We start from the raw sequence: 110,622 nt of genomic DNA, 5'->3' as shown, positions 1-110,622 counted from the left end.
CACCGACTACCCCTTCCCTCTGGGCGAGCAGGAGCCCGGCAGCGGTATCGAGGCGCTGGGCCTCGACGACGCCTCCCGCGCCCGCCTGTTCCACGGCACCGCGCTGGAATGGCTGGGCGTCCCGCTCTCTCGCTTCCAGACCATGTCCGCGGTGGCGTGACGCAACGCACACTGTCGCCGGCCATGCATGACCGGACGCTGTGCAAGAATGCCCGCGTTGCGCCGCGCCGCCGCGGCCTCTACGGGGAACCCCTGATCGTGAAGCGCCTCCTGCGTACCCTTCCGCTTGCCCTCCTGCTGAGCAGCTCATTGGCTACGGCTGCCGACGTCTCCATGGCGGGCGGCGCCATCCATGTGCCGGTGCCGGACACCTGGGTGCCGATCATGCAGTCCGAAGGCGAGACCGAGACCCAGGTGTTCCAGGTACCCGGCGGCGCCGCCGCGGACGCCACCCTGGCACGCGTCTCGATTACCTTGAAGAAGGTGCCCAACCTCAACGGCTTCCAGCAGTTCTCGGGCAACCTGCGCAGCCGTGCCTCCGGCCTGACGGAATACGCCGCGGGCAAGGCCACCTCCCCGACCGAAAACGTCTACACGGCAAAGGAAGGCAAGGTAAAGCTCGACTACTTCGAGCGTTATTTCTACAGTGGCGGCTATGCGATCCAGCTCCGCTGCATCCGCCCCAACGGCGATGCCAAGTGGAATGCCTCGTTCGACAAGGGCTGCGCCGACGTCGCCGCCCACATGCCCTCCTGACACCCAAGGTAGTCCACGTATGACCGTTTTCGAAGCGACGCGCGGTTGGGCCGACGCCCAGGATGCGGCCGATCCCCTGCGCGCGTTCCGCGACGAATTCCACATCCCGCCGCACCATGGGCGGGAGACGCTGTACTTCTGCGGCAATTCGCTCGGCCTGCAGCCGAAGGGCGTCCGCGCCGCGGTGGAGGCGGAACTGGCCGACTGGTCGGAGCTCGCGGTCGAGGCCCATTTCCGCGGTCGCTCGCCGTGGATGCACTACCACGAGTACGTGCGTGACGCGATGGCCGAGGTGGTCGGTGCGCGGCCGCACGAAGTGGTCGCCATGAACACCCTGGGCGTGAACCTGCACCTGATGATGGTCAGCTTCTATCGGCCGACCGCTGAACGTCACGCCATCCTCATGGAAGCGGGCGCGTTTCCCACGGATCGCTACGCCCTGGAGTCCCAGGTCCGTTTCCACGGCTTCGATCCGGCGACGGATCTGATCGAAATCCAGCCCGACGGTCCCGGCGGCACGCTGTCGATGGCGGCGATCTCGCAGGCCATCGCGGCACACGGGCATCGCGTGGCGCTCGTCGTTCTGCCCGGCGTGCAGTACCGCACCGGCCAGGTGTTCGATCTTGCCGCCATCGTTCGTCTGGCGCGTGCGCATGGCTGCCTCGTCGGTTTCGATCTGGCCCATGCCGTGGGCAATCTTCCGCTCGCCCTGCACGACAGCGGTGCGGATTTCGCCGTGTGGTGCACATACAAGTATCTCAACGCCGGCCCCGGCGCGGTGGCAGGCTGCTTCGTGCACGAGCGCCACGCGACGGCCGACGTGCCGCGCTTCGCCGGTTGGTGGGGTCACGACAAGTCGACGCGTTTCCAGATGGGGCCCCAATTCGTACCTACGCCGGGTGCGGACGGCTGGCAGCTCTCCAATCCGCCGATCCTCGCGCTGGCACCGCTGCGCGCGTCGCTGGATGTGTTCACGCGAGCCGGCATGCCGAACCTGGTGGCGAAGAGCCGCCGCCTCACCGCCTACCTCGACTGGCTCATTCGTAGCCGACTCGACGATACGCTCGATATCGTGACGCCGAACGATCCCTTGCAGCGTGGCGCGCAGCTTTCGGTGCGCGTGCGCGCCGGTCGCGACGCGGGGCGTGCGCTTTTCGGCCACCTCGAACAGCAAGGCATCGTCGGCGACTGGCGCGAACCCGATGTGATTCGCCTTTCGCCGACGCCGCTGTACAACCGCTTCGCGGACTGCCTTGGCGCGGTCGAGGCGATCGAAGCGTGGCGCGGGACGCAGGCGTGAGCGCGCAGGAGCTGTTTCCGCCGCCGTACAGCGAGCACGGCGATGGGTTTGTCGTACAGGCCGTGACGCATTGGCTGCGGGTGGCGCCTGGACGGGTGATGTTCGGGCTGAAGGCCGGCGGCCTGCCTGTCGCGCTGCCCGATCGCCCGACTACGGTGTCGCATCGTGGCGTCGAAGCGAAGATGGATGGTCATGTCACGGCGATCGAGGATGTCAGCAGCGTGTGGTTGCGCGAGCATCCCGACGTCACCACACGCTATGTCTCGGCCCTGCGCGACATTTTGACGAATCCACGCGTCCGCCTCGACGGCCACGCGACGCATGCCATCTTCACGGGCTCCATCGAGCTCTACGCGGGCTCGCGCATGGACAGCATCGCCTTCGAACTCGACGACGAAGATGGTTCCTATCAGCGGGTGATCGAGCTTCTTCGGCACGCACCGCGCGACGGCCGCACGGCCTTTGCGATGCCGCCCGAGCCGGGCATGGGCAGCTTCGAGGATCCCCTCTTCCTTGCCGGCGACCAGGCCTGGATCGATGGGCAGCGGGTGCTTATCGAGTACATCCCCGACGAAGGTGGACGCGCGGAGACCGTGGCACTGGATCGTGATGCGCTGGCGAGCGCGGTCGAGCGGGCGTGGTACGCGATGATGGATGTTTCGGAGCGGATTCGTGACGGGCTCGGCCGGCCCGGCTGAGCGGACGCGCGCGATTGCTCTCGCCATCCGTATATCCGCCGAGGCTTCCGAACGAGGCAATCGCCTACACCAACGCGTGGGAATTTCCGGTTCTCTGACTTGGCGTAATCGCGCAGCATGCCTCGATCGAAGGACTGCGAGAGCGAACCGTGCGAATGACGCGTATTCCCATTGCCCTGGCAACGATGCTAGCCCCATCGTGCAGCCACGCATATGATCTTATGGACGCGTACAAACATGCTCGATCGAACGATCCCACTATCTCCCGATTCGACGCTATAAAACAGGCCGCACGTGAAGACGTGAGCCTTGCCCACGCCCCGCTGCTGCCCAGGATAAGCGCCAATCTAAACTTGATCGAGAAAGACTGGGGCGAAACGGCCTTTCCTGTGCGTCACCGCCACACGCGTCACCGCACCCAGGCGATCACGATCGACTACCGGATGTTCGACATTAGCGGGCACTCTCGCCTGAGCGCAGCCAAATCGGCTTCTCGAGCCCAAGATGCTACATACGAGGCCGCTCTTCAGCAGTTGGCAACGCGTGTGGTCACAGCCTACTTTGAGGTCCTCACCAACGACGACGCTCTGGCATTCGCCAAGGCCAACGAACGAGTTCTAGACCGGCAACAGGAAGAGGCAAGCGTGCGTTCAAAGGTCGGCCTCGCTACGACGGCGGATGTACTAGATGCCAGAGCCCGACACAGCACTTCTATCGCCGCTGTCATCACGGCAGAGCATCTTCTTGCAGACTCGCGGGAAGCGCTCAGCCAGATCACCGGCAAACCGGTTGGCAGGCTGAAGAAGTTACGCGAGCTGCTGCCCGTGGATGCTCCACCGCCGGCCTACCTGAAGGCATCCGTAGCTCGAGCGGTCGCGGGCAACCCAAGCGTCCTGGCGGCGCGGTACAACCTCGAGTCCACGGAGCAGGGTGTTGCAACGGCTCGCGCCGGCGATTTGCCGACGATCGACGCCGCCTTGAGTTACAAGAGAACCGCAGCGTGGACCCAAACACCGACCAGGTCGGCACACGGTAACACCCAGGGACGAAGGCGGCGAAGCGGCTTCACAATCGGCTTAACGCTAAGGGTCCCCATCGTCTCCGCGGTAACGCAAGGCTCGCATGTTCGTCGGGCGATCGATCAGCGCGAAGCAGCGCAAGGTTCCCTGGAATTGACCCGTCGAAGAGTGGTTAGCGACACACTCAGGTATCACCGATCGGTCGTCGCTGGCGTCAGCAAGATTGCTGCGACCAAAGCGGAGGTAGAGTCCTTCAAGAACGCACACCATGCAACGCAGGCCGGCATAGAAGTCGGTAGCCGCACCATCATCGACCTGCTTATCGTTCAGCAGAAGCTGACCCGTTCGTTGATGGACCACTCGGTGGCACGCCACCAGTTCATCCTCGACAAACTGCTGCTTAAGAAGGCGGACGGAAGCCTTGGTATGGAGGATCTCGAAGCCATCAACCTGCTACTGCAGTAGCAAGGCCGGAGAACGGAGAACGCAAGATTCCGTCCGTCAACACCTTATCGATGGATACGCGAGGGACACACCAAGATCGAAATGGCGGGCTTGACGAATAGGAAAGTCGCTACGCATCAAGCTCAACGCCCGCGGGCTTTGAATCACTGTCCGGAGGCGTCGTCGACGCGTTCGCTAGCCGGGTGACGCACCTGCCCCTCCCCACGCACAACGAAGCGCTCGACGGTGAGCGACTCCGCACCCATCGGTCCATAGGCATGCAAGCGCGTGGTCGATATCCCGATCTCCGTACCAAGACCGAGCTCGCCGCCGTCGCTGAAGCGCGACGATGCGTTGACCATGACGACCGCGGAACGAATGGCGCGAACGAAACTGTCGGCCGCGACGGGATCGCGTGTCGCGATCACTTCGGTGTGATCCGAGCCGTAGCGTCGGATGTGCGCGATCGCCTCGTCGAGGGTGTCGACAACGCGCACCGCGATGATGAGGTCGAGGAATTCGGCGGCGTAATCGTCTTCGCTGGCGGGCGCGACGTCGTCGGCCAGCGCACGGGTCACCTCGTCGCCACGGATCTCGACGCCCAGGCGGCGCAGCTTCTCTATCGCATGCGGCAGGAAGGTGGACGCCATGTCTTTATGCACAAGCAACGTTTCCAGCGCGTTGCAGACGCCAGGCCGGCTTGTCTTCCCATCGACCAGCAAGCGCAACGCAAGCACCGGGTCGGCGTCGCGGTCCACGTAGAGATGACAGACACCCTTGTAATGCTTGATCACCGGCACGCGCGCATGCTCCGCGACGAAGCGGATGAGGCCCTCGCCGCCACGGGGAATGGCCAGGTCGACGATATCGGTGAGTTGAAGCAGCTCGACCATCGTCTCGCGGCGCGGGTCGTCGATCAGGGTCAGGGCGGCCTCGGGAATACCGCTCGCCGCGAGCGCGCGCCGCAAGGCGGTGGCGATCGCGATATTCGAATGCATGGCATCGGAACCGCCGCGCAGGATCACCGCGTTCCCCGCCATCAGGCACAGCGCCGCCGCATCGGCGGTCACGTTCGGCCGTGCCTCGTAGATCATGGCGATCACGCCGAGCGGAATCCGCACGCGCTCGACGGTGATGCCGTTGGGCCGGGTCTCGCACCGCGTCGTGACCCCGACCGGGTCAGGCAACGTGGCCACTTCGCGGATCGCGCGCACGATGCCTGCGATGCGCGAAGCGTCCAGTCGCAGCCGGTCGAGCATGGCGTCGCTGGTGCCATTCGCGCGGGCGGCAGCCATGTCCTTGGCGTTGGCATCGAGCACCAAGGTCGCATCCGCTGCAAGCGCGGTCGCCATGGCGAGCAGGAGACATCGCTTGGCCGCCGTATCGAGGCTGGCGATCGACGATGCCGCATCCCGGCAGGCCAGCGCTTTGTCACGCAGGGAAGATGGCATGGCAGCCTCGCTCATGGGGAGAGGGCGACGAGGTCGTCGCGATGGACGACGTTCTCGCCATAACTATAGCCGAGCGCGGTCTCGATATCGCGCGTGTGACGGCGCGCGATCCGGCGCACGTCGGCGGCGGAGTACTGCGCAATGCCACGCGCGAACGGTGCATGCTCGTCCGCGATATCGACCACGTCGCCGCGCGCGAAGTCCCCTTCCGCCGCAACCACACCGCCCGGAAGCAGAGAAGCGCCGCGAGAACGCAAGGCGTCGACGGCACCCGTGTCGACCGTGATCTTGCCAGCCGGAGGGGCGTGGCGGAGCCAGTACTTGCGGGCGGCGAGGCGGGTATTCGGCGCACGAAGGCGGGTGCCCGTCAGCATGCCTTCCGCGAGCCGCTCGATGCACGCCACGTCACGGCCGTCGAACAGGATCGTCTCGATGCCGGCTGCCGCGGCCTTCCCTGCCGCTTCGAGCTTGGTCCGCATGCCGCCCGTCCCCGCCGCGCTGCCGGTCCCGCCGGCGCTGGCCCTATGTTCCTCGGTGAGTTCGGCGACCTCGTCGATAGGCTCGGCGATTGGATCGATGCGCGGGTTCGCCGTGTAGAGGCCGGCGACATCGGAGGCGATGAACAGGACGTCCGCATCGACGAGGGCTGCGACGATGGCGGCGAGGTTGTCGTTGTCACCGAGCTTCAGCTCGTCGACGGCAACCGTGTCGTTCTCGTTGATGACCGGAATGGCACCGAGCGAAAGCAGCTCGCGCAGCGTGGTCCGCGCGTTGAGGTATCGACGGCGGTTGCGCAGGTCGTCGTGGGTGAGTAACACCTGGGCGACCGGCGCGTCGAAGAAGGTCTGCCAAAGGGCGATGAGGCGGGTCTGGCCGAGGGCGGCAAGCGCCTGTCGGCCGGGAAGGCCAGCTGCGCGTTCCGGGGTGGCGAGGCCGCGTCCGGCGGCCACCGCGCCGGAGGATACGATGACAACCTCACGGCCGGCGCTGCGGCTGCGGGCGACGAAGGCGGCGAGCGCTTTGGCGTGGCGGCCGGTAAGGCCGCCTTCGGGGGCGGTCAGGAGGCTGCTACCGACCTTGAGCACGGCGCGGTGCCAATGGGGTAGCGACTGCTCGGTGAAGGGCGATGGCATGGTCTTTCCCTATCGTTGTGGCTGTCCCGAATCGCCGCTGAAGCGGCTCCCACAAAGAGCTTCGCCGATGAATCGGCTCCTACAAAGGATCAAGAGCTTCGCCGATGAATCGGCTCGTACAGAGAAGCAAGAGCTTCGCTGATGAATCGGCTCCTACAGAGAATCAAGAGCTTCGCCGATGAATCGGCTCCCACAGAGAAGCAAGAGCTTCGCCGATGAATCGGCTCCCACAAGGAGCTTTGTGTGGGAGCCGCTTCAGCGGCGATCAGCCCGTCAGGGCTGCCAGTCTCGCACGCAGGGTATCGAGCATCAGGTCGTTACCGGCACCGGGCGAGGTACGCGCTGCGAGGCTCGATTCCGGCGTACGACCCTCCCCCGACGACGCGGCCGTTTCGGCCGCCGCACGGTAGGCATCGCGGAACGGCACGCCGGCGACGGCCGCCTCGATGGCGACGTCGGTCGCGTACATGGCCGGCTCGATCGCCGCACGCATCTTCTCCGCCTTCCAGCTGAAACGCGCAAGTAGATCGGGCAGCAGTTCGAGCGCGCCCAGGCCCATGGAAAAACCATGGAACAGCGAACCCTTGGAGAACTGCAGGTCGCGCTGGTAGCCCGACGGCAGCGACAGCAGCTGCTCGATCTCCGTGCGTGCGGCGGCCACGCTGGCGTAGCTGGCGCGCAACAGTTCCACGACATCCGGGTTGCGCTTGTTCGGCATGATCGACGAACCCGTCGTGTACTCACCCGGCAAGCTGACGAAATCGAACTCGGCCGTGGTGAACAGCGAGAGATCCCACGCCAGTCGGCGCGTGTCGAGCAAGGCCGTGCCAACGGCATCGAGCGCGGCCATTTCGAACTTGCCGCGCGAGAGCTGCGCGTAGATCGGCGACACCTGCATGCGCCCGAAGCCGAGTGCTGCCGTCGTATGCGCACGGTCCAACGCGACATTGACGCCGTAGCCCGCGGCCGTGCCCAGCGGGTTGGCATCGATCAGCTCGAGGGCCTGGCGCGCACGGAGGGTGTTGTCGATGAAGGCCTCGGCGAATGCAGCGAACCACATGCCGGTCGACGAGACCACCGCGCGCTGAATGTGCGTATAACCGGGCATCGGCACCGAATCGCCCGCAGCGCGCTGCAGACACACCTCGGCAATGGCACGGCAATGGCTCTCCAGCGTGGACAGCTTCTCCTTCAGCCACAGCCGCGTGGCGACGAGGATCTGATCGTTGCGGCTGCGGCCCGTATGCACGCGACGGCCCGCGTCGCCGAGACGCTCGGTCAGGCGCGCTTCGATCGCGGAGTGGCCGTCCTCGAAGCGATCGTCGAGGACGAACGCACCGGCGGAGAAGTCGGCGGCCAGGGTGTCGAGCTCCCGCAGGAGCGCGTCGCGCTCGTCGCCGGAAACCACGCCGATATTCGCAAGGCCCTCGACGTGCGCCTTGCTCGCCGTGATGTCGTGCAGGAAGAACTCGCGGTCGAGGACGACGTCGTTACCGGCAAGGAAACGCATGATGCGTGCGTCGACCTGCGTATCGGATTTCTGCCAGAGCGGCTGGGTCATCGTAAGGTCCTTTCGCTCAAAGCGGAATGGCGGTGAGCTCGTCGAAGCCGAGCGCACGGTTGACGTTCTGCATCGCCTGCGTGGCGGCGCCCTTGAGCAGGTTGTCCAGCGTGGCAACGACGACGACACGACGGCCGTCGACGGACATCGCAAAGCCGCCGATGTCGAGGTGATGCTGGTGTGCCACCTGGCTCACCCAGGGTGCCTCGTCGACCACGTGGATCAGCTTGTCCTTATCGAAGCGCGCTTCGAAGCGAAGAACGATCTCCTCGCGCTTGGCCGGCTTCGCCAGGTACAGATTGGTGGTGACCGTGAGCCCACGGAAGTGCGGCGCCACATGCGGCATGAACTCCACCGGCAAGCCGAGATGGCGGCTCGCTTCCTTCTCATGCATATGACCGGTGAGCGCGTAAGGCATGAGGTTGTCGCGCAGTTTTTCGGGATCGTTGCGGTCCGACGGCGTCGTGCCGGCACCCGAATAACCGGAAACGCCGAACGACACCGGCGGCGCGGCGAGCAGATCCTTGATCGGCGCAATGGAGACCTGGATGGCCGTGGCGTAGCAGCCGGGATTGCTGATGCGCTTCTCGCCACGCCAGCGATCGCGGTAGAGTTCGGGCAAACCGTAGTACCAGCGCTCGTCGAACCGGTAGTCCGCCGAGAGGTCGACGATTACCGTGGAGCCGCCAGCCTTGTCGATCGCTTCGACGTAGGGCGCCGCCTTGCCATTGGGTAACGCCAGGATCACCACGTCCGCCGCCTGCGCGGCGACCGCGGCCGGATCCAGGTTGCTATAGGCAAGTTCGCCCGTGTACGCGTCGCTGTGGTCGGCAAGACGCTGCCCATCCAGCTCACGCGAGGAAACGAAGGCAAGCTCGAGCTGCGGATGGTTCGCGATGAGCTTGATCAGCTCGGCGCCCGTGTGGCCGCGCGCGCCGACGATGCCGATGGTCTTGGTTGCCATGACCGGTCAGTCCTGCAGGGTGGGTATGCGCGTGGCGCAATGCGCGACGCAGCGTTCGATATCGGCGAAGTTGTCCAGGCCGTACCAGAACACCTTCCAGCGCGACTGCTTGAAGCAGCCGTCCGACTCCGCGTAATAGAAATGATTGATGACGTTGCCGTGGCGCGAGCGCCAGAACAGCTTCGGGTTCTCGTCGCGCATCACCTGCCAGACCGCGCGACCCAGGCCTTCGCCCTGCGCTTCGTCGAGCACGGCGAACTTGTCCAGGTACGCAAAGCCCTCTTCGGCCGTGAGTACCATCGCCGCGCGATAGTTCTCGGAGACATAGAGGCGATACAGGTTCGTGCGCTCGAAGTAATCGGGCACGACCGGACGGCCGAAACTGGATTCGATCAACTCGCGGAGCCGCTCCTTGTCGACGCCCTCCCACGACTCGTAGCGCAGCACGCGCTCGCCGCGCCGGACCAGGGTACCCGAGCCCTTGTGGGTGAACAGCTCCTTCGCCAGCTCGGCGGGGCGAGTGATCGACACGGACGAGGTCAGCGGCAGGTCGTCGAGGAGATCCTTGATCTGTTCGATCTTCAAACGCATACCCGAGTGAAGCCAGGGCTGCTTGAGCAGCTGGTCGTACTCGGTGGACAGGTTGATCGAATCGATCACGTTGCCGTCGCCGTCGAGCAGGCCGCCCGTCCCGGTGAGGAAGACGATCTTGTAGGGCTGCAGCACGCGAACGAGTTCATTCGCGGCGAAGTCGGCGTTGATGTTGAGGATCTGTCCCGAGTCCGTCTCGCCCAGGCTGGCGATGACCGGGATCGATCCCGCACGCAGGCTGGCCTCGATCGGCGCGAGGTTGATCTCACGGACCTTGCCGACCAGGCCGAACGTGCCCTGGTCGAGGAAGTCGGCGGCGAATACGCCGGACGGCACTGAGGTGGCGCGCGTGTCGACTTTCTGCAAGGCCTCGACCAGGCGCAGGTTCTGCGCCTGGAACACGCGGCGAACGATCGCCAGCGCTTCGGGCGAGGTCACGCGCAGGCCATTGACGGTCTTCTTCTCGATACCGGCGGCCGACAGCTCTTCGTCGAGCTGCGGGCCGGCGCCGTGCAGCACGATCGGCGTGAGGCCGACCTGCTGCAGGAAGGACAGCGAAGAGGTCAGCGCCGGCAGGTCGTCGCGCAACACGGCGCCGCCGACCTTGACCACGGCGAAGCGTGCGGCATCCAGCTGCGAGAAGCGCTTGAGGTACTGCTGGATCTCGCGCGCGCTGCCCATGGAGGACAGCAGGCGCACGATCGTCTTGCGGGTATGCTGGTTAGATTCCACTGTCCACGATCCGATGGATGGTCTGTGCGTAATGCGCGAGCTGGTCCAGGAGGACCCATTCGTCGGCGCTGTGTGCCTGGGCGATGTCGCCGGGGCCGTAGACGAAGGTGGTGTAACCGGCCTTCGAGAACAGCGCGGCTTCGGTCCAGAAGTCGACCGCGTTGCCGACCGGGATGCCGAGCTCGTCGGCGATATCGCGTGCGGCGAGGCGGCGGGCCTCGGCGGTCGCGGTGTCCCCTGCCGGCAGCGAATCGCCGCGGAAGGTTTCGCCGTACTCGACCGGCGCCGGCTCAACCAGGGTGCGGAAGGTCTCGAGCAGCTTGTCCGCATCCATCGAAGGCAACGGGCGGAAGCCGAAGCGGATGTCCGCCGTCGGCGCGATCACGTTGGCCTTGATGCCGCCTTCGACCTTGCCGATGTTGAAGCGCAGGCCGGTGAGGCCGCCGAAGCGCTCGTGCGACAGCGCCTGGACATGGTCCAGTGCGGCCGCGCCCCAGCGAATGCCCTGGTGCAGGGCGCTATCGGACGGCTTCTGCTCGCCGGAGGCGTGCCCTGCCCGACCCTGGAAGCGCATTTGCACCGAATGGATACCACGATGCGCGAGCACGGCCTCGCCCCTGGTCGGCTCGGCGACGATGATCGCCTCGTAGTCTCGCGGCGTCGCCAGGAAGCCGTCGATACAACGCGCGTCGTTGGCTTCCTCGTCCGTGGACAGCAGCAAGGCCATGTCGCCCTGGGTCGCGTTGGCCACGGCCACCAGTGCCGCGGCCGCGCCCTTGATGTCGCAGGCGCCCAGGCCGATCGCCCGGTCTTCCGTCACCCGCAGCTCGAACGGGCTCGCCGTCCAGTGCGGGGAATCCGGAACCGTGTCCATGTGCACGTTGAACAGATATTTCGGCTTGCCGCGCACCGCGTAAAGATTGACGGCGCCGGCACCGAAATCGGTCACCTGCACGTCGAACCCGGGAAGGTTCGCGCGCAGGTAATCGAAGATGCCATCCGTGCCGATCTCTCGTGGTGGATTGCGCGTGTCGTACCCGACCAGCGCACGCAGATGGGTCAAGGTGTCGTCGAGAAGTTTGTCCATGTGTCGGATCAGTTCCCGTTGGCTCGGTCGACTTCCGCCCAGATCGTCGAGCTCATGCCGTAGAGCTTGATGAAGCCCTCGGCCTCGGCGACACCCCAGTCCGCGGCCTGCGCATACGTGGCCTTGGCCGAATGCAGGATGTTCTTCGATTCCACCTTCACCGCGTACACCGAGCCGCCACGGGTTTCGATGATGACCTTGCCGTCGACCTTGCGCTGCGTGGAAACGAGGTAGGCCTCGAGGTCGGCCTTGATCGGATCGTTGAAGAAGCCTTCATAGGCCACCTCGGTCCACTTGCGGCCGATTTCCGGCTTGAAGCGGTTCTGTTGCTTCGAGAGCACGGTTTCTTCCAGCGCGCGGTGCGCGGTCAGCAGCGCGGTGAGCGCCGGGGCCTCGAACACGATGCGACCCTTCAGGCCGATATTGGTGTCGCCGGTGTACAGGCTGCGACCCACGCCGTACTTCGCCAGTTCGCGATTGAGGAAGCCGAGGATCTCCGGGCCCGAGGCTGCCTTGCCGTTGAGCGACACCGCCGTACCCTTCTCGAATCCGAGTTCCACGCGCAGTGGTTCGGACGGCCATTCGGCGCGCGGCGCACACCAGCCGATCGCGCCCTCGCCCGGAATTTCCCACGCGTCGATCTCGCCGCCTGAAATGGTCACACCGAGCACGTTCTCGTTGATCGTGTAGTGCTTGGTCTTGGCACGGACCTCGAAACCCTTGTCTTCAAGGTACTTCTGCTCGTAGGCGCGGACCTGGGTGTGCTCGCGCTGGATTTCGCGCACCGGCGCGACGATCGTGTAATCGCCCAGCGCACGAACGGTCAGGTCGAAACGGACCTGGTCGTTGCCCATGCCCGTGCAGCCGTGCGCGAAGAACTTCGTGCCCAGTTCGTCGCAACGCTCCAGCGAAGCCTTCACGATGAGGTAGCGGTCGGAAACCAGCAGCGGGTATTGACCCTGGTAGAACTCGCCAGCCCAGATCAGCGGGGTGACGAAGCTGTCCCAGATCGCCTGCGAGGCATCGACCGTGCGATGCGAGGCCGCGCCGAGTTCATGCGCGCGCTGCTCGATGTACTCGCGTTCCTCGGCCGAGACGCCGCCGGTATCGACGAACACGGTATGCACGGCATAGCCGCGCTCCATCAGGTAGGGTACGCAGAAGCTGGTGTCGAGGCCGCCGGAAAAGGCGAGGACGATATCTTGGCTGGACATGAAGGCTCCGGAAGAACGTTGAACGGACAGGGGAAAGGCGAATCAGAAACCGAGGCCGGACTTGGCGCCCGACGCTTGCGAGATGAGCGAGGCCATGACCGCTTTCTGCACGTGCAGGCGGTTCTCGGCCTCGTCGATGGCGATGCAGGCCGGCGAGTCCATCACCGCGTCCGTCGCCTTGATGTTCCGGCGCAGCGGGAGGCAGTGGCTGAAGAGGCCGTTGTTGGTCAGGGCCATCTTGGCCTCATCGACGATGAAGTGCTTGTTGGCATCGCGAATGGCCTTCTCTTCGTCCCAGCGGCCGAAGTAAGGAATCGCACCCCAACTCTTGGCGTAGATGACGTCCGCACCGCGGTAGGCCGACTCGATGTCGTGCGAGACCTGAAGCGAACCGCCGTTTTCCTTCGCATTGGCCTTGGCGAAGTCCATGTAGCGCTCGTCCAGGACGTACTCCGGGGTCGGGCACAGCAGGGTCACGTCCATGCCCATCTTCGTCGCGATCAGCAGGGCCGAGTTGGCCACCGCGGTGTTCAGCGGCTTCGGGTGATAGGTCCAGGTCAACACGTACTTCTTGTTCTGCAGGCTGCCCAGGTGTTCCTGCAGCGCCAGCGCATGCGCCAGCTCCTGGCAGGGATGGGTGATCGTCTCGAGGTTGATCACCGGTACGGTGGCGTACTGGGCGAACGACTTGAGCACCTTGTCCTGGCGATCCACCTGCCAGTCGACGAACTTCGGGAAGGCGCGCACGGCGATGATGTCCACGTAGCGCGACAGCACGCGAGCCACTTCGGCGATGTGCTCTTCGGTATCGCCATCCATCACCGCGCCGACCTCGAACTCGATCGGCCATGCGTCCTTGCCCGGCGACAGCACGATGGCATGGCCACCCAACTGGAACGCACCCAGCTCGAAGCTGGTACGCGTGCGCATGGACGGATTGAAGAACATCAGTGCGATCGACTTGCCGGCCAGTTGCTGGCCCTGCGGCGAGCGCTTGAACTCCGCCGCCTGCGCGAGCAGGGCGTCGATCTCGGCGCGGCTGTAATCCTGGGTGGAGAGGAAGTGGCGAACGGTCATGGCGGTCCAGATCGGTCGGTGGCCTTGTCGGCCGTGGAGGAAGTGAAGAAGGCGGAGGGTCAGGAATCGGAAACAAAAAAACCCGGCGCAGGGCCGGGTTTTTTAGTCGATGCGTATGAAAAGCGCGCGACAGCCTACCCGGCCGAGTATCCGATGTACGGTCGACGAGCACGCGAGGTCATCCCTGCGGCCATACGGGCGCTGGTGAAGACGACGGCGGTGTAGACGGTATGGGACACGGCAAGGTCTGGAAAAGTGGAACCGCGATCATGCCGGGATTTGGTGCGGCGCGCAAGACGGGCGCCCCACAACAAAAAAGGGCCGCGATTTCTCGCGGCCCCCCGTTCGGATCACGGTGCGAAACCGACTCAGTCGGCAGGCGCCACACTGACGCGGACGCGAAGACGCTCGCCCGGGTCGTAGTTCAGGCGCGACACGTAGACCTCGCCGCGATAGCGGTACTCGACGTCGTAGCCGGCGATGCGGCGCTGTTCGGAGACCGAACTGACGTCGCGGCAGCGGGTTTCCGTGCCCGAGTAGGTGCGGTCGCCCTGGTGGGCGAGGTTGTTGCCGACCGCGCCGCCGGCGACGGCGCCGACCACGGTGGCGGCCTTGCGGCCGTCGCCCTTGCCGACGGTGTTACCGAGCACGCCGCCGACCACGGCGCCGAGGATGGTCCCGGCCGTGCTGTTACCGCTGGACTCCTGGCGGACGACGGGCTGGTCGTAGCATTCCTGTCGGGGGGTCTCGACGCGAGCGACGCCGTAGACGGGATCGACGCGCAAGACGTCGGCCCAGCCAAAGTGGGTGTTGTCATCCGGGCCCTGGGCCGGGCCGGGCGGTGGACCCGGAGGCGGACCATAACGGCCGTCCTGGGCACCGGCGCTGGTTGCGAATACCGCGAGGATGATCGCGGGGATGAGCAGGCGAGACATTTAGGAGAACCTCCAGCCAGGCGCACAAGACGCCTACCCGTGCATTTCATCAAGTTCACGCTGAATCCACGCTTAGAGAGGCCAGGCCCGACTTCACATCGTCATGTCAACCGAATTCCTCCCGGCGCGTGCGCCGCACATCGGGCCGGGCTTGCTAATATCTCCGACCGGCCGCCCGCCGCGCCCGTCCACGGATCCCCGATGCCGATCTCGCTCTACAACACCCTGTCGCGCCGCACGGAAGCGTTCAGCCCGCTCGATCCGCAGCGGGTGACCATGTACGTCTGCGGCCCCACCGTCTACAACTACATCCATATCGGCAACGCGCGTCCGCCGGTGGTCTTCGACGTGCTGGCACGCCTGATCCGCCGCCATTACCCGAAGCTGGTCTACGCCCGGAACGTCACCGACGTGGACGACAAGATCAACACCGCGGCGGCGGCCGCCGGGGTACCCATCGGCGAGATCACCGGGCGCTTCGCCAAGGCTTATAACGAGGACCTCGCGCGCCTCGGCGTCGCCCCGCCGGACGTCGAGCCCTACGCCACCGATCACATCCCTCAGATCATCCGCATGATCGAGCGCCTGATCGCCAGCGGGCACGCCTACGAGGCGGAAGGCCACGTGCTGTTCAACGTCGAGTCGTTCCCCGCCTACGGTGCCCTCTCCGGCCGCGACCCTGACGAGTTGCTCGCCGGGGCGCGCATCGAGGTGGCGCCGTACAAGAAAAGCCCCGGCGACTTCGTGCTATGGAAGCCCTCGGATGAAACCCTGCCAGGCTGGGACAGCCCCTGGGGTCGCGGCCGTCCCGGCTGGCACATCGAGTGTTCGGCGATGAGCGAAGCCCACCTGGGCGACACCATCGACATCCACGCCGGCGGCGTCGACCTGACCTTTCCGCATCACGAGAACGAGATCGCCCAGAGCGTCTGCGCGCACGGCGGCAAGCCGTTCGCGCGCTTCTGGATGCACAACGGCATGCTCACCTTCGACGGCCGGAAGATGTCGAAGTCGCTCGGCAACGTGCTCCAGCTGCACCAGCTGCTGGACAAGCATCCCGCCGAAGCGCTCCGCCTGATGCTGCTGCGCGGCCACTACCGGCAGCCGCTGGACTGGTCCGATGCCGCCATGACCCAGGCCGTGCGCACGCTCGACGGCTGGTATGGCGTTCTGCGCGACATGGCCGATGTGGACGCCGGTGTACCGGTGATCCCGCCGGCCGTCGAGGCAGCGCTATGCGACGACCTGAACACACCGCAGGCGCTGGCTGAAATTTCCCAGCTTGCCGATAGCGCGCGCCGCGCCACGGGCGAGGAACGCGCTGCCGCCAAGGCCGCCCTGCTCGGCGGTGCCGCCCTGCTCGGCCTGCTCGCCGAAGATCCCGAAGCCTGGTTCCGCCAGGGCAATCCGGGCGAAGCCATCGACGCGGGCGCCATCGAGGCGTTGCTCGAGGAACGCCGCGCCGCCCGCGCCGCGAAGGATTTCGCCCGCTCCGACGCCATTCGCGACCAGCTCAAGGACCTGGGCATCGCGATCGAAGACAGCGCACAGGGCACGCGCTGGAGTGTGGTGAAGGCATGAACGAACCCCAGGAAGCCACGGCTGCCGAAGCGCAGCTCGCGATCGCCGAAGAATTCGCCTTCTTCAGCGACTGGACCGAGCGCTACCAGTACCTGATCGACCTCGGCCGGCAGCTGCCGCCGTTTCCGGACGATCGCAAGACCGAAGAGAACCGCGTTCACGGTTGCCAATCCATGGTCTGGCTGATTCCCTCGGGGGATGCCTCGAAGATGTATTTCGACGCCGCCAGCGACTCCGCCATCGTCTCCGGACTTATCGCGCTGATGCTGCGCGTCTACTCGGGCCGTTCGGCGCGCGAGATCGTCGATACGGAACCGTCCTTCGTGCAGGAGATCGGCCTGGCCAAGCATCTCTCCCCCACCCGTTCCAACGGCCTGGCGGCGATGCTGGCGAAGGCCAAGGCGTACGCCGCCGCAACCCTCGGGGGTTGACCCTCCAAGACCCGACCCTCTAGGACCCGACCCTGTGGGAGCCGACTCTCTGGGAGGCCGGCCCTCTGGGAGGCCAACACTGTGGGAGCCTGACACCTGGGAGGCCAACACTGTGGGAGCCTGACACCTGGGAGGCTGACACTGTGGGAGGCTGACACTGTGGGAGCCGATTCATCGGCGATCCCGCGGCAGCGGGCCAGGGTGCGGCAAGCACCCATCGCCGCTGAAGCGGCTCCCACAGATGACGCGGCTCCCACAAATGAAGCGGCTCGCACAAATGACGCGGCTCCCACAACAAACGAAGCCCCGCATAGCGGGGCTTTTTCCTTACTCGAAACAAGACAGGGTCAGTCGCCCATCTGCCAGGGTCAGTCGCCCATCTGCTTCTGCAGGTGCTCGCGGCGCTCCTGCGCGTCGAGGGTCAACGTGGCGATCGGGCGGGCGTCGAGGCGCTCCACACCGATTTCCTCGTCGGTCTCTTCGCAGAACCCGTAGCGGCCTTCCTCGATCCGGCGCAGGGCCTTGTCGATCTTGGAGATGAGCTTGCGGTAGCGGTCGCGCGTACGCAGTTCGAGCGAGTTCTCCGTCTCGCGCGTGGCGCGCTCGGCCTCGTCACCCACGTCACGGACTTCCTCGCGGAGGTTGTCCATGGTCTGGCGGGATTCTTCGACGAGCTGCTCGCGCCAGTCCTTGAGCTTGTTGCGGAAATAGGCAAGGTGACGAGGACTCATGTACTCCTCGTCACTGCCCGGCTTGTAGCCCTTGGGCAGGTCGATGACAGTCGAAGCCGGCAGCGCGTAGCGGCCGTCCTCACGCGTGATGCCGTTTTCGGCGGTATTGGAAGCTGTGCTGTTCATGCTGGATTGAGCGGACTTCTCGTTTCTGGATGAGGTAGCGCTGCCCACCGCGGACGCTGTCCGGGGTGTCACAGCGGCAACGGCCGATGCCGTGCGACCCTTGACGGGCGGCGCGACATCGTTGGCCGGGGCGACTTTCTTCGCCGCCGGCGCGGGTGCGGGCGCGGGCGCGGCCTTGGCCGGCGCCGCGGGTGTCTTCTTGGCAGGCGCCGCCTTCACTGCGGGCGCCGGCTTGCTGGGTGCGGCAGGTGCAGGCTTCTTCGCCGGCGCCTTTGCCACGGTCTTGGCGGCCACTTTCGGCACCGCCTTGGTCGTCGCCTTCACCGGCGCGACCTTGACGGGTGCCTTCTTGGCGGCAACCTTGGCCGCCGGTTTAGCGGGCGCACTCTTCGAAGGCGCGGACTTTGCGGGCGCAGCCTTCTGGGGAGCCGACTTGGCCGAGGTCTTCGTCGCGGGCTTGGCCGCGGCACTGACCGCGGTCTTCACCGGCGCCTTTGTCGTTACCCCGGCCGTAGCCGTCCTGGCCTTACTCACATCACCGGCTCCGCCCTTCTTGGCGGTGCCCTTGGCAGCTGCGGAACTACGAGCGATTTTCGCCATTTCCTTCACCTCGGTGGCCGTGGCGGCGGGGTGTTATAGCCCAGATGCGTTAGCCCAGCAACCTATCTTCTGGGATACTGTCGACTGGCTGACGCCGGTCGACACCGGACTGAAAAGTGACCCGCCTCCTTCTATTCCTTCTGTCCCTCTATAAACGATGGCTGAGCCCCCTTCTAGGGGCACGCTGTCGGTTCCATCCATCCTGTTCCGATTATGCACGGGTTGCCATAGCCCGCTTCGGTCCGGTGCGCGGCTCCGTGCTTGGCGCCTGGCGCCTTTGCCGCTGCCAGCCGTTCTGCGAAGGTGGCCTGGATCCCGTACCCGATCATTTTGTCCTGCGCCGATGTGGCGCCCAAGGAGCACATATCCATGACTGACGCCTGGCTCATCAAGAACGCCGAACTGATCAACGAAGGCCGCCGTTTCACCGCCGATGTGCGCTTGCGCGATGGAAAAATCGCGACCATCGCCCAAGGTCTGGAAAAAGAGCGTGACGAACAGGTGATCGACGCGTCCGGCCTGTGGCTGTTGCCGGGAATGATCGACGACCAGGTGCACTTCCGCGAACCCGGCCTCACCCAGAAAGCCGATATCGCCAGCGAATCCACCGCCTGCGCCGCCGGCGGCATCACCAGTTTCATGGAGATGCCGAATACGAAGCCACCGGCCCTGGACCGCGATTCGCTCGAAGCCAAGTACACGCGAGCCTCCGAAACATCTCGGGTCAACTACGCCTTTTACATGGGCGCGAGCAACGACAACCTCGAGGCCATCCGCGCGCTCGATCCCAAGGCGGCTCCGGGCATCAAGGTATTCATGGGCGCCTCGACCGGCAACATGCTGGTCGACAACCCGGAAACCCTCGACCACATCTTCCGCGACGCGCCGACGCCGATCATCACGCATTGCGAAGACACGCCGATGATCGACGTGAACCTGGCCAAGGCCCACGAAAAGTATGGCGAGGATATTCCCGCGTTCGAGCACCCGCTCATCCGCTCGCGCGAGGCCTGCATCAAGTCCACGAAGCTGGCGATTTCGCTGGCGAAGAAACACGGCACCCGTCTGCACGTGCTGCATATCTCCACCGCCGACGAACTGGCCCTGTTCGAACCGGGCCCGATCGAAGGCAAGAAGATCACCGCGGAGACCTGCGTGCACTTCCTGCATTTTGCCGCGCCGGACTACGAGCGCCTCGGCTTCCTGATCAAGTGCAATCCGGCGATCAAGGACGAAGCGGACCGTGAGGCCATCACCAAGGCCCTGGCCGAGGGCCGCCTGGACGTGCTCGCCACCGACCACGCCCCGCACCTGCTCGAAGAGAAAGCGCAGAAGTACGACAAGGCGCCGTCCGGCCTGCCGCTGGTCCAGTACGCGCTGCAGGCGGCGCTGGAGCGCGTGTTCGAGGGCAAGTTGACCCTGGAACGCGTCGTCGAAGCGGTATGCCATGCGCCGGCCAAGCTGTTCGACGTGGAGAACCGCGGTTTCCTCCGCGAGGGTTATGCCGCCGATCTCGTCCTCGTCGATCCCAAGCGCAAGCACACGGTGGTTCGTGAGGAAGTGCTGTCCAAGTGCGGTTGGTCCCCGTTCGAAGGCGAAACGTTCAGCAGCAGCATCGCTTCGACCTTCGTCAACGGCCAGCGCGTGTGGGACGGCAAGAAGGTGGATGAGAGCGTTCGCGGCCAGCGACTGACGTTCGACCGATGAGGAAAGTCGTAAGCGCCATCGCCGCCTTGATCCTTTCCGCCTCGGCCGCCGCGGCCGTGACCGACCTGCCCTCCAGCGTGTCCCAGGGCGGTCTCGTCATCGGCCATGCCGCGCCGGGGTCGCGGGTGACCGTGGGCGGCAAACCCGTCCACGTCGGTGCCGATGGCATCTTCGTCTTCGGTGCGGGACGCGACGAGCAAGGGCCGATCGAGGTCGTCGTCGGCGGCGCGAAGCACAGCCTCGGCGTGACGCCGCGCGACTGGCCGATCGAGCGCGTCGAAGGCGTGCCGCCGACGACGGTGAACCCGCCACCGGACATCGCGGCGCGCATCCAGCGCGAACAGGCCGAAGTGGTCGCCGCGCGCGATCGCGACGACGCGCGTGAAGACTTCGCTCACGGCTTCATCTGGCCGGTGACGGGGCGGATCAGCGGACGGTTCGGCAACCAGCGCATCTACAACGGCGATCCGAAGGCACCGCATTCGGGCATGGACATCGCGGTGCCGCAGGGCACCCCGGTCAAGGCACCGGCCGACGGCATCATCACCTTCGCCAAACCCGACCTTTATCTCACTGGCGGCACCGTGCTGCTCGATCACGGCTTCGGCCTGTCGTCGAACTTCCTGCACCTGTCGCGGATCGACGTGAAGGTGGGGCAACACGTGCAGCAGGGCGAGGTAATCGGCCTGGCGGGCATGACCGGTCGAGCGACCGGGCCCCACGTGCATTGGGGCTTCAACTGGTTCGGGGTGAGGCTGGATCCGCTGCTGTTGCCGGGTATCCAGTAGCACGAAGCGAGTCGGGATTCGTGTGGGAGCCGATGCATCGGCGATGCCTTGGTGCGAAATCTCGATGACTGAGGCGAGCACCTATCGCCGCTGAAGCGGCTCCCACACAGAAGCGCTTCCTGTACAGAAGCGGTTTCTATACAGAAGCGGTTCCTATACAGGGGCCGTTTCCACACAGAAGCGGCTTCTACGACGGCAGTTAGCGGACCTTGGAGGCAAACGCGACCGCGTCGTGCGGATGCAGGCTTTCGTGATGCGCCACGCGCACGTGGAAGTCGGCGACGCGCGCATCGGCATCGAGGGTTTTCTGGATGCGCCGGGCCGCGTCCTCACAGAACATCAGATTGCCGCCGTTGGCGAGCGCGAAGGCCTGCTCGTCGGCGCGCTTCACGGCGGTCTGCACCGGCGTGCCAAGAGCGGCTTCGACGTTATCGATCATGTCGATGAGCGGAAACACGCCCTCCCCCGCCGGACGTACGCGGATCGTCGCCGTGCTGCGCTGCGCGTGCGGCGTCGCAAGGATGCCCTGCTCCGTACCGAGCCAGGCGAGGACGGTGTCGCGGTCGAGGGCGCCCTCGGCGGAGAATGTCTTCGCGAAATTGTCCTGGATGAGCTGGCGCGACAGTGCCGCCGATGCCGGGCACGTCGACGAATAGACCACGTCGGTGGTGATTTCGATCGCGAATTTGTCGCCGCTCAGGGTGGCGCAGATGGTGATCGGGTACGCGCGCCAGCCGCTGTTGTCGCTGCGCAGGGCGCGACGGCGAACCAGGTGCTCGAAGCCGATGGTGATCTTCGCGTGGTCGGAGAGGCCTTCGTGCGAGCTCAGGAAGGAACCGAGCAGGTCGCGGATGCCGTGGATGGTCAGCGGTCCGGCGGAAAGTGCCTCCGATACCAGCAGGTAGAGGCGCGACATGTGGATGCCGCGGGCCTCCGGCTTGTTCAGGTTGACGAAGGCACCCACGCGCGCGCCAGTCGAGCGGACATCGCCGTCGCCGGCGTCGAACTGCACCGGCATCTCCATGCCATCCATGCCGACCCAATCCAGGGTACCGATGGCGAGGGCATGCTCCTGCGACGCGACGTCGGGGAGCAGGCGGGTCGGGGAATCTTGGATATACATCGGGTGATCCTAGGGAGAACGTGCCGTTGCCGGCTTACCGTGACCGAAATGGGGATGTTGAGGATTGGCTCAATGGTCCGCGCAAGGAAACGGTCCGTTCAGCTGAATCGTGCCGCGTGCCGTGCGGCCAGCCAGGCCCGGATGGCTGTCGCCGGCCCGCTGCGCGACTGCCGTAAGTGCAGTTCACGGAAGGGTTCGGTTGCCTTGGCTGCGGCACGGGCCGTGGACAGCGCCGTACGGCCCTCCAGGCCGCGGAACGTGCTCAGGGGCTCGCCCAGGGCCAGGGCCTCACGCAGGCCGGCAGCCAGCTCCGCGAGCTGGGCCTTCAAGGCCTCGCGCCGGGCCGGCGTATCGTCCTTGAGCTGGCCACGCGAGAGCCCATGCCTGGCCAGGCGAGACATGGGCAGGGGCAGCCGCTCGCGCTCGGCGTCCAACTCCAGCCGGGACAGCGCGAACACCAGGTGCGACAACGTGGCGATCCGCGAGGCGGCCTCGACCGGCGCATCCGCACCGAACCACCACGCGTTCTCGAGGGCCGCGAGCGCACCATGCATGCCACGCGAAGCGGCCACCTGCGCGCTGAAATCCGCGGGCGTGCCCTGCTCCAGCTGGGCCATCGCGGCAAGCACCGGCGCCAGCCAGCGATCGACCGGGATACGTCGGGCCCGATCGTCGGCGAACAATGGCTTGGTCAACGGGTGCCGGCCGCCACTGGCCGCGGCGCCGGACAATTCCTCGGCCCACCACTGCAGTTTTGCGGCGGCGACCTGCGGCTCGCGCACACCGTACGCCGACGCGATCAGCTCGTGTTCGAAGGCGGCAAGGGCGACATGCGCGTCACGCACGGACACTTCGACGAACGGCAAGGCGACGCGCTGTTGCGGCTGCACAGCCAGCCATTTATCGACGAAACTCTGGGTAGCGCCGTCGGTCACGCCGGGATCTCCCTCACGCCAAGCAAGGCGGCCAGATCGCCAACGCTGTCGAGCACGATATCGGCATCCCAGGTGTCCGGATCGCCGCCATCCAGATAACCCCAGCGCACGGCCACGGTGAACAGGCCGGCCGCGTTACCGGCCTGGACGTCGCGGCGATCGTCGCCGACGAAAACCGAGCGTGCCGGGTCGCAGCCCGCCAGGGCGCAGGCGTGCAGCACGGGTGCCGGATCGGGCTTCTTCACCGGCAAGGTGTCGCCCGAGACCACGGCGGCAGGCTTCCAATGCGGCACCGCCTGCGGCAACAGCCCGTCGGTCAGGAAGCCCGGCTTGTTGGTCACGATGCCCCAGCCGATGCCGGCGGCATCCAGGCCTGCCAGCAGCGGCTCGACGCCGTCGAACGGCACGGTATGCCGGGCCATGTTCGCTTCGTAGATCTCGAGGTATCGCGGCACGCACGCCAGCACGGCGTCCGCGTCGAGGCCGGGAAAGCCCACGGCGACGATCGCTCGCGAGCCTCGCGAGACCACCGGGCGCACACGCTCGTACGGAGGCGGCGCGACGCCCTGCTCCGCGCACAGATCCACCAGTGCACCGTGCAGATCGAGCGCGCTGTCCAGCAAGGTGCCGTCGAGGTCGAAGAACACCCCGTCCAGCGTGAACGGCAAACGATTCACCCGACCTTCCTCGCGCTGAGCACGTAGTTCACCGCGGTGTTCGACGAGAGGCTCGCGTTGCGCGTGAGCGGGTTGTACGCGAGACCCTTGATGTCTTCGACGTCGAGACCGAAGCGGCGCAGCAGGCCCGCCACTTCCGAGGGCTTGAGGAACTGCGCGTAGTGGTGCGTACCACGCGGCAGCAGGCGCATCAGGTACTCCGCACCGACGATGGCTGCGCCGAAGGCCGCCGGCGTGCGGTTGAGCGTGGACAGGAACACCTGACCGCCGGGCTTGAGCATGGCGGCGAGATCGCCGATCAGGGCGGCCGGGTCGGGTACGTGTTCGATCATCTCCATGCAGCAGACCGCATCGAACGAGGCCGGCTCGGATTCGGCGAGTTCGGTCGACGACTGCACGCGGTAATCCACCTGCAGGTTCGATTCGAACAGATGCAGTTTGGCGATTTCGATCAGCTTGGCGCCGAGATCGATCGCGGTGACATGGGCGCCGGCGCGCGCAAGCGCCTCACTCAGCAGACCGCCGCCGCAGCCGACATCGACGACCTTCGCGCCGCGCAGGTTCACGCGTCCGGAGACATAGGCCGCGCGCACCGGATTAAGGTCGTGCAGCGGACGGGACTCGCCGTCGGGATCCCACCAGCGGGCGGCCAGCTTCTCGAAACGCGCGATTTCTTCCGCGCTGACATTGGCGTTGGTTTGCATGATTCAGGCCTCGGGCGCGAAGCGACGCACGCGCCATTCGTGGACAGTGAGCGTGGACGAGCCGCTGGTGTGCAGGGGATCGGCGTACGCGAGTTCGGTTGCCGCGGCCAGGCTCGGCGCGCGCACGAGATACGCGCCGCCCGTGCCATCGGTGAACGGACCGGTCATCTCGAGCTGCTGCTTCGCGATCAGGCCAGCCAGGAAGGCCTGGTGCGCCTCGCCCGCCGCCGGCTGGAATGCCGGCGTTCGCACGACGAGGACGAGGTACAGATGTTCGGTATCGCTCACGCTTCCTCCTCGGAGGCGATGATCTCACGCCAGGCACGAGCCTTCGAAAGAATGCGCGCCTTGTCGATGCCGACGAGCTCGCCGGTGGCGAGCTTGCGCTGGCCATCGATCCACACATCGCTGACCTGGTGGCGACCCGTGGCGTAAACCAGCTGGGAGGCCACATGGTAGAGCGGCTGCGTTTCGATCGCATCCAGACGCACGGCCGTGAGATCGGCGCGCTTGCCCGGCTCGATCGAACCGATGCGATCGCCAAGACCGATCGCCTTCGCGCCATTGAGCGTGGCGGCGCGCAGGGCGAACGCGGCATCGAACGCCGCGGCATCGCCGGCGACGGCCTTGGCCAGCAAGGCGGCCGTGCGCATTTCGCCGAACATGTCCAGGTCGTTGTTGGAGGCGCAGCCATCGGTGCCGATGCAAACGTTGACGCCGGCCGCACGCAGCTTCTCCGCCGGACAGAAACCGGAAGCGAGCTTGAGATTGGACTCGGGACAATGCGCCACCGAAACGCCGGCAGCGGCGCAAGCCGCGATCTCGTCGTCGTTGAGCTGCGTCATGTGTACGGCGAGCAGGCGATCGGTGACGATGCCCAGCTTCTGCAGGCGCTCGAAGGGACGCACGCCGTCTTTGTCCTTGCCCTGCTGCACTTCGAGCGCGGTTTCGTGCGTGTGCAGGTGGATCGGAATGTCGAGCTCGTTGGCCAGGTCGCGAATCCGTACGAAGTTCTCGTCGGAAACCGTGTAGGGCGCATGCGGCACGAAGGCCGTGGTCAGGAGCGGCTCGGCCTTGAGCGCCTCGTGCACTTCCAGCGCGCGACTGAAGTATTCGTCCGAGGTTTTTGCCCAGGGCGTCGGGAAGTCGATCACCGGCAGGCCGATGACCGCGCGAAAGCCCATCTGCTTGTAGGTCGCCGCGATCACGTCGGGGAAGAAATAGTTTTCGTTGGCGCAGGTCGTGCCGCCACGGATCATTTCCGCCACGGCGAGTTCGACGCCGTCACGGATGAAGTCCGGTCCCATCACGCGCGCCTCGGCCGGCCAGATGTGTTCCTGCAACCAGGTCATCAGCGGCAGATCGTCCGCGAGTCCGCGCAACAGGGTCATCGGGTTGTGCGTGTGGGCGTTGATCAGGCCCGGCATGAGCGCGTGCTCGGGCAGCTCGACGCGCTCGCGCGGCGCGTAGGTCGCGCGCGCGTCGGCGATCGGCAGGATCGCCAGGATCTCGCCGCCGTCGATGGCCACCGCGTGGTCGTCGAGGACCACGGCATGCGGTTCGATGGGGACGACCCAGCGGGCTTCGATAAGGAGGTCGATGTCGATGGGACTGGAAGTCATGGCGGGCTCGGGGAAGCGTAAAAAAAACGGCACGGCGCCCGGGAGGGCCGCCGTGCCGATCGATGCATCAGACGCTGCGCCTTACTTGACGCGGCTGTCGTACTCGCCGGTGCGCGTATCGACCTTGATGACTTCGTCCTGGTTGACGAAGAGCGGCACGCGAACCACGGCGCCGGTCTCCAGGGTAGCCGGCTTGCCGCCGCCGCCCGAGGTATCGCCGCGCACGCCCGGGTCGGTCTCGACGATCTTGAGTTCGACGAACTTCGGAGCCTGCACGGCGATGATGTTGCCGTTGAACAGGGTCACCACGCACTCTTCCTCGCCCTTCAGCCACTTCCAGGCATCGCCCATGGCGGCGAGGCTGGCGCGGTGCTGCTCGAAGGTTTCGGTGTGCATGAAGATCCACTCGCGATCGTTGCCGGTGCCCTCGATGTACGAGAACTGGGCATCGGTGTCGACGGCATCGGCTTCTTCGTACGAATCGCTCGACTTGAGCGTCTGCTCGGTCGTGCGTCCGTCCTTGAGATTGCGGATACGGATGCGGGTGAACGCCTGGCCCTTGCCCGGCTTGATGAAGTCCGCTTCGGTGATGACCCAGGGGTCGCCGTTGTGGATGATCTTCTTGCCCGTTTTGACGTCGTTGAGGCCAAGCATGCCCATCTGTATCTGCTCCAGAGTTATATCCGCCCCGCTGGGCGGCTAAAATAGGTTCTGTCACGGGCTGCAGAGCCCGATCCAAGGTCCACAATGATAACCGCAAGCCCCACTTCCCGCCTATCGCCGCCCGTCACGGGCTGGCGCGAGCTATGGCGGGACGCCATTACGGACGCCGGGGAACTGCTGCGCGTCGTCGGCCTCGGCCACCGGACCGATCTCCTGCCGCCGGACGACGCGGGCTTTCCCCTGCGCGTGCCCAGGGGCTTCGCGGCCCGCATGCGACCCGGGGACCCCAACGACCCCCTGCTCCTGCAGGTGCTCCCGCGCCGGGCGGAGCACGACGAGGTCGACGGTTTCACCGTGGACGCGGTGGGCGACATGGCCTCACGCGCTGGACACGGGGTGCTGCACAAGTACGACGGCCGGGCCCTGCTGATCGCCAGCGGAAGCTGCGCCGTGAACTGCCGCTACTGCTTCCGCCGGCATTTCCCCTACGGCGAGGAGATCGCGGCGGCGGCCCAGTGGCGCGACGCGCTGGCCCACGTGAAGGCCGACCCGAGCATTCGCGAGCTGATCCTCTCGGGCGGCGACCCCCTCGCCCTGGCCACGCATAAGCTCGAGGAGCTGACCCGCGGACTGGCCGACATGCCTCACGTCATCCGCCTGCGCATCCATACCCGCCTGCCCGTGGTCCTGCCCGAGCGCATCGACGACGCCTTCACGCACTGGCTGGCCGCCCTGCCCCTGCAGAAGGTCGTCGTCCTTCACGCCAATCACGCCAACGAATTCGATGCCGACGTGGACGCCGCCTGCGGCCGCCTTCGCGCGGCGGGCGCCACCCTGCTCAACCAGGCGGTGCTGCTCAAGGAAGTGAACGACGACGCCGATACCCTCGTCGCCCTGTGCGAGCGTTCGTTCGCCGCCGGTGTGCTGCCCTACTACCTGCACCAGTTGGACAAGGTCGCCGGGGCGGCCCATTTCGAGGTGTCCGACCAGCGTGCCCTGGCGCTCATGGAAGTGCTTCGGGGCAGGCTTCCTGGCTACCTCGTCCCAAAACTCGTGCGTGAACTGCAGGGCGACCCTTCCAAACGCCCCGTTGCCGATTTCGCGCGCTAGTATGGGCATCATCCGACCAGCATGACCTGGCCGGACCGCGAGACGGGGGAGCGGACCAGCCATGGTTCGCGGGGTAGCAAGCGGCATTTCGGAACGGCATGAAACACGACAACGTCATCAGGATTCTCTTCATCGAAGACTCGGTTGAAGACGCCGAGCTTTTGATCAACGTACTGCGCAATGGCGGTATCGCCGTGCGCCCCGCCCGCGCAACCAGCGCGCCGGAGATCCAGGCCGCGCTCGACGAACTGGTGCCCGACCTGGTGTTGATGAACCCCGGCGTGCCCGGCATCGACGCTGCCGCCGTCGCTCGCCAGCTGGATTCCAGCGGGCGCGACCTGGCCCTGATCGCCGTCGTGAACAGCCTCAGCGACGACATCGTGGCCGATCTCTTCGCCGACGGATCGCGCGGCGTGGCGTTGCGCAAACGATCCGACCAGGTCCTGGCCGTGGTCCAGCGCGAATTCGAGGCCCTTTCCACGCGGCGGCAGGTGCGCCGTCTGGAAACGTCGCTCCGCGAGACCGAGCGCCGCTGCGACTCGCTGCTCGACTCTTCGCGCGACGCCATTGCCTACGTCCACGAAGGCATGCACGTTCGCGTGAACCAGGCCTACCTGGAGGCCTTCGGCTTTGCCGAGTTCGACGACATCCTCGGCCTGCCGATCCTCGACCTGATCGCCGGCACCCACGCTGACGACTTCAAGGGCGTCCTGCGCGGCCTGTCCAAAGGCGACAAGGCGCCGCCGCCGCTGGAACTGCTGGCGCGCCGCGACGACGGCGGTACCTTCAAGGCCCTTGTCGAGTTCGCCCACGCCACCTTCGAGGGCGAAGCCTGCCTGCAGATCGTGTTCCGGCAGCAGATGGTCGATGCCGCCCTGGTCGCGCAACTGCAGCGGGATTCGGTCACCGGCTTGTTCAATCGCGCGCGCACGCTCGAGCACATCGACGAAGCCGTCGCCGCCGCCGCGGCCGGGCGCGAGGGCCAGGCCATGCTCCTGCTCGAACCGGACAACTGGAAGGAGATCGTGGCCAGCGCGGGTATCGGTAACGCCGACAAGCTGCTCGCCGCGATTGCCGCGAAGATCAACGAATCGATCGATGAGGAAGACGTCGCCGGTGTCCTCGGCGACCACACGCTCGGCCTGATCCTGGCGCCGCGCGGCGATCTCGAGCATGCCGCCCTCACCGAACGCCTGCGCACCAGCATTGCCGAACACATCATCGATGCGGGCACGCGATCGCTGAGTGTGACGATCACTATCGGCGGCACCCTGATCGCCGAAAAGAACGCCAACACGGAAGCCGTACTGGAACAAGCCAGCGCGGCGCTGCGCAATGCCCAGAACCAGGGCGGCAACCGCGTCGAACTGCACGATCCCAGCGCCCGCGAGAAAGCCGATGCCGAGCGCGAGCAATACTGGCTCGACCTCGTACGCCATGCGCTATCGACCGATGGCCTGCGTCTCTACCACCAGCAGATCATCAGCCTGCAGGATGCGGCCGGCGAGTTCTACGAGATCCTGGTGCGCATGCGTGGCCCGAAGGGCGATGTGCTGCCGTCGTACTTCTTCCCGGTGGCCGAGCGCAACGGCCTCCTCCCGGCCATCGACCGCTGGGTGCTCGGCCACGCCATCGACGCACTGGCACACCGCGAAAACGACGGGCTCACCACGACCTACTTCGTGAAGATGACCCTGCAATCGCTGGAAGACCCGGACCTGCTACCGTGGCTCTGCCGCCGTCTCGAGACCGCCAAGCTGCGCCGCAGCACCCTGGTCATCGAGATGCCGGAATCCAAGGTACTGACCAGCCTGCGTCCCACGCAGGAGTTCGTGGCCGGCTGGCGCAAGGCGGGCGGCGCGTTCGCCATCGAACAGTTCGGCTCCGGCCTGAACTCGTTCCAGATGCTCAACCACGTCGAAGCCGATTTCCTGAAGATCGATCGCAGCTTCATGACCGATCTGCCGCAGCATCCGGAAAACCAGAAGAAGATCGCCGAGATCTGCAAGGAAGGCCATGCGTCGGGCAAGCAGACCGTAGCCGAATGGGTGGAGGACGCGGTGAGTACGTCGCTGCTGTTCGCCTGCGGCGTGGACTTCGTCCAGGGCAACTTCCTGCAGGAGCCGGCCAAGGTGCTGGCCGAGGAATACATGCCGGTCTGACTGTGGGAGCCGCTTCAGCGGCTGTGGGAGCCGCTTCAGCGGCGATCCCGCGGCAGCGGGCCGGGTATCGGCAAGCACCCAATCGCCGCTGAAGCGGCTCCCACAGCAGGCGTGCTCTATCCGGTGTACCTGATGGCAGACCACAGAAAGGCTTGCTATATCCGGTGTACCTAATGGCAGGCCACAAGAAGGCGTGCTCTATCCGGCGTACCTGATGGCAGACCACAAAAAAGCCCGCGATCACTCGCGGGCTTTTTCTTTGCGCTGGCTGCCGGATTTACTGGGCAGCGGCAGCGGCGGCCTTCTTCGCGACCTTGGCAGCAGCGGCGGCGGCCACGTCTTCCTTGATGCGCGCAGCCTTACCTTCCAGACCACGGAGGTAGTACAGCTTGGCGCCGCGGACCTTGCCCTTGCGCTTGACTTCGACCGAGTCGATGGCCTGGCTGTGCGACTGGAACACGCGCTCGACACCGGTGCCGTGCGAGATCTTGCGCACGGTAAAGGCGGAGTGCAGACCGCGGCTACGCTTGGCAATGACGATGCCCTCGAACGCCTGGACGCGCTCGCGAGTACCTTCCTTGACCTTGACGTTCACGACCACGGTGTCACCAGGACCGAAATCCGGCAGCTGGCGGGTGATCTGCTCGGCTTCGAACTGTTGGAGAAGTTTGTTCATGGCACACCTGTCATCAATTTTCGTTACGGCGGTCGATATCGGCCGCACCGTTTAGCCGTGCATACTCACGGCGGAATTCATCCAGCAATACCCTCGATTCGTCATCGAGCGCACGCTGCGTTAGCAAGTCCGGCCGGCGCAGCCAGGTACGACCCAGCGACTGTTTGCGACGCCACCGGCGAATAGCCGAGTGATCGCCGGAAAGCAGCACCTCCGGCACGCCGCCCCAAACATCGTGATGCTCGGGACGGGTGTAATGCGGGCAGTCCAGCAGGCCATCCGAGAAGGAGTCCTGCTGGGCGGACTGTGCATCGTTCAACGCACCGTCCTGAAGACGACCCACCGCATCGATAACCACCGCTGCGGCAAGCTCCCCGCCAGACAGCACATAATCGCCGATTGAGAGCTCCTCGTCGACCTCGTGCTGCAGCAGGCGTTCGTCCACGCCCTCGTAACGTCCACAGATCAGGGCAATTCGCGGCATATTCGCCAGCGCTTCCACCCTACCCTGCGTCAGCCGCGCACCTTGCGGGCTGAGGTAAATCACGTGCACCGGATCCGGTGCCGCCTCACGAACCGCCGCGAGCGTAGCTCGCAAGGGGTCGATCAGCATCACCATGCCCGGCCCACCGCCAAAGGGGCGGCCATCCACGGTGCGATGCTTGTCGGGAGCGAAATCGCGGGGGTTCCAGGTTTCCACCTGTAACAACTCGCGTTGCTGCGCCCTGCCGACCACCCCGACCGCAGCCGACTGGCGGATGAAATCGGGAAACAACGAGACCACATCGATACGCATGATTTGGAATCGTCGCTCTAGAACTCGGGGTCCCAGTCCACCACGATGCGCTGGCCATCGAAATCGATGGAGTGCACGTAGGGGCCCTGGACAAACGGGATAAGTCGCTCCCTTTCGCCGTCCTTCACCACCATGACGTCGTTGGCGCCGGTGGCGAAAAGATGGTTCACCCGTCCCAGGACGACGTTCTCCGTGGTGACGACCTCGAGACCCTCGAGATCGGTCCAGTAGAACTCACCCGGTGCGGGGGGCGGCAGCACATCACGCGAAACGGTAATCTCGCAGCCGATCAATGCGGTCGCCTGGTCGCGATCCTCGATGCCCGGAAGGGTGGCCACCAGGCCTTTACCCTGCGCGCGTCCGCGGATCCCGCCGATCTCCTTCTGCACGCCCGGCGCGGTCAGCAGCCATGGCTGGTATTGGAAGATCTGAATGCGGGGTTCGGTCCAGCTTTCGAGCTTGACCTGACCCTGCACGCCGTAGAGCCCGACAATGCGTCCGAGCCGGACGCGCTTACCGAGCCCTGTCGACATCAAGCAGCCAGCTTGCCGGCTTCCTTCACGAGGGCACGCACCTTATCGGTCAGCTGTGCACCCTTCGCCACCCAGGCCTGGACCTTGGCAACGTCGAGTTCGAGACGCTTATCAGCGCCCGAAGCGACCGGATTGTAGTAGCCCACGCGCTCGATGTTACGACCGTCGCGCTTGTTGCGCTGGTCGGTCACGACGACGTGATAAAACGGACGGCCCTTGGCGCCACCGCGCGAAAGACGAATCTTAACCATATTACGAGCTCCAGAATTGCCGGGTGCCGGCAGGCGCGCGCTAGATGCGGGCGCGGTAAACCCGGCATTTTAGCGAAAGTTGTAGAAAATGGAAGGGGTTTAGCGCATCGGCGGCATACCGCCGCCCATTCCGCCCATGCCACCCATACCCTTCATCGCACCACGCATCTGGCGCATGAGGCCCTTGCTGCCGCCCTTGGACAACTTGGACATCATTTTTTCCATCTGCATGAACTGCTTGAGAAGACGATTGACGTCGGCCGGCTGGGTGCCGGAACCGCGGGCCACACGGGCCTTGCGCGAACCGTTGAGGAGATCCGGGTGCCGGCGCTCCTTCTTGGTCATCGAGCCGATGATCGCGACCATGCGCTTCAGTTCGTTGTCGTTGACCTTGGATTTGACGTTGTCCGGGAGATTGCCCATGCCCGGCAGTTTGTCCATGAGACCGGCCAGGCCGCCCATGTTGGACATCTGCTCGAGCTGGTCGCGCATGTCGTTGAGATCGAAGCGCTTGCCCTTCATGACCTTTTCGGCAAGCTTCTGCGCCTTCTCCTGGTCGACCTTGCGCTCGACCTCCTCGACCAGCGACAGGACGTCGCCCATGCCGAGGATGCGCTGGGCAAGGCGATCCGGATGGAACGGCTCGAGGGCGTCGGTCTTTTCGCCGGCACCGAGGAACTTGATCGGTCGTCCGGTCACGTAGCGCACCGACAGGGCGGCGCCGCCGCGGGCGTCGCCGTCCGTCTTGGTCAGGACGACGCCTGTGAGCGGAATCGCGTCGGAGAACGCCTTGGCCGTGTTGGCAGCGTCCTGGCCGGTCATGGAGTCGACCACGAACAGGGTTTCGATGGGATCGAGCGCGGCGTGCAGCGCCTTGATCTCGTCCATCATCGCTTCGTCGATATGCAGGCGGCCGGCGGTATCCACCAACAGCACGTCCATGACCTCGCGACGGGCGGCGGCGACGGCGGCCTTGGCGATGTCGACCGGGTTCTGCCCGGCTTCGGACGGGAAGAAGGTCACTTCGACCTGCTCGGCCAGCGTGCGCAGCTGCTGGATGGCGGCCGGACGGTAAACGTCGCAGCTGACGACCATGACCCGCTTCTTCTTCCGCTCCTTGAGGAAACGGGCGAGCTTGGCGACCGTGGTGGTCTTACCCGCGCCCTGCAGACCCGCCATCAGCACGATGGCCGGCGGCGTGGCGGCGAGGTTCAGCTCGGTATTGGCGACACCCATCACCGTGGTCAGCTCGTCGCTGACGACCTTGACCAGGGCCTGGCCCGGCGAAAGGCTCTTGAGGACTTCCTGACCGACCGCGCGGACCTTCACACGCTCGATCAGCGCCTTCACCACTGGCAAGGCGACATCGGCCTCGAGCAAGGCGATGCGGACTTCGCGCAGGGTCTCGCGGATGTTTTCTTCGGTCAGCCGGCCACGACCACGCAGGCGGTTGACGGTGTCGGAGAGGCGTTGGCTGAGCGATTCGAACATGGCGAGTCGATGAATGCTGTAAACGACCGATTATAGCCGGACTGGACCGCTGCCGTACGGCGGGCGTTGCCAACGTGTCGCATTCACGATACCGGGCCGCTATGCCACACTGCGCGTCCATGATCGTCGCCATTCTCGCGCTCGCCGCCATCGTCCTCTACCTGTCTGCCGCAGGCGTGCTTGCACGGCCATTGATGACGGGCGGCCAGCCCCTGGCGCGCGTTGGAATGACCATGGCGACGCTGGCCGCACTGGCCCATGCGGGACTTCTGCTGAGCGCTCACCGTGGCACGCTGGACCTGCATTTCTTCGCCGCGCTTTCCCTGGTCGCCTGGATCGCCTCGGCACTCACCCTGTTGGTGAATCTTTCTCGCCCCGTGGCTGGCCTGGGCATCCTGATCTTCCCCTTGTCGGCCGTCTTTCTCGGCATGGACGCCTTCATCGCGCCGCGCACCGCGCCGGAAGCCATGACCTGGCAGATCGAGCTGCATGTGACGATCGCCGTGCTCGCTTTCGGCATTCTCTCGATCGCCGCGGCGCTGGCGATCCTGCTGGCCATTCAGGAACGCGCGCTGAGGCGGAGCAAGTTCGGCCACTGGTTGCGCGCCCTGCCCCCGCTCACGCTCACCGAGGTACTGCTGTTCCGCCTCATCGCGGTGGGCTTCGTCCTGCTCACGCTGACCCTGGTGACCGGCACGCTGTTCGTCGGCAACCTGTTCAGCCAGCACCTGGTGCACAAGACGGTGCTGTCGATCGTGGCCTGGATCGTCTTCGGCGTCCTGCTCTGGGGTCGCTGGCGTTACGGTTGGCGCGGCACGCGCGCCGTCAACCTCACCTTGATCGGCATGGGCGTCTTGCTGCTGGCCTTCTTCGGTACGAAGTTGGTGCTGGAGCTGATCCTGCACCGGACCGGCTGAGCGCGGCTGCGGCGGAAACCGGCTACCTGTTGGAACCGGCTACCTGTTGGAACCGGCTACCTGTTGGACCGGCTTTGTGTGGGAGCCGCTTCAGCGGCGATGGGGATGGCGACGGGGATGGGGATGGCGGCGACCTGGCCGTCGCCGATGAATCGGCTCCCACATTTTTCAGCTCCCACATTTTTCAGCCCCCACATTTGTCGGCTTCTACATTTGTCGGCTTCCACATTGAACAGCAACCCCTGGCAGCACCTCTTAGTCGCGGCAGGCGTCGATGGCCTGCGACAGGCGCTCGACGCCGATGACTTCCATCTCGCCCACGCGCCCCTTCTTCGGCGCATTGGCCGCCGGCACGACAGCGCGACGGAAACCGTGCGTGGCCGCCTCCTTGAGACGCTCCTCGCCATTGGGCACGGGACGAATTTCGCCGGACAGACCGACCTCGCCAAAAGCGATGGACTTCTCCGGCAGCGCGCGGTCGCGCAGGCTCGAAAGCACGGCCATCAACACCGGCACGTCGGATGCCGTTTCCTGCACGCGAATGCCGCCGACCACGTTGACGAAGACATCCTGGTCGTAGGCGGCGATGCCGCCATGCCGATGCAGCACGGCCAGCAGCATGGCGAGCCGGTTCTGCTCGAGACCCAGCACCACCCGGCGCGGATTGCCCAACGACGACTGGTCGACCAGCGCCTGCACCTCCACGAGCAGCGGACGCGTGCCTTCGCGGGTGACCATGACGGCACTGCCGGGCGTCGGCCCGGCATGCGACGAAAGGAAGATGGCGGAGGGATTAGGCACTTCGCGCAGGCCCTTTTCGGACATGGCGAAGACACCAAGTTCGTTCACCGCGCCGAAGCGGTTCTTGAAGGCGCGCAGCACGCGAAAGCGGCTACCGGATTCGCCTTCGAAATACAGTACGGCATCGACCATGTGTTCGAGTACGCGCGGACCGGCGATGCCGCCTTCCTTCGTCACGTGACCGACCAGGAACACCGAGGTCCCGGTCTCCTTGGCGAAGCGTGTGAGTTTCGCCGCGGATTCGCGCACCTGGCTCACCGAGCCCGGCGCCGCGGTGAGCATCTCGGTCCAGATGGTCTGGATGGAATCGATCACCAGCACGCGCGGTCGCGCGGTCATCGCTTGCTCGAGGATGCGCTCGATGCAGGTTTCCGCCAGCGCATGCAGCGGCGCCAGGGGCAGATCGAGGCGCTGGGCGCGGCCGGCCACCTGGGCCAGCGATTCCTCGCCCGTGACATAGAGGCTGGGCAGGACGGCCCCGAGCGTGCCGAGCATCTGCAGCAGCAAGGTCGACTTGCCGATACCGGGGTCGCCACCGATCAGCACGACCGAGCCATCGACCAGACCGCCACCGAGCACGCGATCGAGTTCGCCGATTCCCGTATGCGTGCGCGCCTCCGCCGTGAGCAGGACTTCGGTGAGTGGCGTGATCTTCGGCGCACCTGCCGCAGCGCCGGCATATCCGCCGCGCTGGGAGCCGATCGATGCCACCGCCGCAGGCTTGGCCGATTCGACGACGAAGGCGGAAAGGACGTTCCATACGCCGCATTCCGCGCACTGGCCCTGCCACTTGCTGTGCTCGGCGCCGCATTCGGTACAAACGTAGGCGGTCTTGGCCTTGGCCATCGTGTCGTGATCTTCCGGAAAGTGAGGGAGCTATATAGCGCGACCGCGTCGCACGGAGCGATACGCGGAATACGACGCGACGATCAGCTTTCGTCGTCGACGAAGAGTACGCGCCGCGTCATGCCACAGGTCAGGTCGTAGGAGATCGTACCTGCCGCGGCGGCCACCGTCTCGACAGGCAGGCCTTCGCCCCAGAGCGTCACGAGGTCGCCTGCGCGGGCGTCGGGAACGCCGCGCAGATCGATCGTGATCAGGTCCATCGACACGCGACCTATCAGCGGCGCCTGGCGGCCATTGACCAGCACCGGTGTGCCACCGGCGGCACTGCGTGGATAGCCATCGCCATAGCCGATGGCGGCGACGCCAACCGCCATGTCTTCCGGGCATTCATAGGTGGCGTTGTAGCCCACCCGCTCGCCCTTCGCGAGCTGGTTGATCGCCACCAGGCGGGTCGACAGGGTCATCGCCGGCCGGAAGCCGAAATCGGCACCCGAGCGACCTTCCACCACGGAAAGGCCGTATAGGAGGCCGCCGGTACGAACCCAGTCGCCGCGCGCGTCCGGCCAACCAAGCACCGCTGCGGAGTTGGACAGTGCCCGGGGACCGGCGAGGCCGGCGGTCGCGTCCTTGAAGCGCTGGATCTGCAGTGCGGTATCGCGGCCTTCGAACTCTTCCGACGATGCGAAATGGGTCATCAACCCGATCTCGGCGTCGATCGCAGGCATGGCCAGCAGGGCCGCATGGACTTCGCGCGCACGCGCCGGCGCAAAGCCGAGCCGGTGCATCCCGGTGTCGATCTTGATCCATGCGCGCAAAGGCCCGCGCGACGGGTCGGCCCTGGCCAACCAGGGCAACTGGGCGTCGTGGTGAATCAGCGCATCCAGGCGGAGGCGCTGCATTTCGGCGATGTCCGAAGGCGTATCCGGACCGGAAAGCACGACGATACGCTGCCGGTGGCCGGCAGCGCGAAGGCGCAGGCCGTCCGCAATGGCGGCCACGGCAAAGGCTTCCGCCTCGCCATCGAGGGCCCGGGCGACGCGCTCGAGGCCATGTCCGTATGCATCGGCCTTCACCACCGCCATGACCTTCGCATCCCCCGCCAGGGTGCGGACACGGGCGAGGTTGTGGCGCAATGCGCCGAGATGGATGGTGGCGACGGTGGTACGACTCATGGGCTTGGAAGCGGACAACGCTGGCGAGGAGGACTGCCCAGTCTAGCCGCATCGAACGGGCAACCGTGTGGCACGGGGGTGGCGGTGGCGGGCCTAGCGAGAGTCCACCGCCAACACCACGTCCACCGCACGCTGTGCGAGCGGTGCCATGACGGCATAGCCCTGTGCATTCGGATGCAGGCCGTCGTCACTGAGTTCACGCTTGAACGCCCCGCGTTCGTCGACCATGAGCGGGTAGTAATCCAGCAAGGAAAGATGTTCGCGCGCCGCGTAACCACGAATCCAGGCGTTCAGGGCGAGAATGGCCGATGGCGGGCGTCGCAGCGTCTGCTGGCTGTCCACGTCGTCGGCGACGGGCAACAAGGTCGCGATCACCACGCGGATCCCATGGACCTGGGCCAGCTCGGTCATCGAGGACAGGTTGTCTTCGATCATCGCCAGCGTCGACGCGCCGGTGTTCCCGGCGATATCGTTCGTCCCGGCGAGGATCACGACAACCGCCGGCTTCAGGGCGATCACATCGGCGCGAAAGCGTACGAGCATCTGCGGCGTCGTCTGCCCGCTGATACCGCGATTGATATAGCCCTTGCCCGGGAAGAATTCGCCCACCGGCCTGCCCCAAAAATCGGTGATCGAATCACCGAAGAAGACGACACGCTTCTCGCCCGGCTTCGGCGGCGGGTACGTGGCGTTGTCTTTCGCGAAGCGGGCGAGCAAGGGCCAGTCGTTCAGGTGCTGCTCGATGTCGGCGCGCTCGTCGGGCGTCGGGTTGTCGGGCAGCAAGATCCGGGCCGGCCGAGTCGCCGAGATCGCCGAACCCGCGAAGCACATCGCCGCGAGGAACATCACCATACGCATCGTTAGAACCCCCTGGCGATCCCATTCGCCGATGAATCGGCTCCCACATCGAATCAGTCGAAGCTACCTACGTAGGAATCCGGGGCCCAGTTCTCGAACTTGGTGTAGTGGCCGAGGAAGGCCAGCTTCACGGTGTCGGTGGGACCATTTCGCTGCTTGCCGATGATGATTTCGGCGAGGCCCTTATCCGGCGACTCCTTGTTGTAGTAGTCGTCGCGGTAGATGAACATGATGACGTCGGCGTCCTGCTCGATAGCGCCGGATTCGCGAAGATCGGACATCATCGGGCGTTTGTCGGCGCGCTGCTCCAGAGAGCGGTTCAACTGCGACAGCGCGATCACCGGCACGTTGAGTTCCTTCGCCAGCGCCTTGAGGCCACGGGAGATCTCGGAGATTTCCGTCGCGCGATTTTCACTGTTGCCGGGAACCTGCATCAGCTGAAGGTAGTCGATCACAATCAGGCCGAGGCCGTGTTCGCGCTGCAGGCGACGCGAGCGCGAGCGCATTTCCACCGGCGACATGGCCGGCGTGTCGTCGATGAAGATCTTGGCGTCCGACAGCATGGTGATGGCGGAGGTGACGCGCGGCCAGTCCTCTTCAGCCAGGTCGCCGTTACGCAGGTGCTGCGCGTGAACGCGACCGAGCGAGGAAATCAAGCGGAAGGCCAGCTGCGAGGCCGACATTTCCATGGAGAACACCGCGACGGCCTTCTTGCCACGCATCGCCGCGGCTTCGGCGAGGTTGAGCGCGAAGGCGGTCTTGCCCATCGACGGACGCGCCGCGACGATGATGAGATCCGACGGCTGCAGCCCGGAGGTCAGCTCGTCCAGATCGGTGAAGCCAGTGGAAAGACCGGTGAGCTGGCCGCGCTTCTCGTAGCGTTCGGTCAGCATGCGGAAAGCTTCGCCGACCGCTTCGCGCACCGAGACGATGTCCTTCTTGCCGCGCGCGCCGGATTCCGCGATACGGAACACACGCTGCTCGGCCAGCTCCATCACTTCCTGGACGCTCTTGCCCTCGGGACGGAAACCGTCCTCGGTAATCGACGTGCCGGCGTCGATCAGCATGCGCAGCACGGACTTTTCGCGAACGATGTCGCCGTAGGCGCCGATGTTCGCGGCGCTGGGTGTCGAGTTGGCCAGCTCCATGAGGTAGCTGGCGCCGCCGACCATCTCAGCCAGGTCGTTGGCGACAAACCATTCGCCGAGCGTCACCGCGTCGCAGGGCATGCCCTTGTTGGCAAGCTCGTTGATGGCGCGCCAGATAAGGCGGTGATCCTTGCGGTAGAAATCGTCGTCGGTGAGCTTGTCGGCCACCTTGTCGAGCGAATCGGGCGAAAGCATGAGGCCGCCCAGTACCGCCTGCTCCGCCTCGATCGAATTGGGCGGAATACGCAGGGAGTCGAACGGCGTGGGCTCGCGACGACGCTTGCGCTCACCGCGCTCACCGCGCTCGGGGTTGAAGGCCATGGATTTCCTCGGGATGCTGTCGGCACTTACCCGGGTCCGGGTCGCCGTACCCGCATCATACGCGCCCTGGTCTCAGGCGTTGAGAGGATAAGTCTGTGGATAAGTTGTGGGAAACCCTTCACGACTACCTGGCAGCGGCCCCGAAGCGGTATTCGCCAACCACCCAGAACTTCCGTTCGTCCACGCCGTGGCGAGCCGCGCGATAGTCGCCGTACTGGAAATCCAGCGAGAAGCCACCGCCCAGCGTCACCGCCAGGCCGGCGTCTACTTCGTGCCCAAGCAGCGCACCGTTCGTCGCTGCCCGAAAATGCCGATAGGTCAGCTGCCAGTCGACCTTGCGCCCGAGGTTCGCGGCGCCCATCAGCCCCATATGGCGCTCATGTACGCCGGATGCCGGTACGCGGAAGGCAACCACCCAGCCATTGAACGCACGAGCCGCGCCATAGGCGACATCGAGCGCCTGCCGGCCGTTGCCACCCAGCCGTTCTTCACCCAGGCGAGCCGCCAGCGGTGCGTATCCATAGCTGGCTTCGAACAAGCTATAGCCGAGGCCGTAGCGGGAGGGGTTGTTCGCGTAGTCATGCTGGCGAGCCAGTTCACCCGCCCACCCAAGGGTTGCTCCACCGTCTCCGAACACGTGCTTTCCGGTCCAGCGGACACCGAACGTCTTGACGGAGCGGGTCGCCAGGGTGTCGTTGCGAACGAAATAGCCGTAGGCGACGAGCGTGCCGAGAGGAAGCCCTTGCTCCATATGCAGCAGGTGCGCGTCGAGCTTCCAGCGACGCTGGTCGCGATCGTGGAAGTCGGCGCCGAGCGTGCGGTTCACCCGCCCGAGCCAGTAGTAGCCGAGTTCGGCGCCCTGCCAGGCCTTCCACGCGAGGTGCAAGCCGTCGAACGACTGCAGGTTCTGTCGCCAGAGGTTGTTGCTGAAGAAGCGGCCGTTGTCCAGACGCACGTACTGCCGGCCGCCGCGAAAGGCGAAGGCTTCGCTGCGATACCCGACCCATGCGTTGCTGACGCCGGTGGAAGCCGGATCGGCTTCGGCAGGGTACGACGGACGCTGACCGGAGCCATCGTCGTACTGTCGGCCGAATAGCGAGGCGGTACCGATGCCTTCACCATAGAGACTCCAGCCATGGCCGAGGGTCCAGCGGTAGCCCAGGCGTGCGCGAAACGTGTGGGCATGCCCCCTGCGGGACGTCCCGTCCGAATGCAGGTTGCTATAGCGATAGCGGGCCTCGACCATCAGCGGATCGTCCGCCGGGATGTCCGCGGCCCACGCCGACATGCCCAGTATCGATCCGCCCGCCGCACCGACACACGAACGCCACCATCGCTTGTTCATCCCTACCACGCCAGCCCAATGCACCAGGCGCGTGACTCTAGATGCCGGATCGCTCCGCGCCAACGGCGGGCGCGCCGATTGTCACGAAAGCCGCGACAGACCGCCGTTTTCGCGCGATGAAAGGGTCGGCGCCAGCAAGTCGCCGCGCGAGGGCGTATGAGAGGTTACGCAAAAGAGCGGACGTCCAAACGAAAACGGGCGCCCCAGGGGCGCCCGCTTCGGATTCAACGATGTTCGGAGCTTACGCGCCGACCACCTTGACCTTGACCGTCTGCGTGATGTCGGCGTGGAGCACGACAACCGCGTCGTACTCGCCAACATTGCGATACGGGCCTTCGGCCTGGATCACTTCGCTCTTGTCGACCTGCAGACCCTTGGCGGTCAGCGCCTCGGCAACGTCACGCGGGGTGACCGAGCCGAACAGCTTGCCTTCCGGCGAAGCGTTGACTTCGATCGTGACCTCGGCGCCGTCGAGCTTGGCGGCACGAGCCTCGGCACCGGAGAGATGCTCCTTGGCCTTGGCTTCGTACTCGGCACGACGGGCTTCGAACGCTTCGAGGTTGGCGGCGGTCGCGCGAGCGGCCTTGCCGGTCGGAAGGAGGAAGTTACGACCGTAACCCGGCTTGACGTTGACCTTGTCGCCGAGATTACCGAGGTTCTTCACCTTCTGGAGGAGGATGAGTTCCATGGATTTTCCTTACTTTTCGTTAGCACGGAATGGGCCCCGTGCAGCCAGGACGGTTGTCCGAAATGCCTTGAACCGAGCGCCCCGACCCATGACGGGAGGGCGCGCGGCGATCAGACGTCGTGGTTGTCGGTGTACGGCAGCAGCGAGAGGAAGCGAGCGCGCTTGATCGCGGTCGCCAGCTGGCGCTGGTAGCGTGCCTTCGTGCCCGTGATGCGGCTCGGGACGATCTTGCCGTTCTCGGTGACGTACTGACGGAGGGTGTTGAGATCCTTGTAATCGATCTCTTTGACGCCTTCGGCGGTGAAACGGCAGAACTTGCGGCGGCGGAAGAATTTGGACATGGCTGTGATCCCCGATTAGTCGTCGCTGTCGCGATCGTTGTCGTTGTCGCGACCGCCGCGGCGATCGTCGCCGTCGCCGTCGTCGTCACGGCGACGCGAACCCTTCTGCTCGTCCTTTTCCTTGCTCTTGAGGATGAAGGACGGCTCGAGGTCGGCTTCGTCGCGGCGAACCACGAGGTGACGCAGGACGGCGTCGTTGAAGCGGAAGCCCGTCTCGAGTTCGTTCAGGGCGTTCTGCGAAACCTCGATGTTCAGCATCACGTAGTGAGCCTTGGCGAGGTTGGCGATCGGGTAGGCCAGCTGACGGCGGCCCCAGTCTTCGAGGCGGTGGATCTTGCCGTTGTCGCCTTCGATCAGCGCTTTGTAGCGCTCGATCATGGCGGGCACCTGTTCGCTCTGGTCCGGATGGACCAGGAACACGACTTCATAATGACGCATGGTGACTCCTTGTGGATGCACCCCTTGCGGGGATGGCAGCCTCCCGCAACGTGCGGTGAGGCAAGAAGACCCTCCTTGAGGGAGAGCCAGCCGCGCATTGTAAGGAGAAACGGGGGGTTATCGCAAGGGATGGGCTGAGTGCGACCCGGTGGGCTGATGCGACCCGGTGGGCTGAGTGCGACCCGGCGTGGGAGCCGGTGTGGGAGCCGGCTGTGCCGGCGATGGCCTTCCGGCTACACCGCTCCGTTGGCTTTTCGCCGATGAATCGGCTCCCACAAGCCGATGAATCGGCTCCTACAGGGGGACTGGGCTGCCAGGTGTGGGAGCCGGCTGTGCCGGCGATGGCCTTCCGGCTACACCGCTCCGTTGGCTTTTCGCCGATGAATCGGCTCCCACAGGGGACTGGGCCCACAAGCCGATGAATCGGCTCCTACAGGGGCTTTTTTCGCTATGCGACGGTGAAACTCTCGCCGCAGCCGCATTCGCCCGTGGCGTTGGGGTTGTGGAAAACGAAGGAGGCATTCAGGCCCTGGCGCTGGAAATCGATCAGGGTGCCGTCCACCAGGGGCAGGCTCTTGGGATCGACCACCACGCGGATGCCGTCGATATCCATGACCTGATCGTCCGCGGTGACGGCCCCGGCCAGGTCGACCACGTAGCCGAAGCCCGAGCAGCCCATGCGCTTGACCGAAAAACGCACACCCGCGGCCTCGGGGGCTTTGGCCAGGAAGGCGCGCATGCGGTCGGAGGCGGCTGGAGTGATCTGGATGCTCATGAAGACGTTTTTTTACCGTGGTATATCGGGAGAACGCTGCCGTTCACGTGGCCCTTACATTATCATGCAGAGTCGCGTCCCATGCGCCCTCTTTAATGTGCGGTGCCTTTTCCGGAGTTTCAATCGATGACGGTGGTAAGCGTCAAGCAGGCTCTCGCCGGCGGCACGACCGCGGCGGAACACGAAGTGACTGTACGCGGCTGGGTCCGCACCCTGCGTGAATCCAAGGGCGGCCTGTCCTTCGTGAACGTGAGCGACGGCTCCTGCTTCGCCCCGATCCAGGTGGTCGCCACCGCCGATCTGCCCAATTACGAGACGGACGTGAAACGCCTCTCGGCCGGCGCCGGGATCATCGCCACGGGCAAGCTCGTGCCCTCCCAGGGCAAGGGCCAGGCTTACGAGATCCAGGCCACCCGGGTCGAGGTCACGGGCTTCGTCGAAAATCCGCTGACCTACCCCATCCAGCCGAAACAACACTCCATGGAGTTCCTGCGCGAGGTCGCCCACCTGCGCCCGCGCACGAACCTGTTCGGCGCCGTGACCCGTGTCCGCCATACCATGATGATGGCGATCCACCGCCTGCTGACCGAGCAGGGCTTCTTCTGGATCAACACGCCGATCATCACCACCTCGGACGCCGAAGGCGCTGGTGACATGTTCCGCCTGTCCACCCTGGACCTCGCCAACCTCCCTCGCGACGACAAGGGCGGGATCGACTGGCGCAAGGACTTCTTCGGTCGCGAGGCCTTCCTGACCGTGTCCGGCCAGCTCAACGTCGAGGCCTATGCCCTGTCGATGAGCAAGGTCTACACCTTCGGCCCCACCTTCCGCGCCGAAAACTCGAACACGACGCGCCACCTGGCCGAGTTCTGGATGGTCGAGCCGGAAGTCGCCTTCGCCGACCTCAACGACATGGCCGACCTTGCCGAGCTCTTCCTCAAGGGCATCTTCAAGGCGGTCCTCGACGAACGCGCCGACGACATGGCTTTCTTCGCCGAGCGCATCCAGCCCGATGCGATTTCCCGGCTGGAAGCCTTCATCGCCAAACCCTTCGAGCGGATCCAGTACACCGAGGCCGTCGAGATCCTGCAGAAGTCGGGCAAGAAGTTCGAGCACCCGGTCGCCTGGGGCGTCGACCTGCAGACCGAGCACGAGCGCTACCTCGCCGAGGAACATATCGGCCGTCCCGTGGTCGTCATGAACTACCCCGAAGAGATCAAGGCGTTCTATATGCGCCTCAACGAGGACGGCAAGACCGTGGCGGCGATGGACGTCCTTGCCCCGGGCATCGGCGAAATCATCGGTGGCGCCCAGCGCGAGGAGCGCCTGGACTACCTCGACCGCCGCATGGACCAGTTCGGCCTCGATAAGGACGTCTACAACTGGTATCGCGACCTGCGCCGCTACGGCACGGTGCCGCATGCCGGGTTCGGCCTCGGCTTCGAACGCCTTCTCGTCTACGTCTGCGGCCTTGCAAACATTCGCGACGCCATCCCGTATCCCCGCGCGGCAGGGAGTGCCGAATTTTAAGAACCACGATCCTTATGCCCCCTTCCCCGATTCGCTCCCTGCTTCTCGCTGCCGCGATGCTCACGCTCGCGGCCTGCCACACGATGAAAGCCATCGTGCCGCCCAACTTCCGTCCGCCGGAAAATCCGACGAACGCGGTGGATGTCGCACGCAAGGCGCTCGACAGCGCCACGCCGTGCTGTGGCAGCTTCGCCGACCTGTCCTACCAGGACATGTTGCCCTGGCAGCCGCAGCGCTTCTCGCTGGACAAGGACACCCCGGTCGCCAACCTCAACGGCGATCGCAGCTACTTCCTGGCCTTCCGCCTGCCGACCGGCGCGCAGATGCCGTACACCGTCGCGATGAAAGCCGAACTCAATGGCCGCTGGCTGAGCTCGAGCTACCTGTTCGCGCCGACGGTCGTCCTGCTCGACGACGCCTTCCAACCGCTGCACGCCGAAGACATCCAGCTGTGCGAATACATGGGCTGGACCAACGACACGACGGGCGCCTTCGGCAAGTTCAAGGTCGAGGACGACAAGGCACGCTACCTGGTGGTCTATTCGTCGGCCAAGCAGCAGAAGGGCCAGACCTATTGGGAGCAGTCGCCCAGCAACTTCTCGGCGGAAGCGCCGGTGAAGATGGCCGCGGCGGGCAGCTTCAAGATTCCGCACGGTCCGGACGGCGTGCTGTTCGTGGGCATGCAGAACGACACCTACAAGAAGGCGATAAGCAACGCGGTCTGTGACAAGGCCCAGCCGGGCAATGGCGTGATCTCCACGATTCGCCAGGTGGTGGCCACCGATATCCTCGGCCAGGGCCAGGACCAGGGCCATGCTCAGAGCCAGGACAAGAAAGAAAAGGGCAGCTGAGCCAGCATGCAGACCGCCGTCCTCCTCTATCTGCTGTTGCTGCTCGGTGCGGTGGCCGCCTTCGTCTTCCATTTCGTCGCCCAATGGCGCTTCACCGCGCTGCTGCGCCGGCGCTATCCGGACCAATGGACGACGATCACCGAGGCCGACACCGGCCGCCCCAATGGCATGGCCAACTGGCTGCGGATGCGCCGTGTGCTGCGCTCCGACGCCCCGGCCCTGTTCAACGACGACGACCTCGACCGCTGGCAGCGCTGGTGGCGTCGTGCGCCCTGGTTCGCGTGGCCGTGCTGGTTCGCCGCGATGGCGCTACAGTGGTGGGCGATGAGACAGGCCTGACAGGCCGCCACCCAACCAGGGAGCACGCATGGATCTTCGCCTCACCGGTCGTCACGCGCTGGTCTGCGGCGCCTCCCAGGGCATCGGCCGGGCCACCGCCTTCGAACTGGCCGAACTGGGCGCCAGCGTCACCCTGCTCTCCCGCTCCGCCGACGCCCTGGTCGCGCTCGCCGCCGAGCTGCCGGCGAGCCAACCCGGACAGAAGCATCGCCATGTGGCCGTCGACATGCTCGACACCGATGCCCTGGCCGCAGCGGTCGCCGAGGTGGTGAAACTCAACGCCGTGCACGTACTGGTGAACAACAGCGGCGGACCGCCGCCCGGCCCCGCCTGGAATGCCGAGCCCGATGCGTTTCTCGTCGCCTTTCGCCAGCACCTGATCGGCGCGCAAGTCATCACGCGCGCCTGCCTGCCGGGTATGCGCGAGGCCCGTTACGGCCGCGTCGTCAACGTCATCTCCACCTCGGTGAAAGAGCCGATTCCCAACCTCGGCGTCTCCAATACGGTGCGTGCCGCCGTCGCCGGCTGGGCCAAGACACTCTCGGCCGAAGTCGCCGCGGACGGCATCACGGTGAATAACGTGCTCCCCGGTTACACGCGTACGCCACGCCTGGAGGCCTTGGTCGAGGCCAGTTGCAAGGCCGGGCGAAGCCGCGACGACGTCGAGCGGGGCCTGCTCGCCAGCGTGCCCGCGGCGCGCTTCGGCGACCCGGCGGAAGTGGCTGCGGTGATCGCCTTCCTCGCCAGTCCCGCCGCCGGCTACGTCAACGGGGTGAGCATCACCGTCGACGGTGGTCGCACGCGCAGTTTCAACTGAGGCGGGCGATGCTGATTCTCGCCAACCTCATCGACGGCCGATCGCGCGCACCGCGCGGCGGCCGCTACCTCGACAGTGTGGATCCCGCCGTCGGCCGGCCGTTTGCCCAGTGCCCCGATTCGGACGCCGGCGATGTCGCCGACGCGGTCGCCGCCGCGGCTCGCGCGGCGCCCGGTTGGGCACAGACGGCAGCCGAGGCACGCGGGCGCTGCCTGCACCGTCTGGCCGACCTGATCGAAGCTCGCCTGGAAACGTTCGCCGAGGCGGAATCGCAGGACAGCGGCAAGCCGCTTGCCCTCGCCCGCTCGCTGGACATTCCCCGCGCCGTCGCCAACCTGCGCTTCTTCGCGGCGGCCGCCAGCCAGTGGAGCAGCGAGTCGCACGCGATGGAACACGGTGCGATCAACTACACGCTGCGCCTGCCGCTAGGCGTCGTCGGCTGTATCAGTCCGTGGAACCTGCCGCTGTATCTTTTCACCTGGAAGATCGCACCCGCGCTGGCCGCCGGCAATACGGTGGTGGCCAAGCCTTCCGAGGTCACGCCCTACACGGCATGGCTGCTCGGAACCCTCGTCGGCGAGGCGGGTTTTCCCCCGGGCGTGCTCAATATCGTCCATGGCACCGGCCCCGCCGTCGGCGAGGCCATCGTCACGCACGATGCGGTGAAGGCGATTTCATTTACCGGCAGCACGCGTACGGGTGTCGCCATAGCGAGTGCCGCCGCACCACGGCTGAAAAAAGTGTCGCTCGAACTCGGCGGAAAGAATCCGGCGATCGTGTTCGACGACTTCGACTTCTCCGAGGCATCGCTGACCACGATCGTGCGCTCGGGTTTTGCCAACCAGGGCGAGATCTGCCTCTGCGGTTCGCGCCTGCTCGTGCAGCGTGGCATCTACGATCGCTTTCGCGACGCCTATGTCGAGCGCGTGCGTGCCCTGAAGGTCGGCGACCCGCAGGACGCGTCGAACCAGTTGGGTGCGCTCGTCTCGCAGGCGCATTTCGACAAGGTCACCGGCTGTATCGCGCGCGCCGTCGACGAGGGTGGCACGTTGCTGACCGGTGGCGGACGCGTCGTCGTCGGAGGGCGTTGCGCCGAGGGCTGGTTCGTCCAGCCGACGGTGATCGAAGGACTCCCACCCGAGGCGACGACGAATCAGGAAGAGATCTTCGGACCGGTCGTCAGCCTGATTCCCTTCGATAGCGAAGCGGATGCCCTGGCCATCGCCAACGGCACGCCCTATGGGCTCGCCGCTTCGGTATGGACGCGCGATGTATCGCGCGCGCACCGGTTCTCGGCAAAACTGGACTTCGGCATCGTCTGGATCAACTGCTGGATGCTGCGTGACCTGCGAACTCCGTTCGGCGGCACGAAGCAGTCGGGGGTCGGTCGCGAAGGCGGATACGAAGCCATGCGTTTCTTCACCGAGGCCAGGAATGTCTGCATCGATCATGGGCAATGACGTCATCCGCGCCGACGGCGCACCGGCGCCGGTCGGCGCTTATCCGCACGCACGACGCGTGGGCGACCTGTTATTCCTTTCCGGCGTGGGTCCGCGCGTGCCGTCCACGAATGCCGTGCCCGGCAATGTCCTCGATGCGGACGGCAGGCTGCTTGCCTACGACATCGAGGCGCAGTGCCGGCAGGTGTTCGCCAACGTTCGCGCGGTGCTGGAGGCCAGCGGCGCACGCTTCGAGGATCTGGTCGACGTGACCGTGTACCTGACCGACATGGCTGGCGACTTCGCCACGTACAACCGGCTTTACGCGGAGGCGTTCGCGGGGGTCGATGCGTGCCGGACGACACTGGGAATTACCGCCCTGCCGACCCCGATCGCGATCGAGCTGAAGTGCGTGGCACACCTGGGTCGTCGATCTACGGCGTGAGGGCCCGGGCGCCTTCGAGGCAAACGCGCAGCATGTCGCCGATCAGCACCTGCACCTGCGCGGCCTTCTTCGGCAGGTATTCGAACGAATCCTCGTCCATGTAGTTGAGCTGCGCCAGCTCGAGCTGGATCGCGTCGACACCGTCGCCCGGGCGGCCGTAGTGGCGGGTGATATAGCCACCCTTGAAGCGGCCGTTCACGGCAAACGAATAGTCTTCCTGGCGCTCGAGCACGGCGGCGACGCGCGCCTGCAGTCCGGGCGAGCAACTGGCGCCATCGGCCGTACCCAGGTTGAGGTCCGGGAGGCGACCGTCGAAGAGCATCGGTACCTCGCTCCGGATGGAATGGCCTTCCCACAGCACCACATGGCCGAACTCGGCCTTGAGGCGAGCCAGCTCGCCGGCCAGGGCCTGGTGATACGGCTTCCACCAACGTTCGACGCGGTCGGCAATCTCCGCAGCGTCCGGCTCGGCGCCCGGACGATAGATCTCCCGGCCGTCGAACAGCACGGTCGGAACGAGGCCGGTCTCATTCTTGCCGGGATAGAGCAGGTGGCCATCGGCCGGGCGGTTCAGGTCGACCACGTAGCGGGAGGCAAACGGCTTGATCACGCTCGCACCCATCTCGCGGGCGAAATCGTAGAGTTCGGCCACGTGCCAGTCGGTATCCACCGAACCTCGCGCCCGACGCTTCATGCGGGCGGCCATGTCATCGGGAATAGCGCTGCCGTTGTGCGGCAGGCTGACCAGGAGCGGCGCGGTGCCGCGATGAAGGGTGTAAGGAATCATGGGCAGAGTGTAGCGCTCAACCGGGCACCCGATCGCCCATCAGGACCATCTCTTCGGCCGATGTCGGATGGACAGCCAGGGTATCGTCGAAGTCGGACTTGCAGGCCCCCATCTTGATCGCCACGGCGAAGCCCTGGAGGATCTCGTCGACGCCCGGCCCCAGCATCTGCATACCGACGATCCGCGACTCCTCGCCCACGCAGATCAGCTTGAACCGCGTGGTGATGGGCCGCCGGGCCAGGGCCAGCTGCATTGGCACGAAGGATTGCTTGTACAGGTGCACATCGGCGCCGTAGGCCTCGCGGGCCTGCTGCTCCGACATGCCGATCGTGCCCAGCGGGGGGTGCGAGAAGACCACGCTGGGGATGTTCTCGTAATCCAGCTTCGCGTTCGGCTTGCCGCCGAACAGCCGGTCGACCAGCTTGCGCGCCGCCGCCACGGCCACCGGGGTCAGCGCCATCCGTTCGGTCACGTCGCCGACGGCATAGACCCCTTCGACGTTCGTGTTCTGCCAATCGTCGATCCGCAGGTGGCCGTCGGTCCCGGTGGTGGCCAGGCCGATCGCCCCGATGTCGAGTGCCGCCGTATTCGCCTCGCGGCCAATGGCCACGATGAGCGCATCGAAGGGGCCCGGATGATCCCCGCGATCGCAGTCGAGCAGGATGGCCCCGTCGGTCTGGTGCGCCGCGACGATCTGGCATTCGTAATGGACGTGGATGCCATGCTGCTCCATTTCGTCACCGAGGCCGTATGCCATCTCCTCGTCGAAGCCTCCCATCAGGCGTCCGCGCACATACATGTGGACGTCGCAGCCGAGCGCGCGCAACACGCCGGCAAGCTCGACGGCGATATATCCGCCGCCGATGATGGCGGCGCGCCTCGGGCACGCGCGTAGGTCGAAGAAACCGTCCGAATCCATGGCGCACTCGAAGCCCGGCTTGTCGAGGTGCTTCGCCCTGGAACCCGTGGCAACGACGATGTGCGGTGCCGTGAGCTCGCGATCGCCGGCACGCACGCGCGCCTTGCCAATGAAGCGTCCGGTTTCCCGCACGACCGTGACATGGGCAAGATCGAGCGCCTGCTGGTACTTGCCGTGGATACGCTCGATGTATTCCTCGCGCCGCTCGATGAAGCGCGGCCAGTCGAGGCTGCCCGGCGTGTCGTGGAAGCCGTAGTCCATGGCGATGTACTGCGCTTCGGCCATCTGCGCTGCGTACCACATGGCCTTCTTCGGCACGCAACCGACATTGACACAGGTACCGCCCAGTTCACCCGGCTCGACGAGCGCGACCTTCACCCCAAGCTTGCCGGCACGAATCGCGGCGGCGAGGCCACCCGAGCCACCGCCGATCACGATGAGGTCGAAGGCTTCCACGGTCATGCGTCACTCCAGCAAGGTCAATGCGCCACCGTAGCAAACGCGCCCGTCCTTGTGCTGTGTTTTTACAGACCGAAACGTGCCGGCGAATACGGCGTCGGATCCAGCATCGGCGCCGGGCCGGACAGTAGATTCGCCACCAGTTCGCCGGTTGCCGCCGACATGCTGATTCCCAGCATGCCGTGCGCCGTGGCGTAGGTCAGGTTCGACCATCGCGTGCTCGGCCCGATGATCGGCAATTCGTCCACGCTCATGGGACGCCAGCCCCACCAGGGCACCGCCTCACCGCGCCCCTCCGGTTCATGCAGGTAGGTCGCGGCGCCACGCCGGAGGGCTTCCAGGCGTACCGGGTTGAGCCCCTCCGAGAAACCTGAGAATTCCATGGTGCTGCCAAGGCGATAGCCGGACGCCCACGGCGTCACGCAGACAGCCGCTTCGCGCAGTACCAGCGAATGCGTCGGCACACGTTCGGGTGGTTGGTCCCAGGTCAGCGAATAGCCCTTGCCCGGCTGCATCGGCAGGCGGATATCCAGCAGCTTGCCAAGCAAGGGCGACCAGGCGCCAAGCGCCATCACCACGCGGTCTCCGCTGAACACCCCGCCCGTGGTGCGAACATGCGAGATGCGCTCGCCGTCGAGCACGAACTCGTCCACGCGCGCACCGGTCTCGATGGCGCCACCCAGCTCGCGGACGCGTCTCGCCAGCTCGGCCACATAGCGATCGGGTCGCAGGCGGGCGTCGCCCGGATGAAGCAGGCCACCGATCACGCCTTCGCGCAGGGCAGGTTCCAGTGCGAGCACGTCGTCGCCGACCAGGACACGCACGTCCATGCCCAACCGCCGCAGGAGCTCCACGTGCGGACGGTCGTCCTGCATGACCCGACCGTCGCGGTAGACGTAAAGCTCGCCGACCTCCTCGAATTCGCACGCGAGCCCCTCGTCGGCGATGAGCTCGCCGAGCAGGGCCCGCGACCGGTTGAGGATCGCGCCGCGCGCTTCTCCGGCGTATTTGTAGTCGCGCCAGGTGCAGTGACGGGCGAAGTCGAGCAGCCAGCGCGCGCGGGCCGGATCCGGTCGCGGGTTCACGTAGAGCGGCGCGTCGCGGCTTAGCATCGAGCGCAGCGCCGTGCCGACCATGCCAGGCATGGTCAGCGGCCCCGCGTGGCTGGGCGTGATCGTGCCGCAGTTGCCGTGCGAGGCCCCGTTTCCGGGCAGGCCCTGTTCGAGCACACGCACGCTCGCGCCAGCCTTGAGCAGGTACAACGCGCACGCCAGGCCGATCACTCCCCCGCCCATGATCAGAACGTCGCTTCGGGATCTATCCATCGGCAAAGTTTAGCGGGCGCCCAGGGCGCTGCGGCCTGTCCGTCACATGAATTCGTGCGCTTTGCGAGGTATTCCACGCAACCCATTGATTTGATAACCTCGACGCGCCGCTCCTACAGGGGGAAACGCCCGATGTCCGTCACTGCTTCATTTTTTCCTCCACGCCCGATCCGCTTGCTCGCCCCCGTCGCGCTCGCACTGGCCATGAGCCTGCTCGTGGCCTGCAGCGGCGCCCCGCCGAGGCGCTCCTCGTCCTCGCAACAGCGAAACCCGGCCGCCGCCGTCCCCCTGGCCAAGAACCTCTCGTGGTCGAACCGCGCCGCCGACGCGCCGCCCGCCGATGCGGCGAACGACGTCCTTTTCCGTGCCATCGGCCTGGTCGGCACGCCCTACCGCTGGGGCGGAAACACGCCGCAGGGCGGCTTCGACTGCAGCGGCCTGATCAACTACATCTATCTGACCTCGACCGGCGTCCGCCTGCCGCGGACCTCCGGCGAAATGGCCGCCCTGGACAAACCCAAGGTCGACGAGTCGCAACTGGCCAGCGGCGACCTGGTCTTCTTCGGCCGCGGGCATGTGACCCACGTAGGCGTCTATGTCGGCAAGGGCCGCTTCGTGCACGCGCCGAATTCCGGCGGTACCGTTCGCCTGGACGACCTCGACGGCGCGTACTGGAAGGAGAACTTCGTCTACGGTCGCCGCGTCCTAAACTGAACGAATGGCAACGCGTGCCGTGTCTTCACATCATTTAAATTGCACACGATTTAATTGCGTGCTTAACTATCTCTCGTGGCCCGGCACCGCCGACGCCCTCCCCCATCACGAACGCCAAGGACATTGATCATGAGCAACCTCTCGAACCTCAAAGAAGTCCTCTACACCGCGCACGCCAAGGTCGCCGGTGGCCGCGAAGGGCACGTCGAAAGCGACGACGGCCTGATCAAGCTCGACCTCCGCCTGCCGAAGGAAATGGGCGGTAACGGTGGCGGCAGCAACCCGGAACAACTCTTCGCCGCCGGCTACGCCGCCTGCTTCGAGGGCGCGGTGCGCTTCGTCGCCGGCCAGCAGAAGGTCAAGGTGGACGGCGCCTCCGTAGCCAGCTCGGTCGGCATCGGCCCGCGCAACGACTCCGGCTTCGGCATCAAGGTGAAGCTCGAAGTGAGCCTGCCGGGTGTCGACGAGGCCCAGGCACTGGACATCGTCAAGACGGCTCACGAGAAGGTCTGCCCGTATTCGCACGCCACCCGCGGCAATGTGGATGTCGATATCTCGGTGAACGGCAAGACGCTCGCCTGAGCGATCGTCCGACCCTGACCTCCCGGCGCCCCGGCACCGGGAGGTCAGGGCATTGCGGCGACGTCCGAAAGGGTTAGCATGGCGTAAATTCGGCAATCGCAGCGAATTGTCGTTGGGTGGCCTTCCCATTCCCGGGCCGCGGCCACATCATGCGCCATGACGCCCGCCGGCCCAGCAAGGACCCGGGTTTTTCGAGTCGACGACGTACGGGGACCATCGCTCGGGAGCGAACAGCATGCAAGGAGCGGAAAGCGAGCGTGCATCATGGGGGCAAGTCATGGCCGTGGCCGCCGCGTATGCGGCGTGCTATGAGGTCACCCGCTATTTCTCGTATTCGCACTGGATCCTGACGGCCGGGCTTCGCCTGGCTTGCCTGCTTCTCGTTCCGTACCGGTTCTGGCCCGCCCTGATCCTTGGCGAGTCGCTGCCGGTCATGCAGAACGCGCTTCTGCACGAAGCGGATTTCGGATGGGCATGGACGTCCGTTTCGGCCATTCCGTTCATTCCGCTTTGCATGCCCTTCGTCAAAGCCATCCGTTCGCGGATGCCGCTCTTCGACGCCAATGGGCAGATAAACGCAAACACGCTCCTGTTCGCCACGCTCGTTTGCGCCGTGGTCACAGCGCTGCGCACCGACCTGGCGGTATTCGCCGCGTTGATCGTCGCCCCCGACGGTTGGGACGCCTGGCGCGCCGAAGGCCTGATCGATCTGCTGGCGTACGTGCTCGGCGCCTACCTGGGAGCCCTCAGTCTCGCGCCGATGCTCCTGGCCGTACGGGAGTGGTTCCGCGAAAGCCTCTCCTGGAAGCGCTTCTTCGGCAGCACACTCACCCGCGACGTCGCCATGGGCGCCGTGCCCCTGTTGATCGCCTTCGCGGTGACCGCGTCGGCGTCGTCCGGCATCGGCGTGGATGTACTTCGCCTGGCCATGGCGGTGCCGGTCATCGCACTCACGGCGCGGCATGGCTGGACCGGTACGGCGGTCGGCGGAATGCTCAGCAGCATCGCCCTCGCCACGACATCCGAAACCCTCCTCGATCCGGCGATGATCCGTGTGCAGGTCATCCTCGCGCTGGTTATTTCCAGCAGCCTCATCGTCGGCATCAAGCGCTCGAGCGCAGCCGTGCACAGCCGCGTTTCACAGCATCCCTAAGCGACGCGACCCATCGACAGGATAGATCGCGTCGCCTCGATGGTCGGACACTCAGCCGACGCTGCACTCACGCGGATTGGTGCACTTCACCATGTCCGCCCGGGGGGCGCTGCCCGAACGTACTGCCGTCTGCACGGTCGCATTGACGCTCTGGGCGGTGCGAGTAACGGACGGCGAGGCATCGGCGGCGAAGGCGGACGCAGCGGCGAAAGACACGACGAGGAACGAAACAAGGCGCGGCATGCTTTTCATGAGAGTGTCCTTTAATTGAGGAATGTGCCCGCAGTGGCCTGCGTGCCTCTCGATGATCGCACCCGCTAGACGGCAGGAAGGGCCGATTCGGCCTGGATCGGGTCCCTTTGCCGAATACGTTCACTGCCGACACGCAGGCAAGAAAAAAGGCACCCGAAGGTGCCTTTCTTTTCACATATCGCTGACGAAAACGGATCAGTGAGCGGCGTCGCCGTTCGGGTGCGCGTGGCCGTGCTCGATCTCTTCCGGCGTGGCTTCGCGGACGTTCTGGACGTCGACGTTGAACGTGAGCGTCTTGCCAGCCATCGGGTGGTTGAGGTCGACATCGACGACGCTGGAGCCGATCTTCTGCACGACGACGACACGGTTGCCGCCTTCCTTGAGCGAGAGGACGGTGGAAGCACCCACCTTCAGGCCCTTGCCCTGTTGCGGGAAGTACTTCTTCGGCACACGCTGGGTCAGACCGTCCTGGCGTGGGCCGTAGCCCTGTTCCGGCTCGATCGTGACGTCGAAGGTGTCACCGACCGACTTGCCCTCGAGACCGGCTTCCAGGCCCGGGATCAGCTGGCCGTGACCGAGCAGGATCCAGAGCGGCTCACCACCCTCCACCGAGCTCTCGACCTTCTCGCCGTTGACGGTGAGCGTGTAGTGGAACGAGATGACCTTGTCCTTGCCAGCCTGCATGTTCGTTTTCTACCGGATGAAAACCGGGCATTTTACCGGCCGGCGGGCCCCGCGTCACGCCGCATCGCGCTTCTTCCCGAATCCCACGCCGCGTGCCTCCGGCCCGAGCCAGGTCAGCAGGGCCAGCAGCAGAGCGACCGCCCCGATCCAGGTGGACATGGCGAAGGCGAAGTCGCCGCCGCGCTGGCTCGCGATCCAGGTCTGTGCCGTGGCGGTAATCGCCGCCAGCAGGTTGCCCATCTGATAGGCGAAGCCGGGCAAGGTGCCGCGGACCGCATCCGGCGACAGTTCGTTGAGGTGGGTCGGCACCACACCCCAGGCGCCCTGCACCATCACCTGGATGAGGAACGCACCCAGGCCCAGGAACAGCAGGGAACCACCGTACGTCCAGAGGGGAATCACGGGGATCGCCAGCAGGGCGGCGATCATGATGGCCTTGCGCCGGCCGATCCGCTCGGAAAGCGAGCCGAAGGTCAGGCCACCGAACAAGGCGCCCAGGTTGAGCAGCGCCGTGAGCATGAAGGCCGTGCCCGAGCCAGCCGGGATCTTCAGCGTTTCCTGCACGAAGGTCGGGTACATGTCCTGCGAGCCGTGGCTGAACATGTTGAAGGCGGCCATGAGCAGCATCATGTAGACGAAGCGCTTCCAGTTCCCGCGCATGGAGACGAAGACACTTTCCCGGGCTTCGTTCCGGCGGCCTTCCCACACCGGCGATTCGGGCACCTTGCGGCGGATGTAGAGCACCAGCAGGGCCGGTGCGGCGCCTACGATGAACAGGCCACGCCAGCCGATGTGGTCGACCAGCAACCAGTTGGCCAACGCGGCGAGGAAGAAGCCGCAGGGGTAACCACTCTGCAGCAGCCCCGAGACGAAGCCACGCGACTTGGCAGGGATGGACTCCATCGCCAGCGACGCGCCGATGCCCCATTCGCCGCCCATGGCGATGCCGAAGAGGAAGCGAAGGCCGAGCAGGATGCCGAGGGTCGGGGCGAAGGCACAGGCTATCTCGAGCACCGAAAACAGCACGATGTCGAACATGAGTACGGGGCGTCGGCCGTAGCGATCGGCCAGCCGCCCGAAGACGAGCGCACCGATCGGCCTCGCCGCCAGGGTCAGGAACAGGCCGTACGTGACCTCCTGCTTGGAAACGTGGAACTCCGCCGCGACGGCGAGGATGACGAAGGTCAGCAGGAAATAATCGAAGGCGTCGAGGGTCCAGCCAAGGAAGCTGGCGATGACGGTATGCCGCTGAGTCGAATCGAGTTCGCGCAGCGCGGCGGGAAGCGGCATCAGATATTCCTCAACGCAGATTCGGGCGGCGCCGAAGTTAACACAGCGAGGGAAATCCGAACGACCGCTTGACGACGGGACGACGTGTCGTGGTTACACTGGGACGCGTCACTGTACGACCGACGCCATTCCACGACAGACGGAGGACTCATGAAGTTTTCGTACTCGCTCGTTTCATTCGCCCTGATTGCCGGCCTTGGCGTCGGCACCGCTCTCGCGCAGGACGCCGCCGGCGCCAAAGACGCGCCCGCGTTCTCGGATATCTCCAAGGACGGCAAGTACATCACCCGCGGCGATATCCCCAAGGATAACGAGCGGCTGAAGCAGCTTCGCATGCACATCGGCGACAACGACACCGATCACAACGGCAAGATCGACGAGAAGGAATACAACGCCTATCTCTCGAAAGACAATCCGCTGCAGAAGCACTAGTCATTCGAATCGGCCGGGCATGGCTGACATGCCCGGCTCTTTCCAGGATGGAAACCAGCTCATGACCCCTGAAACCCGCACGCGGCGACGCATCGCGTCGCGGTTCAGTCGCCGCCGCGACCGGATCTACATCCACGGCAAGCTCGCGACCGACCCTGTCTATGCCGCCACGGCGACAGCGATCGCCGGTCGGCGCCTGCCCTTGCTGGACATCGGCTGTGGCCTGGGCATCCTTGGCCATTACCTGCACGCCTGTGGCGCACTGGACGACTACCTCGGTCTGGACCACGATCCGCGGAAGATCGCCATGGGCCGGGCCGCCGCCGACCGCGCCGGACTGGGTGCGAGCCTTTCCCTGAGCGAGGTGGACGCCACCACGCCACAGGCGATTCGCGGGCACGTGGCCCTGCTGGATGTCCTGCATTACCTGCCGGAGGACCGCCAGGCCGACCTCCTGGCCTACGCCGTGGACCATCTTGCCGACGATGGCGTGCTCATCCTGCGCAACGTGATCCGCGACGGCACGTGGCGTTATCGGGCCACGGTGTGGGAGGAGAAGTTCATCGAGGCCGTGGGCTGGATTCCCGGCGGGGCCCAGTACTTCCCCACCGAGGACGATATTCGCGGGGTGCTGGAGCCGCGGGGGATCCGGGTCGAGTTCCGGCCGCTGTTCGGGCGCACACCCTACAACAGCTATCTGATGGTCGCTTCCCGGCATTCCTGATCGCCGATGAATCGGCTCCTACCGGGTCGAAGCATTGTGCGGCGCAATAAGGTATACTCGGCGGGTCGTGCTTGCGCTCCGACTCCCTTGCGGACCCCCGGCGTGGAGAATCTCCCGCCCGTTCCCCCACCCTCGGAAGCGCGCTCGACACCGGCCAGCCTGCTGTCTTCGTCATGGTTAGCGGCCGCCAATCCATCGACTCGTAGTGCGGTTCCAGGGAACGCTCGAGTCACGCAGGAGCTTCACTCCATGTCTTTCGATTCGCTGGGCCTCGCGCCCGCGTTGCTGCGCGCCCTTTCCGAAGCCGGTTATGAAAAGCCGACTCCGATCCAGTCCGCAGCCATCCCGCTCGTCCTCGCCGGCAACGACCTCATGGCCGCCGCGCAGACCGGTACCGGCAAAACCGCCGCGTTCGCCCTGCCGCTGCTGCAGCTGCTTGCCAAGGACGACCGTGGCGACACGCGCCGTCCGATCCGCGCGCTGATCCTCACCCCGACCCGCGAACTCGCCGCCCAGGTGCAGGAAAACCTGCGCGACTACGGCAAGTACGTGCGTCTTTCCAGCACCGTCATCTTCGGCGGCGTCGGCATGGGCAACCAGCTGCAGGCCTTGCGCCGCGGTGTCGACGTCGTCGTCGCCACGCCAGGCCGCCTGATCGACCATATGCAGCAGCGCTCGGTCGACCTCTCCAAGGTCGATATCCTGGTGCTCGACGAAGCCGACCGCATGCTCGACATGGGCTTCCTGCCGGCACTCAAGCGCATCCTCGCCGCCGTGCCGCGCCAGCGTCAGACGTTGCTGTTCTCGGCCACGTTCGCGCCTGAAATCAAGGCACTCGCGCAGCAGTTCATGCGCGATCCGAAGGAAGTCTCGACCACCCCGGCCAACTCGGTCGCGACCCTGGTCACCCACCGCGTGCATCCGGTCGACGCGGCGAACAAGCGCGACCTGCTGCTGCACATCCTGTCGCAGGACAGCCGCCGCCAGACGCTCGTCTTCGGTCGCACCAAGCACGGCGCCGACAAGCTGGTCCGCCACCTGGAACAGTCCGGCATCAAGGCCGCGGCGATCCACGGCAACAAGAGCCAGAACGCCCGTACGCGTGCCCTGTCCGACTTCAAGACCGGCCGCGTCACCGTCCTGGTCGCGACCGATATCGCCGCGCGCGGTATCGATATCGACCAGCTGCCGGTGGTAATCAACTTCGATCTGCCGATGGTGGCCGAAGACTACGTGCACCGCATCGGCCGTACCGGCCGTGCCGGTGCCGAAGGCCAGGCCATTTCGCTGGTCAGCCACGACGAGTCCGGTCTGCTGCGCGACATCGGTCGCCTGCTCAAGACCGACCTGGAAATCAGCAACGTGCCCGGCTACGAGCCGAGCACGCCGCTGCGCCTGGATGCCGGTGCGCCGCGTCCGAAGCAGCAGCCGCGCCAGCCGCAGGCGTCGCGCAACCAGGTCGGCCAGGGCCGTTCCGGTGGGGGCCAGGGTCGCTCGGCCGGCGGCCAGGGCCGTTCGCCGTCGAACGGTCAAGGTCGCCAAGGTGCGTCCAGTGCCGGTGGCAGCGCCGGTCGCCCGTCGTCGCACCGTCCCCACGGCCATTCGCCGGCGGGCACCGGCGAGAACACCGGCAATCACAAGCGTCGTCGCCAGCGTACGGGTCCGGCCACCAACAAGGCCTGATCGCGCGTCGGTCGTCGCTTGTCAGCCTTGCGCCCTGATCTTCGCCGTCAGCACGTGGTCTTCCCACAGCCCGTCGATCTTCAGGTAGCGCTTGGCCAGGCCTTCCTTCTCGAAGCCCAACCGCCCGAGAAGGCGGCCACTACGATCATTGCGCGGCATGTAGTTGGCCATCACGCGATGGAAGTCCAGAGGGCCGAACGCATAACGGACCGCGGCGTCCAGGGCCTCGTACATCAGGCCCTGGCCTTCGTGTTTTCGCGCGATACCGTAGCCTAGATGACAGGCCTGGAAGACGCCACGGACGACATTGGCAAGGGTGAACGTCGCGATGATCTCGCTGCCGTCGGGCGTCAGCACGACGAACGGGAAACCGCGATCCGCCCTCGCCGCTTCGAGGCCCGCCTCGATGGCGAGCCGGCAGCCTTCCACGGTGTAGTGCGACTCGCTGCGCAAGGGCTCCCAGGGACGCAGGTGCTCGCGGTTCTCCACACGGTAGCGGCGCAGCATGTCGGCCTCTTCCGGATCGAGCAGGCGGATCACCGTGCGTGGTGTTCGCATGCGGATGGGTTCGCTCATGCAGCGAGCGCCTTCGCGTGATGACGCAGGTGGTCCTCGACGAAGGTCTGGATGAAGTAATAGCTGTGGTCGTAGCCCGGTTGCATGCGCAGCCGGAGCGGCTGGCCCGCCTCCTCGCAGGCCGCTTCGAACCGCTGGGGTTGCAGCTGCCTGGTCAGGAAGCCGTCCGCTTCGCCCTGGTCGATCAGGATCCGGCCGTCGAAACGGGCGCCCTGCCGTACCAGTTGGGTCGCATCGTAGCGGGCCCAGGCCTTGCGATCTTCCCCGAGGTAACGGGAGAACGCCTTCTCGCCCCACGGCACGCTGGTGGGAGCGACGATGGGCGCAAACGCCGATACCGAGCGATACCGGCCCGGGTTGCGCAGTGCGATCGTCAACGCACCGTGTCCACCCATGGAATGGCCGAAAATGCCTTGCCGGCTCATGTCCAGGGCGAACCGTTCCGCGAGCACGCGGGGCAGTTCGTCGACGACGTAGCTGGCCATGCGAAAACGTGAAGACCAAGGCGCTTGCGTGGCATCGAGATAGAAGCCCGCGCCTTCGCCGAATTCCCAGTCGCCGGTGGCGCCTGCGATACCGGTGTCCCGCGGGCTCGTATCCGGCATGACCAACGCGATGCCCAGTTCGGCGGCGATACGCTGCGCGCCGGCTTTCATCGTGAACGTTTCAGCGGTACACGTCAGTCCGGCGAGGTACCAGAGGACAGGAACAGGCCCGTTTTCGGCCGCCGGAGGCATGAAAACCGCAAAACGCATCGTACCGCCGCATGTTTCGGATGCATGGGAATAAAATCCCTGGATGCCGCCGAAGCAGCGTTGTTCCGAGACCGTCTCGATCGTCGTCATGCCCTTCTCCCTACCAAAGCTGACCGGGAAGTGTAACGCCGACGCAACAAGTGGCTATGGGCCGCCTCACCAGGCGGTCATCGCTGCTACAATACCGCTACTGCCCGGCGCCGCTTCCGCCGCCGCGCCCCCTCTTCGAGGTCGCCATGTCATCCCCCGATACAGATAACGCTCCGGCCCAGCCCGGTTTTAGCGCGCTCGCGCTCGACGAAAAAGTCATGCGCGTACTGGCCGAAGTCGGCTACGAAGTGCCGTCGCCGATCCAGGCCGCCACCATTCCGCCGCTGCTCGAAGGCCGCGACGTCATCGGCCAGGCGCAGACCGGCACCGGCAAGACCGCTGCCTTCGCGCTGCCGGTGCTCTCGCGCATCGACCTGAAGCCAGGCAAGCCGCAGGCGCTGGTTCTCGCGCCCACCCGCGAGCTCGCCATCCAGGTTGCCGAAGCCTTCCAGAAGTATGCCACCTACATGCCGGGCTTCCAGGTCCTGCCGATCTACGGCGGCCAGAGCTACGGCCCGCAGCTGCAGGGTCTCAAGCGCGGTGCGCAGGTGATCGTCGGCACGCCGGGTCGCGTCATCGACCATCTGGACAAGGGCACGCTGGATCTTTCCGGCCTGCGCTTCCTGGTGCTCGACGAAGCCGACGAAATGCTCCGCATGGGCTTCATCGACGATGTCGAGAAGCTGCTCCAGGCCACGCCGAAGACGCGTCAGGTCGCCCTGTTCTCCGCGACCATGCCGGCACCGATTCGCCGCATTGCGCAGACGTACCTGAAAGAACCGGTCGAGATCACGATCAAGAACAAGACCACGACCGCGGCGAACATTCGCCAGCGTTACTGGTTCGTCAGCGGCGTGCATAAGCTCGACGCGCTCACGCGCATCCTCGAAGCCGAAAGCTTCGACGCGATGATCGTGTTCACGCGCACCAAGCAGGCCACCGAAGAACTGGCCAGCAAGCTGCAGGCACGAGGCTTCGCGGCTTCCGCGATCAACGGCGACATCGCGCAGGCGCAGCGCGAGCGCGTGATCGACCAGCTGAAGACCGGCAAGCTCGACATCCTCATCGCTACCGACGTGGCGGCCCGTGGACTCGACGTCGATCGCATCAGCCACGTGTTGAACTACGACATCCCGCACGACACCGAGTCGTACGTGCACCGCATCGGCCGTACCGGCCGCGCCGGTCGCAGCGGTGAGGCGATCCTCTTCGTCACGCCGCGCGAGAAGAACCTGCTCCGCCAGATCGAGCGCGCCACGCGCCAGCCGATCGAGCAGATGCAGTTGCCGACCATCGAAGCGGTCAACGACACGCGCGTCAACAAGTTCAACCAGAAGATCACCGACACGCTGGCGACGGGCGACCTCGGCCTGTTCCAGCAGCTGGTCGAGAAGTTCGAGCAGGAGCACAACATTCCCGCGATCGAGATCGCCGCCGCACTCGCCAAGATCGCCCAGGGCGACCAGCCACTGCTGCTCGAGCCGCCGGCCAAGCGTGAATACACCGAGCGTCCGCCACGCGAATTCGACCGCGAGCGTCCGCAGCGTGACTTCGACCGTGCTCCGCGCGAGAGCGGCGGGGACTTCAACGACCGTCGTCCGGTGCGCGAAGGCATGCGCCAGCCGCGCCCGCACACCACCGAAGCCGGCAAGCGTACGTACCGAATCGAAGTGGGCCACGAGCACGGCGTGAAGCCGGGCAACATCGTCGGCGCCATCGCCAACGAAGGCGGCGTCGAGGCCAAGTTCATCGGCCGCGTGAGCATCCGTGACGACTACAGCCTGATCGACCTGCCGGAAGGCATGCCGCCGGAGATCTTCACCCACCTGAAGAAGGTGTGGGTTGCCCAGCAACAGCTGAAGATCGCCGAGTGGGACGGCGTGGAAGCCCCGCAGAGCGGTAACGCCTCGCGTCCGCCGCAGCGTAGCTTCCGCCCCCAGGGCGCCCGCCCCGGTGGTCCGGGTGGCGCCGGTGGCGGCAAGCCGCCACGCAAGAAGCGCGATTACTGAGTCGGTAAAAGGCACCCTCGGGTGCCTTTTTTTTTGCTGCTTTATCTGGAACCCGCTGTGTGCGGGAAGCTCTTTGTGTGGGAGCCGCTTTATGTGGGAGCCGCTTTGTGCGGGACCCGCTTTGTGTGGGAGCCGCTTCAGCGGCGATGGGTTCGCGACAAACCGACTATCGCCGCTGAAGCGGCTCCCACATGTCCGACGTCAGCGGCTGCATCCCGTGCTTGATGCGCGCCTTGTCGCACTGGGGGCTCGGCTCGCCGTTTTCCCAGGCGGGTTGGAGATCGTGGCAGGGCGAAGGGCGGACCTCGTAGATTCCGCAATGCGCGGCGACGCCCACCTCACCGACCAGCGACTTGCAGCGCGGCTGGTACGCGTTGGTGCCGTGCATGTTCACCCGGTGCGGGTCGAGGTGCTCGGTCAGCGCCGACGGCACGATGCCGCCGGCGAGATCGGTTTCCATCCAGTGGAAGGCCACGCGAAAGGTCGCGCAACACGCGCCACAGAGAAGACAGGGATGGGTCATACGTCGCTTGCGTCAGATCGAACCGGAGAAAGTGTTGCACTTGCCGATGTCACCGGATTCGAGACCCGTCTTGAACCAGCGCACGCGCTGGGCGGAGGTTCCGTGCGTGAACGAATCCGGGACCACCCTGCCCTGTGACTGTTCTTGCAGCGCGTCGTCGCCGATGGCGGTCGCCGCGTTGAGCGCGGATTCCACGTCTCCAGGCTGCAGCCACTGCTGGCGTTGCTGCGAGCGGTTCGCCCAGACGCCGGCGAAACAATCGGCCTGGAGCTCCTGGCGGACGGAAAGCCCGCTGGCACCTTCCAGGCGCGCACCGCGGCGGCGCGCATCGCTGACCTTGTCGAACACGCCGACGAGGTTCTGTACGTGATGACCGACCTCATGCGCGATGACATACGCACGGGCGAAGTCGCCCGCCGAGTGAAAGCGATCCTGCATCGTCTGGAAGAAGTCGAGGTCCAGGTACACCTTGTGGTCGCCCGGGCAATAGAACGGCCCCACCGCCGAGGAGGCCGAACCGCACGCGGTGCGCACCCCGCCGTGGAACAGCACCAGCTTCGGCCGCTCGTAGGTCTGACCGTTGGCGGCGAAGATCTCGCCCCAGGTGTCTTCCGTCTCGCCGAGGATGGCGCGGACGAAGTCCACCTGCGGGTCGTTGCTCGCCGCCTGGTGCGGTGCCGACTGGGTCTGCTGTTGGGGCGCCGCGCCCGGCTCGCCCTGGCCGAGCAGGGCCGTGGGGTCCTTGTAGAACACCATGCCGAGGATGGCCAGGATGATGATGCCGCCGATGCCAAGGCCACGCCCTCCGAAGGAAGGACCTCCGCCACCGCCGCCTTCTCCCGCGTCTTCCACGTTGTCGCTTCTACGGCCTTTTTGCCAGAGCATGGCGCCCTCCTCCCATGGGTGTGTCCCCGGAGCGAGACACGGTCGGCATGATCGCATGGACCAGAACCGCTAGACTCGGCGGCTGAATACGCTCCTCCGGATAGGTTTCATGACCAGTCAGCTCCCCGCCGTCGTTACCCTGCTCACCCTGCTCCTGATGTTCGCCACCGTATGGATGGTGGGCCGGGCGCGTCACCGCTATGGGATCAAGGCGCCGTCGATCTCCGGCGACCCGGCGTTCGAGCGCGCCTGGCGGGTGCAGATGAATACGCTGGAGAACGCGGTGATGTTCATCCCGGCCCTGTGGCTGGCTGCCCAGTACGCCGACCCGCTGTGGGCTGGCATCGCCGGCATCGTCTGGCTCGCCGGACGGGTCTGGTACGCCTGGGCCTACGCGCGCGAGGCCTCGCGCCGCGGGCCGGGCTACCTGGTGTCGATGATCGCCTGGGGCGCGCTCGTGCTGATGGCCGCCGGCGGGATCGGCATGGCCATCATGGAAAACAATACCGCGCCGGCGGAAGACGCTGCCGCCTGATCTTTGTGGGAGCCGGCGCCGCCGGCGATGGGTTCGCGGGAACCTGGCTGTCGCCGCTGAAGCGGCTCCCACGGGTTCCTGCCTCAATCCTCGTCGTCGCGGGCCAGGGCGAGGACCCGCACCCGCTGGATACGCGCTCCTTCCATCGCGGTGACTTCGAACTCCAGTCCGTCCGTTTCGAAACGGTCGCCGGCGCTGGGAAGGCGGCCCAGTCGCTGGAGCACAAAACCGGCAAGCGTGGCGAAGTTGCCGTCGCTGGCGCCCGGCAGGCGATGACCGAGCAGGTGCTCGACGCGACGCACGTCCAGGCTGGCGTCGAGCAGCCACGCGCCGTCGGGCTCGCTGACCGCCGATGGATCGCCTTCGCTGGTCTCGTCGGGAAACTCGCCGGCGATCACTTCGAGCACGTCGGCCGGCGTCACCAGGCCGAGAATGCTGCCGTACTCGTCGACCACGAGGGCGACCTGTAGCGGTGCGCGGCGAAATTCGTCGATAAGGCGCAGCACACTGAGCGATTCGAGCACCGTGATGGGCTTGCGCACCACCCGCTCGGTTTCCAGGCGTCCATGGTCGGCGAGGCTGGCGAGCAGATCGCGCGACGACACCACGCCGATCAACGCGTCCAGGTCGCCGTTGGCCACGAGCATCCAGTGATGCGGGGACTCGCGTGCTTCGGTCAGCAGTGTCGGCAGGTCTTCGCCTGGGTCGACCCAGACGATTTCCGTACGCGGCGTCATGATCGAACGGACCGGCCGCTGTGACAGGTCGAGCACGCCCTGCACCATTTCCAGTTCGTCCTTGCCGAACACCCCGGTATCGGCGGTCTCGGTGGCCGGTGTGCTCTTGCCGTTGTCGCCTTCGTCGTCGGGTGCGCCGCCGAGCAGGCGCAGCACCGCCTTCGCCGTGCGGTCGCGCATGATCCGACCGCCGACCAGCAGCGAGCGGCGGCGATTGCGTCGCATGGTCTGGTTGAACGCCTCGATCATGATCGAGAAGCCGATCGCGGCGTAGAGGTAACCCTTGGGAATGTGGAAGCCGAAGCCTTCCGCGATCAGGCTGAAGCCGATCATCAGCAGGAAGGACAGGCAGAGGATGACGATCGTCGGGCGCGCGTTGACGAACACCGTCAACGGCTTGCTCGCGGTGATCATCAGGCCCATGGCGATGACCACGCCGATCATCATGATCGACAGGTGATCGACCATGCCCACGGCGGTGATCACCGAGTCGAGCGAGAACACGGCATCGAGGATGACGATCTGCGCCACCACCAGCCAGAAACTGGCACGGCGCGCGGCCTTGCCGTCGCTGCCGTCGTCGGCCTCGAGGCGCTCGTGCAATTCCAGGGTGGCCTTGAACAGCAGGAAGGCGCCGCCGATCACGAGGATGAGGTCGCGCCAGGACAGGCCGAAGCCGTTCCAGCTGAACAACGGCTGGGTGAGCGTGACCAGCCAGGACATGGCGGCCAGGAGGCACAGGCGCATCACCAGGGCGAGGCCGAGACCCATGAGCCGCGCCTGATCGCGCTGGCGGGCGTGGAGCTTGTCGGCGAGGATCGCGACAAAGACGAGGTTGTCGATACCGAGCACGATCTCCAGCACGATCAACGTGAGAAGACCCGCCCAGGCCGATGGGTCGGCAAGCCAGTCGAAAGCGAACATGGGTCGGCGCGAGGGGCGCCCGGTTTCCTCCGGAAGGGACGCAACACTATACAGGGGGCACATGACGGTCTGTGCCAGAAGCGCCGTTGCGATGGTCTGGCCCGTCGGCTACGGTGGCTTATGCCTCACGATCTCTCCCCCGCCTCCACGCCCCTGGACACCTCCCCTTCGCCCCCCCGATTCCCTGCCAGGGCCCCGGGGACGATCGAGACCGCCCTGACCATCCTCGCCTATTTCGCGCTGCAGGCCGGCTTCGGTGGCGCGTTCGGCGGCACCTCGCAGTTCATTGCCCGGACCTTCCCCAACGCGGTACCGGACCAGCCCGATCGCCTGATCGTGGTGGTGATCCTCACCCTCCTCTGCGCCGCGGGGGTGGTCGTAACATGGATCGTGCGACGCTGGGCGGCAAAAACGGTCGACGGTGGCGCCGGTGGCCTCGGATTCACCGCGCCCTCGGGCCGCTACGTCGCGATCGGTACGGCGCTCGGCATCCTGGCGCCCCTGCTCGGCGGCCTGCTCACCCAGTTCCTGGCCGGCGACCATGACGTCAGCCAGACGGTGACCGACATCGCCGACCGCGCCCATGTCGGCATGCGCGTGGCCCTGCTGCCGGTGGTGGTCGTGGTCGGGCCGCTGGTCGAAGAGCTCCTGTTCCGCGGCGCCTTGTTGTCCGTACTGCGAACCCGCCTGGGCGACAACTGGGCCATCGCGATCTCGGCCATCGTCTTCGGCGCGGTGCACCTGCCCGATCTGGACTGGCTCTGGTACGCCGTGCCCAACCTGATCCTCGTCGGCGTCTTCTGCGCCTGGTTGCGCGTACGCAGCGGGTCCATCTGGCCGGGCTTCGTCGCACACGCCGCCAACAACGCGCTGGCGGCGGCCGGCTGGTTCATGGCAACGTGAGGCAGCGGGAGGGCTAGAGCGTCTCCAGTGCCGCCACGCTGCGCGCCAGTCGCGGTCCGGCGTAGCACTGGGAGCCCACGGGAAGCAGCCCCACCTCGTTGAAGGCGGCTCGATACCAACGCGCCGGCCGCGACAGGAAGCCCTCGCGGTCGCCGCCGGGATCGTCCTCGCGGGTATAGAGCTCCAGGAAGGCCAGTCCTTCGAGCATCTCGCCGATGCCGGTCAGGCCCGCGCGGATCTCCGCCGGCTTGAGGTAATGCAGCACGTCGGTACAGACGATCAGGTCGAAGCGCGTATCGAAGCGCAGTTCGGCGAGCTGGCCGAAGCGGGCGTAGCCGATATTGCGCGAACGCCCGTAACGCGCCACGGCGTATTCGCTGGCCTCCAGTCCGCGGTAGACGATGCCGGGGCGCATCCGACGCAATACCGCGCGCCAGGGAGCTTCGCCACAGCCGATGTCGAGGACATTGCGTACCGGGCGACCCAGGTAGAACTCGGCCTGGCCGAGCACCATGGCAACCTTGCGGTTGAGCTCGGCGGGCGAGCCGACGGCATGGTCGACGCTGCGGTACCACTTGTCGAAGTAGGCCTGGTCGTAGGTCTTGGGCATGGGATGTCGGCGCCGAAAAATCCCATGTTAGCCGGGCCTACACTTCGGGCATACATGCCCGGCGCCAGCATCGGACGTCATCGATCCAGGAGAACCCCATGCCCCGCATCCAGCTCCGCATCACCGGCGACCGTGACATCTTCGACGACGTGGTCAACGCCATCCACGGGATCGACCGCGTCGAACGCGTCGAAGAGATCGACGACTTCGGCATGGGCGTCCGCGACGACTCCAGCTCGAGCGAATTGTCCGACGACGTCGGCTCGCGCACCTTTACCGTCGAAGTCGAAGTGCCGAACGACAAGGTCGGCGAGCGTGTGCGCGAGATTGCCGAGGAAACCGCCGGCAGCCGCGAAGCCGCCATCGAATTCATCGGCGACGACGAAATCGAAATGTGAACCCAAGGCAGCGCCAGCAAGTTCCTGCGGTCAGGCAGGGGTAAACCTTCGGCCCTCGTTGCCGTTTAAGGTGGACGTCCCACCGAAGCCGGAGGTTCCATGCGAGCGTTGGCCGCCGCCGTATTGCTTGCCCTTGTCGCCCTGCCCGCCGCGGCGCGCGACGACGCCCTGTCCAAGGAAGACGTCGCCTGGCTCGACCGGGTCACCTTCGGCATCGATTCCGCCACCCTCGCCAGCTACCGCGACCTGGGTCGGCGGCGCTTCCTCGACCATCAGCTTCACCCGAAAACCGATGGCCTGCCCGCCGACGTGCGCGCGCAGATCGACGGCTTCGATGTCATGAAAACACCCATGGCCACGCTGGTGGCGCAGATACGCGACCAGTATCGCGACATCAACGCCATGCCGGACGGCGACGCCAAGCAGGCGGCCAAGCAGGCGCTGCAGAAACAAGGCAACGAATACGCGCAGCAGGCGCAGGCGTCCGAGCTGCTTTACGCCATCTACGACGAGAACCAGCTGCGCGAGCAGATGGTCTGGTTCTGGCTGAACCACTTCAGCGTATTCCAGCCGAAGGGCCGCGTGCGTTGGGTCGTCGCCGACTACGCGCAGAACACCATTCGCCCGCATGCGCTGGGCAAGTTCCGCGACCTGGTCATGGCCACGCTGAAAAGCCCGGCCATGCTCGAGTACCTGGACAACGTCCAGAACGCCCGTGACAAGATCAACGAGAACTACGCACGCGAGCTGATGGAACTGCATACGCTCGGCGTGGGCAGTGGCTACAGCCAGGACGACGTGCAAAACCTCGCGCGCATCCTCACCGGCGTCGGCGTCAACTTCGACGGCCAACCGCGCAAACTGAAGCCCGATATGCAGGCCTATTACGTGCAGGAAGGGGTGTTCGAGTTCAATCCGAACCGTCACGACTTCAGCGACAAGACGCTCCTCGGCCAATCGATCAAGGGCGGTGGCTTCGACGAAGTCGAGAAGGCGGTCGACCTGATCGTGAGCCAACCCGCTTGCGCCACGTTCGTCTCGACCAAGCTCGCGCGGTATTTCGTCGCCAACGACCCGCCGCCCTCGCTCGTCAAGGCGATGGCGAAGACGTTCCATCGCACGGACGGCGACATCGCCGCCGTGATGGACACGATGCTGAGCTCGAAGGAGTTCACCGCGTCGCTCGGCAAGCGCTACAAGGATCCGACCCAATTCCTGGTCTCGACCATGCGCCTGGCCTACGACGGCAAGCCGGTGTCGAACCCACGCCCGCTGGTGAACTGGATCAACCAGCTCGGCCAGGCACCGTTCGGCAGGATCACCCCCGACGGCTGGCCGACGAACGATTCGGAATGGTCCAGCTCCGGCCAGGTGGCCAAACGCTTCGAGATCGCCCGGTCGATCGGCAGCGGCGCCAACCACCTGTTCGACCTCGACGAGGCAGGTACGCATACACGCGGCGGCTTTCCCCAGCTGACCACACCCACGTACTACGCCACCATCGATCCGTTCCTGGCGCAGAAGACGCGCGACGCGCTCACCCAGGCCACCTCGCAGCAGGAATGGAACACCTTCCTGCTCTCGTCCCCCGACTTCAACTACCGCTGAGGCCTGCCATGGATCGCCGCCAGTTCCTGCTCGCCGCCACCGCTGCCGTTCCCGCGCTCATGCTCGGTGGCAAGGTGTTCGCCGCGCCCGCCTCGTCGCCGCGCTTCCTGCTGGTCTTCCTGCGTGGCGGATACGACGCGAACAACATGCTCGTGCCCTATTCCAGCGATTTCTATTACGAATCGCGGCCCACCATCGCGCTCGCCAGGCCGGACGCCGGCAATCCGAAGGCCGTGCGCGCACTCGACGCCAACTGGGGTCTCACCCCTGCGCTCGCCGCCTCCATGGGGCCGCTATGGGATAAGCGTCAACTCGCCTTCGTTCCGTTCTCGGGCACCGACGACCTTTCGCGCAGCCACTTTGAAACGCAGGACAACATCGAGGCCGGTGAAGCCGGCGACGCGCGCCGTTACAGTTCGGGCTTCATGGGCCGTCTCTCCGGCGTGCTGCGCGGCTCGCCGCCGATCGCGTTCACCGATGCACTGCCGCTGAGTTTCCGCGGTGCCGGCGACATCCCCAATATCTCGCTCAAGGGCGGCGGCAAGGCCGTTTTCGACGACCGTCAATCGAAGATCCTGGCCAGCATGTACCAGGGCACATCGTTGCAGGCAGCCGCCACCGACGGCCTCCAACTTCGCCAGGAGGTGGCCCAGGATCTGCAGACCGAAATGGTCGCGGCCAGCCGCGGCGCCGTGAACGCGAGGGGCTTCGCGCAACAGGGCCAGCGCATGGCGACGCTCATGCGCGATCGCTTCCGCCTGGGTTTCGTCGATGTCGGCGGCTGGGACACGCATGTGAACCAGGGTGGCGCCGACGGCCAGCTCGCCAACAATCTCGACCAGCTGGGCCAGGGCCTGGCCAGTTTCGCCGACGGACTGGGCGAGGCGGAATGGAACAAGACGGTGGTGGTCGTGGTTTCCGAGTTCGGCCGCACCTTCCGCGAGAACGGAAACAAGGGCACCGATCACGGGCACGGCACCACGTACTGGGTACTGGGTGGCAAGGTCAACGGCGGCCGCGTCGCCGGCCAGCAGGTGGCGGTGAATGCGGCCAGCCTGCTGCAGAATCGCGACTACCCTGTGCTGAACAACTATCGCGATCTGCTGGGTGGACTCATGCGCCGCACCTACGGCCTGTCGGATGCGGACCTCGCCACGGTCTTCCCCGGCGCGAAGCCTCGGGACCTGCAGCTCGTCTAGGGCTGCCAGGTCTGCCCGTCCGGGTCCGTGAGCTGGCGGTCGAGGTAGAACGCCGCGCTGATGAAGGCCAGATGGGTCAATGCCTGGGGGAAGTTACCCAACGGATCGCCGCGAAGGCTCAACTCTTCGGAGAACAGCCCCAGGTGGTTGGAGTAAAGCACGCCGCGCGCCATGATCTCGCGCGCTTCGTGCAGGCGACCGGCGCGGGCCAGGCACTCGACGTACCAGAACGTGCAGGTGGTGAATGCGCCCTCGCCGCCTTCCAGTCCGTCGTCGTTGCGATACCGGAACACCATGCCGTCGTCGGTCAACTGGTCGCGGATCGCGTCCAGGGTATCGAGCCAGACCGGATCCGTGGCGGAAACGAAGCGGACCAGCGGCATCATCAGCAGCGAGGCGTCGAGGTCGGTGCCTCCCTTGGACTGGACGAAATAGCCGTGTCGCGGATGCCGGAAATGAGTCCAGATATCTTCGGCGATGCGGTCGCGTTCCGCGGCCCATTCGACGATCGGCGCGGGCAATGAACGCTTGTTGGCCAGCCGCACGGCACGGTCCAGCGCCACCCAGCACATCAGGCGCGAGTGGAGGAACTCACGCTCGGCATCGCGAATCTCCCAGATGCCTTCATCGGCTTCCCTCCAGTGGCGCATGACATGGTCGACCATGCGAACCACGTGCAGCCAACCGCTGCGACTGATCGCCCGGCCGTACTTGTTGGCGAGGTAGAGGCTGTCCATCAGCTCGCCGAAGATGTCCAGCTGCGTCTGGCTGCGCGCCGCGTTGCCGATCCGTACCGGCTTTGAATCGGCGTACCCGGCAAGATGGACGAGGACGTCCTCGTCCGCCGCTTCGCCGCCGTCGATCGCATACATGATGCGCAGTGCCGACCGCTGGTCCAGATCGCCGAGCCGCGCTTCGATCCACCGGCGGAAGTGCTCCGCCTCCTCGATGTAACCCAGCCGCATGAAGGCGTAAACAGTGAACGAGGCATCGCGAATCCAGGTCGCCCGGTAATCCCAGTTACGTCCTTCGCCGGTGGCCTCGGGCAGGCCGAAGGTCGCAGCCGCGGCCACCGACCCATGACGGTGCGACGTGAGCAGCTTCAGCACCAGCGCCGAGCGATCGACACGCTCGCGCCAGCGCCCACGATAGCTGGACTTGCGCGTCCAGCGACGCCAGGCCTCGGCGGTCTCGTTGAACGCGGCAGCGCACTCGAGCGCATCGAGCGGATCGTGCGCCTCGTCGCAGAGGACGAACCAGACCTCTTCGCCGGGCCCCAACTCGAACTCCGAGTGTGCGCCGCCCTGGTCGTCGTCGATCATCACCGGGACGGAGGAAGCCAGGCGTAATGATTGCGGTCCGTCGTGAAATACGACCGTCTCGCCATACGCTTCGACCTGCGGCACGTTCTTCGCGTAGCCCAGACGGGGGCGACAATGCACGCGAATCCGCACCCTGCCACGCGGCACACGCAGGCAGCGCAGCACGCTAAGCGGCACGCGTGGATCGGTCGCCGGGTGTGGCATGAAGTCGGTGAGTTCAACGCTGCCCGCGACCGCCATCCAGCGTGTCATGAGGATATTGGTTTCGGGCACGTACAACTGCATCGTGCGCGCGTCCGCGAGGCTGGGCGTCACGCTGAACTCGCCGCCCTTTTCCGGATCGAGAAGTCCTGCGAACACCGTCGGACTGTCCATGTGCGGCCAGCACATGAAGTCGATGGTCCCATCGCTGGCGACCAGCGCGGCGGTATCGAGATTGCCGATGATGCCGTGCTCGCCGATGCTCCGGCCGGGGACGGGATTGTTCGGTGCGTGGGCGATCGGGCTACGGGCCTTTGGCATCGCGCAGGAATGCCACAGCCCGCGTGAAGAACGTCAGAACTCGAGCCGGTAGGCCACCTTCACCAGGCCCTCTTCCACATCCTTCAGGCCAAAGCCACGGCGAAACTGCGAACCCACCGTATCTTCGGTGTCTTCCTCGTAGCCACCGCGGTTATAGACGATATAAAGGTTGGACAGCGGCGCGATCTCATAGCGGTAGCGGATCTGGAAGCCGAGGTTGGCCACGCCGAGCCCGTCGACGTGCTCGCTGGTGGGTATCGCCCGTCCCTCGGGGCTGATCTCGTAGGCCTGGCGCAGCTTCGCGCCGACGGCCAGCGTCTGCAGCTTCACGCGCAATTCCTGCCTGTTGCCGAAATTCCAGTTCACCCCGCTGTCGATACCGACCGTGCGGCCGTCGTACGAACCGACCAGGTTCGAGACCTGCCCGCCCCGGTCCTGCCAGATCAGCCAGTTCGGATCCCACTCGTAGCTTGCGCCGGCAAAGATGCTGAAAGCGTCGGTGATGAAGTAGGTCGGCGTGAACTTGAAGTAATAGGAAAGACGGTGATATCCCGTGAGCTGGTTGCCGCCGATGAACCCCTCGTCCTTCCAGCTCCAGTGGCCGATGCGCGGGCTCTCCCGCTGGTAGGTGAGCTTGGCGGTCGGCGGCGTGTGCAGTGGGTTGCCGCCGCGCGTGAGCAGGTCGTCGTAGGCCGCGGTGAACGCATCGAGTCGCCACTCTTCGTCACCGCCGTCACGACGCCGGCTGTCACGCTGGATACGGAAGCGGCGGGAGATGCGCCGGCCCTCGGTGTTGTCCTGAGCCGAGACGCGATAGCGCCAAAGATGCGACGCATACGCGGAATCCGCAGGCAGATCGGTATCGCGCCGACGCACTTCCCAGTGCAGGTATTCCATGTCGTTGCGCGGCAGGTAGCCAAAGTCGTCGATATCGAGCCGATGGCCGAAGTACATGCCCAGCCATTGCTGGCTCCATACCGGGTTCATTTCCCAGTAGACGATGCTGGTCGCACCGAGCCCCGACGCGTTCGCCTGTGGCTGGTCGATCTTGCTGCCGACCACGTTGCTGGTAACGGTGAACGTTTCGCTCGGTTGCCAGCGATGATCGAAGCCGAGCACGTTGGCATCGCGGTTCAGGTAGGGATGGTTCACCCGCGTGGCAAGCATGCCGAAGGTCTGCGTGCCCTCGGTCTGGGTGAGGCGGAGTGCACCGAAGGTACGGCCGTCGTCACCTTTTTCCTGCGCGGTGAGGATGCCGTAGCTGGTGTCGCCGACGCTGCCATTGACCTTCACCGCGGCGGAAATATCCGCCGGCCCATGGCCGTCGTCCGACTCGCCGCCCACACGCCGCGTGTAGACGAGCTGCGAGTAATCGTCGAGCAGGCTGAAGTCGAAGATGCCCTGGTTCTCGGTAAAGAACGGGCGTTTATCGGTGAAGAAGGTTTCTTCCGGCGAGAAGTTCACCACCAGGTCGTCGCTCTCGACCTGGCCAAAATCCGGATTGATGGTCGCCGTCAATTGGGTCTGCCCGTTCGGCTTCCACACGATGTCCGCACCTTCCTGGAACGAGGCGCCCCCGTGGGCACGGTCGACCCGGCCGACCACGTAAGGCGTCACCGCGAACAAGGATTGCGAATACGACGGCAGCGACACTTTCTGGAAACTGGAAAGGAACCGTCCCTGGTCGAACGCGATCGCCGGCCAGGCCATGCGCTCGCCGGTCGCGGCGATGACGCGATCGATGTACAGGCCGATGTGGCGGTTACCGCCGTCGGCCCGGCGCATCGGCGCGATGTACCAGGGAATCAGGATCTCGACCGAGTAGCCCTCGGCGTCCTCGCTGACTGCATGGTCCCAGCGACCGTCCCAGTCGTAACTGAAGTCGGATTCGTTGGTGATCACCTCATCCGCCACGCCACCCATGGAGCGGACTTCGAAGTCGTAGCCCACCCGGCCGTCGCCATCGAAATCCACCATGACATTGATGCGGTCGACCAGCGCGTCCTCGTCGCGGCGCGTCTGCTGCCTCGAGCGCGGAATGTCGGCCGATTGGGTGACACGGATGGCCACCGCCAAGCCCTTCGGCGTCGAGAGCACCCAGGCCTCGGTGGGCTGGCTGCCCGGCTTGCCGGTCTTCGGCTGGGTGTCGCGGAAGTCGGTGATGTGTTGCGCGCCGGCCCATTCCGCCGGGTCGATGTGACCATCGATGGTCACCTCGGCATGGGCCGAGAAAGCCGCGAGGCAAAGTGTGGCGAACAGGGCGAAGCGGCGATGCATGGGTCATCCGGGACGTGGAATCTTGCGGATAGGATGCCTGCCGTCTCGCAAGGGTTTGCCATGACCCATGGCCCATGCGCTCAGCCGCTCTCCCTGATCAGCTCGATCAGCGCGCGGAGTGTGGCGGGCACGTGGCGCCTGCCTGGGTAATACAGGCACAGGCGGTCGAATGGCGGCGTCCAGTCGTCGAGTACGCGTTCGAGCGTGCCCGCCGCGAGATCGTTCGACACATGGAACTCGGCCAGGTAGGTCAGCCCGAGGCCGGCACGCGCCGCCTCGAGCATCAGGTCGGTCTGGCTCAGGGTCAGCTGGCCCTCGACATCGATGCTGATCGCTTCGCCGTGGCGTTCGAACTCCCAGCGGTAGATGTGTCCGGCCGGCATGCGTGCGCGTATGCAGCGGTGCCGACCCAGATCCGTCGGCGCGTCTGGACGGCCGTACGTCGCGAAATACGCCGGCGAACCGACCACGGCAAAGCGAATGGGCGAACCCAAGGGCACGGCGATCATGTCGCCGGGCACTGTGTCCAGCGTGCGGAAGCCCGCGTCGAAACCCTCGCGGACGATGTCGATCATCCGCTCTTCGGTGACCAGATCGAGGTGCACCTTCGGGTAGCGCTGCAGATAAGGGATGAGGAAAGGCAGCATCAACGAGCGCGCGGCGCCCGTCGACGAATTGAGCCGGAGGGTGCCGCTGGGCGTGGTCGCGTCGTCGCCTGCGCGGACGATCGCATCGCGGATGCCGGCCACGGCCGGGGCTAGGTCGGCGACAAACCGCTCACCGGCCTCGGTGAGGCGAACACTGCGCGTGGTCCGGTGGAATAGCCGGGTGCCCAGGTGAGCTTCCAGCGACGCCACCGACTGGCTAAGCGCCGACGTGGACATCTCCAGCTCGCCCGCGGCCGCACGGAAGCTGCCCAGGCGGGCCACCGCGAGAACCGCCTCGAATTCCGTGAGTCCCGATCGCATTGTCCGCCTCTGCTTCATGCCTTATCCGGTTTTGTCCTGCTTATCAGGCTAATCCTTTGCGCCCATCCTTTCCATCGAAACCCTCCCCCTCTCGGACACCCTCATGCACACGATCGACCAGATCTATATCGATGGCGCCTTTGTGACCCCACATGGCGAAGAACGCTTCGCGCTGTTCAACCCGGCCACCGAGGAAGCCATCGGGACCGTCCGTCTCGCCGACGAGGAAGACACCCGCCGCGCCATCGCCGCGGCGAAGCGCGCCTTCCCGACGTTCTCCCGCACGACGGTGGCCGAGCGCATCGCCCTGCTTCGCCGGATGCATGCGGCCATCGAAGCGCGTGGCGACGAACTTTTCGCCGCCGTGCTCGAGGAATACGGTGCGCCGGCCAAGCGTGGGCGCTGGATGGTCCAGCATGCGTCCAGCGTCTTCCTCGACGCGATCGAGACGCTCGAGCACTTCGACTTCGAACGCCGCAAAGGCACGGCGACCGTGGTCATGCAGGCGGTAGGCGTCGTCGGCCTCATTACGCCGTGGAACAGCAATGCGGGCTTCATCTGCGGCAAGCTCGCCACGGCGATCGCCGCCGGCTGCACCGCGGTCATCAAGCCCAGCGAAATGAGTGCCCTGCAGACCCGTATCGTCACCGAGGCGCTGCATGCGGCCGGTGCGCCGAACGGTGTGTTCAACATCGTGACCGGCCGTGGCGACGTGGTCGGCGCAGCCATCGTGGACAGCCCGGACATCGCCAAGATTTCGTTCACCGGCTCGACGGCGGTGGGCAAGGGTATCGTCCGCGCCGCTGCCGATACCCTCAAGCGCGTGACACTGGAACTGGGCGGCAAGTCGCCCGTCGTGATCCTCGACGATGCGGACTTCGACACCGCGGTACCGCTGGCCGTGATGGCAGGCTTCGCCAACAGTGGCCAGGCCTGCATCGCGGGAACGCGCCTGCTGGTGCCACGCTCCCGGTTGGCCGACTTCGAGACGCGTATCGCCGCCGCGGCGAACGCGGTGATCTCGGGCGATCCTTCCGACCATGCGACCGATGTCGGCCCCATGGTGAGCCGCAAGCAGTGGGATCGTGTACAGGGCTATATCCGCAAGGGTAGCGAGGAAGGCGCACGCCTGATCGCCGGCGGCGAAGGCCGTCCGCAAGGCCATTCGCGTGGTTGGCTCGTCCGGCCGACCGTGTTCACCGACGTGCGCAACGACATGACGATCGCGCGCGAGGAAATCTTTGGGCCGGTGCTGTCGGTCATCGCCTATGACGACGACGAGGACGCCATTGCGATCGCCAACGACACGCCCTACGGCCTGCAGGCTTATGTGCTATCCACGGACGCCGCACGCGCACGCCGCGTCGCCTCACGCATCGATGCCGGGCGCGTGCTGGTCAACACGCTCGCGCACGAGCCGAAGGCGCCGTTCGGTGGCTTCAAACAATCCGGACTGGGCCGCGAATACGGCAGCTTCGGCCTGGAGGCTTATCTCGAACCGAAGGCCCTGCTCGGCGTGGATGCCTGATCGACGTTCAATGCGATTTGGCGATATCCACGGCGGTCAGCGTCAAGGTGGTCCGATGGACGAAGCCGAGCTTCTCGTAGAGCCGCGTGGCGCCTTCGTTACCGGCGGACACGTGGAGGAAGGAAACCAGCCCCTGGGTGCGGTGGCGGTTCACCAGGGCCGCGAGAAGCGCGCGCGCCAGGCCGCGCCCGGCGAACTCCGGGTGCGTGCAGACCGCACTGATCTCGCGCCCGCCCGGGACGGCCATCCGCTCGCCGGCCATCGCGATGAGCCGGTTCTCCTGCAGCACGCCGACATAGGTGCCCAGCGACGCCGTGTGCTCGCGGAAGAACTCCGGGTAAACCAGCGAGGTGAGGGCTCGCATGCGCTCGCGGTGTTCGTTGCCGAGCACGGAGACCGTTTCCTCGGTCTCCAGCTCAGGGGCGTCCAGCGAGCGCACGAGTTGCAACGTATCCGGGACGGCATGGCCCGCGTCGGGCGCCGCGCGCAGCCACCGCTCCGGCAAGACCTTCGGCGCCACGCCAAGGAAATAACGGCGTCCCTCCAGCCGGGGGTCGTCGATCACCTGGGCAGCCCGGCTCGCCACCGCGACGAAGGGTGCATAGGCGTCGCCATACCAGAGCGCATCGCCCGATCGCCGCGCCAGCGCCGCGTGCTCGCCGGCGAGCGAGTACCACAGCGGGTTATCGAGTACGGAGGGATCCATGCCTGCCTTCGGATGACGAATGACACATCATGGGACTCAACCCGAGCGCACTACAACCGGCTCTGCTACTTTTCTCCCGGTTCGTACTCAATCCGGGGATCCCATGCTCGCTCGCACCTGCCTTGCTCTCGCCCTTGCCCTCGCCATGCCCGCCGTTGCCGACGAGGCGAAGAAGGCGCACACGCCCACGGCCAAGGAGCTGCTGGCCAAGTCCACCCCCGCCGAATGGCGCACCCCGGACCCGCAGAACCTGGTCTACATGGACCTGCCGCAGGGCCAGGTCATCATCGAACTGGCCCAGGACTGGTCGCCGGAACATGCGGCCAACATCCGCACGCTGATCCGCGAGCATTATTTCGACGGCACCCAGGTGATCCGCGTGCAGGATAACTTCGTCACCCAGTGGGGCGACCCCGATGGCGACGACAAGAAAAAGGCCAAGAGCCTGGGTAGCGCCAAGGAGACGCTCACACCGGAGTTCACGCGCAAGCTGGGTGGCAAGGCGATTCCCTTCACCAGGCTGCCGGACGGCGACGTCTATGCACCGGAGGTGGGCTTCTCCGAAGGCTTCCCCGTGGCCCGCGACGCCAAGGCCGGCGAAGCATGGATCGCCCACTGCTACGGCACGGTCGGCGTCGCGCGCGATGTCGGCGCCGAAACCGGCAACGGCAGCTCGCTCTACGCGATCATCGGCCAGGCCCCGCGTAACCTCGACCGCAACCTGGCCGTGGCCGGTAAGGTCATCAAGGGCATGGAATTCCTCGCGGCGTACCCGCGGGGCGGCGAGCCGATGGGCTTCTACGACAAGCCCGAACAACGCGTGACGATCAAGAGCGTGCGCCTCGCCGCCGACATTCCCGAAGCGCAGCGCACGCCGATCCAGGTCCTACGCACGGACAGCAAGACCTTCGCCGCCGTGATCGAGGCCAAGCGCAATCGCAAGGACGATTTCTACACCCGCCCGGCGGGGAAGATCGACCTGTGCAATATCGGCGTGCCCGTGCGCGATCCTTCGAAGCCCGCCGCGCCCTGATCGAAAAGCATCGCCGCTGGGACGCGCCCTGTCCCGACGTCTTCGTCGTTTCGATGTCTTCGTCGTTTCGATGTCTTCGTCGTCCCGATGTGGGAGCCGCTTCAGCGGCGATGCTCCCCGATCAAACCCGCGGATCATCACATAGCTTTCACGCGCACCCGCCCAAAAAGAGCCCGGCAGCCGCTCAGGATGCCATCACCATTTGCCAAGGAGACAGGCATGAAAATTCAGGTAAACGCCGTTGGCGGCGATCAGACGATCCTTCAGGTAGATCCCGACGAATCGGTAGACGACCTCAAGGCGAGGCTCCAGGACGTCAAGGGGCATTATCCCGACGACCAGACACTCGTTTTCGCTGGCCGAAACCTTGAAGGCGGCAAGTCACTGGCTGACTACAACATCACCGAAGGAAGCACCGTCAAACTGGTGCTGAAGTCCAACTAGCGGCCCGGCGCACCACCGGGTTCCGGACCGGATGTGGTCGCGTCCCGCGCGATCACATCCTCACGCAGCGCGCGAAGCTTGAGCTTCAATTTCTGCTCGTTCTCGGGGCCGACGCGTATCATGAACTTCTGCCCGACCGACAGCTGTTCGAGGCCCTGGTTCGCGTAGACGTAACCGACCTTCTCCGGAAGCAACTGCTGATTACCCTTCGGCTCCGGCGCGGCGAGCAGGTGATCGATCACCTCGATGAGGCGATCGTTGAAATAGCCATCCGTACCGAGGTCGCGATACGCCTGCTGGAACAACGGGTAGTTGCGTTTGTACCAGGCGGCCGCAGCCTTCGTATTCATCCTGTCCGCCACGTACATATAGGTGGCGTAGCGCTCGGCGTTCTTCTTCGACGCCACGAAGTTGCCGTCGTCGGAAACGACCTGGAAACGTCCGGTCGGGGTGTGCAGGGGCACCACGTTCATGCCGACGCTCTGCTTGGGTAACGCGTCGATGGTGGAAACCATGCGCGAAACGATGGCTTCCGGTCGCAACAGCGATTTCAAGGCACCGTCACTGGTCAGGGCCATCAGCCCGGCGAGTACGTCGTCGTCGCTCTGATCCAGTGGCGGCAGGGCGGCCGTGGATCCGCTGGCCGGGCCGATCGGATGCTGCACGAGTGGCGTGTCACGCACCGAGGTCGACGACGCCGAGGCGGCTGGACTGCTGGAGAAGGCCGGCGCATTCAGCGCGTCGCGCGCCTGCTTCTCGCGGTAGACGAAGATGCCGACCACCACGAGAATCGCGACGACAAGCAAACCTGCAACCCACTTCGAACCCGTTGACTGACTACTCAACTTTCCTACTCCTGCAGAACCAAGCCCCCATGGGACTACGAACGGCAGCGATGGTTCAACATTGACTCTTGCGCCGTGGGCCGTTATGCGCCTAGTCTGGTCTCGCCGGGCATTCCCCCATGGCCAGGCACCAGGGCATTACCACATCGATATCGTCTGTAGGAGGAACCATGGCTTTCTCTGCACGGCAAGACGCTGCCCCTTTCTCCGGCATCAATGTCACCCCGCTCGTCGACGTCCTTCTGGTCCTGCTGATCATCTTCATGATCTCGGCACCGGTGATCGCGCACAAGGCACGCGTGGACCTGCCGTCGGCCGGCTCGCAACCGCCAACGGCGATGCAGGAACCCATCGATATCACGATCGAACCCAATGGCATGACCTTCTGGAACCACGTGCTGGTGACCGACGCCGCACTGGCGACGCAGATGCAGATCCTCGGCTCGCAAGAGGGCGACAAGCCGGCGATTCACATCAGCGCGTCGGACGACGCCTCGTACGAGGACGTGGCGAAGGTGCTGGCCGAGGCTAAGGTGAATGGGTTGTCTAAGATTGATTTTGTGAGTCGGTGAGCTGCGCCGCGCCGGGGGATATCTCCGCCCGGCGCTCTATCGCTAGCACCCATCGCCGATGAATCGGCTCCCACAAGAGCTGTTCGAACTACATGTTGCGACGGTATTCGCCGCCCACGTCGTATAGGGCGTGGCTGATCTGGCCGAGGGAGTTGTTCTTTACGGCGTCCATCAGCTGTTCGAACACGTTGCGGCGTTCGCGTGCGGTTTTCTGCAGCGTGCGCAGGCTTTCCGGGGCGAGGCTGTTACGGGCGCGGCCGTAGAGCAACACGTTGTCGATCTGCTGGCCCTTTTCTTCTTCCGTGGAGCGGATGAGCTCGATCTCGGTGGAGATCTCGCCGCCGTGATCCTTCGGCAGGAAGGTGTTGACGCCGATGAGTGGAAGCGAGCCGTCGTGCTTCTTGTGCTCGTAGTACATCGACTCTTCCTGGATCTTGCCGCGCTGGTACATGGTGTCCATTGCGCCGAGCACGCCACCACGCTCGCTGATCGCTTCGAACTCCTTGTAAACCGCCTCTTCGACCAGATCGGTCAGTTCGTCGACCACGTAGCTGCCCTGCCAGGGATTCTCGTTGAAGTTGAGGCCGAGCTCACGGTTGATGATGAGCTGGATGGCGACGGCACGGCGCACGCTTTCTTCGGTCGGCGTGGTGATCGCCTCGTCATAGGCGTTGGTGTGCAGGCTGTTGCAGTTGTCGAACAAGGCATACAGCGCCTGCAGCGTGGTGCGGATGTCGTTGAACTGGATTTCCTGCGCGTGCAGCGAACGGCCGGAGGTCTGGATGTGATACTTCAGCATCTGGCTGCGCGCACTGGCACCGTAACGCTCGCGCATGGCACGGGCCCAGATGCGACGCGCGACGCGGCCGATCACCGTGTATTCCGGATCCATGCCATTGGAGAAGAAGAACGAAAGGTTCGCGGCGAAGTCGTCCACCTTCATCCCGCGCGCGAGGTAGTACTCGACGATGGTGAAGCCGTTCGACAGCGTGAAGGCCAGCTGGCTGATCGGATTCGCGCCAGCTTCGGCGATGTGATACCCGGAGATCGACACCGAGTAGAAGTTGCGCACCTTGTGGTCGACAAAATACTGCTGGATATCGCCCATCATGCGCAGGGCGAACTCGGTGCTGAAGATGCAGGTGTTCTGCGCCTGGTCTTCCTTGAGGATGTCCGCCTGCACCGTGCCACGCACATTGGCTAGGGTGAAGGTCTTGATCCTCGCATAGGTTTCCGCGTCGACCACTTCCTCGCCCGAAATGCCGAGCAGGCCGAGACCCAGGCCATTGTTACCCTCGGGCAAGCCACCGGTATACGTCGGGCGGTTGCCGTCGGGGTACAGCTGCGCGATACGCGCCTTGACGGCATCCCAGCGGGACGGATCTTCGTTGAGGTACTTCTCGACGTTCTGGTCGATCGCCGTATTCATGAACATGGCGAGGATGATCGGCGCGGGACCGTTGATCGTCATCGACACGGACGTGGACGGCGCCGACAGGTCGAAGCCGGAATACAGCTTCTTCATGTCGTCGAGCGTGGCGATGGAAACGCCGGAATTGCCGATCTTGCCGTAGATGTCCGGACGCGGCGCCGGATCTTCACCGTAAAGCGTGACCGAATCGAACGCCGTGGACAGGCGCGCGGCCGCGCCGCCCAGCGAGAGGTAATGGAACCGGCGGTTGGTCCGTTCGGGCGTACCCTCGCCCGCGAACATGCGGGTGGGATCCTCGCCGGCACGGCGATACGGGAATACGCCGCCGGTGTACGGGTAGTAACCCGGCAGGTTCTCGCGCATGAGGAAGGAAAGCAGCTCGCCCCAGTCCTTGGTCTTCGGTGGCGACACCTTGGGAATCTTCTGGTGGCTCAGCGAGGTCCGGTAGTTCTCGACGCGGATGACCTTGTCGCGCACCTGGTACTCGGTGAACTCGTCGGTGACCGAGGCGAAGCGCGAAGGCCACTCACGCAACAGCGCGATGGCTTCGCTGCTCAGCTCGCGCACGGCCTCGTTGTAGCGCTGGCGCAGGGTGGACAGCGAGCGATCGCCGTCGACGCCGAGCGCGTCGTGATCGTACAGGTCGAACGCGCGCGGCAGCATGGCATCGCCGATGTCCTTGAGCGATTCGAAATAATGCTGCGCCTTGCTGGCGGCCTCGGCCTGTTTCGCGATACCGGTGTTGACCCCACGCCCCTGCTCGGCGATCTCGGCGAGGTAACGCACGCGATTGCCGGGGATCAACACGGTGGCACGCGGCTCGCGCAGCGTGGTGTCGATATCCGGCGTCCAGGCAGCTTCGGGCAACGAAAGCTTGCCGCGCATGAGGCGGCAGAGATTGGCGAACATCCAGGTGACGCCCGGGTCGTTGAACTGGCTGGCGATCGTCGGGTAGACCGGCACGTTCTCGTCGGCCATCTGGAACGCCGTACGGTTGCGTTTCCACTGCTTGCGCACGTCGCGCAGCGCGTCTTCGGCGCCACGCTTGTCGAACTTGTTGAGCACCACGAGTTCGGCGAAGTCGAGCATGTCGATCTTCTCGAGCTGGCTGGCTGCACCGTATTCGCTGGTCATCACGTAGACCGGGAAGTCGACGAGATCGACGATCTCCGAGTCGCTCTGGCCGATGCCGGCGGTCTCGACGATGACCAGGTCGTACGCCTGTGCCTTGAGGAAGTCGATGCAGTCGTGGAGCACGATGGAGGTGGCCGCGTGCTGGCGGCGCGTCGCCATGGAACGCATGTAGACACGCGGGCTGCGCAGCGAATTCATGCGAATGCGGTCGCCCAGCAAGGCGCCACCGCTGCGTCGGCGCGTCGGATCGACCGCAAGCACCGCGATGCGGATCTCCGGGAAGGCGTGCAGGAAGCGCAGCAGTAGTTCGTCGACCACACTGGACTTGCCGGCACCGCCGGTACCGGTGAGGCCGAGCACGGGCGTCTTGTTCCCGGCGAGCTGCCATTCCTTGCGCAGGCGTGCGAGTTCGGTCTCGGGCAGCAGGTCTTCCTCGATGGCCGAGAGCATGGCGCCGATCGAGATCTCGTCTTCCACCGACGCCGCCGCCGGCGCCACCTCGACCCGCTGGCTGGCGGCCGCGCGCGTCCGCGCCATGACGTCTTCGATCATCTCGGTGAGGCCGAGCTTCATGCCGTCGTTCGGGTGATAGATGCGCTCCACGCCGTAGGCCTGGAGTTCGCGGATCTCTTCGGGCGTGATCGTACCGCCGCCGCCGCCGAACACACGGATATGACCGGCGCCGCGCTCGCGCAGCATGTCGACCATGTACTTGAAATACTCGACGTGACCGCCCTGGTAAGACGACAGGGCGATGGCGTCGGCGTCTTCCTGGAGCGCCGCGCGCACCACGTCCTCCACCGAGCGGTTGTGACCCAGATGGATCACTTCGGCGCCCTGGCTCTGGATGATGCGACGCATGATGTTGATCGCCGCGTCGTGGCCATCGAACAGGCTCGCCGCCGTGACGAAGCGCAACGGCGTCGCCTCCGCGTCGGTGTGGCTGGCGGGGACGTGCTTGGGCTGCGAGCTCATGGAAACTCCGGGGAAGGATCGACTGCGGTGGGGAACCCGCCAATTCTAACGCCGGAGGCCGTGCGGGCTCTGGTGCGGTGCAGCGAAGCCGATGTCCTATGCCTTGGCCAATCCCGCCGAGTACGTGCTTGCCCGGTGGGTGGTGATCCCCGCCCGTTGTTCGTGTCCCAACGGCAGTTCCGGATCCACGATGAACACCTGTGGACGCGTATTCGGGCCGGTCAGCTGCATGAGCACGCGCTCGCCCAGGCTGCCCTCGTGGTGACGGATTTCATTGGCCAGGGTGGCGGGCATCGGCGGCTCCGCCGCCTGTTCGGGGTCGTCCCAGAGATCGCCGACGCGATGGAAGTGTTCCTCGCTGATCTCGACCCAGACGCCGATGTGATAGTCGTCCTTGCGGCCCTGCACCGGTAGCGGCAGGGTCGCGCGCAGGAAGAAACGTTCGTCGTCGATCACGCAGGCATCGTCGCTCTCGTAGACGTCGAGCGAGCGTTCGTCGTTGGGCATGTCGAAAATGGCATCGGGCCGGCCGTAGCTGAGTTCCAGCTCGTCTTCCTCGTGCGTCGCTCCACAGATCGCGCAGGTAGCTGTCATGGGACCGCTCCGTGAGGTAGACGCCGATGGTAGCTCAGCTGACCTCCGCCCCACCGAGAAAGGCGATCGCCATCGTCATGACGCCTTCATCGTCGACGATGCGGCGATGGCCCAGGCGCCGCGTCTTCAGCAGGACGGCACCCGGCCAGAGGCGTGCGTACAGCTCGCCCTCCTCCACCGGCACGTCGCGATCGGACTCGTCGTGGACGATCAGCGCCGGCTGCGTACGCTGCGGCGCATGCCTGCCCACATGGAGCGCCTCGATCGACACGCCGGTCCGTGCGGCGAGCGCGCGATGCAAGGGTTCACGTAGATGTTCACTCAAGCGCACGAAGCGGGCGAAGCGGCGAGTCGCCGCCATCGGGTCTGCCGCCGGGGCAATGAGGACCACGCGCTTCGCGCTCCAGCCCTCGCCCAGCGCCAGCGTGACCGCGGCACCGCCCAGCGAATGCGCGATCACGCCTTCCGCATCGCCGTAGTGGCGGCCGATGGCCGCGACCGTGCGGGCGAAATCCGGCAGGGTGCACAGCGTACCGCCGCTCTGCCCGTGCCCCGGCTGGTCGAAAGACACCGCGGCCCAGCCCCGGGCGAGAAGCGGCGGCGCCCAGCTTTCCCAACGCAGGCCCATGCTCGACCAGCCGTGCGCCAGCAGCACATAAGGTTGCGTGGACGGATCGCCCCAGACATAGGTGACGATGGACTCGCCGGCGACGTCCACCCTTTCCTTGCGCGCGGACATGGTCGCCTGCGCATGGGCCGCCCGTTGGCGGCTGCTCGGTAGTGGCGTCTGGAAAAGCCGGGCCGCGTGGGCCACTGTCCGGGCCGGGGCAAGCCGACTGCCGAAACGGTAGGCGAAGCGGATGCCGAGCAGGGTCGCGACGGTGCGCACGCCAAAGCGGCGGGGTGGCTTCATGAGAGGGAACCGGTGAACCGAGGGGATGGGCGAGCTTTCACGAAGCTGAACACTAGTTCGGAGGGTGGGTCAACCCGGCGCAAGGAAACCGCGTTCTGGCGCACGAATCCGCAACCGCGGACGTCCGAGGAGGAGAGAGACACCATGACGACCCTGACCCGCAAACTCGTTGCCCTGGCGGCCCTTGGCTTGGCCGCGGGTGCTGCCAGCTACACCCCGCCAGCCGCCGCGCGGGAATATGTCGAGGTCGTAACCATGCGCCCGCCGCCGCCGCGCTTCGAGCGCGTCCCGCCGCCGCGCTCCGGCTACGTCTGGGCCCCGGGCTACTGGAACTGGTACGGTGGCCGCTACGTCTGGGTCGGCGGACGCTGGAACGCCTTCCGTCCTGGCTACGTGTACCGCCCGCCGGTCTGGCGTCCTTACGGCCGCGGCTATCGCATCGAGCGTGAGACCTGGGTCCGCGACCCGCACTGGCACCGCTGACCCGTCCGGTGACGCCGGTTGCTGCGGCGCACCCACACGGACGCCAACAACGGTTTAAACTAGGCAACTGACACGACATCTCGCCCCCGCCCACCGGCCGGGGCGATTTTTTTGGACGGTCATTATCGACTCGTGATCCCCATCACGGGTCTTCACCTAGAAGCGCGGTGCTGCTGCCGCTTGTAACTGGAGTTTGCGTTCGATGATTTTCGAAACCATCGCCAACACGGGCCACGAAGAAGTCGTCTTCTGCCATAACAAAGACGCCGGCCTGAAGGCCATCATCGCGATCCACAACACGGTGCTTGGCCCGTCGCTGGGCGGCCTGCGCATGTGGCCGTACAAGACCGAGCAGGACGCCGTGAACGACGTGCTCCGCCTGTCGCGCGGCATGACCTACAAGAACGCGGTGGCCGGCCTGAACCTGGGCGGCGGCAAGGCCGTCATCATCGGCGATCCCTCCAAGGACAAGTCCGAAGCGCTGTTCCGCGCCTTCGGCCGCTTCGTCAATTCGCTCAACGGTCGCTACATCACCGCCGAGGACGTCGGTATCGACGTCAACGACATGGAATACGTCTACCGCGAAACCGAGTACGTCACCGGCGTACACCAGGTCCACGGCGGCTCGGGCGATCCTTCGCCGTTCACCGCCTTCGGTACGCTGCAGGGCCTGATGGCCGCGCTGCAGACCAAGCACGGCAACGAAGACGTGGGCAAGTACAGCTACGCCGTGCAGGGCTGCGGCCATGTGGGCAGCGAGTTCATCAAGCTGCTCCGCGAGCAGGGCGCCAAGGTGTTCGTCACCGACATCAACAAGGATGCCGTGCAGCGCTGCGTCGACGAACTGGGCTGCGAAGCCGTCGGCCTCGACGAGATCTACGATGTCGATGCCGACGTCTACAGCCCCTGCGCGCTGGGCGGTACGATCAACGAGCAGACCATCGACCGGATCAAGGCGAAGATCATCTGCGGTGCGGCGAACAACCAGCTGGCTACCGACGCGATCGGCGACGAACTCGCCCGCCGCGGCGTGATCTACGCACCGGACTACGCCGTCAACGCCGGCGGCGTGATGAATGTCTCGCTCGAAATCGACGGCTACAACCGCGAGCGCGCCATGCGCATGATGCGCACGATCTACTACAACGTCGGTCGCATCTTCGAGATCTCCGCGCGCGACAACATCCCGACCTACAAGGCCGCGGACCGCATGGCCGAAGAGCGCATCAGCGCGATCGGCAAGATCCGCCTGCCCCACATGGGCAACGGCGCGCCCCGTTTCCAGGGTCGTATGCGCGGCCAGTAATCGCTACGCGTATTGGGCAACAGGAAAGCCGCCGGATTGATCCGGCGGCTTTTTTCTTATTTCTTCCGGTACCCAAAGGCCTATTCCGCGACGCGGTGCGTCGTCTAGATTCATGTCTCAACGGAAAAAGGACATGGACATGGATGCGCAAACCGTCAAAGCAGGCATGCTCGACCCCTCGTTCGGCGACAACGGCAAGGTCACCCTGAGATCCGGCAACGCGATCACCCATGCGTACAACATGGCGACGGGGGATGATGGGTACATCCTCGTCGCCTTGTCAGTTCCCGGCGCCAATATTTCTATCGGTTCGAAATTCGGTCTTGCCAGGCTTCACCCAGACGGGCAAATCGACGACACCTTCGGAGTGAATGGATACGCTGTCTATGAAGGCCGCGGCGGGACAATCGAAATCGGTTCATCAACCGTGCTGCCACCGGCCGCCGGCACACCGTTCGAACCGCACCTGCCCTCCACGGAAGTCGCCATCGGGGCAAGAGGCCTTCAACCCTTCCTTCTGCCGGACGGCAAGATCCTCTTGCACTGCAGTCTCGGCCCACCGCTCACAGGCGCAGCCCAGGAACCGTTCCTTGCGAAGTTCAATGCCGATGGCTCGCTCGACGCATCGTTCGGCGAGGGTGGCACGCGATACCTCGACATCGACGTCGCAAACCATGTTCTTATCCATGCCACCGTCATTCCCATGCCCGACCGCAAGATCACTGTAGTGGCCCGCAGGCTTCGCAGAGATGGGAAGGTCGACGCCTTGATCGTGCGGTTGCTCGAGAATGGGCAGATGGACGCTTCCTTCGGCGAGGAAGGCACCCAGCCCGTGTCGTTTCCGGGCGGCCGGGACGATAACGTTCATCATGCCGTCCTTCAGGGGCAGAAGTTCGTGCTTGGCGGCAACAACGCATCGCAGGCGCTCGTACGCCGATTCCTTCCCAGCGGCGATATCGATGGGCCATTTGGAACCAATGGCACATACCACCTACCTGAAGAGGCCGATCCGGCCGTCAGTCGCCCATGGCTCGAACAGCTGCTCGCGAGCGGCGACGGCGGCTTTATTGGCATAGGCACAAACGCGATTGGCTCGGGTAACGGAAGCTTCCGCGACTACGGATTCGTCGTCGGCATCGACGCCAACGGCCACCCGAATCCGGGCTTTGGCGACGGAAAGCCCATCTCCACTCCCGATCGCCTTGGACAATCGCGGCTGACGACAGGCGCGTTCGATCAAGCAGGCAATCTCCTCGTCGCCGGCTCGCTAGGCGGTGGGTCGGCACGTGGCTTCCTGGTTGGGCGGTACTCACCCGCTGGGATACCGGATGAATCGTTCGGCGACCATGGCTTTGCATACATCGTTCTTGGCTCGCCCAAAGAGATTGCGCGGGGCTTCGCCTTGCAGCGCTCCGGAGGGATTCTTCTTTCGGGGCAGATCATCGATACCACTACCCCGTGGAAGAGTGCGGGAGTAGTCATGCGCGTGCGGTCGGCACCCACCGCGCTTTAACGTTCAAGGACGCGGCATGGCGGTCTGTCATCGCTACTCGTCGTCATCGCGAGGACTCCGTCATCCTATTCACCCACGCAAGGAGCAAAAGCAACCATGGGAATGCAGCAGGGAACCGTAAAGTGGTTCAACGTGACAAAGGGTTTTGGCGTTGTTGCCCCCGATGACGGAGGAGAAGATGCCATCGTGGTGTCGAGCGACATCCAGGGAACCGGCGACAAAGCGTTGAAGGAGGGAGACCGGGTTTCCTTCGAGATCGAGAAAACCGCGAAAGGCTCCGCCGCTCGCAATGTGGCAAAAATCGCGTCTTCCTAAGCACTACGCGAAGCCGGCAAGAGGAGATCCGCTGCGTTGATCCGCCGGTTTTTTTCGCTCTTGCGCCTACGACGTTTGGTCGGGACACAAGGCGTTCGGGGCGGTGACCACGGACTTATGATGCATTCGGCGATACGTCCGGCGGCTTCGAGGCCATGGATGCGCGATCGCCCCAAAGATCATGCAGAGGAAAATGTCATGTCGGATCGCGAGAACGGGAAGGTCAAATGGTTCAATGATGCCAAGGGATTCGGCTTCATCGAGCGCGAGAATGGCCCCGACGTATTCGTTCACTTCAGATCGATCGAGGGTAGTGGCTTCAAGTCGCTCAACGAGGGCGACAAGGTCACATTCACCGTCACTCAAGGGCAAAAGGGACCGCAGGCGGAAAAGGTCCAGAAGGCCTGAATCGCAGCGAACGAGCCTGCTGTGGAGCGCGCCGTGATGCGCGCTCCATTCTCATCCGTCACAGGACTGTTGGAGGATGCGAATGAAAAAGCACGAACAACGCAAATCTTGGGCGATCGACACGAGCGTCGTACCGACGTGGCCACGCGCCTGCTTCGAAGCGGAAGCCAGGGCCGACCTTCGCGAGACGATCCGCCTGCCCTATCCCCGGCGATCGCTCAAGGCAGGCGACCGGGTATCGTTCGATCTTGGTGAGGGCGTCGACGGCCCCCTGTACGCGACCAACGTGCGTCTGATCGAGCCGGAGTGACGCTGGACGGTCGTCGTCGCGCCGGCCATCGATCAACGCGCCGCGGCGATCATCTGCGCGGCGGCCACGGCTGGCGTGGGCGAGGCGATCATGGCGCCCAGGCTCAGCAGGCAGATCAGAACGCCGGCGACGAAGAAGCCTTTCAGCATGGCGGTCTCGAATTTCATGGTCGTTCTCCTGGTGACGATGAATGAAGCGGGGTCGTGATTACCGTTGCATCGGGCGTGCCAACCGCCGAAATCTCCTGCAGGGCGCATTCCCATGCGGTTTCCGCCTGGGAACCGCCGTGCCGGCGCGTGTCCGCGGACGATGTGCGCGGCGTCCGGGGGCGGGTCTGCCCGGGGGCGGGTCTGTCCGGGGCGCGGGTCTGTCCGGGGTGGCAGGTCTGTCCGGGGGCGCGGCGCTGCCGGTGCCCTTGTGGGAGCCGCTTCAGCGGCGATCCCGCGGCAGCGGGCCGGCTTTCGGCTAGTACCTATCGCCGCTGAAGCGGCTCCCACAGGGGTCCCACAGGGCTTCCACAGGGGTCCGGCAGGGGTCCGACAGGGGTCCGACCGGAGTTACCGCAAGGGCGACCGCAAGCCCCGCCGCAGGTCCCTCCCCCTGCGACAATCTGCTACACTTCGATCACCCCGGGCTATCTTGTAAGGCTTTGCCTACATGGAGCTTTTGGGTCAAGGGGGACGCCGTTCGCGGCGGCAACAAACCAGACCTTTCCGAACACGACTTTCGTCGCCTCGATGACGGCGTGGCTGCCCTTGTGCCTGGGGCGACCGTGTCCGTCCGGGGATGAAATGGACTTACCGAGCTTATGAGCGCGATCCCAGCCGAAACCTTCACCTTCGACGACGTGCTCGCGCGTCTGCGCTCCGTTCTGCATGAGACCTTCGAGATCGACCCTGCCAAGGTCACCCCGGAGGCCAACCTGTTCACCGATCTGGAGCTGGACTCCATCGACGCCATCGATCTGGCCATCCAGGTGCAGGACATGACCGGCACCCGGATCAAGCCCGAAGACTTCAAGAGCGTGCGCACCGTGGGCGATGTGGTCGCCACCGTGCAGACCCTCGTCGCCCGCTGAGCGGACCGATGGCGGGCAGGCTCGGTCCCCGCGACACCGCGGTGCGAACCTTCGCGCCCTGCGCTGTCGTTCCGATCTACAACCATGGAACGACCATCGCCGCGACCGCCAACGCACTCGCCAGGCATGGGCTGCCTGTGCTGATCGTGGACGACGGCTCGGATGCGCCGACACGTGCGGTCCTCGATGCGCTGGTCGACGGCCGCAGCGACCTCCGCCTGATCCGCCTGCCCGCCAATGGCGGCAAAGGTGCCGCGCTCAGCGCCGGCTTCCTTGCCGCCCATGAGGCCGGCTATAGCCATGTCCTGCAGATCGACGCGGATGGCCAGCACGACACCGCCGACGTGCCGCGCTTTCTCGACGAGGCGCGAGCCGCGCCGGACGCGATGATCTGCGGGCGCCCGATTTACGACGACTCCGTGCCGCGTGCCCGCCTCTACGGGCGCTACCTCACCCATGCCTGCGTCTGGGCCGAGACCTTGTCGTTCGACATCCAGGACTCGATGTGCGGCTTCCGGCTCTACCCGCTCGACGCGACGCGCGCCGAGATCGCGCGCAAGCCCTTGCCGACCCGCATGGACTTCGACACCGAGATCGCCGTTCGCCTCTTCTGGCGCGGCGTGCCCGTGCGTAACCTGCCCACGCGGGTGATTTATCCGGAGAACGGCCTGTCGCATTTCCGCATGTGGCGCGACAACGCGCGTATCACCGCGATGCATACGCGCCTGCTGCTGGGCATGCTGCCGCGTGCGCCGCGCCTTCTCCTTCGCAAGTTCAACCGCGGGAACCCCTGATGCGCCGCCTTATCGCATTCCTCGCCCTGCTCTGCGCGTTCGCCGCGCAAGCGCAATCGCCCACGCTTACCGACGAGGTGCTCGGCCATCTCGCCAGGCACCCACACGTGCGCGCCGAGTTCACCCAGAGCCGTGAGAATCCGGCGCTGGCGGAGCCGCAGCTGAGCCATGGCGACCTGCTCTTCGTGATCGGACACGGCATGGTCTGGCACACGCGAGATCCCTTCGAAGACACCCTGGTGTTCGCCGCAGGTAACACCTCGCGGTTGAATGCGCAGGGCACGCTCGACCGTGTGCGCGACGGCAATCGTGGCGTCGGCCAGGTTTACGGGATGCTGCAGTCGTTGCTCGCCGGCAAGTCGGACGATGCCACGCGGCAATTCACGATCGACGCCGAGGGCACACCGGCACGCTGGACCCTGCACTTCGTACCGCGACAGGCGCGCGTGGCGAAAGTGCTCGCCGGCATCACGCTCAAGGGCGACGACTTCCTCCAGTCGATCGAAGTAAGCCTGGCCAACGGCGAGCGCACCGTGATCACCTTCGCCAATACGCGCGATGCCGGCTCGCTCACGCTCGTCGAAGCCAAGGTGCTCGGCATTCCATGAAGGCGTTCTCGACCGCGCAACGCGCTGGCCTGTTCGCAATCGCGTCGCTGGTCGTCTGCCTTCTATGCGCCTGGCTGCTCTTCGGTCGCGGCACCTCGCCGCTGCAAACCGATGTTCTCACCCTGCTGCCCGCGACCGAGCGCCATCCGTTGGCCGAGGAAGCCGTCGAGCGGCTCGCCCGGGCCAGCGGCGATCGGATGGTGCTGCTCGTCCACAACGAGGACGATGACGCCGCGAAAGCGGCAGCCAGGGAGCTCGGCAAGGCGCTGCAGGCCGATCCCGTCTTTGCCTCGGTGATCGCGGAGTTGCCGCCGTTCGATCTCGACCAGCTGGTCACGCCCTTCCTGCCGTTCCGTTTTCACCTGCTGACGCCGGAAGACCGGGCCGCGCTGACCACCCCGGGCTTCGATCCAGTGGATGCGCTGAAGCGCCGACTCAACCAGCCCTTCGGTGCCAATGTCGGCGCGAAGCTCACCGACGACCCCTTCGGTTGGATGCAGCACTGGCTGGACCGCCAGCCGTGGAATCGCTCGGCGCTGGTGCCCGAGGACGACCTGCTCACCGCGCACCGCGACGATGGCAGCTATGTGCTGGTCGTCGCCACGCTCGAGGGTTCCTCGTACGACGACCTCGTGCAGCGTCGGGCGCTGGCCACGCTGGAGCGTGCGGAGAGCGCGATGCTCGCCAGGCACCCGGGCACGACGTTGTTGCGCACCGGGGCGATCTTCTACGCCGCCTCAGCCCGCGCTGCCGCCGAGCACGATACGCATGTCGTCGGCATCGCCTCGACCGTCGGCATCGCGCTATTGCTGCTGCTGGTGTTTCGCTCGCTTCGGCCGCTGCTTATCGCCTTCGTTTCCACGGCCCTGGGCGTCATCGGCGCGATCGCCACGACCGTGCTCGTCTTCGGCCAGTTGCATCTGCTGACCCTGGTGTTCGGCGCGGCCTTGCTCGGTGAAGCGGTCGATTACTCGATCCAGTACCTGTGCGCGCGTGCGAATGCGGGTGCGCAATGGAACGCCGAGCGCGGCGTACGCCAGGTCCGTCCGGCGCTGCTGCTCGCGCTGGCTACCTCCCTGCTCGGCTATACGCTGCTTGCCATCGTGCCCTTTCCGGCGCTACGACAGATGGCCGTGTTTGCGATCGCCGGCATGGCGATCGCCTGTGCCAGCGTGTTCTGGCTGCTGCCCGCCCTGGCGCAGAAACCCGCACGCGCGCCGCTGTCGCCAGCCCTCGTTCGTCTCGCCCTGGGCTGGCAGCGCATCGCCTCGGGGCGCCGCGCGTTGTTCGGGGTGGCCGCGCTTTGTGTCGTCGCCGTTCCGGGCTGGCTCCGCCTGGGCCACGACGACGATATCCATCTGCTCATTGCCCCGCCGAAAGCCCTCGAAGCGCAGACCGCGACGATCCGCGACGTCGCCGGCTTCGGCGGCGGCAGCCAGTTCTGGCTGGTCGAAGGCGCCAACGCCGAGGATGTGCTCCAGCGCGAAGAAGCACTGACCGACCGGCTGCAGACCTGGGTGAGCGACGGCAGACTCGGCGGCTGGACCGGGATCAGCGCCATGCTGCCTTCGGCGCATCGCCAGGCCGCGAACCTCGCGGCGCTGACACCGCTGTTCTCGCCACGCGAACGCATGAGCGCCTGGATGGGTCAGGCCGGCTTCCGTGCGGAAGGCGGTGCCGGCTTCGTCGCCGCATGGCCGGGGCGCGCTTTCACCCTGGACGACTGGCTGGCCATGCCGGCGTACACCCCGTTCCGCTATCTATGGATGAGTGGTGGCGCACACGGCGTCGGCAGCATCGTCGTGCCGCAGGGCCAGGACGATGTCGACCTGCTGCGTACCGCGTCCGATGGCCTGCCTGGGGTTACGTTGGTCGACAAGCCGGCGAGCATCACGGCACTTTTCGGTCGCTATCGCGGTTATGCGGATGGCTGGCTGGGCGGTGCGCTCGCCCTGGTCGGTCTCGCTTTCCTGTGGCGTTACGGCGCTCGCGCGGCCTGGCGCGTCCTGTTGCCGCCGGCCGCGGGCATCGTGCTGAGCGTGGCCGCCCTGGGTTACCTCGGCGAGCCGCTGACACTGTTTCACGTCATGGCCCTGATGCTGGTACTCGGTGTCGGCGCGAATTACGCCGTCTTCCTGCGTGAAGGCGAACCCCATGTCGCCCATATCCCCGGCGCGGCCTACGCGGGTGTGCTGCTTTCGGCGGTAACCGCCCTGCTCTCCTTCGGCCTGCTCGCGCTCAGCACGACGCCGGCCTTGCGACACTTTGGCCTTACCCTGCTCCTCGGGATCGGCTTCACCGCGCTGCTCGCGCCGGTGAGCGTCCCCGCACCGAAGAACCGAACCGCATGAACAACGCAGCACACGTCACCGGAGGTCGCGCGATGAAACGCGTCGTCGTCACAGGCATCGGCGGCATCACGCCGCTCGGCCACGACTGGGCCACGATCGAAGCGCGCCTGCGCGAGTTCCGCAACGCCGTGCGCCGAATGCACGAATGGGATTACTTCGATGCGCTGAACGGTCGCCTCGGCTGCCCCGTCGACGACTTCACCCTGCCCTCCACCTGGTCGCGCAAACACGTGCGCTCCATGGGCCGCGTGGCCCAACTCGCCGTCGCCGCAAGCGAACGTGCACTCGACGACGCCGGCCTGCTTGGCCACGCCGAGATCACCGACGGCCGCATGGGCGTGGCGTATGGCTCGTCGGGCGGCAGCATCGAGCCGGCGAAGACCATCGGGCGCATGCTGGAAACCGGCTCCATGCAAGGCGTGACCGCAACCAGCTATATCCAGATGATGGCGCACACGACGGCGGTCAACGTCGGCGTGTTCTTCGGCCTGAAGGGACGCATCATCACCACGTCCAGCGCCTGCACTTCCGGTAGCCAGGCCATCGGCTACGGCTACGAGGCCATCCAGCACGGCAAGCAGACCCTGATGGTATGCGGCGGTGCCGAAGAACTGTCCGGCCCCGGTGCGGCCGTGTTCGACACCCTCTTCGCCACCAGCACGCGCAACGACACCCCGCGAGTCACGCCGCGCCCGTTCGATGCCGGACGCGATGGCCTCGTCGTCGGCGAGGGCGCGACGACGCTGATTCTCGAGGAGTACGAGCACGCGGTCGCACGCGGCGCACGCATCTACGCGGAAATCGTCGGCTTCGGCACCAACTCCGACGGCCAGCACATCACCCAGCCCACCCGCGAGACGATGGCTGCCGCCATGCGCATGGCGCTCGCCGATGCCGACCTGCCACCCACGGCCATCGGCTACGTGAGCGCGCACGGCACCGCGACCGATCGCGGCGATGTCGCCGAAAGCCATGCCACGGCGGATGTGCTCGGCAGCGGCGTGCCGATCAGTTCGATGAAGAGCTACGTGGGCCATACGCTTGGCGCCTGTGGCGCACTGGAGGCCTGGTGGGCCATAGAGATGATGCGCGGCGGCTGGTTCGCGCCGACGATCAATCTCGACACGCCGGACCCCGAATGCGCGCCGCTGGATTACCTCACCGGCCAGGGGCGCGAGATCCGTACCGCTCACGTGATGAACAACAACTTCGCGTTCGGCGGCATCAACACCTCGCTGATCTTCAAGGCCTACGGCGGATGAGGCGGGTCGTCGTCACCGGTATGGGTGCCGTGTCCTGTCTCGGTTCCGACCGCCACGCGTTGTTCGAAGGTCTGCGCACGGGGCGCGCGGGCTTCCGCGACATGCCCGACTTCACCGCGCTGGGTATGCGTTGTCGCGTCGCCGCGCCTGCGGACCTCGGCGATCTCGAACCGCCTCCGCGCAAGCTCCGTCGCTATTTCCCGCAGGCAGCCGAGTACGCCTGGCATGCGACCCGCGAAGCGCTCGAGGAAGCCGGACTGGACGAGGCGCGCATCCGCGAACGCGATGTCGGCATCCTCATGGGTGCCTCGGCCGCCCTGTCCGAATACGAGGCCGGGCTGGACATGTTCCACGCGCGCGGGATCTCGCGCCTGTCGCCCTTCATCGTGCCGCGCAGCATGGGCAGCGCGGTAGCCGCGACGCTCACTCACGCGTTCGGCTTCGGCGGCCGTGGCTTCACTATCAGCTCGGCCTGCACCAGTGCGACGCATGCCATCGGCCAGGCCATGGAACTGATCCAGCTGGGCCGGCAGGACATCGTGGTCTGCGGCGGCGCCGAGGAATTGCACGACAAGGCGGCCATGTGCTTCGACGTGATGAACGCCCTGTCGACGACGAGCGTGGCCGGGGAGCGCGTGGCCTGCCCTTACGATGCGGATCGCGACGGCATCGTGCTCGGCGGCGGGGCCGGCGTGCTCGTGCTGGAATCGCTCGAGCATGCGCAAGCGCGCGGCGCACGCATCCTCGCCGAGCTGATCGGCTATGGTGCCGCCTCGGATCCCGACGGCATGGTCAGTCCCGAGGCGGGCGGCATGGCGGAAGCGATGCACCAGGCGATCGATCTGGCCGGGCTGATTCCCGATTACGTGAACACCCACGCGTGTGCCACCGTGCATGGCGACCTGGCCGAATGGCACGCGTTGGCGCAGGTGTTCGGCGAGCGTGGACACGCCGTGCCGCCGATGTCCTCGATCAAGGGCCTGACCGGTCATGCGCCGGCCGCGGCCGGCGCGCTCGACGCTATCGCGTCCATCGCGATGATGGAGAACGGCGTACTGCTCGGCGGTGCGACGCCGGCGAATCGCGATCCCGCCTTTGCCGACGCGCCGCTGATCGACGGCGAGCTCGCGATGGCGGTCGACAGCGTCATGTCGAACACGTTCGGCTTCGGTGGCAGTTGTGCCGCCCTGGTCTTCCGCCGGTACGCCGGGGCGGTCGCATGATCGAGCTGGCCATCGAACGCTGGTCCGCATGGGCGCCCGGCATCGAGCAACCGGCCGACTGGGCCGACTGGGCGACCGCGCCGCACCAGCCAGACGATGCCGGCGAACAGCCGGCTTGCGACTTCGTCGCGCCGATGCAGCGCCGCCGCCTCAGCCGCCTCGCCCGCATCGTCATGCACACCGCATGGCCGATGTGTGCGGACGACGAGCAACTCCCCTTCGTTTATGCCTCGCGACACGGCGAGACCACGCGGACCTTTGCCATGCTGGACGAGATCGGTCGCGAAGCACCGCTGTCGCCCACGCAGTTCGGCCTGTCCGTACACAACGCCATTGCCGGCCAGTGGTCGATCCTGCGCGACCAGCGCGGCGAATCGGTGGCGATCGCCGGGGAAGCCGACACCTTCGAACACGCGATCGTCGAGGCCGTCGCCCTGCTTGGCGACGGTGCCGAGTCGGTGATCGTCGTCGTCGCCGAGGAGCGCCCGGCGGAGGCGTACGACGGCTGGATCGACGACGTACCCTTTTCCTATGCCGTCGCCCTGCGCGTTTCCCGCGCCGACGGCATGGCGACCGGTCCGCGCTGGCGGCTATCGCTTCGTGGTAATACGGAAGCGGCGCCGCCGGCCGCCGGCCCGCACGCCCTGCATTTCGTCCGCGCGCTGCACGATGGCGCGACCCTCGACCACCCGTGGAAGACACGACGATGGACCTGGCAGCCGATTCCGTGACCCGCCGCCGCGATTTCTGGGTATGGCGCTTCGTCTGCACCGCCCTGAGCTTCGCCCTGTTCGGCATCGGCGGCATCGTGCTGCGAGTGGCCGTGCTGCCCATCGTGCTGGCCTGGCCGGGCCCGGAACCCGTACGCCGGCGTCGGGCGCGACGCACGGTGGGTCGCGCCTTCTGGCTGCACTCGCAGTTCATGTATCGCACCGGCACCGTCGACATTCGCTTCGACGGCGTGGAGCGCCTTGGCCAGCCCGGCCAGATGATCGTGGCCAACCATCCCTCGCTGATCGACGTGGTCTATCTGATCGGCCACGTGCCCGAAGCCAACTGCGTGGTCAAGCACAGCCTGTGGAAGAACCCGTGCATGCGCGGTCCGGTCACCGCGGCCGGGTACATCAGCAACGACGGCAGTGCCGACATGCTCGAGCGTGCCGCCGAGGTGCTCCGTGAAGGGCAGACGCTGATCGTCTTTCCGGAAGGCACACGCACGACACCCGGCATGGATCCGGTCTTCCATCGCGGCGCCGCGGCCATCGCGGTGCGCGGCGCGCGTATCGTCACCCCCGTCTTCATCACCGTGGTGCCGACCACCCTGACCAAGGCCGAGCCGTGGTACAGCGTGCCGAACCGACGCGTGCGGATGCGCATTCGCGTCGGCGACGATATCGCCGTGGCGGACTTCAGTGAGCGCGCGCCCGCGCCGATAGCTTCGCGTCGGCTCAACGAACACCTTCATCAACTGTACGCCAGGGAACTCAAGGCATGAACGACCTCGAACGCGACATCGCCGGCCTCATCATCGAAACGCTCGCCCTCGACCACCTGAAAGTGGACGATATCGCCGTGGACCAGCCCCTGTTCGGCCAGGGCCTGGGGCTGGACTCGGTCGATGCGCTGGAACTGGCGCTCGCGCTGCAGACGCGCTACGGACTGAAGATCGCCTCGGACTCCCGCGACGCGCGGCGCCACTTCGAGACGGTGCTCAGCCTCGCCCATTACGTCGAAGCGAACCGGGCCCCATGCGCAAACTGAGCGACATGGCACTGCTGCTGGTCGGCGTGCTCTATCCCTTCATCGTCTACTTCGGCATGGACCGTGTTTCCACGCCGATCTTCGGCTTGATTCTCGGCGGCCTCTGGCTGGTGCGCGCGCCAGCGCTGTGGCGCCAGCCCGGCGGCCGCTGGATGCTGGGGGTCACGCTGGTCTATTGCGCGGTACTCGCCTTCGGTGGCGAGGACGACCTGCTGCGCTGGTACCCCAGCCTGATCTGCGCGCTGCTGTTCGCCGCCTTCGGTCTCAGCCTGAGATTCGGCCCGCCGATGATCGAGCGCATCGCGCGCGTCACCGAGCCCGACCTGCCACCGGTGGCCGTGCGCTACACCCGCAAGGTCACCTGGCTTTGGGTGGTGTTCTTCTTCCTCAACGGCACGGTGTCGGCCTTGCTCGCCAAGTGGGGCCCGCTGTCGTGGTGGACCTTCTACAACGGCATCCTCGCCTATTCGGTGATGGGCGTGCTCTTCGTCGGCGAGTGGATACTGCGGCAGCGCCTGCGACGCCGGATCAACAAGGCACCGATGGACGACGCGGCCCAGCGCCTGCACTCGCACCCCTGGGTCGCCGACGCGGCGGGCGGCTATGCAGGGAAGCTGGGGCCCGGCATGGTCGTCGCGCTCACGCCGGCCGGGCGCACGGCGCTGCTTCGCCACGGCCGAACGGGTCTCATCAACGAACTCGGCCAACAGGCGGCCGGCGACGATGCGCTGTCGACCCCCATGGTCTGGCGCTTCGTCGACATCCTGCCGGAAGCGAAGCAGGTCGACGGGCTCCTGCAGGCGCCCCTGCCCACCGCGGCGCGCGTGCTCGGCGAACGGCTGGACGGCGATACACACGTCATCGAGCTGGAGCTGCCGCTGGACCTGGCCTGTTTCGCGGACCACTTCCCCGATGCGCCGGTGCTGCCGGGCGTGGTGCAGATCGGCTGGGCGCTCGCCTTCGCGGCGCCCCGACTGGGCACACCCACGACGTGCCGCGGCATGGACGCGCTCAAGTTCCAGCGCCTGCTGCGTCCCGGCGACCGTGTGGAGCTCACGCTACGTTACGACGCGGCGCGTGGCCGGCTGCACTTCGCCTATCGCACCGGCGATGCGCATTACTCGTCCGCCCACCTTCGCCTGGAAGGCGTCGATGCCTGAGTCCGCCAATGGGGCCGCGCACTGGGCGGCACGAAAAGAGCGTGGGAGCTTTCTCGGCCTCAAGCTCACATCGGTTGCCGTACGCCTGCTGGGCCGGCGTCCCGTCGCGCCGGTGATCTACCTCATCGTGCTGTATTTCTTCGTCACCGGCCGCGGCACGCGACACATCGTGGCCGACTACCAGCGACGGCTGGCTCTGTGGAGCGGCCGCACGGACCTGTTCCCGCCCAGGCGGCCGGTGCTGGCCCAGTACCTCGCCTTCGGCGATTGCATGCTCGATCGCTTCGACGTCTGGCGCGGCAAGCTGCGCCTGTCCTCGGTGGACATGGACGATCCCGACGGTGTGCGCGAGTCGCTCCGCTCGGGCTCCCGCGGGCAGTTGCTGGTCTGTACGCACCTGGGCAACCTGGACGTCTGCCGCGCCATGGCCGAGATCGGCGAGGGTGTGCCACTGAATGTTCTGATGCACCTTCCCAACGCGGCACACTTCAACCGCCTGCTTGGCGAATCGGGCGACCGCCGCCTGCGCCTGATGCATGTGGGCGATCTCGACACGGCGACGATGATGGATCTGTCGCAGCGCCTCGAGCGCGGCGAATGGGTGGCCATCGCCGGCGACCGGGTGCCCCAGCACGGAGGCCGCAGCATGAACGCCGATTTCCTTGGCGCCCCGGCCGCGTTCCCGCAAGGACCCTGGCTGATGGCCGCGATGTTGCGCTGTCCGGTCAACCTGGTCTGCTGTATCAAGCGCGCCGGGCGCTACACGATCCACCTGCGCCGTTTCGACGACGCCTCCACATGGGAGCGGTCGACGCGCGAGGCCACGATCGGCGCCGCGGTGTCGCGTTACGCCGAGTGGCTCGGGCGGCATTGCCTCGCCGCCCCTTTGCAATGGTTCAATTTTCACGCGTACTGGCACGGTACGAACGGAGCCCACGATGCGCGCTAACGGTGTATTCGCCGTCGACACCGAACTGACCGTTCCTTTCTTCGATGTCGATTCCATGGAGGTGGTCTGGCATGGGCACTACGTCAAGTATCTCGAGGTCGCACGCTGCGCCTTGCTGGAAGCACTCGGGCACGACTACGTGCGCATGAAGGACACCGGCTACGCATGGCCGATCATCGACCTTCAGCTGCGCTACGCGCGTGCCGCCCGTTTCGGCCAGAAACTGTGCGTTCGTGCCGAACTGGTCGAATGGCAGAACCGGCTTAAGATCCATTACACCCTCAGCGACGCCGCGAGCGGCGAGCGACTGACCCGCGCCAGCACCATCCAGGTAGCGGTCCGCCTCGCCGACGGCGAGATGCAGCTGGTCTCACCCTCCGTTTTCATCGACGACATCGAGCGCCAGCTGGCGCGTCGACCGTCGCCCTGATCGCCATGGACGCCTCACCGATGAAGTACGCCAGTGCCACTTATGTCGAGGAAACCCGGATCGGTTTCGTCTTCCTGCGCACCCACACCTGGCAGCACCATGTCCTGCGCGTGGCGATCAACGACCTCAAGCGGCTCGCCGGCGAGCCCTCGCCGCAGGGTGGTACGTTGCTCGACGTCGGCTGCGGCCAGGGTCGCTCGTTCCGCTATCTTCGCGATGTGTTCGCTCCCGCGCGCATGCTCGGTCTCGATGCCGATCCGCACAGTATCGACCTCTCCCGTGCCGAAGCCGAACGCGAGGGCATCGCGGTGGACCTCTTCGCCAGCGATTGCGCACGCATCGACCTGGCCGATGCCAGCGTGGACATCGTCTTCTGCCACCAGACCTTCCACCATCTGGTCGAACAGGAACGCGCGCTGGACGAATTCTGGCGCGTGCTCAAGCCGGGCGGCCTGCTGTTGTTCGCCGAATCCACCAAGGCGTACATCGATTCCTGGGTGATCCGCTGGTTCTTCCGGCACCCGATGCACGTGCAGAAGAGCGCCGACGAATACCTCGCCATGCTGCGAGAGCGCGGCTTCGTGTTCACCGATACGCAGGTTTCCCTGCCCTACCTGTGGTGGAGCCGTGCGAAAGACTTCGGCCTGCTCGAGCGCTGGGGCATCAAGGCCGCACCGCCGGTCGGCAAGCGTGAGGAAACGTTGGTCAACGTAGCCGCGCGGAAACCGGGCTGATCGCATGACGACCTATCTGAATGCTCTCGGCGTGGTCTGCTCGCTTGGCGCCGGCAAGCACACGGTGGCGGAAGCGATGTTCGGCGCGGCCACGCACGGCCTGCACGACCTCGAAGGCTGGGTACCCGGGCAGACACAGACGGTGGGCCATGTGACCGCCCCCTTGCCCGCGATGTCGGCCGAGCTGTCGCATCGGGACACACGCAACAACCGCCTGCTGATGCTGGCCGCACGGGAGATCGAAGCGGAACTGCGCGACGCCATCTCACGCTTCGGTGCCGGACGCGTCGGCATCGTCATCGGCACCAGCACCACGGGGATCGAGGAAGCGACGCGCAGCATCGCCACGCGCGGGCGGACCGGCAGCTGGCCGGCCGACTACCGCTACGCCGACCAGGAGCTGGGCGCACCGGCGGCCTTCCTTGCCGAATGGCTCGGCATCGCCGGTCCGGCCTACGGGATCTCGACCGCCTGCACGTCCGGCGCGCGCGCCCTTCTCAGTGCGCAACGGCTGTTGAAGTCGGACCTCTGCGACGCCGTTATCTGTGGCGGTGCGGACAGCCTGTGCCGCCTGGCGACGAACGGCTTCCACGCCCTCGAAGCCACGGCCGATGCGCGCTGCGAGCCTTTTTCGCGGCGACGCGACGGCATCAACATCGGCGAAGCCGCCGCCCTGTTCCTGATGACACGCGAAGCGGCTCCCGTGGTCTTTCTCGGCGGTGGCGCGAGCTCCGACGCTCACCATATGTCCTCGCCGCACCCGGAAGGGCGTGGCGCCAGCGATGCCATGGCACGTGCCCTGTCGTCGGCGGGCCTGGATGCGGGCATGATCGACTACGTGAACCTGCACGGCACCGCCACCGAACACAACGACGCCATGGAAAGCCGCGCCGTCGACGCGACCTTCGGCCGCCCCGTGCCCTGCTCCTCGACCAAGGCGCTCACCGGACACACGCTCGGCGCCGCCGGCGCGCTGGAGGCGGCATTTTGCTGGCTGGCGCTGACCGACCCCGAGCGCCGTCTGCCGCCGCACGTATGGGACGGTGAAGCCGATCCATCGCTGCCGCCGCTGGCTTTCACCGACCATGACAGCCGCCTGCCACCCGGCCGTCGTTACCTCATGAGCAATTCGTTCGCGTTCGGCGGCAACAACGCGAGCCTGATCCTGGCACACACCGCATGACGCCGTGGCCTATCGACGCACTGCTTCCACACGCAGGCCGCATGATCCTGCTCGATCGCGTCCTCGAATGGGACACCGACCGAATCGTCTGCGAGCGGATCGTCCGCAAGGGCGATGCGTTCGTCGAAGCCGATGGACTGCCCGGCTGGGCCGGCATCGAGCTGATGGCGCAGGCCATCGCCGCATGGAACGGCTGCCAGGTACTCGCCGGCGGCGGTGCGATCCGCCCGGGGTTCCTGCTGGGCACGCGTAGCTATCGTGTCGATGCGGACAGGTTTCCGCCCGGTGCGAAACTCGTGATCGAAGCGCTGCGAACCTTCCATGACAAAGACGGCATGGGCTCTTTCAGCTGTCGCGTGGATACCCAGGGTGCCCATGCCGAAGCGCGGCTGACCGTGTTCAGTCCGCCGGACCCCACGCCTTTCCTCGATCCACGCAACACACTCGATTCCAAGGGAACCGCACCATGAACGATACCGTCCTCGTCACCGGCTCCAGCCGCGGCATCGGTCGCGCCATCGCGCTGAATCTCGCCGATGCCGGCTACGACATCGTCGTGCATTGTCGCTCCCGGCGCGAGGAAGCCGAGGCCGTCGTCGCCGAGATCGTCGCCAAGGGGCGGGCGGCACGCGTCATGCAGTTCGATATCGCCGATCGTGGCGCATCGGCCGCGGCGCTCGAAGCCGACGTGGCCGAGCATGGCGCGTACTACGGGGTGGTCTGCAACGCGGGCCTCACCCGCGACGGTGCTTTTCCAGGACTCACCTCGGAGGACTGGGACCAGGTGCTGCGAACCAACCTCGACGGCTTCTACAACGTGCTGCATCCGTTGGTGATGCCGATGATCCGCCGCCGCAAGCCCGGGCGCATCGTCTGTATCACCTCGGTCTCGGGCATCATCGGCAACCGCGGGCAGGTGAACTACAGTGCGTCCAAGGCCGGCGTCATCGGTGCCGCGAAGGCGCTCGCCGTAGAACTGGCCAAGCGCAAGATCACGGTGAACTGCGTGGCACCCGGCCTGATCGACACCGACATGCTCGACCCCGAGGTGCCGGTGGAGCAGATCGTGAAGGTCATCCCCATGGAGCGCACCGGCACGCCGGACGAGGTGGCGGCCGCCGTGCGTTTCCTCATCAGCCCGGAGGCGGCATACATCACGCGGCAGGTGCTGGCGGTGAACGGCGGGCTCTGCTGAAACCGCATCGCTGGATCCGCACAGACCACCCGCTCGGCAGGAGCCGATTCATCGGCAATACCCTTGTGGGAGCCGGCTCTTGTGGGAGCCGATTCATCGGCGATGCCCTTGTGGGAGCCGATTCATCCGCAATGCCCTTGTGGGAGCCGATTCATCGGCGATAGCTTCGGTGCCCCAACGCAGGACCGGTAAAGTACGCGCATGCCTTCCCTACGCCACCTCGCCGAATCCGACCGCTTCGCCGACGTGCTGCGCACCGTCCTCGCGCTGGCGGGCATTACCGCCTGGTGCACGCTCGTCGGTCCGGCCAGCGCCATCGTTCCCGCCCTGCTCGGCGCCATCGCCTGCGCCCTGGCCGAAACCGACGATGCATGGCGCGGCCGCCTCCGTGGGCTGGTGGTCACCCTGCTGTGCTTCGCGGCAGCCGCTGCCGGCGTACGGGCCCTGATCGGCCAGCCCATCCTCTTCGCCGTCGCCCTGCCCCTGGGCACCTTCCTCCTCGTGATGCTCGGCGCGGCCAGCGGACGTTACGCCACCATCGCCACGGCGACGCTGATCCTCTCGGTCTATACGATGATCGCCGCCGACGCCGCGCCCGCCGGTACCGGTTACGAGGGCACGCTGGCGATCCTCGTCGGTGCCGCATGGTATGGCCTGCTCTCGCTGCTCTGGAGCGCGCTTGCGCCGCAACGTGCGGTACGTCACTCGCTGGCACGGCTGTTCGAATCGCTCGCCGCGCTCATCGAAGCCAAGGCCGCGCTGTTCGAACCCGTCCATGGCCTGGACCGCGCCGCGCTCGACATCGACTTCTCCAAGCGCAACCTGCGCACTGTCGAGGCCCTGACCGGCGCGCGCACGGCACTGATCGACCGCATCGGCCGACGCCAACCACGCGGACGCAGTGCGGCGCGCCTGGCGATGTTCTTCGTCGCGCAGGACATCCACGAGCGCATCAGTTCCTCGCATTATCCCTACGACGAGCTCGCCGACGCGCTCTACCACAGCGACCTGATGTTTCGATTCGGCCGCCTGTTGCGCCTGCAGGCCGTCGCCTGTCGCGAACGCGCCGACGCCATCCGGCGCATCGCCCCGCTCAGCGCCATCGCGTTGCCGCGCGCCGCCCTGGACGACCTGCGCGAGGCCATCGCGTATCGCCGCCGCAGCGACCCGCCGGAGGAAGCCATCGACGACGCGCTCTCCGCCCTGATGGCCAACATGGAACGTCTTCAGGCCGGCATCGAGGACGAAGGCAGCCTGCCGCAGGACATGGACACCTCGCTGCAAGGCAACGAGCCGTCGTCGCTTAGAGACGCCATCGCCCGTGTCCGCCTGCGCCTCAACCGACGTTCGATGCATTTCCGCCATGCCGTGCGCCTGGCCACCGGCATGCTTGCCGGCTACCTGCTCATGCTTGCCCTGCATCCCTCCCACGGTTACTGGATCCTGCTGACCACGCTCTTCGTCTGCCAGCCGAGCTACGGCAGCACGCGCCGTCGCCTGATCCAGCGCGTGGTCGGCACCACGGCAGGCCTGGTGGTCGGCTGGGCCATGCTTCGCCTGCTACCGGGCGGTGACTGGCGCCTGCCCGTGCTGGTCGCCACCGGCGCCGGCTTCTTCGCCTTCCGTCTGCGCCGCTATGCGCTGGCGACCGCCGTGATCACGCTGTTCGTCCTGCTCTGCTTCGACCGTGTCGGCGCCGGGTACGACGCGATCGGTCCGCGGCTGCTCGATACCTTGCTGGGTGCGGTCGTCGCCGCCGTCGCGATCCGCTTCGTCCTGCCCGACTGGCGCGTGCGCCGCCTCGAGGATGTCGTCGCCGACGCCTTGCTCGCCTATGGACGCTACCTGCAACGCATCGCCGCGCAGTACCGCAGTGGCAAAACCGATGACCTGCCCTACCGCATCGCCCGCCGCGACGCGCACGCCGCGCAGGCGGCCGTGGCCGGCAACGTGAACGAGCTGCTCGCCGAACCCGGCCATCCGCGCGCGCGCGGCGAGCGCGCCCTGCGCCTGCTCACCGCCCTCCAAGCCGGATTGGCGCATCTTTCCACACTCGGCGCCCACCGCCAGGCCCTGGCCCCGGACGACGCGACCGCGGTGGGTGAGCTGGCCACCCGGATCGCCCACGGCCTGGATGCGCTTGCCGAACATGTGCGGGTCGGCTCCCCGGCCCCACCGCTGGGCACGCCGACCCTGCTGGTCGGGACGTCGGTCCGCGTCGCGGAGGCGCCGGAGGCCGTGCGCCTGGTGGAGCGACAATGCCTCCTGCTGGTCCGCGTTCACGACCATATCGCGGCCTTACCGCCAGTCTGATTGCTGCGTCGCGCCGTGGATTGAGTTCTCCGGCGCGTTACGATGGGAAGCTTTTTACCCGTATCCCCCGGAGTTGCACGTATGCGCCCGTTTTCCCTCGGTGAAGACCTCGACCTCCTGCGCGAAAGCGTCCACGCCTTCGCCGAGAAGGAAATCGCCCCACGCGCGGATCGTATCGACCGCGAGAACGTCTTTCCGGAAGACCTCTGGCGGAAGTTCGGCGACATGGGCCTGCTCGGCGTGACCGTACCCGAGGAATTCGGCGGCTCCGGCCTCGGCTTCCTCGCGCACATGGTGGCCATGGAAGAGATCTCCCGCGCTTCCGCCTCGGTCGGCCTCTCCTACGGCGCGCATTCCAACCTGTGCGTGCAGAACATCTACCACAACGGCAACGATGCCCAGCGCCGCAAGTACCTGCCCAAACTCACCAGCGGTGAGTGGGTCGGCGCGCTGGCGATGAGCGAGCCCGGTGCCGGCTCCGACGTGGTCGGCTCGATGAGCTGCCATGCCGAACGGGTCGGCGACGTCTGGGTCGCCAACGGCACGAAGATGTGGATCACCAACGGCCCCGATGCCGACGTGCTGCTGGTCTACATGCGCACGGCACCGCGTCCCGCCGGCAGCCGCTGCATGACCGCCTTCATCGTCGAGAAGGGCATGAAGGGCTTCTCCACCGCACAGAAGCTCGACAAACTCGGCATGCGTGGCTCGAACACCTGCGAACTGGTGTTCGACAACTGCGAGATCCCCGCCGAGAACATCGTGGGCGAGGTGAACGAAGGCGTGCGCGTGCTGATGGGTGGTCTGGATACGGAGCGCCTCGTGCTCTCCGGCGGCCCGATCGGCATCATGCAGGCCGCGGTCGACCTCGTGCTTCCGTATGTGCGCGAGCGCAAGCAGTTCAACGCGCCTATCGGCACGTTCGGCATGATGCAGGCCAAGGTGGCCGACATGTATACCGCGCTGCAATCGTCACGCGGCTTCGCGTACATGGTGGCCCAGCAGTTCGACAACGGCGTGAAGTCGCGCATCGATCCGGCCGCGTGCCTGCTCAATGCGTCGACCAATGCGGTCAAGGTCGCCCTCGAGGCGATCCAGTCGCTCGGCGGCAACGGCTACATCAACGAGTTCCCGGCCGGACGACTGCTCCGCGACGCGAAGCTCTACGAGATCGGTGCAGGCACCAACGAAATTCGTCGCATGCTTATCGGACGCGAGCTGTTCCACGGCAAGTCATAACAGGCGCAGCTCGCGTTTTGCGACAGGGGTCGCCCCCACCGGAAGGCGGGGCGGCCCTTTTTTTGGGTTCTTCGCGGACCTTCGGGGACGCCGAAGGCATCGGTTCACTTAGTGGCTGATGCCGCGGCGGCGGGCTCGGACGTGGCGGCGCAGAGCCTTCGGTGCCCACCCTCGCTGCTCAGACAGGTCCTCCGCGTTCGGTGCGGAAGGCCGCTTCGCGGCCCATGTATCTATATGGCCTGCGGCCGCTCACTTGTGCGGAACTCGCCTCGAGGGTGGGCACCGAAGACTCTCCCGAACCGTGAGGCTCGCGTGGGTCGAGCCAAAGCGCGCGGCGGCATCGCCCGCAGGCACGCCGACACAAGCGCGACGAAGGTATTGGGCAACCGGGTACCAGCAACCGCTTCCGCTTCGCCCGGATGTTCCGGGCGCGGCCGGGGCCGACGACGCATCCCGCGCCGGCTCTCCTTGCACTCAACCGTATCGTCGTGAGAGACCTTGGCGTCCACCCTCGAGGCGAGTTCCGCACAAGTGGAGCGGCCGTAGGCCAAATAGGTACACGGGCCGCGGTTAGCGGCCTTTCCTTCTCGAACGCGGAGGACCTGTCTGAGCAGCGAGGGTGGGCGCCAAGGTCTCCCCGCGAAACGCCCAAGTGTACAAAGCGATGGCGAAGCCGAGCCCCGCGAGGCCGAAGGCGAGCCATCGGCGAGGTGCGAACGAACGCCCGGCATGCCGAGCACCCGTCCCCGGTAATCCACGATGAACCTTTTTTATACGTTCTCCATGTGTCCGCTACAAACTCATGACCGGCCCCGACTGCTGCATGGCCACCTGCTGCATCTGCATCTGCATTTGCATCTGCATGTCCTTCTCCTGTTGCATCGCCACCGCCTGCTGGTCGAGCTGTGTCGCCTGGGCGAGACTTTCCTCTTTCGGCGGCGCGGGCGTGTCGATCGACAAGTCGATGACCGGGCCGCCATACATGCCGGCGCTGACGATGCGTCGCTCCTCGATATCGATGTCGCCGAGCTGGTTCGGGTGATGGATGCCGAGGCGGCGTGCCTGCAAGGCCGCCTCGGCCGCCTTGTCGTCGGAGACATCCATCGGTAGCTGCCCGCGGATCGCGGCGTAGATCGGATCGTCGCCCGCCTTGGGTACCGTAGCCCGCGGGCTCGTGACCGCGAGCGGATGCGGCGAGGCGATGTGCCGGCCGGGGTCGTCCGGGTGCATGGCCTCGCGCGCGGCG

The 110,622-nt window shown here is 65.8% G+C and carries 113 protein-coding genes and 1 pseudogene (1 of these 114 only partly in view); 61 read left to right on the top strand and 53 right to left on the bottom strand.

Translation table 11 applies throughout. The annotated features are described in order from the left end of the window. The 5 genes from VM621_RS04520 to VM621_RS04500 form a co-directional block, all read left to right on the top strand. Positions 1 to 160 carry the 3' portion of an amidohydrolase family protein gene (locus VM621_RS04520; protein WP_325467798.1) on the top strand. The gene continues 866 nt to the left of window position 1, outside the view, so 160 of the gene's 1,026 nt are visible here — the last part of the coding sequence; its start codon lies off the left edge, out of view; its stop codon occupies positions 158 to 160. Next, on the top strand, positions 157 to 756 hold the full coding sequence (locus tag VM621_RS04515; RefSeq protein ID WP_325467797.1) for a hypothetical protein: 600 nt from the start codon (positions 157 to 159) through the stop codon (positions 754 to 756). Before VM621_RS04520 ends, VM621_RS04515 begins: the two co-directional genes overlap by 4 nt. A 19-nt stretch (positions 757 to 775) precedes the next feature. Next, positions 776 to 2,056 carry a kynureninase gene (gene kynU / locus VM621_RS04510; RefSeq protein WP_325467796.1) on the top strand — a complete coding sequence of 427 codons (1,281 nt, stop codon included), beginning with the start codon at positions 776 to 778 and terminating at the stop codon, positions 2,054 to 2,056. Next, the gene (locus VM621_RS04505; RefSeq protein ID WP_325467795.1) at positions 2,053 to 2,754 is read left to right on the top strand and encodes a hypothetical protein; all 702 of its coding nucleotides are present in this window, start codon (positions 2,053 to 2,055) and stop codon (positions 2,752 to 2,754) included. Before kynU ends, VM621_RS04505 begins: the two co-directional genes overlap by 4 nt. Before the next feature lie 155 nt (positions 2,755 to 2,909). Next, positions 2,910 to 4,238, top strand: coding sequence for a TolC family outer membrane protein (locus VM621_RS04500; RefSeq protein WP_325467794.1), 1,329 nt, complete (start codon positions 2,910 to 2,912; stop codon positions 4,236 to 4,238). Positions 4,239 to 4,381: 143 nt separating this feature from the next. Here VM621_RS04500 and VM621_RS04495 read toward each other — a convergent pair whose 3' ends face one another. The 8 genes from VM621_RS04495 to VM621_RS04460 form a co-directional block, all read right to left on the bottom strand. Next, a complete protein-coding gene (locus VM621_RS04495) occupies positions 4,382 to 5,668 on the bottom strand; it encodes a glutamate-5-semialdehyde dehydrogenase (RefSeq protein ID WP_325467793.1) in 1,287 nt (428 codons plus the stop codon). 11 nt (positions 5,669 to 5,679) lie between these two features. Next, positions 5,680 to 6,801, bottom strand: a complete 1,122-nt coding sequence (proB, locus tag VM621_RS04490) for a glutamate 5-kinase (RefSeq protein WP_325467792.1) — start codon at positions 6,799 to 6,801, stop codon at positions 5,680 to 5,682. A gap of 265 nt (positions 6,802 to 7,066) precedes the next feature. Then, positions 7,067 to 8,362: an argininosuccinate lyase gene (locus VM621_RS04485; protein WP_325467791.1), complete on the bottom strand. Its 1,296-nt coding sequence runs from the start codon at positions 8,360 to 8,362 to the stop codon at positions 7,067 to 7,069. A 16-nt stretch (positions 8,363 to 8,378) separates the two neighbouring features. Continuing rightward, a complete protein-coding gene (gene argC / locus VM621_RS04480; RefSeq protein ID WP_325467790.1) occupies positions 8,379 to 9,326 on the bottom strand; it encodes an N-acetyl-gamma-glutamyl-phosphate reductase in 948 nt (315 codons plus the stop codon). Between the two features lie 6 nt (positions 9,327 to 9,332). Continuing rightward, positions 9,333 to 10,649 carry an acetylglutamate kinase gene (locus tag VM621_RS04475; protein ID WP_325467789.1) on the bottom strand — a complete coding sequence of 439 codons (1,317 nt, stop codon included), beginning with the start codon at positions 10,647 to 10,649 and terminating at the stop codon, positions 9,333 to 9,335. After that, positions 10,639 to 11,736, bottom strand: coding sequence for an acetylornithine deacetylase (locus VM621_RS04470; protein ID WP_325467788.1), 1,098 nt, complete (start codon positions 11,734 to 11,736; stop codon positions 10,639 to 10,641). The genes VM621_RS04475 and VM621_RS04470 overlap by 11 nt, the downstream gene beginning before the upstream one ends. Before the next feature lie 8 nt (positions 11,737 to 11,744). Further along, the gene (locus VM621_RS04465) at positions 11,745 to 12,950 is read right to left on the bottom strand and encodes an argininosuccinate synthase (RefSeq protein WP_325467787.1); all 1,206 of its coding nucleotides are present in this window, start codon (positions 12,948 to 12,950) and stop codon (positions 11,745 to 11,747) included. A 42-nt stretch (positions 12,951 to 12,992) separates the two neighbouring features. Next, a complete protein-coding gene (locus VM621_RS04460) occupies positions 12,993 to 14,027 on the bottom strand; it encodes an N-acetylornithine carbamoyltransferase (RefSeq protein WP_325467786.1) in 1,035 nt (344 codons plus the stop codon). On the opposite strand from VM621_RS04460, the gene VM621_RS04455 reads away from it, so the two are divergent. Continuing rightward, a complete protein-coding gene (locus VM621_RS04455) occupies positions 14,013 to 14,252 on the top strand; it encodes a hypothetical protein (RefSeq protein ID WP_325467785.1) in 240 nt (79 codons plus the stop codon). The two genes, VM621_RS04460 and VM621_RS04455, sit on opposite strands and share 15 nt — an antisense overlap. 143 nt (positions 14,253 to 14,395) lie before the next feature. On the opposite strand, the gene VM621_RS04450 is transcribed toward VM621_RS04455, so the two are convergent. Next, on the bottom strand, positions 14,396 to 14,962 hold the full coding sequence (locus VM621_RS04450; RefSeq protein ID WP_325467784.1) for a glycine zipper 2TM domain-containing protein: 567 nt from the start codon (positions 14,960 to 14,962) through the stop codon (positions 14,396 to 14,398). 201 nt (positions 14,963 to 15,163) lie between these two features. On the opposite strand from VM621_RS04450, the gene cysS reads away from it, so the two are divergent. Together cysS and VM621_RS04440 are read left to right on the top strand one after the other, a co-directional pair. Beyond that, complete coding sequence (gene cysS / locus VM621_RS04445; RefSeq protein WP_325467783.1) at positions 15,164 to 16,543, top strand: cysteine--tRNA ligase; 1,380 nt, start codon at positions 15,164 to 15,166, stop codon at positions 16,541 to 16,543. Then, positions 16,540 to 16,974, top strand: a complete 435-nt coding sequence (locus VM621_RS04440; protein WP_325467782.1) for a SufE family protein — start codon at positions 16,540 to 16,542, stop codon at positions 16,972 to 16,974. The genes cysS and VM621_RS04440 overlap by 4 nt, the downstream gene beginning before the upstream one ends. A 368-nt stretch (positions 16,975 to 17,342) precedes the next feature. Here the strand turns inward: VM621_RS04440 and dksA are convergent, their stop codons facing one another. Further along, positions 17,343 to 18,317: an RNA polymerase-binding protein DksA gene (gene dksA / locus VM621_RS04435; protein WP_414674485.1), complete on the bottom strand. Its 975-nt coding sequence runs from the start codon at positions 18,315 to 18,317 to the stop codon at positions 17,343 to 17,345. Here dksA and VM621_RS19565 point away from each other — a divergent pair. The 4 genes and pseudogenes from VM621_RS19565 to VM621_RS04420 form a co-directional block, all read left to right on the top strand. Then, positions 18,232 to 18,585 (top strand): annotated as a pseudogene (locus VM621_RS19565) (hypothetical protein); the annotation flags it as partial. The gene dksA and the pseudogene VM621_RS19565 sit on opposite strands and share 86 nt — an antisense overlap. Next, complete coding sequence (gene yidD, locus VM621_RS04430; protein ID WP_325467780.1) at positions 18,548 to 18,808, top strand: membrane protein insertion efficiency factor YidD; 261 nt, start codon at positions 18,548 to 18,550, stop codon at positions 18,806 to 18,808. The pseudogene VM621_RS19565 and the gene yidD, both read left to right, overlap by 38 nt. Next, positions 18,801 to 20,138: a dihydroorotase gene (locus VM621_RS04425; protein ID WP_325467779.1), complete on the top strand. Its 1,338-nt coding sequence runs from the start codon at positions 18,801 to 18,803 to the stop codon at positions 20,136 to 20,138. The genes yidD and VM621_RS04425 overlap by 8 nt, the downstream gene beginning before the upstream one ends. Continuing rightward, entirely contained in the window at positions 20,135 to 20,926 is a 792-nt protein-coding gene (locus VM621_RS04420; protein ID WP_325467778.1) for a M23 family metallopeptidase, read from the top strand. The genes VM621_RS04425 and VM621_RS04420 overlap by 4 nt, the downstream gene beginning before the upstream one ends. Positions 20,927 to 21,125: 199 nt before the next feature. Here the strand turns inward: VM621_RS04420 and folE2 are convergent, their stop codons facing one another. From folE2 to efp, 7 genes are all read right to left on the bottom strand, one after another. Next, a complete protein-coding gene (gene folE2 / locus VM621_RS04415) occupies positions 21,126 to 22,049 on the bottom strand; it encodes a GTP cyclohydrolase FolE2 (protein WP_325467777.1) in 924 nt (307 codons plus the stop codon). Positions 22,050 to 22,147: 98 nt separating this feature from the next. After that, positions 22,148 to 22,984, bottom strand: a complete 837-nt coding sequence (locus VM621_RS04410) for a squalene/phytoene synthase family protein (protein ID WP_325467776.1) — start codon at positions 22,982 to 22,984, stop codon at positions 22,148 to 22,150. Next, positions 22,981 to 23,661 carry an HAD family hydrolase gene (locus VM621_RS04405; protein ID WP_325467775.1) on the bottom strand — a complete coding sequence of 227 codons (681 nt, stop codon included), beginning with the start codon at positions 23,659 to 23,661 and terminating at the stop codon, positions 22,981 to 22,983. The genes VM621_RS04410 and VM621_RS04405 overlap by 4 nt, the downstream gene beginning before the upstream one ends. After that, positions 23,658 to 24,365, bottom strand: coding sequence for a bifunctional 2-polyprenyl-6-hydroxyphenol methylase/3-demethylubiquinol 3-O-methyltransferase UbiG (gene ubiG, locus VM621_RS04400; protein WP_325467774.1), 708 nt, complete (start codon positions 24,363 to 24,365; stop codon positions 23,658 to 23,660). The genes VM621_RS04405 and ubiG overlap by 4 nt, the downstream gene beginning before the upstream one ends. Positions 24,366 to 24,368: 3 nt before the next feature. Continuing rightward, positions 24,369 to 24,653, bottom strand: coding sequence for a YciI family protein (locus VM621_RS04395; RefSeq protein WP_325467773.1), 285 nt, complete (start codon positions 24,651 to 24,653; stop codon positions 24,369 to 24,371). Beyond that, positions 24,650 to 25,987: a TRZ/ATZ family hydrolase gene (locus tag VM621_RS04390; protein WP_325467772.1), complete on the bottom strand. Its 1,338-nt coding sequence runs from the start codon at positions 25,985 to 25,987 to the stop codon at positions 24,650 to 24,652. The genes VM621_RS04395 and VM621_RS04390 overlap by 4 nt, the downstream gene beginning before the upstream one ends. An 81-nt stretch (positions 25,988 to 26,068) precedes the next feature. Beyond that, positions 26,069 to 26,647, bottom strand: coding sequence for an elongation factor P (gene efp, locus VM621_RS04385; protein WP_325467771.1), 579 nt, complete (start codon positions 26,645 to 26,647; stop codon positions 26,069 to 26,071). A gap of 87 nt (positions 26,648 to 26,734) precedes the next feature. Between efp and epmB the strand changes: the two genes are divergently transcribed. Then, positions 26,735 to 27,760 carry an EF-P beta-lysylation protein EpmB gene (gene epmB, locus VM621_RS04380; RefSeq protein ID WP_325467770.1) on the top strand — a complete coding sequence of 342 codons (1,026 nt, stop codon included), beginning with the start codon at positions 26,735 to 26,737 and terminating at the stop codon, positions 27,758 to 27,760. A 98-nt stretch (positions 27,761 to 27,858) separates the two neighbouring features. After that, positions 27,859 to 29,922 (top strand): EAL domain-containing response regulator, encoded by a 2,064-nt coding sequence (locus VM621_RS04375; protein WP_325467769.1) that lies wholly within the window; start codon positions 27,859 to 27,861, stop codon positions 29,920 to 29,922. 277 nt (positions 29,923 to 30,199) lie between these two features. On the opposite strand, the gene rplS is transcribed toward VM621_RS04375, so the two are convergent. The 5 genes from rplS to ffh form a co-directional block, all read right to left on the bottom strand. After that, on the bottom strand, positions 30,200 to 30,598 hold the full coding sequence (gene rplS, locus VM621_RS04370) for a 50S ribosomal protein L19 (RefSeq protein WP_159893177.1): 399 nt from the start codon (positions 30,596 to 30,598) through the stop codon (positions 30,200 to 30,202). A gap of 13 nt (positions 30,599 to 30,611) precedes the next feature. Then, entirely contained in the window at positions 30,612 to 31,394 is a 783-nt protein-coding gene (gene trmD / locus VM621_RS04365; RefSeq protein ID WP_325467768.1) for a tRNA (guanosine(37)-N1)-methyltransferase TrmD, read from the bottom strand. A 17-nt stretch (positions 31,395 to 31,411) separates the two neighbouring features. Beyond that, complete coding sequence (gene rimM / locus VM621_RS04360) at positions 31,412 to 31,927, bottom strand: ribosome maturation factor RimM (RefSeq protein ID WP_325467767.1); 516 nt, start codon at positions 31,925 to 31,927, stop codon at positions 31,412 to 31,414. Next, positions 31,927 to 32,178, bottom strand: a complete 252-nt coding sequence (rpsP, locus tag VM621_RS04355; RefSeq protein WP_063573145.1) for a 30S ribosomal protein S16 — start codon at positions 32,176 to 32,178, stop codon at positions 31,927 to 31,929. Before rpsP ends, rimM begins: the two co-directional genes overlap by 1 nt. A gap of 99 nt (positions 32,179 to 32,277) precedes the next feature. Beyond that, positions 32,278 to 33,669: a signal recognition particle protein gene (gene ffh, locus VM621_RS04350; RefSeq protein ID WP_325467766.1), complete on the bottom strand. Its 1,392-nt coding sequence runs from the start codon at positions 33,667 to 33,669 to the stop codon at positions 32,278 to 32,280. A 119-nt stretch (positions 33,670 to 33,788) separates the two neighbouring features. On the opposite strand from ffh, the gene VM621_RS04345 reads away from it, so the two are divergent. Continuing rightward, positions 33,789 to 34,586 carry a cytochrome C assembly family protein gene (locus tag VM621_RS04345; protein WP_325467910.1) on the top strand — a complete coding sequence of 266 codons (798 nt, stop codon included), beginning with the start codon at positions 33,789 to 33,791 and terminating at the stop codon, positions 34,584 to 34,586. Between the two features lie 255 nt (positions 34,587 to 34,841). Here the strand turns inward: VM621_RS04345 and radA are convergent, their stop codons facing one another. From radA to VM621_RS04300, 9 genes are all read right to left on the bottom strand, one after another. Next, complete coding sequence (radA, locus tag VM621_RS04340) at positions 34,842 to 36,233, bottom strand: DNA repair protein RadA (RefSeq protein WP_325467765.1); 1,392 nt, start codon at positions 36,231 to 36,233, stop codon at positions 34,842 to 34,844. Positions 36,234 to 36,316: 83 nt separating this feature from the next. Next, positions 36,317 to 37,405: an alanine racemase gene (gene alr / locus VM621_RS04335; RefSeq protein WP_325467764.1), complete on the bottom strand. Its 1,089-nt coding sequence runs from the start codon at positions 37,403 to 37,405 to the stop codon at positions 36,317 to 36,319. A gap of 93 nt (positions 37,406 to 37,498) precedes the next feature. Further along, complete coding sequence (locus tag VM621_RS04330) at positions 37,499 to 38,263, bottom strand: SGNH/GDSL hydrolase family protein (RefSeq protein WP_325467763.1); 765 nt, start codon at positions 38,261 to 38,263, stop codon at positions 37,499 to 37,501. A 53-nt stretch (positions 38,264 to 38,316) separates the two neighbouring features. Next, positions 38,317 to 39,732 (bottom strand): replicative DNA helicase, encoded by a 1,416-nt coding sequence (locus tag VM621_RS04325; protein ID WP_325467762.1) that lies wholly within the window; start codon positions 39,730 to 39,732, stop codon positions 38,317 to 38,319. Between the two features lie 124 nt (positions 39,733 to 39,856). Then, complete coding sequence (locus tag VM621_RS04320; RefSeq protein ID WP_325467761.1) at positions 39,857 to 41,020, bottom strand: hypothetical protein; 1,164 nt, start codon at positions 41,018 to 41,020, stop codon at positions 39,857 to 39,859. 298 nt (positions 41,021 to 41,318) lie between these two features. Continuing rightward, positions 41,319 to 41,765 carry a 50S ribosomal protein L9 gene (rplI, locus tag VM621_RS04315; RefSeq protein WP_325467760.1) on the bottom strand — a complete coding sequence of 149 codons (447 nt, stop codon included), beginning with the start codon at positions 41,763 to 41,765 and terminating at the stop codon, positions 41,319 to 41,321. Between the two features lie 110 nt (positions 41,766 to 41,875). After that, positions 41,876 to 42,106 carry a 30S ribosomal protein S18 gene (gene rpsR / locus VM621_RS04310; protein WP_029214018.1) on the bottom strand — a complete coding sequence of 77 codons (231 nt, stop codon included), beginning with the start codon at positions 42,104 to 42,106 and terminating at the stop codon, positions 41,876 to 41,878. 15 nt (positions 42,107 to 42,121) lie between these two features. Continuing rightward, positions 42,122 to 42,544: a 30S ribosomal protein S6 gene (rpsF, locus tag VM621_RS04305; RefSeq protein WP_325467759.1), complete on the bottom strand. Its 423-nt coding sequence runs from the start codon at positions 42,542 to 42,544 to the stop codon at positions 42,122 to 42,124. A 448-nt stretch (positions 42,545 to 42,992) separates the two neighbouring features. Continuing rightward, complete coding sequence (locus tag VM621_RS04300; protein ID WP_325467758.1) at positions 42,993 to 43,319, bottom strand: iron-sulfur cluster assembly accessory protein; 327 nt, start codon at positions 43,317 to 43,319, stop codon at positions 42,993 to 42,995. 126 nt (positions 43,320 to 43,445) lie between these two features. Here VM621_RS04300 and asnS point away from each other — a divergent pair, with 126 nt between their 5' ends. The 6 genes from asnS to VM621_RS04270 are packed head-to-tail and all read left to right on the top strand — an operon-like array spanning position 43,446 to position 48,740. Beyond that, on the top strand, positions 43,446 to 44,849 hold the full coding sequence (gene asnS / locus VM621_RS04295) for an asparagine--tRNA ligase (RefSeq protein ID WP_325467757.1): 1,404 nt from the start codon (positions 43,446 to 43,448) through the stop codon (positions 44,847 to 44,849). Between the two features lie 14 nt (positions 44,850 to 44,863). Then, positions 44,864 to 45,700, top strand: coding sequence for a MalM family protein (locus VM621_RS04290; RefSeq protein ID WP_325467756.1), 837 nt, complete (start codon positions 44,864 to 44,866; stop codon positions 45,698 to 45,700). 6 nt (positions 45,701 to 45,706) lie between these two features. Then, the gene (locus tag VM621_RS04285) at positions 45,707 to 46,039 is read left to right on the top strand and encodes a hypothetical protein (RefSeq protein WP_325467755.1); all 333 of its coding nucleotides are present in this window, start codon (positions 45,707 to 45,709) and stop codon (positions 46,037 to 46,039) included. A 28-nt stretch (positions 46,040 to 46,067) separates the two neighbouring features. Then, a complete protein-coding gene (locus tag VM621_RS04280; protein WP_325467754.1) occupies positions 46,068 to 46,856 on the top strand; it encodes an SDR family oxidoreductase in 789 nt (262 codons plus the stop codon). Positions 46,857 to 46,864: 8 nt separating this feature from the next. Next, the gene (locus VM621_RS04275) at positions 46,865 to 48,316 is read left to right on the top strand and encodes an aldehyde dehydrogenase (protein ID WP_325467753.1); all 1,452 of its coding nucleotides are present in this window, start codon (positions 46,865 to 46,867) and stop codon (positions 48,314 to 48,316) included. Next, complete coding sequence (locus VM621_RS04270) at positions 48,306 to 48,740, top strand: RidA family protein (protein ID WP_325467909.1); 435 nt, start codon at positions 48,306 to 48,308, stop codon at positions 48,738 to 48,740. The genes VM621_RS04275 and VM621_RS04270 overlap by 11 nt, the downstream gene beginning before the upstream one ends. On the opposite strand, the gene hutG is transcribed toward VM621_RS04270, so the two are convergent. The 3 genes from hutG to VM621_RS04255 all read right to left on the bottom strand — a co-directional run bounded on the left by hutG (position 48,730) and on the right by VM621_RS04255 (position 52,230). Then, positions 48,730 to 49,527 carry an N-formylglutamate deformylase gene (hutG, locus tag VM621_RS04265; RefSeq protein WP_325467752.1) on the bottom strand — a complete coding sequence of 266 codons (798 nt, stop codon included), beginning with the start codon at positions 49,525 to 49,527 and terminating at the stop codon, positions 48,730 to 48,732. The genes VM621_RS04270 and hutG overlap by 11 nt on opposite strands. Before the next feature lie 16 nt (positions 49,528 to 49,543). Continuing rightward, positions 49,544 to 50,908, bottom strand: a complete 1,365-nt coding sequence (gene gorA, locus VM621_RS04260; protein WP_325467751.1) for a glutathione-disulfide reductase — start codon at positions 50,906 to 50,908, stop codon at positions 49,544 to 49,546. A 62-nt stretch (positions 50,909 to 50,970) separates the two neighbouring features. Beyond that, positions 50,971 to 52,230, bottom strand: coding sequence for an NAD(P)/FAD-dependent oxidoreductase (locus VM621_RS04255; protein WP_325467750.1), 1,260 nt, complete (start codon positions 52,228 to 52,230; stop codon positions 50,971 to 50,973). A gap of 132 nt (positions 52,231 to 52,362) precedes the next feature. Between VM621_RS04255 and VM621_RS04250 the strand changes: the two genes are divergently transcribed. From VM621_RS04250 to VM621_RS04240, 3 genes are all read left to right on the top strand, one after another. Beyond that, positions 52,363 to 52,944 (top strand): C40 family peptidase, encoded by a 582-nt coding sequence (locus tag VM621_RS04250; protein ID WP_414674484.1) that lies wholly within the window; start codon positions 52,363 to 52,365, stop codon positions 52,942 to 52,944. 129 nt (positions 52,945 to 53,073) lie between these two features. Continuing rightward, positions 53,074 to 53,526, top strand: coding sequence for an organic hydroperoxide resistance protein (locus VM621_RS04245; RefSeq protein WP_325467749.1), 453 nt, complete (start codon positions 53,074 to 53,076; stop codon positions 53,524 to 53,526). A 277-nt stretch (positions 53,527 to 53,803) separates the two neighbouring features. Further along, positions 53,804 to 54,679, top strand: coding sequence for an MASE1 domain-containing protein (locus VM621_RS04240; RefSeq protein ID WP_325467748.1), 876 nt, complete (start codon positions 53,804 to 53,806; stop codon positions 54,677 to 54,679). 51 nt (positions 54,680 to 54,730) lie between these two features. On the opposite strand, the gene VM621_RS04235 is transcribed toward VM621_RS04240, so the two are convergent. From VM621_RS04235 to VM621_RS04225, 3 genes are all read right to left on the bottom strand, one after another. Then, complete coding sequence (locus tag VM621_RS04235) at positions 54,731 to 54,931, bottom strand: hypothetical protein (protein ID WP_325467747.1); 201 nt, start codon at positions 54,929 to 54,931, stop codon at positions 54,731 to 54,733. Between the two features lie 195 nt (positions 54,932 to 55,126). Then, positions 55,127 to 55,615, bottom strand: a complete 489-nt coding sequence (locus tag VM621_RS04230; RefSeq protein WP_325467746.1) for a peptidylprolyl isomerase — start codon at positions 55,613 to 55,615, stop codon at positions 55,127 to 55,129. Positions 55,616 to 55,669: 54 nt separating this feature from the next. Further along, positions 55,670 to 56,905, bottom strand: coding sequence for an MFS transporter (locus tag VM621_RS04225; protein WP_325467745.1), 1,236 nt, complete (start codon positions 56,903 to 56,905; stop codon positions 55,670 to 55,672). A 150-nt stretch (positions 56,906 to 57,055) separates the two neighbouring features. Here VM621_RS04225 and VM621_RS04220 point away from each other — a divergent pair, with 150 nt between their 5' ends. From VM621_RS04220 to VM621_RS04210, 3 genes are all read left to right on the top strand, one after another. Continuing rightward, positions 57,056 to 57,337, top strand: a complete 282-nt coding sequence (locus tag VM621_RS04220; RefSeq protein ID WP_325467744.1) for a hypothetical protein — start codon at positions 57,056 to 57,058, stop codon at positions 57,335 to 57,337. A gap of 61 nt (positions 57,338 to 57,398) precedes the next feature. Further along, positions 57,399 to 58,061 carry a class I SAM-dependent methyltransferase gene (locus VM621_RS04215; protein WP_325467743.1) on the top strand — a complete coding sequence of 221 codons (663 nt, stop codon included), beginning with the start codon at positions 57,399 to 57,401 and terminating at the stop codon, positions 58,059 to 58,061. A 249-nt stretch (positions 58,062 to 58,310) separates the two neighbouring features. Then, on the top strand, positions 58,311 to 59,744 hold the full coding sequence (locus VM621_RS04210; RefSeq protein ID WP_325467742.1) for a DEAD/DEAH box helicase: 1,434 nt from the start codon (positions 58,311 to 58,313) through the stop codon (positions 59,742 to 59,744). Between the two features lie 21 nt (positions 59,745 to 59,765). Here VM621_RS04210 and rimJ read toward each other — a convergent pair whose 3' ends face one another. Both rimJ and fghA read right to left on the bottom strand, forming a co-directional pair. After that, positions 59,766 to 60,320 (bottom strand): ribosomal protein S5-alanine N-acetyltransferase, encoded by a 555-nt coding sequence (gene rimJ, locus VM621_RS04205; protein WP_325467741.1) that lies wholly within the window; start codon positions 60,318 to 60,320, stop codon positions 59,766 to 59,768. Beyond that, complete coding sequence (fghA, locus tag VM621_RS04200) at positions 60,317 to 61,165, bottom strand: S-formylglutathione hydrolase (protein WP_325467740.1); 849 nt, start codon at positions 61,163 to 61,165, stop codon at positions 60,317 to 60,319. The genes rimJ and fghA overlap by 4 nt, the downstream gene beginning before the upstream one ends. Before the next feature lie 146 nt (positions 61,166 to 61,311). On the opposite strand from fghA, the gene VM621_RS04195 reads away from it, so the two are divergent. Then, positions 61,312 to 63,174: a DEAD/DEAH box helicase gene (locus VM621_RS04195; RefSeq protein ID WP_325467739.1), complete on the top strand. Its 1,863-nt coding sequence runs from the start codon at positions 61,312 to 61,314 to the stop codon at positions 63,172 to 63,174. A 166-nt stretch (positions 63,175 to 63,340) separates the two neighbouring features. On the opposite strand, the gene VM621_RS04190 is transcribed toward VM621_RS04195, so the two are convergent. Continuing rightward, positions 63,341 to 63,697: a YkgJ family cysteine cluster protein gene (locus VM621_RS04190; RefSeq protein WP_325467738.1), complete on the bottom strand. Its 357-nt coding sequence runs from the start codon at positions 63,695 to 63,697 to the stop codon at positions 63,341 to 63,343. 12 nt (positions 63,698 to 63,709) lie between these two features. After that, positions 63,710 to 64,582, bottom strand: a complete 873-nt coding sequence (ypfJ, locus tag VM621_RS04185) for a KPN_02809 family neutral zinc metallopeptidase (protein ID WP_325467737.1) — start codon at positions 64,580 to 64,582, stop codon at positions 63,710 to 63,712. A gap of 109 nt (positions 64,583 to 64,691) precedes the next feature. Between ypfJ and VM621_RS04180 the strand changes: the two genes are divergently transcribed. Then, on the top strand, positions 64,692 to 65,117 hold the full coding sequence (locus VM621_RS04180; RefSeq protein WP_325467736.1) for an MAPEG family protein: 426 nt from the start codon (positions 64,692 to 64,694) through the stop codon (positions 65,115 to 65,117). A gap of 83 nt (positions 65,118 to 65,200) precedes the next feature. Here the strand turns inward: VM621_RS04180 and VM621_RS04175 are convergent, their stop codons facing one another. Next, a complete protein-coding gene (locus VM621_RS04175) occupies positions 65,201 to 66,778 on the bottom strand; it encodes a TerC family protein (protein WP_325467735.1) in 1,578 nt (525 codons plus the stop codon). A gap of 120 nt (positions 66,779 to 66,898) precedes the next feature. Here VM621_RS04175 and VM621_RS04170 point away from each other — a divergent pair, with 120 nt between their 5' ends. After that, entirely contained in the window at positions 66,899 to 67,681 is a 783-nt protein-coding gene (locus VM621_RS04170; RefSeq protein WP_325467734.1) for a CPBP family intramembrane glutamic endopeptidase, read from the top strand. Between the two features lie 13 nt (positions 67,682 to 67,694). Here VM621_RS04170 and VM621_RS04165 read toward each other — a convergent pair whose 3' ends face one another. Beyond that, a complete protein-coding gene (locus tag VM621_RS04165; protein WP_325467733.1) occupies positions 67,695 to 68,291 on the bottom strand; it encodes a class I SAM-dependent DNA methyltransferase in 597 nt (198 codons plus the stop codon). A 98-nt stretch (positions 68,292 to 68,389) separates the two neighbouring features. Here VM621_RS04165 and VM621_RS04160 point away from each other — a divergent pair, with 98 nt between their 5' ends. From VM621_RS04160 to VM621_RS04150, 3 genes are all read left to right on the top strand, one after another. Then, complete coding sequence (locus VM621_RS04160; protein ID WP_325467732.1) at positions 68,390 to 68,689, top strand: hypothetical protein; 300 nt, start codon at positions 68,390 to 68,392, stop codon at positions 68,687 to 68,689. A gap of 99 nt (positions 68,690 to 68,788) precedes the next feature. After that, positions 68,789 to 70,297, top strand: coding sequence for a DUF1800 domain-containing protein (locus VM621_RS04155; RefSeq protein WP_325467731.1), 1,509 nt, complete (start codon positions 68,789 to 68,791; stop codon positions 70,295 to 70,297). A gap of 8 nt (positions 70,298 to 70,305) precedes the next feature. Next, complete coding sequence (locus VM621_RS04150) at positions 70,306 to 71,496, top strand: DUF1501 domain-containing protein (protein WP_325467730.1); 1,191 nt, start codon at positions 70,306 to 70,308, stop codon at positions 71,494 to 71,496. Here the strand turns inward: VM621_RS04150 and VM621_RS04145 are convergent. The 3 genes from VM621_RS04145 to VM621_RS04135 form a co-directional block, all read right to left on the bottom strand. Further along, entirely contained in the window at positions 71,493 to 73,340 is a 1,848-nt protein-coding gene (locus VM621_RS04145) for a glycoside hydrolase family 15 protein (RefSeq protein WP_325467729.1), read from the bottom strand. The genes VM621_RS04150 and VM621_RS04145 overlap by 4 nt on opposite strands. 33 nt (positions 73,341 to 73,373) lie before the next feature. Next, positions 73,374 to 75,617 (bottom strand): DUF5916 domain-containing protein, encoded by a 2,244-nt coding sequence (locus VM621_RS04140; RefSeq protein WP_325467728.1) that lies wholly within the window; start codon positions 75,615 to 75,617, stop codon positions 73,374 to 73,376. An 80-nt stretch (positions 75,618 to 75,697) separates the two neighbouring features. Further along, positions 75,698 to 76,585, bottom strand: coding sequence for a LysR family transcriptional regulator (locus VM621_RS04135; protein ID WP_325467727.1), 888 nt, complete (start codon positions 76,583 to 76,585; stop codon positions 75,698 to 75,700). Between the two features lie 103 nt (positions 76,586 to 76,688). Between VM621_RS04135 and VM621_RS04130 the strand changes: the two genes are divergently transcribed. Continuing rightward, positions 76,689 to 78,113, top strand: a complete 1,425-nt coding sequence (locus VM621_RS04130; RefSeq protein ID WP_325467726.1) for an aldehyde dehydrogenase family protein — start codon at positions 76,689 to 76,691, stop codon at positions 78,111 to 78,113. Between the two features lie 7 nt (positions 78,114 to 78,120). Here the strand turns inward: VM621_RS04130 and VM621_RS04125 are convergent, their stop codons facing one another. After that, positions 78,121 to 78,819, bottom strand: a complete 699-nt coding sequence (locus VM621_RS04125) for a GNAT family N-acetyltransferase (RefSeq protein ID WP_325467725.1) — start codon at positions 78,817 to 78,819, stop codon at positions 78,121 to 78,123. Positions 78,820 to 78,922: 103 nt separating this feature from the next. Between VM621_RS04125 and VM621_RS04120 the strand changes: the two genes are divergently transcribed. Together VM621_RS04120 and VM621_RS04115 are read left to right on the top strand one after the other, a co-directional pair. Continuing rightward, positions 78,923 to 79,852, top strand: coding sequence for a peptidylprolyl isomerase (locus tag VM621_RS04120; RefSeq protein ID WP_325467724.1), 930 nt, complete (start codon positions 78,923 to 78,925; stop codon positions 79,850 to 79,852). A gap of 219 nt (positions 79,853 to 80,071) precedes the next feature. After that, complete coding sequence (locus VM621_RS04115) at positions 80,072 to 80,296, top strand: ubiquitin-like protein (RefSeq protein ID WP_325467723.1); 225 nt, start codon at positions 80,072 to 80,074, stop codon at positions 80,294 to 80,296. On the opposite strand, the gene VM621_RS04110 is transcribed toward VM621_RS04115, so the two are convergent. Beyond that, a complete protein-coding gene (locus tag VM621_RS04110) occupies positions 80,293 to 81,141 on the bottom strand; it encodes a DUF3014 domain-containing protein (protein WP_325467722.1) in 849 nt (282 codons plus the stop codon). The genes VM621_RS04115 and VM621_RS04110 overlap by 4 nt on opposite strands. Positions 81,142 to 81,311: 170 nt before the next feature. On the opposite strand from VM621_RS04110, the gene VM621_RS04105 reads away from it, so the two are divergent. After that, positions 81,312 to 81,713, top strand: coding sequence for a biopolymer transporter ExbD (locus VM621_RS04105; protein ID WP_325467721.1), 402 nt, complete (start codon positions 81,312 to 81,314; stop codon positions 81,711 to 81,713). Positions 81,714 to 81,801: 88 nt separating this feature from the next. Here the strand turns inward: VM621_RS04105 and VM621_RS04100 are convergent, their stop codons facing one another. The 3 genes from VM621_RS04100 to VM621_RS04090 all read right to left on the bottom strand — a co-directional run bounded on the left by VM621_RS04100 (position 81,802) and on the right by VM621_RS04090 (position 86,761). Next, positions 81,802 to 85,254: a methylmalonyl-CoA mutase family protein gene (locus VM621_RS04100; RefSeq protein WP_325467720.1), complete on the bottom strand. Its 3,453-nt coding sequence runs from the start codon at positions 85,252 to 85,254 to the stop codon at positions 81,802 to 81,804. 96 nt (positions 85,255 to 85,350) lie between these two features. Beyond that, positions 85,351 to 85,848, bottom strand: coding sequence for a DUF2199 domain-containing protein (locus VM621_RS04095; protein ID WP_325467719.1), 498 nt, complete (start codon positions 85,846 to 85,848; stop codon positions 85,351 to 85,353). Positions 85,849 to 85,882: 34 nt separating this feature from the next. Then, positions 85,883 to 86,761, bottom strand: coding sequence for an alpha/beta hydrolase (locus VM621_RS04090; RefSeq protein ID WP_325467718.1), 879 nt, complete (start codon positions 86,759 to 86,761; stop codon positions 85,883 to 85,885). Positions 86,762 to 86,905: 144 nt separating this feature from the next. Here VM621_RS04090 and VM621_RS04085 point away from each other — a divergent pair, with 144 nt between their 5' ends. From VM621_RS04085 to VM621_RS04060, 6 genes are all read left to right on the top strand, one after another. Further along, complete coding sequence (locus VM621_RS04085) at positions 86,906 to 87,244, top strand: YXWGXW repeat-containing protein (RefSeq protein WP_325467717.1); 339 nt, start codon at positions 86,906 to 86,908, stop codon at positions 87,242 to 87,244. Positions 87,245 to 87,446: 202 nt separating this feature from the next. Further along, positions 87,447 to 88,550 carry a Glu/Leu/Phe/Val dehydrogenase dimerization domain-containing protein gene (locus VM621_RS04080; protein WP_325467716.1) on the top strand — a complete coding sequence of 368 codons (1,104 nt, stop codon included), beginning with the start codon at positions 87,447 to 87,449 and terminating at the stop codon, positions 88,548 to 88,550. A 139-nt stretch (positions 88,551 to 88,689) separates the two neighbouring features. Beyond that, the gene (locus VM621_RS04075; RefSeq protein ID WP_325467715.1) at positions 88,690 to 90,063 is read left to right on the top strand and encodes a hypothetical protein; all 1,374 of its coding nucleotides are present in this window, start codon (positions 88,690 to 88,692) and stop codon (positions 90,061 to 90,063) included. A gap of 96 nt (positions 90,064 to 90,159) precedes the next feature. Next, entirely contained in the window at positions 90,160 to 90,378 is a 219-nt protein-coding gene (locus tag VM621_RS04070; RefSeq protein WP_325467714.1) for a cold-shock protein, read from the top strand. Positions 90,379 to 90,576: 198 nt separating this feature from the next. Beyond that, the gene (locus VM621_RS04065; RefSeq protein WP_325467907.1) at positions 90,577 to 90,786 is read left to right on the top strand and encodes a cold-shock protein; all 210 of its coding nucleotides are present in this window, start codon (positions 90,577 to 90,579) and stop codon (positions 90,784 to 90,786) included. Between the two features lie 82 nt (positions 90,787 to 90,868). Next, positions 90,869 to 91,096, top strand: coding sequence for a hypothetical protein (locus tag VM621_RS04060; RefSeq protein WP_325467713.1), 228 nt, complete (start codon positions 90,869 to 90,871; stop codon positions 91,094 to 91,096). Between the two features lie 32 nt (positions 91,097 to 91,128). On the opposite strand, the gene VM621_RS04055 is transcribed toward VM621_RS04060, so the two are convergent. Beyond that, a complete protein-coding gene (locus tag VM621_RS04055; protein ID WP_325467712.1) occupies positions 91,129 to 91,263 on the bottom strand; it encodes a hypothetical protein in 135 nt (44 codons plus the stop codon). Positions 91,264 to 91,904: 641 nt separating this feature from the next. Here VM621_RS04055 and VM621_RS04050 point away from each other — a divergent pair. The 18 genes from VM621_RS04050 (at position 91,905) to VM621_RS03965 (ending at position 109,376) form a co-directional block, all read left to right on the top strand. Next, entirely contained in the window at positions 91,905 to 92,174 is a 270-nt protein-coding gene (locus tag VM621_RS04050) for an acyl carrier protein (protein WP_063572332.1), read from the top strand. 8 nt (positions 92,175 to 92,182) lie between these two features. Further along, the gene (locus VM621_RS04045; RefSeq protein WP_325467711.1) at positions 92,183 to 92,968 is read left to right on the top strand and encodes a glycosyltransferase family 2 protein; all 786 of its coding nucleotides are present in this window, start codon (positions 92,183 to 92,185) and stop codon (positions 92,966 to 92,968) included. Further along, positions 92,968 to 93,576 (top strand): outer membrane lipoprotein carrier protein LolA, encoded by a 609-nt coding sequence (locus VM621_RS04040; protein WP_325467710.1) that lies wholly within the window; start codon positions 92,968 to 92,970, stop codon positions 93,574 to 93,576. The genes VM621_RS04045 and VM621_RS04040 overlap by 1 nt, the downstream gene beginning before the upstream one ends. After that, entirely contained in the window at positions 93,573 to 95,927 is a 2,355-nt protein-coding gene (locus tag VM621_RS04035) for an MMPL family transporter (protein WP_325467709.1), read from the top strand. Before VM621_RS04040 ends, VM621_RS04035 begins: the two co-directional genes overlap by 4 nt. 32 nt (positions 95,928 to 95,959) lie before the next feature. Beyond that, the gene (locus VM621_RS04030) at positions 95,960 to 97,189 is read left to right on the top strand and encodes a beta-ketoacyl-ACP synthase (protein WP_325467906.1); all 1,230 of its coding nucleotides are present in this window, start codon (positions 95,960 to 95,962) and stop codon (positions 97,187 to 97,189) included. Further along, positions 97,186 to 98,412: a beta-ketoacyl-[acyl-carrier-protein] synthase family protein gene (locus VM621_RS04025; protein ID WP_325467708.1), complete on the top strand. Its 1,227-nt coding sequence runs from the start codon at positions 97,186 to 97,188 to the stop codon at positions 98,410 to 98,412. Before VM621_RS04030 ends, VM621_RS04025 begins: the two co-directional genes overlap by 4 nt. Next, positions 98,409 to 99,143, top strand: coding sequence for a beta-ketoacyl synthase chain length factor (locus VM621_RS04020; protein WP_325467707.1), 735 nt, complete (start codon positions 98,409 to 98,411; stop codon positions 99,141 to 99,143). Before VM621_RS04025 ends, VM621_RS04020 begins: the two co-directional genes overlap by 4 nt. Next, positions 99,119 to 99,907: a lysophospholipid acyltransferase family protein gene (locus tag VM621_RS04015; RefSeq protein WP_325467706.1), complete on the top strand. Its 789-nt coding sequence runs from the start codon at positions 99,119 to 99,121 to the stop codon at positions 99,905 to 99,907. The genes VM621_RS04020 and VM621_RS04015 overlap by 25 nt, the downstream gene beginning before the upstream one ends. Beyond that, positions 99,904 to 100,173, top strand: coding sequence for a phosphopantetheine-binding protein (locus tag VM621_RS04010; RefSeq protein WP_325467705.1), 270 nt, complete (start codon positions 99,904 to 99,906; stop codon positions 100,171 to 100,173). Before VM621_RS04015 ends, VM621_RS04010 begins: the two co-directional genes overlap by 4 nt. Continuing rightward, positions 100,161 to 101,333 (top strand): hypothetical protein, encoded by a 1,173-nt coding sequence (locus tag VM621_RS04005; protein WP_325467704.1) that lies wholly within the window; start codon positions 100,161 to 100,163, stop codon positions 101,331 to 101,333. Before VM621_RS04010 ends, VM621_RS04005 begins: the two co-directional genes overlap by 13 nt. Next, positions 101,326 to 102,282: a glycosyl transferase gene (locus tag VM621_RS04000; protein ID WP_325467703.1), complete on the top strand. Its 957-nt coding sequence runs from the start codon at positions 101,326 to 101,328 to the stop codon at positions 102,280 to 102,282. Before VM621_RS04005 ends, VM621_RS04000 begins: the two co-directional genes overlap by 8 nt. Next, positions 102,272 to 102,712: a thioesterase family protein gene (locus VM621_RS03995; RefSeq protein ID WP_325467702.1), complete on the top strand. Its 441-nt coding sequence runs from the start codon at positions 102,272 to 102,274 to the stop codon at positions 102,710 to 102,712. The genes VM621_RS04000 and VM621_RS03995 overlap by 11 nt, the downstream gene beginning before the upstream one ends. Before the next feature lie 5 nt (positions 102,713 to 102,717). Continuing rightward, positions 102,718 to 103,446, top strand: coding sequence for a class I SAM-dependent methyltransferase (locus VM621_RS03990; protein ID WP_325467701.1), 729 nt, complete (start codon positions 102,718 to 102,720; stop codon positions 103,444 to 103,446). Between the two features lie 4 nt (positions 103,447 to 103,450). Beyond that, positions 103,451 to 104,629 (top strand): beta-ketoacyl-[acyl-carrier-protein] synthase family protein, encoded by a 1,179-nt coding sequence (locus VM621_RS03985; protein ID WP_325467700.1) that lies wholly within the window; start codon positions 103,451 to 103,453, stop codon positions 104,627 to 104,629. Then, positions 104,626 to 105,099: a hotdog family protein gene (locus tag VM621_RS03980; RefSeq protein ID WP_325467699.1), complete on the top strand. Its 474-nt coding sequence runs from the start codon at positions 104,626 to 104,628 to the stop codon at positions 105,097 to 105,099. The genes VM621_RS03985 and VM621_RS03980 overlap by 4 nt, the downstream gene beginning before the upstream one ends. Then, positions 105,096 to 105,824 (top strand): 3-oxoacyl-ACP reductase FabG, encoded by a 729-nt coding sequence (fabG, locus tag VM621_RS03975; RefSeq protein ID WP_325467698.1) that lies wholly within the window; start codon positions 105,096 to 105,098, stop codon positions 105,822 to 105,824. The genes VM621_RS03980 and fabG overlap by 4 nt, the downstream gene beginning before the upstream one ends. A gap of 201 nt (positions 105,825 to 106,025) precedes the next feature. After that, positions 106,026 to 108,137 (top strand): YccS family putative transporter, encoded by a 2,112-nt coding sequence (gene yccS, locus VM621_RS03970; RefSeq protein ID WP_325467697.1) that lies wholly within the window; start codon positions 106,026 to 106,028, stop codon positions 108,135 to 108,137. A gap of 81 nt (positions 108,138 to 108,218) precedes the next feature. Continuing rightward, complete coding sequence (locus VM621_RS03965) at positions 108,219 to 109,376, top strand: isovaleryl-CoA dehydrogenase (RefSeq protein ID WP_325467696.1); 1,158 nt, start codon at positions 108,219 to 108,221, stop codon at positions 109,374 to 109,376. Between the two features lie 792 nt (positions 109,377 to 110,168). Here VM621_RS03965 and VM621_RS03960 read toward each other — a convergent pair. Next, the coding region (locus VM621_RS03960) for a hypothetical protein (RefSeq protein ID WP_325467695.1) at positions 110,169 to 110,622 on the bottom strand (454 nt) is incomplete at its 5' end.

This window comes from Luteibacter sp., assembly GCF_035539195.1.
GTDB lineage: Bacteria > Pseudomonadota > Gammaproteobacteria > Xanthomonadales > Rhodanobacteraceae > Luteibacter.
Note: the sequence above shows the minus strand (reverse complement) of the source record. Positions and strands in the feature narration are given on the sequence as shown.

Excerpts from the sequence above, each read along its gene's own strand:
- kynU (WP_325467796.1), top strand. The coding sequence starts at position 776 with ATGACCGTTTTCGAAGCGACGCGCGGTTGGGCCGACGCCCAGGATGCG.
- VM621_RS04500 (WP_325467794.1), top strand. The coding sequence starts at position 2,910 with ATGACGCGTATTCCCATTGCCCTGGCAACGATGCTAGCCCCATCGTGC.
- VM621_RS04495 (WP_325467793.1), bottom strand. The coding sequence starts at position 5,668 with ATGCCATCTTCCCTGCGTGACAAAGCGCTGGCCTGCCGGGATGCGGCA.
- proB (WP_325467792.1), bottom strand. The coding sequence starts at position 6,801 with ATGCCATCGCCCTTCACCGAGCAGTCGCTACCCCATTGGCACCGCGCC.
- VM621_RS04485 (WP_325467791.1), bottom strand. The coding sequence starts at position 8,362 with ATGACCCAGCCGCTCTGGCAGAAATCCGATACGCAGGTCGACGCACGC.
- argC (WP_325467790.1), bottom strand. The coding sequence starts at position 9,326 with ATGGCAACCAAGACCATCGGCATCGTCGGCGCGCGCGGCCACACGGGC.
- VM621_RS04470 (WP_325467788.1), bottom strand. The coding sequence starts at position 11,736 with ATGGACAAACTTCTCGACGACACCTTGACCCATCTGCGTGCGCTGGTC.
- VM621_RS04465 (WP_325467787.1), bottom strand. The coding sequence starts at position 12,950 with ATGTCCAGCCAAGATATCGTCCTCGCCTTTTCCGGCGGCCTCGACACC.
- VM621_RS04460 (WP_325467786.1), bottom strand. The coding sequence starts at position 14,027 with ATGACCGTTCGCCACTTCCTCTCCACCCAGGATTACAGCCGCGCCGAG.
- VM621_RS04450 (WP_325467784.1), bottom strand. The coding sequence starts at position 14,962 with ATGTCTCGCCTGCTCATCCCCGCGATCATCCTCGCGGTATTCGCAACC.
- cysS (WP_325467783.1), top strand. The coding sequence starts at position 15,164 with ATGCCGATCTCGCTCTACAACACCCTGTCGCGCCGCACGGAAGCGTTC.
- VM621_RS04440 (WP_325467782.1), top strand. The coding sequence starts at position 16,540 with ATGAACGAACCCCAGGAAGCCACGGCTGCCGAAGCGCAGCTCGCGATC.
- VM621_RS04425 (WP_325467779.1), top strand. The coding sequence starts at position 18,801 with ATGACTGACGCCTGGCTCATCAAGAACGCCGAACTGATCAACGAAGGC.
- VM621_RS04420 (WP_325467778.1), top strand. The coding sequence starts at position 20,135 with ATGAGGAAAGTCGTAAGCGCCATCGCCGCCTTGATCCTTTCCGCCTCG.
- folE2 (WP_325467777.1), bottom strand. The coding sequence starts at position 22,049 with ATGTATATCCAAGATTCCCCGACCCGCCTGCTCCCCGACGTCGCGTCG.
- ubiG (WP_325467774.1), bottom strand. The coding sequence starts at position 24,365 with ATGCAAACCAACGCCAATGTCAGCGCGGAAGAAATCGCGCGTTTCGAG.
- VM621_RS04390 (WP_325467772.1), bottom strand. The coding sequence starts at position 25,987 with ATGACTTCCAGTCCCATCGACATCGACCTCCTTATCGAAGCCCGCTGG.
- efp (WP_325467771.1), bottom strand. The coding sequence starts at position 26,647 with ATGGGCATGCTTGGCCTCAACGACGTCAAAACGGGCAAGAAGATCATC.
- epmB (WP_325467770.1), top strand. The coding sequence starts at position 26,735 with ATGATAACCGCAAGCCCCACTTCCCGCCTATCGCCGCCCGTCACGGGC.
- VM621_RS04375 (WP_325467769.1), top strand. The coding sequence starts at position 27,859 with ATGAAACACGACAACGTCATCAGGATTCTCTTCATCGAAGACTCGGTT.
- rplS (WP_159893177.1), bottom strand. The coding sequence starts at position 30,598 with ATGAACAAACTTCTCCAACAGTTCGAAGCCGAGCAGATCACCCGCCAG.
- trmD (WP_325467768.1), bottom strand. The coding sequence starts at position 31,394 with ATGCGTATCGATGTGGTCTCGTTGTTTCCCGATTTCATCCGCCAGTCG.
- rimM (WP_325467767.1), bottom strand. The coding sequence starts at position 31,927 with ATGTCGACAGGGCTCGGTAAGCGCGTCCGGCTCGGACGCATTGTCGGG.
- rpsP (WP_063573145.1), bottom strand. The coding sequence starts at position 32,178 with ATGGTTAAGATTCGTCTTTCGCGCGGTGGCGCCAAGGGCCGTCCGTTT.
- ffh (WP_325467766.1), bottom strand. The coding sequence starts at position 33,669 with ATGTTCGAATCGCTCAGCCAACGCCTCTCCGACACCGTCAACCGCCTG.
- VM621_RS04345 (WP_325467910.1), top strand. The coding sequence starts at position 33,789 with ATGATCGTCGCCATTCTCGCGCTCGCCGCCATCGTCCTCTACCTGTCT.
- radA (WP_325467765.1), bottom strand. The coding sequence starts at position 36,233 with ATGGCCAAGGCCAAGACCGCCTACGTTTGTACCGAATGCGGCGCCGAG.
- alr (WP_325467764.1), bottom strand. The coding sequence starts at position 37,405 with ATGAGTCGTACCACCGTCGCCACCATCCATCTCGGCGCATTGCGCCAC.
- VM621_RS04330 (WP_325467763.1), bottom strand. The coding sequence starts at position 38,263 with ATGCGTATGGTGATGTTCCTCGCGGCGATGTGCTTCGCGGGTTCGGCG.
- VM621_RS04325 (WP_325467762.1), bottom strand. The coding sequence starts at position 39,732 with ATGGCCTTCAACCCCGAGCGCGGTGAGCGCGGTGAGCGCAAGCGTCGT.
- VM621_RS04320 (WP_325467761.1), bottom strand. The coding sequence starts at position 41,020 with ATGTCGGCGTGGGCCGCGGACATCCCGGCGGACGATCCGCTGATGGTC.
- rplI (WP_325467760.1), bottom strand. The coding sequence starts at position 41,765 with ATGGAACTCATCCTCCTCCAGAAGGTGAAGAACCTCGGTAATCTCGGC.
- rpsR (WP_029214018.1), bottom strand. The coding sequence starts at position 42,106 with ATGTCCAAATTCTTCCGCCGCCGCAAGTTCTGCCGTTTCACCGCCGAA.
- rpsF (WP_325467759.1), bottom strand. The coding sequence starts at position 42,544 with ATGCGTCATTATGAAGTCGTGTTCCTGGTCCATCCGGACCAGAGCGAA.
- VM621_RS04300 (WP_325467758.1), bottom strand. The coding sequence starts at position 43,319 with ATGAGCATCCAGATCACTCCAGCCGCCTCCGACCGCATGCGCGCCTTC.
- asnS (WP_325467757.1), top strand. The coding sequence starts at position 43,446 with ATGACGGTGGTAAGCGTCAAGCAGGCTCTCGCCGGCGGCACGACCGCG.
- VM621_RS04290 (WP_325467756.1), top strand. The coding sequence starts at position 44,864 with ATGCCCCCTTCCCCGATTCGCTCCCTGCTTCTCGCTGCCGCGATGCTC.
- VM621_RS04285 (WP_325467755.1), top strand. The coding sequence starts at position 45,707 with ATGCAGACCGCCGTCCTCCTCTATCTGCTGTTGCTGCTCGGTGCGGTG.
- VM621_RS04280 (WP_325467754.1), top strand. The coding sequence starts at position 46,068 with ATGGATCTTCGCCTCACCGGTCGTCACGCGCTGGTCTGCGGCGCCTCC.
- VM621_RS04275 (WP_325467753.1), top strand. The coding sequence starts at position 46,865 with ATGCTGATTCTCGCCAACCTCATCGACGGCCGATCGCGCGCACCGCGC.
- VM621_RS04270 (WP_325467909.1), top strand. The coding sequence starts at position 48,306 with ATGGGCAATGACGTCATCCGCGCCGACGGCGCACCGGCGCCGGTCGGC.
- hutG (WP_325467752.1), bottom strand. The coding sequence starts at position 49,527 with ATGATTCCTTACACCCTTCATCGCGGCACCGCGCCGCTCCTGGTCAGC.
- gorA (WP_325467751.1), bottom strand. The coding sequence starts at position 50,908 with ATGACCGTGGAAGCCTTCGACCTCATCGTGATCGGCGGTGGCTCGGGT.
- VM621_RS04255 (WP_325467750.1), bottom strand. The coding sequence starts at position 52,230 with ATGGATAGATCCCGAAGCGACGTTCTGATCATGGGCGGGGGAGTGATC.
- VM621_RS04250 (WP_414674484.1), top strand. The coding sequence starts at position 52,363 with ATGTCCGTCACTGCTTCATTTTTTCCTCCACGCCCGATCCGCTTGCTC.
- VM621_RS04245 (WP_325467749.1), top strand. The coding sequence starts at position 53,074 with ATGAGCAACCTCTCGAACCTCAAAGAAGTCCTCTACACCGCGCACGCC.
- VM621_RS04240 (WP_325467748.1), top strand. The coding sequence starts at position 53,804 with ATGGCCGTGGCCGCCGCGTATGCGGCGTGCTATGAGGTCACCCGCTAT.
- VM621_RS04235 (WP_325467747.1), bottom strand. The coding sequence starts at position 54,931 with ATGAAAAGCATGCCGCGCCTTGTTTCGTTCCTCGTCGTGTCTTTCGCC.
- VM621_RS04230 (WP_325467746.1), bottom strand. The coding sequence starts at position 55,615 with ATGCAGGCTGGCAAGGACAAGGTCATCTCGTTCCACTACACGCTCACC.
- VM621_RS04225 (WP_325467745.1), bottom strand. The coding sequence starts at position 56,905 with ATGCCGCTTCCCGCCGCGCTGCGCGAACTCGATTCGACTCAGCGGCAT.
- VM621_RS04220 (WP_325467744.1), top strand. The coding sequence starts at position 57,056 with ATGAAGTTTTCGTACTCGCTCGTTTCATTCGCCCTGATTGCCGGCCTT.
- VM621_RS04215 (WP_325467743.1), top strand. The coding sequence starts at position 57,399 with ATGACCCCTGAAACCCGCACGCGGCGACGCATCGCGTCGCGGTTCAGT.
- VM621_RS04210 (WP_325467742.1), top strand. The coding sequence starts at position 58,311 with ATGTCTTTCGATTCGCTGGGCCTCGCGCCCGCGTTGCTGCGCGCCCTT.
- rimJ (WP_325467741.1), bottom strand. The coding sequence starts at position 60,320 with ATGAGCGAACCCATCCGCATGCGAACACCACGCACGGTGATCCGCCTG.
- fghA (WP_325467740.1), bottom strand. The coding sequence starts at position 61,165 with ATGACGACGATCGAGACGGTCTCGGAACAACGCTGCTTCGGCGGCATC.
- VM621_RS04195 (WP_325467739.1), top strand. The coding sequence starts at position 61,312 with ATGTCATCCCCCGATACAGATAACGCTCCGGCCCAGCCCGGTTTTAGC.
- VM621_RS04190 (WP_325467738.1), bottom strand. The coding sequence starts at position 63,697 with ATGACCCATCCCTGTCTTCTCTGTGGCGCGTGTTGCGCGACCTTTCGC.
- ypfJ (WP_325467737.1), bottom strand. The coding sequence starts at position 64,582 with ATGCTCTGGCAAAAAGGCCGTAGAAGCGACAACGTGGAAGACGCGGGA.
- VM621_RS04180 (WP_325467736.1), top strand. The coding sequence starts at position 64,692 with ATGACCAGTCAGCTCCCCGCCGTCGTTACCCTGCTCACCCTGCTCCTG.
- VM621_RS04175 (WP_325467735.1), bottom strand. The coding sequence starts at position 66,778 with ATGTTCGCTTTCGACTGGCTTGCCGACCCATCGGCCTGGGCGGGTCTT.
- VM621_RS04170 (WP_325467734.1), top strand. The coding sequence starts at position 66,899 with ATGCCTCACGATCTCTCCCCCGCCTCCACGCCCCTGGACACCTCCCCT.
- VM621_RS04165 (WP_325467733.1), bottom strand. The coding sequence starts at position 68,291 with ATGCCCAAGACCTACGACCAGGCCTACTTCGACAAGTGGTACCGCAGC.
- VM621_RS04160 (WP_325467732.1), top strand. The coding sequence starts at position 68,390 with ATGCCCCGCATCCAGCTCCGCATCACCGGCGACCGTGACATCTTCGAC.
- VM621_RS04155 (WP_325467731.1), top strand. The coding sequence starts at position 68,789 with ATGCGAGCGTTGGCCGCCGCCGTATTGCTTGCCCTTGTCGCCCTGCCC.
- VM621_RS04150 (WP_325467730.1), top strand. The coding sequence starts at position 70,306 with ATGGATCGCCGCCAGTTCCTGCTCGCCGCCACCGCTGCCGTTCCCGCG.
- VM621_RS04145 (WP_325467729.1), bottom strand. The coding sequence starts at position 73,340 with ATGCCAAAGGCCCGTAGCCCGATCGCCCACGCACCGAACAATCCCGTC.
- VM621_RS04140 (WP_325467728.1), bottom strand. The coding sequence starts at position 75,617 with ATGCATCGCCGCTTCGCCCTGTTCGCCACACTTTGCCTCGCGGCTTTC.
- VM621_RS04135 (WP_325467727.1), bottom strand. The coding sequence starts at position 76,585 with ATGCGATCGGGACTCACGGAATTCGAGGCGGTTCTCGCGGTGGCCCGC.
- VM621_RS04130 (WP_325467726.1), top strand. The coding sequence starts at position 76,689 with ATGCACACGATCGACCAGATCTATATCGATGGCGCCTTTGTGACCCCA.
- VM621_RS04125 (WP_325467725.1), bottom strand. The coding sequence starts at position 78,819 with ATGGATCCCTCCGTACTCGATAACCCGCTGTGGTACTCGCTCGCCGGC.
- VM621_RS04120 (WP_325467724.1), top strand. The coding sequence starts at position 78,923 with ATGCTCGCTCGCACCTGCCTTGCTCTCGCCCTTGCCCTCGCCATGCCC.
- VM621_RS04115 (WP_325467723.1), top strand. The coding sequence starts at position 80,072 with ATGAAAATTCAGGTAAACGCCGTTGGCGGCGATCAGACGATCCTTCAG.
- VM621_RS04105 (WP_325467721.1), top strand. The coding sequence starts at position 81,312 with ATGGCTTTCTCTGCACGGCAAGACGCTGCCCCTTTCTCCGGCATCAAT.
- VM621_RS04100 (WP_325467720.1), bottom strand. The coding sequence starts at position 85,254 with ATGAGCTCGCAGCCCAAGCACGTCCCCGCCAGCCACACCGACGCGGAG.
- VM621_RS04095 (WP_325467719.1), bottom strand. The coding sequence starts at position 85,848 with ATGACAGCTACCTGCGCGATCTGTGGAGCGACGCACGAGGAAGACGAG.
- VM621_RS04090 (WP_325467718.1), bottom strand. The coding sequence starts at position 86,761 with ATGAAGCCACCCCGCCGCTTTGGCGTGCGCACCGTCGCGACCCTGCTC.
- VM621_RS04085 (WP_325467717.1), top strand. The coding sequence starts at position 86,906 with ATGACGACCCTGACCCGCAAACTCGTTGCCCTGGCGGCCCTTGGCTTG.
- VM621_RS04080 (WP_325467716.1), top strand. The coding sequence starts at position 87,447 with ATGATTTTCGAAACCATCGCCAACACGGGCCACGAAGAAGTCGTCTTC.
- VM621_RS04075 (WP_325467715.1), top strand. The coding sequence starts at position 88,690 with ATGGATGCGCAAACCGTCAAAGCAGGCATGCTCGACCCCTCGTTCGGC.
- VM621_RS04070 (WP_325467714.1), top strand. The coding sequence starts at position 90,160 with ATGGGAATGCAGCAGGGAACCGTAAAGTGGTTCAACGTGACAAAGGGT.
- VM621_RS04065 (WP_325467907.1), top strand. The coding sequence starts at position 90,577 with ATGTCGGATCGCGAGAACGGGAAGGTCAAATGGTTCAATGATGCCAAG.
- VM621_RS04060 (WP_325467713.1), top strand. The coding sequence starts at position 90,869 with ATGAAAAAGCACGAACAACGCAAATCTTGGGCGATCGACACGAGCGTC.
- VM621_RS04055 (WP_325467712.1), bottom strand. The coding sequence starts at position 91,263 with ATGAAATTCGAGACCGCCATGCTGAAAGGCTTCTTCGTCGCCGGCGTT.
- VM621_RS04050 (WP_063572332.1), top strand. The coding sequence starts at position 91,905 with ATGAGCGCGATCCCAGCCGAAACCTTCACCTTCGACGACGTGCTCGCG.
- VM621_RS04045 (WP_325467711.1), top strand. The coding sequence starts at position 92,183 with ATGGCGGGCAGGCTCGGTCCCCGCGACACCGCGGTGCGAACCTTCGCG.
- VM621_RS04040 (WP_325467710.1), top strand. The coding sequence starts at position 92,968 with ATGCGCCGCCTTATCGCATTCCTCGCCCTGCTCTGCGCGTTCGCCGCG.
- VM621_RS04035 (WP_325467709.1), top strand. The coding sequence starts at position 93,573 with ATGAAGGCGTTCTCGACCGCGCAACGCGCTGGCCTGTTCGCAATCGCG.
- VM621_RS04030 (WP_325467906.1), top strand. The coding sequence starts at position 95,960 with ATGAAACGCGTCGTCGTCACAGGCATCGGCGGCATCACGCCGCTCGGC.
- VM621_RS04025 (WP_325467708.1), top strand. The coding sequence starts at position 97,186 with ATGAGGCGGGTCGTCGTCACCGGTATGGGTGCCGTGTCCTGTCTCGGT.
- VM621_RS04020 (WP_325467707.1), top strand. The coding sequence starts at position 98,409 with ATGATCGAGCTGGCCATCGAACGCTGGTCCGCATGGGCGCCCGGCATC.
- VM621_RS04015 (WP_325467706.1), top strand. The coding sequence starts at position 99,119 with ATGGACCTGGCAGCCGATTCCGTGACCCGCCGCCGCGATTTCTGGGTA.
- VM621_RS04010 (WP_325467705.1), top strand. The coding sequence starts at position 99,904 with ATGAACGACCTCGAACGCGACATCGCCGGCCTCATCATCGAAACGCTC.
- VM621_RS04005 (WP_325467704.1), top strand. The coding sequence starts at position 100,161 with ATGCGCAAACTGAGCGACATGGCACTGCTGCTGGTCGGCGTGCTCTAT.
- VM621_RS04000 (WP_325467703.1), top strand. The coding sequence starts at position 101,326 with ATGCCTGAGTCCGCCAATGGGGCCGCGCACTGGGCGGCACGAAAAGAG.
- VM621_RS03995 (WP_325467702.1), top strand. The coding sequence starts at position 102,272 with ATGCGCGCTAACGGTGTATTCGCCGTCGACACCGAACTGACCGTTCCT.
- VM621_RS03990 (WP_325467701.1), top strand. The coding sequence starts at position 102,718 with ATGGACGCCTCACCGATGAAGTACGCCAGTGCCACTTATGTCGAGGAA.
- VM621_RS03985 (WP_325467700.1), top strand. The coding sequence starts at position 103,451 with ATGACGACCTATCTGAATGCTCTCGGCGTGGTCTGCTCGCTTGGCGCC.
- VM621_RS03980 (WP_325467699.1), top strand. The coding sequence starts at position 104,626 with ATGACGCCGTGGCCTATCGACGCACTGCTTCCACACGCAGGCCGCATG.
- fabG (WP_325467698.1), top strand. The coding sequence starts at position 105,096 with ATGAACGATACCGTCCTCGTCACCGGCTCCAGCCGCGGCATCGGTCGC.
- yccS (WP_325467697.1), top strand. The coding sequence starts at position 106,026 with ATGCCTTCCCTACGCCACCTCGCCGAATCCGACCGCTTCGCCGACGTG.
- VM621_RS03965 (WP_325467696.1), top strand. The coding sequence starts at position 108,219 with ATGCGCCCGTTTTCCCTCGGTGAAGACCTCGACCTCCTGCGCGAAAGC.